Origin of the sequence: Streptomyces kanasensis (assembly GCF_043077165.1) — a bacterium.
GTDB classification, from domain to species: Bacteria; Actinomycetota; Actinomycetes; order Streptomycetales; family Streptomycetaceae; genus Streptomyces; species Streptomyces changanensis.
In genome coordinates this window covers 55,850-169,260 of the sequence record NZ_JBIBSF010000004.1, presented here as the reverse complement: position 1 = coordinate 169,260, position 113,411 = coordinate 55,850, and the positions used below count along the sequence as shown (strand labels likewise).

At 73.8% G+C, this 113,411-nt stretch carries 99 protein-coding genes and 1 pseudogene (2 of these 100 running past the window's edge); 40 read left to right on the top strand and 60 right to left on the bottom strand.

All coding sequences use genetic code 11. The features are described 5' to 3' along the window. Together ACF053_RS12450 and ACF053_RS12445 are read left to right on the top strand one after the other, a co-directional pair. On the top strand, nucleotides 1-683 hold the 3' end of the coding sequence (locus ACF053_RS12450; protein ID WP_391953838.1) for a DEAD/DEAH box helicase. Its footprint begins 1,570 nt before the window's first position; the window shows 683 of its 2,253 coding nt (coding positions 1,571-2,253); the start codon falls outside the window, past its left edge; the stop codon is at nucleotides 681-683. 165 nt (nucleotides 684-848) lie between these two features. Further along, the gene (locus ACF053_RS12445) at nucleotides 849-1,715 is read left to right on the top strand and encodes an alpha/beta fold hydrolase (RefSeq protein ID WP_391953837.1); all 867 of its coding nucleotides are present in this window, start codon (nucleotides 849-851) and stop codon (nucleotides 1,713-1,715) included. 27 nt (nucleotides 1,716-1,742) lie between these two features. Here the strand turns inward: ACF053_RS12445 and ACF053_RS12440 are convergent, their stop codons facing one another. Then, entirely contained in the window at nucleotides 1,743-2,633 is an 891-nt protein-coding gene (locus ACF053_RS12440; RefSeq protein ID WP_391953836.1) for an NYN domain-containing protein, read from the bottom strand. 144 nt (nucleotides 2,634-2,777) lie between these two features. On the opposite strand from ACF053_RS12440, the gene ACF053_RS12435 reads away from it, so the two are divergent. Beyond that, nucleotides 2,778-2,930 carry a hypothetical protein gene (locus ACF053_RS12435; RefSeq protein WP_198549254.1) on the top strand — a complete coding sequence of 51 codons (153 nt, stop codon included), beginning with the start codon at nucleotides 2,778-2,780 and terminating at the stop codon, nucleotides 2,928-2,930. Nucleotides 2,931-3,011: 81 nt separating this feature from the next. Here the strand turns inward: ACF053_RS12435 and ACF053_RS12430 are convergent, their stop codons facing one another. The 4 genes from ACF053_RS12430 to ACF053_RS12415 all read right to left on the bottom strand — a co-directional run bounded on the left by ACF053_RS12430 (nucleotide 3,012) and on the right by ACF053_RS12415 (nucleotide 6,829). Beyond that, entirely contained in the window at nucleotides 3,012-3,617 is a 606-nt protein-coding gene (locus tag ACF053_RS12430) for a MarC family protein (protein ID WP_391953835.1), read from the bottom strand. A 126-nt stretch (nucleotides 3,618-3,743) separates the two neighbouring features. Next, nucleotides 3,744-4,604 carry a PHP domain-containing protein gene (locus ACF053_RS12425; protein ID WP_391953834.1) on the bottom strand — a complete coding sequence of 287 codons (861 nt, stop codon included), beginning with the start codon at nucleotides 4,602-4,604 and terminating at the stop codon, nucleotides 3,744-3,746. An 899-nt stretch (nucleotides 4,605-5,503) separates the two neighbouring features. After that, a complete protein-coding gene (locus tag ACF053_RS12420) occupies nucleotides 5,504-6,142 on the bottom strand; it encodes a DUF6758 family protein (RefSeq protein WP_058940631.1) in 639 nt (212 codons plus the stop codon). An 84-nt stretch (nucleotides 6,143-6,226) separates the two neighbouring features. Beyond that, nucleotides 6,227-6,829: a suppressor of fused domain protein gene (locus ACF053_RS12415; protein ID WP_391953833.1), complete on the bottom strand. Its 603-nt coding sequence runs from the start codon at nucleotides 6,827-6,829 to the stop codon at nucleotides 6,227-6,229. 482 nt (nucleotides 6,830-7,311) lie between these two features. On the opposite strand from ACF053_RS12415, the gene ACF053_RS12410 reads away from it, so the two are divergent. Next, entirely contained in the window at nucleotides 7,312-8,436 is a 1,125-nt protein-coding gene (locus ACF053_RS12410) for a magnesium and cobalt transport protein CorA (protein ID WP_391953832.1), read from the top strand. 244 nt (nucleotides 8,437-8,680) lie between these two features. Continuing rightward, entirely contained in the window at nucleotides 8,681-9,193 is a 513-nt protein-coding gene (locus ACF053_RS12405) for a hypothetical protein (protein ID WP_391953831.1), read from the top strand. 116 nt (nucleotides 9,194-9,309) lie between these two features. Here the strand turns inward: ACF053_RS12405 and ACF053_RS12400 are convergent, their stop codons facing one another. After that, a complete protein-coding gene (locus ACF053_RS12400) occupies nucleotides 9,310-10,071 on the bottom strand; it encodes a hypothetical protein (protein ID WP_391953830.1) in 762 nt (253 codons plus the stop codon). Nucleotides 10,072-10,276: 205 nt separating this feature from the next. On the opposite strand from ACF053_RS12400, the gene ACF053_RS12395 reads away from it, so the two are divergent. From ACF053_RS12395 to ACF053_RS12385, 3 genes are read left to right on the top strand one after another with little or no spacing between them, the layout of a single operon-like run. Next, on the top strand, nucleotides 10,277-11,557 hold the full coding sequence (locus ACF053_RS12395; RefSeq protein WP_391953829.1) for a magnesium transporter MgtE N-terminal domain-containing protein: 1,281 nt from the start codon (nucleotides 10,277-10,279) through the stop codon (nucleotides 11,555-11,557). Then, nucleotides 11,547-12,158 carry a DUF1003 domain-containing protein gene (locus tag ACF053_RS12390; RefSeq protein ID WP_391953828.1) on the top strand — a complete coding sequence of 204 codons (612 nt, stop codon included), beginning with the start codon at nucleotides 11,547-11,549 and terminating at the stop codon, nucleotides 12,156-12,158. Before ACF053_RS12395 ends, ACF053_RS12390 begins: the two co-directional genes overlap by 11 nt. Before the next feature lie 43 nt (nucleotides 12,159-12,201). Continuing rightward, the gene (locus ACF053_RS12385) at nucleotides 12,202-13,335 is read left to right on the top strand and encodes an Mrp/NBP35 family ATP-binding protein (protein ID WP_391953827.1); all 1,134 of its coding nucleotides are present in this window, start codon (nucleotides 12,202-12,204) and stop codon (nucleotides 13,333-13,335) included. Nucleotides 13,336-13,509: 174 nt separating this feature from the next. On the opposite strand, the gene ACF053_RS12380 is transcribed toward ACF053_RS12385, so the two are convergent. From ACF053_RS12380 to sigE, 5 genes are all read right to left on the bottom strand, one after another. After that, nucleotides 13,510-14,181, bottom strand: a complete 672-nt coding sequence (locus ACF053_RS12380; protein ID WP_391953826.1) for a hypothetical protein — start codon at nucleotides 14,179-14,181, stop codon at nucleotides 13,510-13,512. Nucleotides 14,182-14,270: 89 nt separating this feature from the next. Beyond that, entirely contained in the window at nucleotides 14,271-14,711 is a 441-nt protein-coding gene (locus tag ACF053_RS12375; protein WP_391953825.1) for a sec-independent translocase, read from the bottom strand. A 92-nt stretch (nucleotides 14,712-14,803) separates the two neighbouring features. Beyond that, nucleotides 14,804-16,735, bottom strand: coding sequence for a trypsin-like peptidase domain-containing protein (locus tag ACF053_RS12370; protein WP_391953824.1), 1,932 nt, complete (start codon nucleotides 16,733-16,735; stop codon nucleotides 14,804-14,806). 79 nt (nucleotides 16,736-16,814) lie between these two features. Further along, nucleotides 16,815-17,675, bottom strand: a complete 861-nt coding sequence (locus ACF053_RS12365; protein ID WP_391953823.1) for a zf-HC2 domain-containing protein — start codon at nucleotides 17,673-17,675, stop codon at nucleotides 16,815-16,817. Beyond that, nucleotides 17,672-18,460, bottom strand: a complete 789-nt coding sequence (gene sigE, locus ACF053_RS12360; protein WP_391953822.1) for an RNA polymerase sigma factor SigE — start codon at nucleotides 18,458-18,460, stop codon at nucleotides 17,672-17,674. Before sigE ends, ACF053_RS12365 begins: the two co-directional genes overlap by 4 nt. 107 nt (nucleotides 18,461-18,567) lie before the next feature. On the opposite strand from sigE, the gene ACF053_RS12355 reads away from it, so the two are divergent. After that, a complete protein-coding gene (locus tag ACF053_RS12355) occupies nucleotides 18,568-19,269 on the top strand; it encodes an O-methyltransferase (RefSeq protein ID WP_079046825.1) in 702 nt (233 codons plus the stop codon). A gap of 365 nt (nucleotides 19,270-19,634) precedes the next feature. Here ACF053_RS12355 and ACF053_RS12350 read toward each other — a convergent pair whose 3' ends face one another. After that, nucleotides 19,635-19,802: a DUF3117 domain-containing protein gene (locus ACF053_RS12350; RefSeq protein WP_010474836.1), complete on the bottom strand. Its 168-nt coding sequence runs from the start codon at nucleotides 19,800-19,802 to the stop codon at nucleotides 19,635-19,637. A gap of 312 nt (nucleotides 19,803-20,114) precedes the next feature. Between ACF053_RS12350 and chcB the strand changes: the two genes are divergently transcribed. Further along, the gene (gene chcB, locus ACF053_RS12345; protein ID WP_391953821.1) at nucleotides 20,115-20,897 is read left to right on the top strand and encodes a 2-cyclohexenylcarbonyl CoA isomerase; all 783 of its coding nucleotides are present in this window, start codon (nucleotides 20,115-20,117) and stop codon (nucleotides 20,895-20,897) included. On the opposite strand, the gene ACF053_RS12340 is transcribed toward chcB, so the two are convergent. Together ACF053_RS12340 and ACF053_RS12335 are read right to left on the bottom strand one after the other, a co-directional pair. Beyond that, on the bottom strand, nucleotides 20,894-21,541 hold the full coding sequence (locus ACF053_RS12340) for a DNA-3-methyladenine glycosylase I (RefSeq protein WP_391953820.1): 648 nt from the start codon (nucleotides 21,539-21,541) through the stop codon (nucleotides 20,894-20,896). The genes chcB and ACF053_RS12340 overlap by 4 nt on opposite strands. After that, nucleotides 21,538-21,894 carry a DivIVA domain-containing protein gene (locus ACF053_RS12335; RefSeq protein ID WP_391953819.1) on the bottom strand — a complete coding sequence of 119 codons (357 nt, stop codon included), beginning with the start codon at nucleotides 21,892-21,894 and terminating at the stop codon, nucleotides 21,538-21,540. Before ACF053_RS12335 ends, ACF053_RS12340 begins: the two co-directional genes overlap by 4 nt. A gap of 126 nt (nucleotides 21,895-22,020) precedes the next feature. Between ACF053_RS12335 and folP the strand changes: the two genes are divergently transcribed. Next, nucleotides 22,021-22,881 (top strand): dihydropteroate synthase, encoded by an 861-nt coding sequence (folP, locus tag ACF053_RS12330; protein ID WP_391953818.1) that lies wholly within the window; start codon nucleotides 22,021-22,023, stop codon nucleotides 22,879-22,881. A gap of 205 nt (nucleotides 22,882-23,086) precedes the next feature. Here folP and ACF053_RS12325 read toward each other — a convergent pair whose 3' ends face one another. Together ACF053_RS12325 and dapE are read right to left on the bottom strand one after the other, a co-directional pair. Beyond that, a complete protein-coding gene (locus ACF053_RS12325; protein ID WP_058940616.1) occupies nucleotides 23,087-23,836 on the bottom strand; it encodes an LOG family protein in 750 nt (249 codons plus the stop codon). Between the two features lie 94 nt (nucleotides 23,837-23,930). Continuing rightward, a complete protein-coding gene (dapE, locus tag ACF053_RS12320; RefSeq protein WP_391953817.1) occupies nucleotides 23,931-25,034 on the bottom strand; it encodes a succinyl-diaminopimelate desuccinylase in 1,104 nt (367 codons plus the stop codon). Nucleotides 25,035-25,073: 39 nt separating this feature from the next. Between dapE and ACF053_RS12315 the strand changes: the two genes are divergently transcribed. Beyond that, entirely contained in the window at nucleotides 25,074-26,096 is a 1,023-nt protein-coding gene (locus ACF053_RS12315; protein ID WP_391953816.1) for a hypothetical protein, read from the top strand. A 494-nt stretch (nucleotides 26,097-26,590) separates the two neighbouring features. After that, a complete protein-coding gene (locus ACF053_RS12310) occupies nucleotides 26,591-27,037 on the top strand; it encodes an ATP-binding protein (protein WP_391953815.1) in 447 nt (148 codons plus the stop codon). Nucleotides 27,038-27,320: 283 nt separating this feature from the next. On the opposite strand, the gene ACF053_RS12305 is transcribed toward ACF053_RS12310, so the two are convergent. Then, entirely contained in the window at nucleotides 27,321-28,415 is a 1,095-nt protein-coding gene (locus ACF053_RS12305) for a bifunctional succinyldiaminopimelate transaminase/glutamate-prephenate aminotransferase (RefSeq protein WP_391953814.1), read from the bottom strand. Nucleotides 28,416-28,509: 94 nt separating this feature from the next. Next, entirely contained in the window at nucleotides 28,510-28,830 is a 321-nt protein-coding gene (fdxA, locus tag ACF053_RS12300) for a ferredoxin (protein WP_058940613.1), read from the bottom strand. A 114-nt stretch (nucleotides 28,831-28,944) separates the two neighbouring features. Here fdxA and ACF053_RS12295 point away from each other — a divergent pair, with 114 nt between their 5' ends. Both ACF053_RS12295 and ACF053_RS12290 read left to right on the top strand, forming a co-directional pair. After that, a complete protein-coding gene (locus ACF053_RS12295; protein ID WP_391953813.1) occupies nucleotides 28,945-29,952 on the top strand; it encodes a GNAT family N-acetyltransferase in 1,008 nt (335 codons plus the stop codon). Beyond that, nucleotides 29,949-30,794, top strand: a complete 846-nt coding sequence (locus tag ACF053_RS12290; RefSeq protein ID WP_391953812.1) for a transglutaminase family protein — start codon at nucleotides 29,949-29,951, stop codon at nucleotides 30,792-30,794. Before ACF053_RS12295 ends, ACF053_RS12290 begins: the two co-directional genes overlap by 4 nt. 31 nt (nucleotides 30,795-30,825) lie before the next feature. Here ACF053_RS12290 and ACF053_RS12285 read toward each other — a convergent pair whose 3' ends face one another. The 4 genes from ACF053_RS12285 to ACF053_RS12270 all read right to left on the bottom strand — a co-directional run bounded on the left by ACF053_RS12285 (nucleotide 30,826) and on the right by ACF053_RS12270 (nucleotide 34,521). Further along, entirely contained in the window at nucleotides 30,826-32,877 is a 2,052-nt protein-coding gene (locus ACF053_RS12285) for a hypothetical protein (RefSeq protein ID WP_391953811.1), read from the bottom strand. A gap of 142 nt (nucleotides 32,878-33,019) precedes the next feature. After that, nucleotides 33,020-33,391, bottom strand: coding sequence for a DUF6113 family protein (locus tag ACF053_RS12280; RefSeq protein WP_391953810.1), 372 nt, complete (start codon nucleotides 33,389-33,391; stop codon nucleotides 33,020-33,022). Then, nucleotides 33,388-34,278, bottom strand: coding sequence for an N-acetyl-1-D-myo-inositol-2-amino-2-deoxy-alpha-D-glucopyranoside deacetylase (mshB, locus tag ACF053_RS12275; protein WP_391953809.1), 891 nt, complete (start codon nucleotides 34,276-34,278; stop codon nucleotides 33,388-33,390). Before mshB ends, ACF053_RS12280 begins: the two co-directional genes overlap by 4 nt. A 48-nt stretch (nucleotides 34,279-34,326) precedes the next feature. Continuing rightward, on the bottom strand, nucleotides 34,327-34,521 hold the full coding sequence (locus tag ACF053_RS12270; protein ID WP_058940607.1) for a hypothetical protein: 195 nt from the start codon (nucleotides 34,519-34,521) through the stop codon (nucleotides 34,327-34,329). Between the two features lie 155 nt (nucleotides 34,522-34,676). On the opposite strand from ACF053_RS12270, the gene ACF053_RS12265 reads away from it, so the two are divergent. After that, on the top strand, nucleotides 34,677-36,818 hold the full coding sequence (locus ACF053_RS12265) for a prolyl oligopeptidase family serine peptidase (protein WP_391953808.1): 2,142 nt from the start codon (nucleotides 34,677-34,679) through the stop codon (nucleotides 36,816-36,818). Between the two features lie 134 nt (nucleotides 36,819-36,952). On the opposite strand, the gene ACF053_RS12260 is transcribed toward ACF053_RS12265, so the two are convergent. The 12 genes from ACF053_RS12260 to ACF053_RS12205 form a co-directional block, all read right to left on the bottom strand. Further along, nucleotides 36,953-38,074: an ABC transporter ATP-binding protein gene (locus ACF053_RS12260; RefSeq protein WP_391953807.1), complete on the bottom strand. Its 1,122-nt coding sequence runs from the start codon at nucleotides 38,072-38,074 to the stop codon at nucleotides 36,953-36,955. Then, nucleotides 38,061-39,071 (bottom strand): ABC transporter ATP-binding protein, encoded by a 1,011-nt coding sequence (locus ACF053_RS12255; protein ID WP_391953806.1) that lies wholly within the window; start codon nucleotides 39,069-39,071, stop codon nucleotides 38,061-38,063. The genes ACF053_RS12260 and ACF053_RS12255 overlap by 14 nt, the downstream gene beginning before the upstream one ends. A 12-nt stretch (nucleotides 39,072-39,083) precedes the next feature. Then, nucleotides 39,084-40,019, bottom strand: coding sequence for an ABC transporter permease (locus ACF053_RS12250; protein WP_391954095.1), 936 nt, complete (start codon nucleotides 40,017-40,019; stop codon nucleotides 39,084-39,086). Between the two features lie 142 nt (nucleotides 40,020-40,161). Beyond that, entirely contained in the window at nucleotides 40,162-41,085 is a 924-nt protein-coding gene (locus tag ACF053_RS12245) for an ABC transporter permease (RefSeq protein ID WP_391953805.1), read from the bottom strand. Nucleotides 41,086-41,213: 128 nt separating this feature from the next. Then, nucleotides 41,214-42,839 (bottom strand): peptide ABC transporter substrate-binding protein, encoded by a 1,626-nt coding sequence (locus ACF053_RS12240; RefSeq protein ID WP_391953804.1) that lies wholly within the window; start codon nucleotides 42,837-42,839, stop codon nucleotides 41,214-41,216. A 283-nt stretch (nucleotides 42,840-43,122) separates the two neighbouring features. After that, nucleotides 43,123-44,220: an ABC transporter ATP-binding protein gene (locus tag ACF053_RS12235; RefSeq protein ID WP_391953803.1), complete on the bottom strand. Its 1,098-nt coding sequence runs from the start codon at nucleotides 44,218-44,220 to the stop codon at nucleotides 43,123-43,125. Between the two features lie 13 nt (nucleotides 44,221-44,233). Continuing rightward, on the bottom strand, nucleotides 44,234-45,295 hold the full coding sequence (locus tag ACF053_RS12230) for an ABC transporter ATP-binding protein (RefSeq protein WP_391953802.1): 1,062 nt from the start codon (nucleotides 45,293-45,295) through the stop codon (nucleotides 44,234-44,236). Between the two features lie 10 nt (nucleotides 45,296-45,305). Further along, the gene (locus ACF053_RS12225; RefSeq protein WP_391953801.1) at nucleotides 45,306-46,283 is read right to left on the bottom strand and encodes an ABC transporter permease; all 978 of its coding nucleotides are present in this window, start codon (nucleotides 46,281-46,283) and stop codon (nucleotides 45,306-45,308) included. Between the two features lie 107 nt (nucleotides 46,284-46,390). Next, a complete protein-coding gene (locus tag ACF053_RS12220; protein ID WP_391953800.1) occupies nucleotides 46,391-48,190 on the bottom strand; it encodes an ABC transporter substrate-binding protein in 1,800 nt (599 codons plus the stop codon). A 97-nt stretch (nucleotides 48,191-48,287) separates the two neighbouring features. Beyond that, nucleotides 48,288-49,331, bottom strand: a complete 1,044-nt coding sequence (locus tag ACF053_RS12215; RefSeq protein WP_391953799.1) for an ABC transporter permease — start codon at nucleotides 49,329-49,331, stop codon at nucleotides 48,288-48,290. A 1,051-nt stretch (nucleotides 49,332-50,382) separates the two neighbouring features. Continuing rightward, nucleotides 50,383-52,290, bottom strand: a complete 1,908-nt coding sequence (typA, locus tag ACF053_RS12210) for a translational GTPase TypA (protein WP_391953798.1) — start codon at nucleotides 52,288-52,290, stop codon at nucleotides 50,383-50,385. Nucleotides 52,291-52,484: 194 nt separating this feature from the next. Beyond that, complete coding sequence (locus tag ACF053_RS12205) at nucleotides 52,485-54,968, bottom strand: ABC transporter substrate-binding protein (protein ID WP_391953797.1); 2,484 nt, start codon at nucleotides 54,966-54,968, stop codon at nucleotides 52,485-52,487. 226 nt (nucleotides 54,969-55,194) lie between these two features. Between ACF053_RS12205 and ACF053_RS12200 the strand changes: the two genes are divergently transcribed. Beyond that, nucleotides 55,195-57,210: a hypothetical protein gene (locus tag ACF053_RS12200; protein WP_391953796.1), complete on the top strand. Its 2,016-nt coding sequence runs from the start codon at nucleotides 55,195-55,197 to the stop codon at nucleotides 57,208-57,210. Between the two features lie 295 nt (nucleotides 57,211-57,505). Here ACF053_RS12200 and ACF053_RS12195 read toward each other — a convergent pair whose 3' ends face one another. The 7 genes from ACF053_RS12195 to ACF053_RS12165 all read right to left on the bottom strand — a co-directional run bounded on the left by ACF053_RS12195 (nucleotide 57,506) and on the right by ACF053_RS12165 (nucleotide 66,058). Then, nucleotides 57,506-60,046 (bottom strand): SpoIIE family protein phosphatase, encoded by a 2,541-nt coding sequence (locus ACF053_RS12195; RefSeq protein ID WP_391953795.1) that lies wholly within the window; start codon nucleotides 60,044-60,046, stop codon nucleotides 57,506-57,508. Nucleotides 60,047-60,193: 147 nt separating this feature from the next. Beyond that, nucleotides 60,194-60,622 (bottom strand): ATP-binding protein, encoded by a 429-nt coding sequence (locus ACF053_RS12190; protein WP_391954094.1) that lies wholly within the window; start codon nucleotides 60,620-60,622, stop codon nucleotides 60,194-60,196. Nucleotides 60,623-60,926: 304 nt separating this feature from the next. Then, complete coding sequence (locus tag ACF053_RS12185; protein WP_391953794.1) at nucleotides 60,927-61,352, bottom strand: (deoxy)nucleoside triphosphate pyrophosphohydrolase; 426 nt, start codon at nucleotides 61,350-61,352, stop codon at nucleotides 60,927-60,929. Between the two features lie 28 nt (nucleotides 61,353-61,380). After that, the gene (locus tag ACF053_RS12180) at nucleotides 61,381-61,560 is read right to left on the bottom strand and encodes an SPOR domain-containing protein (protein WP_391953793.1); all 180 of its coding nucleotides are present in this window, start codon (nucleotides 61,558-61,560) and stop codon (nucleotides 61,381-61,383) included. A gap of 261 nt (nucleotides 61,561-61,821) precedes the next feature. Beyond that, on the bottom strand, nucleotides 61,822-62,577 hold the full coding sequence (locus ACF053_RS12175) for a GntR family transcriptional regulator (protein ID WP_391953792.1): 756 nt from the start codon (nucleotides 62,575-62,577) through the stop codon (nucleotides 61,822-61,824). Nucleotides 62,578-62,783: 206 nt separating this feature from the next. Beyond that, nucleotides 62,784-63,875, bottom strand: a complete 1,092-nt coding sequence (locus ACF053_RS12170) for a DUF4190 domain-containing protein (protein ID WP_391953791.1) — start codon at nucleotides 63,873-63,875, stop codon at nucleotides 62,784-62,786. A 602-nt stretch (nucleotides 63,876-64,477) separates the two neighbouring features. Further along, complete coding sequence (locus tag ACF053_RS12165; protein ID WP_391953790.1) at nucleotides 64,478-66,058, bottom strand: S8 family peptidase; 1,581 nt, start codon at nucleotides 66,056-66,058, stop codon at nucleotides 64,478-64,480. 507 nt (nucleotides 66,059-66,565) lie between these two features. Between ACF053_RS12165 and ACF053_RS12160 the strand changes: the two genes are divergently transcribed. Continuing rightward, complete coding sequence (locus ACF053_RS12160; RefSeq protein WP_391953789.1) at nucleotides 66,566-66,901, top strand: hypothetical protein; 336 nt, start codon at nucleotides 66,566-66,568, stop codon at nucleotides 66,899-66,901. Nucleotides 66,902-67,368: 467 nt separating this feature from the next. Then, entirely contained in the window at nucleotides 67,369-67,773 is a 405-nt protein-coding gene (locus ACF053_RS12155; protein ID WP_391953788.1) for a hypothetical protein, read from the top strand. A gap of 133 nt (nucleotides 67,774-67,906) precedes the next feature. Here the strand turns inward: ACF053_RS12155 and ACF053_RS12150 are convergent, their stop codons facing one another. Both ACF053_RS12150 and ACF053_RS12145 read right to left on the bottom strand, forming a co-directional pair. Next, a complete protein-coding gene (locus ACF053_RS12150) occupies nucleotides 67,907-69,061 on the bottom strand; it encodes a trypsin-like serine protease (RefSeq protein WP_391953787.1) in 1,155 nt (384 codons plus the stop codon). Nucleotides 69,062-69,934: 873 nt separating this feature from the next. Continuing rightward, nucleotides 69,935-71,082, bottom strand: a pseudogene (locus ACF053_RS12145) (DUF418 domain-containing protein). 181 nt (nucleotides 71,083-71,263) lie between these two features. Here ACF053_RS12145 and ACF053_RS12140 point away from each other — a divergent pair. Both ACF053_RS12140 and ACF053_RS12135 read left to right on the top strand, forming a co-directional pair. Beyond that, nucleotides 71,264-71,533 (top strand): type II toxin-antitoxin system Phd/YefM family antitoxin, encoded by a 270-nt coding sequence (locus ACF053_RS12140; RefSeq protein WP_365593483.1) that lies wholly within the window; start codon nucleotides 71,264-71,266, stop codon nucleotides 71,531-71,533. Continuing rightward, a complete protein-coding gene (locus ACF053_RS12135) occupies nucleotides 71,526-71,789 on the top strand; it encodes a type II toxin-antitoxin system RelE family toxin (RefSeq protein ID WP_391953786.1) in 264 nt (87 codons plus the stop codon). Before ACF053_RS12140 ends, ACF053_RS12135 begins: the two co-directional genes overlap by 8 nt. A gap of 578 nt (nucleotides 71,790-72,367) precedes the next feature. Here the strand turns inward: ACF053_RS12135 and ychF are convergent. Then, entirely contained in the window at nucleotides 72,368-73,456 is a 1,089-nt protein-coding gene (gene ychF / locus ACF053_RS12130; RefSeq protein WP_391953785.1) for a redox-regulated ATPase YchF, read from the bottom strand. Between the two features lie 175 nt (nucleotides 73,457-73,631). On the opposite strand from ychF, the gene ACF053_RS12125 reads away from it, so the two are divergent. Next, nucleotides 73,632-74,273, top strand: coding sequence for a DUF6542 domain-containing protein (locus tag ACF053_RS12125; RefSeq protein ID WP_391953784.1), 642 nt, complete (start codon nucleotides 73,632-73,634; stop codon nucleotides 74,271-74,273). Between the two features lie 242 nt (nucleotides 74,274-74,515). Here the strand turns inward: ACF053_RS12125 and ACF053_RS12120 are convergent, their stop codons facing one another. The 3 genes from ACF053_RS12120 to xseA all read right to left on the bottom strand — a co-directional run bounded on the left by ACF053_RS12120 (nucleotide 74,516) and on the right by xseA (nucleotide 76,765). Further along, nucleotides 74,516-75,106, bottom strand: a complete 591-nt coding sequence (locus ACF053_RS12120) for a malonic semialdehyde reductase (protein WP_391953783.1) — start codon at nucleotides 75,104-75,106, stop codon at nucleotides 74,516-74,518. Nucleotides 75,107-75,246: 140 nt separating this feature from the next. Further along, on the bottom strand, nucleotides 75,247-75,522 hold the full coding sequence (locus ACF053_RS12115) for an exodeoxyribonuclease VII small subunit (protein ID WP_058940684.1): 276 nt from the start codon (nucleotides 75,520-75,522) through the stop codon (nucleotides 75,247-75,249). A gap of 10 nt (nucleotides 75,523-75,532) precedes the next feature. Then, a complete protein-coding gene (gene xseA / locus ACF053_RS12110; RefSeq protein ID WP_391953782.1) occupies nucleotides 75,533-76,765 on the bottom strand; it encodes an exodeoxyribonuclease VII large subunit in 1,233 nt (410 codons plus the stop codon). 371 nt (nucleotides 76,766-77,136) lie between these two features. Here xseA and ACF053_RS12105 point away from each other — a divergent pair, with 371 nt between their 5' ends. The 3 genes from ACF053_RS12105 to ppgK all read left to right on the top strand — a co-directional run bounded on the left by ACF053_RS12105 (nucleotide 77,137) and on the right by ppgK (nucleotide 80,470). Then, entirely contained in the window at nucleotides 77,137-78,120 is a 984-nt protein-coding gene (locus tag ACF053_RS12105; RefSeq protein WP_391953781.1) for a 4-hydroxy-3-methylbut-2-enyl diphosphate reductase, read from the top strand. A 205-nt stretch (nucleotides 78,121-78,325) separates the two neighbouring features. Continuing rightward, entirely contained in the window at nucleotides 78,326-79,546 is a 1,221-nt protein-coding gene (locus ACF053_RS12100; RefSeq protein WP_391953780.1) for an FG-GAP-like repeat-containing protein, read from the top strand. Nucleotides 79,547-79,732: 186 nt separating this feature from the next. Then, nucleotides 79,733-80,470, top strand: a complete 738-nt coding sequence (gene ppgK, locus ACF053_RS12095) for a polyphosphate--glucose phosphotransferase (RefSeq protein WP_058940578.1) — start codon at nucleotides 79,733-79,735, stop codon at nucleotides 80,468-80,470. 128 nt (nucleotides 80,471-80,598) lie between these two features. Here ppgK and ACF053_RS12090 read toward each other — a convergent pair whose 3' ends face one another. After that, the gene (locus ACF053_RS12090) at nucleotides 80,599-81,201 is read right to left on the bottom strand and encodes a DUF4245 domain-containing protein (protein WP_391954093.1); all 603 of its coding nucleotides are present in this window, start codon (nucleotides 81,199-81,201) and stop codon (nucleotides 80,599-80,601) included. 163 nt (nucleotides 81,202-81,364) lie between these two features. Here ACF053_RS12090 and glpX point away from each other — a divergent pair, with 163 nt between their 5' ends. Continuing rightward, on the top strand, nucleotides 81,365-82,396 hold the full coding sequence (gene glpX, locus ACF053_RS12085) for a class II fructose-bisphosphatase (protein WP_391953779.1): 1,032 nt from the start codon (nucleotides 81,365-81,367) through the stop codon (nucleotides 82,394-82,396). A gap of 183 nt (nucleotides 82,397-82,579) precedes the next feature. On the opposite strand, the gene ACF053_RS12080 is transcribed toward glpX, so the two are convergent. Together ACF053_RS12080 and ACF053_RS12075 are read right to left on the bottom strand one after the other, a co-directional pair. After that, complete coding sequence (locus tag ACF053_RS12080) at nucleotides 82,580-82,954, bottom strand: WhiB family transcriptional regulator (RefSeq protein ID WP_391953778.1); 375 nt, start codon at nucleotides 82,952-82,954, stop codon at nucleotides 82,580-82,582. 248 nt (nucleotides 82,955-83,202) lie between these two features. Then, nucleotides 83,203-83,907, bottom strand: coding sequence for a DUF1707 SHOCT-like domain-containing protein (locus ACF053_RS12075; RefSeq protein WP_391953777.1), 705 nt, complete (start codon nucleotides 83,905-83,907; stop codon nucleotides 83,203-83,205). A gap of 147 nt (nucleotides 83,908-84,054) precedes the next feature. On the opposite strand from ACF053_RS12075, the gene ACF053_RS12070 reads away from it, so the two are divergent. After that, nucleotides 84,055-85,722, top strand: coding sequence for a fumarate hydratase (locus tag ACF053_RS12070; RefSeq protein WP_391953776.1), 1,668 nt, complete (start codon nucleotides 84,055-84,057; stop codon nucleotides 85,720-85,722). A 62-nt stretch (nucleotides 85,723-85,784) separates the two neighbouring features. Here the strand turns inward: ACF053_RS12070 and ACF053_RS12065 are convergent, their stop codons facing one another. Next, a complete protein-coding gene (locus ACF053_RS12065) occupies nucleotides 85,785-87,320 on the bottom strand; it encodes a ricin-type beta-trefoil lectin domain protein (RefSeq protein WP_391953775.1) in 1,536 nt (511 codons plus the stop codon). Nucleotides 87,321-87,425: 105 nt separating this feature from the next. On the opposite strand from ACF053_RS12065, the gene ACF053_RS12060 reads away from it, so the two are divergent. The 3 genes from ACF053_RS12060 to ACF053_RS12050 all read left to right on the top strand — a co-directional run bounded on the left by ACF053_RS12060 (nucleotide 87,426) and on the right by ACF053_RS12050 (nucleotide 92,219). Continuing rightward, nucleotides 87,426-88,850 (top strand): class II fumarate hydratase, encoded by a 1,425-nt coding sequence (locus tag ACF053_RS12060; RefSeq protein WP_391953774.1) that lies wholly within the window; start codon nucleotides 87,426-87,428, stop codon nucleotides 88,848-88,850. Between the two features lie 204 nt (nucleotides 88,851-89,054). Further along, the gene (gene fomD / locus ACF053_RS12055) at nucleotides 89,055-89,759 is read left to right on the top strand and encodes a cytidylyl-2-hydroxypropylphosphonate hydrolase (RefSeq protein WP_391953773.1); all 705 of its coding nucleotides are present in this window, start codon (nucleotides 89,055-89,057) and stop codon (nucleotides 89,757-89,759) included. A 246-nt stretch (nucleotides 89,760-90,005) separates the two neighbouring features. Further along, nucleotides 90,006-92,219 (top strand): ATP-binding SpoIIE family protein phosphatase, encoded by a 2,214-nt coding sequence (locus ACF053_RS12050; RefSeq protein WP_391953772.1) that lies wholly within the window; start codon nucleotides 90,006-90,008, stop codon nucleotides 92,217-92,219. A 253-nt stretch (nucleotides 92,220-92,472) separates the two neighbouring features. Here the strand turns inward: ACF053_RS12050 and ACF053_RS12045 are convergent, their stop codons facing one another. Next, nucleotides 92,473-94,743, bottom strand: a complete 2,271-nt coding sequence (locus tag ACF053_RS12045; RefSeq protein WP_391953771.1) for a transglycosylase domain-containing protein — start codon at nucleotides 94,741-94,743, stop codon at nucleotides 92,473-92,475. A gap of 244 nt (nucleotides 94,744-94,987) precedes the next feature. On the opposite strand from ACF053_RS12045, the gene ACF053_RS12040 reads away from it, so the two are divergent. The 6 genes from ACF053_RS12040 to ACF053_RS12015 all read left to right on the top strand — a co-directional run bounded on the left by ACF053_RS12040 (nucleotide 94,988) and on the right by ACF053_RS12015 (nucleotide 101,412). Next, nucleotides 94,988-96,031 carry an SPFH domain-containing protein gene (locus ACF053_RS12040; protein ID WP_391953770.1) on the top strand — a complete coding sequence of 348 codons (1,044 nt, stop codon included), beginning with the start codon at nucleotides 94,988-94,990 and terminating at the stop codon, nucleotides 96,029-96,031. Further along, nucleotides 96,028-96,333: a hypothetical protein gene (locus ACF053_RS12035; protein ID WP_391953769.1), complete on the top strand. Its 306-nt coding sequence runs from the start codon at nucleotides 96,028-96,030 to the stop codon at nucleotides 96,331-96,333. Before ACF053_RS12040 ends, ACF053_RS12035 begins: the two co-directional genes overlap by 4 nt. A gap of 291 nt (nucleotides 96,334-96,624) precedes the next feature. Then, on the top strand, nucleotides 96,625-97,653 hold the full coding sequence (locus ACF053_RS12030; RefSeq protein ID WP_391953768.1) for an endonuclease/exonuclease/phosphatase family protein: 1,029 nt from the start codon (nucleotides 96,625-96,627) through the stop codon (nucleotides 97,651-97,653). 89 nt (nucleotides 97,654-97,742) lie between these two features. After that, nucleotides 97,743-98,276: a PadR family transcriptional regulator gene (locus tag ACF053_RS12025; RefSeq protein WP_391953767.1), complete on the top strand. Its 534-nt coding sequence runs from the start codon at nucleotides 97,743-97,745 to the stop codon at nucleotides 98,274-98,276. Continuing rightward, the gene (locus tag ACF053_RS12020) at nucleotides 98,273-99,085 is read left to right on the top strand and encodes an ABC transporter ATP-binding protein (RefSeq protein ID WP_391953766.1); all 813 of its coding nucleotides are present in this window, start codon (nucleotides 98,273-98,275) and stop codon (nucleotides 99,083-99,085) included. Before ACF053_RS12025 ends, ACF053_RS12020 begins: the two co-directional genes overlap by 4 nt. Continuing rightward, on the top strand, nucleotides 99,082-101,412 hold the full coding sequence (locus tag ACF053_RS12015) for an FtsX-like permease family protein (RefSeq protein WP_391953765.1): 2,331 nt from the start codon (nucleotides 99,082-99,084) through the stop codon (nucleotides 101,410-101,412). Before ACF053_RS12020 ends, ACF053_RS12015 begins: the two co-directional genes overlap by 4 nt. Nucleotides 101,413-101,624: 212 nt before the next feature. On the opposite strand, the gene ACF053_RS12010 is transcribed toward ACF053_RS12015, so the two are convergent. Further along, complete coding sequence (locus ACF053_RS12010) at nucleotides 101,625-102,581, bottom strand: hydrogen peroxide-inducible genes activator (RefSeq protein WP_079047482.1); 957 nt, start codon at nucleotides 102,579-102,581, stop codon at nucleotides 101,625-101,627. Nucleotides 102,582-102,723: 142 nt separating this feature from the next. On the opposite strand from ACF053_RS12010, the gene ACF053_RS12005 reads away from it, so the two are divergent. Both ACF053_RS12005 and ACF053_RS12000 read left to right on the top strand, forming a co-directional pair. After that, on the top strand, nucleotides 102,724-103,278 hold the full coding sequence (locus ACF053_RS12005) for a peroxiredoxin (protein WP_058944945.1): 555 nt from the start codon (nucleotides 102,724-102,726) through the stop codon (nucleotides 103,276-103,278). Between the two features lie 23 nt (nucleotides 103,279-103,301). Then, nucleotides 103,302-103,835: an alkyl hydroperoxide reductase gene (locus ACF053_RS12000; RefSeq protein WP_058944946.1), complete on the top strand. Its 534-nt coding sequence runs from the start codon at nucleotides 103,302-103,304 to the stop codon at nucleotides 103,833-103,835. A gap of 74 nt (nucleotides 103,836-103,909) precedes the next feature. On the opposite strand, the gene ACF053_RS11995 is transcribed toward ACF053_RS12000, so the two are convergent. From ACF053_RS11995 to ACF053_RS11975, 5 genes are all read right to left on the bottom strand, one after another. Beyond that, nucleotides 103,910-104,809 carry a hypothetical protein gene (locus ACF053_RS11995; RefSeq protein WP_391953764.1) on the bottom strand — a complete coding sequence of 300 codons (900 nt, stop codon included), beginning with the start codon at nucleotides 104,807-104,809 and terminating at the stop codon, nucleotides 103,910-103,912. Continuing rightward, nucleotides 104,806-106,308, bottom strand: a complete 1,503-nt coding sequence (locus tag ACF053_RS11990) for an AI-2E family transporter (RefSeq protein WP_391953763.1) — start codon at nucleotides 106,306-106,308, stop codon at nucleotides 104,806-104,808. Before ACF053_RS11990 ends, ACF053_RS11995 begins: the two co-directional genes overlap by 4 nt. A gap of 111 nt (nucleotides 106,309-106,419) precedes the next feature. After that, nucleotides 106,420-107,130: an aggregation-promoting factor C-terminal-like domain-containing protein gene (locus ACF053_RS11985; protein WP_449336534.1), complete on the bottom strand. Its 711-nt coding sequence runs from the start codon at nucleotides 107,128-107,130 to the stop codon at nucleotides 106,420-106,422. Between the two features lie 403 nt (nucleotides 107,131-107,533). Then, nucleotides 107,534-108,856 (bottom strand): PhoH family protein, encoded by a 1,323-nt coding sequence (locus ACF053_RS11980; protein ID WP_391953761.1) that lies wholly within the window; start codon nucleotides 108,854-108,856, stop codon nucleotides 107,534-107,536. 676 nt (nucleotides 108,857-109,532) lie between these two features. Continuing rightward, entirely contained in the window at nucleotides 109,533-110,294 is a 762-nt protein-coding gene (locus ACF053_RS11975) for an isoprenyl transferase (protein WP_391953760.1), read from the bottom strand. A gap of 114 nt (nucleotides 110,295-110,408) precedes the next feature. Here ACF053_RS11975 and mgrA point away from each other — a divergent pair, with 114 nt between their 5' ends. Next, nucleotides 110,409-111,446, top strand: coding sequence for an L-glyceraldehyde 3-phosphate reductase (gene mgrA, locus ACF053_RS11970; RefSeq protein ID WP_391953759.1), 1,038 nt, complete (start codon nucleotides 110,409-110,411; stop codon nucleotides 111,444-111,446). A 390-nt stretch (nucleotides 111,447-111,836) separates the two neighbouring features. Here mgrA and ACF053_RS11965 read toward each other — a convergent pair whose 3' ends face one another. Beyond that, nucleotides 111,837-112,658 carry a prepilin peptidase gene (locus ACF053_RS11965; RefSeq protein ID WP_391953758.1) on the bottom strand — a complete coding sequence of 274 codons (822 nt, stop codon included), beginning with the start codon at nucleotides 112,656-112,658 and terminating at the stop codon, nucleotides 111,837-111,839. A 308-nt stretch (nucleotides 112,659-112,966) separates the two neighbouring features. Between ACF053_RS11965 and ACF053_RS11960 the strand changes: the two genes are divergently transcribed. Next, nucleotides 112,967-113,401 (top strand): DUF192 domain-containing protein, encoded by a 435-nt coding sequence (locus ACF053_RS11960; protein WP_391953757.1) that lies wholly within the window; start codon nucleotides 112,967-112,969, stop codon nucleotides 113,399-113,401. Here the strand turns inward: ACF053_RS11960 and ACF053_RS11955 are convergent. Next, nucleotides 113,362-113,411, bottom strand: partial view of a mannosyltransferase family protein gene (locus tag ACF053_RS11955; protein ID WP_391953756.1) — the end only. It continues 1,087 nt past the right edge of the window; only the last 50 of its 1,137 coding nucleotides appear in the window; its start codon lies off the right edge, out of view — the gene reads right to left on this strand; it ends in the stop codon at nucleotides 113,362-113,364. The two genes, ACF053_RS11960 and ACF053_RS11955, sit on opposite strands and share 40 nt — an antisense overlap.

Below are 113,411 nucleotides of genomic sequence, written 5' to 3'. Positions count from 1 at the left end.
CCGCCGCCACAGTGGAGACGGCCGTCGCTCCGCAGGCCGAGGTCGAGGCGGCCCCGCGCCGCCGCACCCGCAAGGCCGCCGAGGCGAAGGCCGTCGAGACCGTCGCCACCGCCGAGGCCACCGCCCCCGAGGCGGAGGCGGAGGCCAAGCCCCGCCGTCGGACCCGCAAGGCCGCGCAGGCCCCGGAGGCCGTCGAGGCGAAGGCCGCCGAGGCGAAGGCCGTCCAGGCCGTCGCCACCGCTGAAGGCACCGCCCCGGAGGCGGAGGCGGAGGCCAAGCCCCGCCGTCGGACCCGCAAGGCCGCGCAGGCCCCGGAGGCCGCCGAGGCCGTCGAGGCCGGGGCCGAGACGGTGGAGGCCGCGCCGCGTCGTACCCGCAAGGCCGCCGAGGCGAAGGCCGTCGAGACCGTCGCCACCGCTGAGGGCACCGCCCCGGAGGCGGAGGCGGAGGCCAAGCCCCGCCGCCGCACCCGCAAGGCCGCGCAGGCCGCGCAGGCCCCGGAGGCCGCCGAGGCCGTCGAGGCCGTCGAGGCCGGGGCCGAGACGGTGGAGGCCGCGCCGCGTCGTCGTACCCGCAAGGCCGCCGCGTCCGCCGACACCGCGGCAGTACCCGCGCAGGCGACCGAGGCGAAGCCGAGGCGCCGTCGTGCGACCAAGGCGGCCGCAGCGCCCGCCGAGGCCTGATCGACCCGCTGAAGGCCCCGCCACCGCGCCCGGTGGCGGGGCCTTCGCACGTCTGCGCCCGCCGCGGCGGTAGCCTCCGTCCGCGGGGTCGTCGTACGCCGCCGCCCGCCCGCGGTGGCCGGGGCCGGGCAGAAGCAGGCGTTCCGGGCCGCTAGCCTCGTCCCCATGAGCCGGCCGCCCACCTTCGTCCCGCCGCCCTGTGCCCGCGCCCGTGTCCTCGACACCGCCCGCGGCCCGTTCGCCGTGCTGGACGCGGCGCCGCCCGCCGGCCGCGCTCCCGCGGGGACCGCGCTGCTCCTGCCCGGGTACACCGGCAGCAAGGAGGACTTCATCGCCATGCTGGAGCCTCTGACCGCAGCGGGGTACCGGGTCGTGGCCGTGGACGGACGAGGCCAGTACGAGACGTCGGGGCCGAGCGTCCCCGAGGCGTACGCGCAGGTCGAGCTGGCGCGGGACGTGCTGGCGCAGGCGGCGGCCCTCGACGCCGGCGGGCCGGTGCACCTGCTGGGCCACTCGCTCGGCGGGCAGATCGCGCGGGCCGCGGTACTGGCGGACGCGGCGCCGTTCCGCACCCTCACGCTGCTGTCGTCCGGCCCCGCCGAGGTCGCCCCGGAGCAGCGGCAGAAGATCAAGCTGCTGAGTGACGCCCTCGGCGTGATGGACATGGAGCAGGTGTGGCAGGCGATGCGGGCGGTGGACCCGCCCGAGGACGCGGGCGACCCGCGGCGCGGTGACCGCGAGGACCTGCGCCACCGCTGGCTGCTGCACAACCCGGCGCAGCTCGTGGCGACGGGCCGCCAGCTGACCACGGAACCGGACCGGGTCGCGGAGCTCGCCGCGCTGGAGCCGCCGCTGCCGGTGCACGTCGTCTCCGGTGAGCGCGACGACACCTGGCCGGTTCCCCTGTTGGACACGATGGCCGAGCGGCTGGGCGCGCACCGCACGCGGGTCGCCGGCGCCGAGCACTCCCCCAACACCGACCGGCCGGAGGAGACGGCGGCCGCGGTCGCGGCCTTCTGGGACCGGTACTGAGCCCGCCGCGCGGCGCCGCGCGGCGGGCTAGAACCGCGACTGGAGGTGCTGCCAGAAGCCGTCGCGCAGGGCGCGGCGCAGCAGGGCGTGGCCCCGCAGGGAGCGGCTGAGGACGCGCTCGGCCTCCACCAGCAGGTCCTGGTCGACGCCGGCCGGCAGGTAGGGGCGGCCGGGCAGCAGCTCCGCCATCTGCTCGGCGCCGCGTTCGGCGAGCCAGGTCGCGGCGATCTGGGCGCCGACGAAGCGCGCCTCGTCGCGTGACGGCGGCGGCTCGCCCTCGTTCTCGTACGTCGTCACCGGGCGGCGGGTGATGTAGGGGCGGCAGAAGTCGAGGTCGAAGACGCGCTGGCTGTCGACCTCCCACAGCAGTGGCTCCGCCTGGTTGCGGCCCTCGGCGGACTCGATGCCCCACAGGTGGACCCGGGCCCCGTAGCCCTGGGCGGCCTCCACGGCGGAGACGAGGTCCTCGTCGCCGCCGACGAGGGCGGCGTCGCTGATGGCGCGGTGGCGGGCGAGGGACTCCAGGTCGGAGCGGATCAGGGAGTCGACGCCCTTCTGCTGGTTGTTGGCGTTGAGGTTGCCCAGGCGGACCTTGACGTCGGGGAGCTCCGCGATGGACTGCTGCTCGGCGGTGTGGATGCGGCGGCGGGCGCCGTCGTACCAGTAGACGCGCAGGAGCCTGCTGTCGGCGAAGATCGTGCGGGCGGTGTCGATGAAGGCGTCGATGAGTCCTTCGGCGTCGAGGTCGAAGGCGCGTCGGTCCTCGGTGCCCGCGACAAGCAACCCGGCGGAAGCATAGACGTAACCGGCGTCGACGAAGATGGCGTGCGTGGAGGGCGTCTTGGCGACCTCCACCAGCATGCGTCGCAGGAGCTCATTGGTGCGCTCCAGGCGCCGGGCGATGTCCTCGTCGTTCATAGGGGCCTCATTGTCCTGATCGGGCGTTCCCACCGCCAGCCGCTCCTCGTTAGCCGTTCGAAGATTTTCTTTAGTTTAGGGAATGTTTGGGTACTGCACCTGGTTGCAGGTGGTACGAACACACTCCGACGAAGGGAAGAAGCCATGCGCTTCGAGATCATGCGACTCGACGACGTCGACGGCCTCGCCGTGGACAGCACCGTTGTGGACGCCGCCTCCGTCAATCGGATCGTGCAGCACGCCGCGGCCACCGGCCAGCGCGTCTACATCCGCCCGGCCGCCGCCACCGCGTCATGACACGTGCCGCGAGCCGCGGACGACCGCGCCCCCGTACCGACGATCGGTACGGGGGCGCGGCCGTGTCCCGGCCGGTGCCGCTCAGGCGGCCTTGATCACCTGCGTCACGCCGTTGATGATCTGCTGCACCGCGATGGCGGAGAGCATCATGCCGGCGAGCCGGGTCACCAGCACCACACCGCCGTCCTTGATCACCCGGATGATCACCAGCGAGTAGCGCATGGTCAGCCAGAGCACCAGGTGCATCGCACCGATCGCCGCCCACACCGACACCTGGCCGCGGACGCCGTCGGCGTGCTGCACGGCGAGGATCACCGAGACGATCGCACCCGGGCCCGCCAGCAGCGGCATGCCGAGCGGGACGAGGGCGACGTTCACGTCCTTCGTCTGCTGCGGCTCGTCCGTCTTCCCCGTGAGCAGGTCGAGCGCGATGAGCAGCAGCAGCAGACCGCCGGCGATCATCAGCGCGGGCACGGAGACGTGCAGGTAGTCGAGGATCTGCTGGCCGAGGAGGCCGAAGACGGTGATCACGCCGAAGGCGACGGCCACGGCCTGCCAGGCCATGCGGCGCTGCACCTTGGCCGGCCGGCCGGAGGTCAGGGCGAGGAAGATCGGGGTGATCCCCGGGGGGTCCATGATGACGAAGAGGGTCAGGAAGAGGGAGCCGAAGACGGCGACGTCGAACACTGTGAGCCTTGCGAAGAGGTGGTACGGAAGGACGCGCGGCGGAGCCGGGCGGGGCGTCGTGCGGCGGGGCGCCGGACGGCGGAGGTGCGGGGGTGGCGGCAGCCGGGGGTACGGGCGAGCCGGGAGTTACGGGCGTCCGCCCGTGCCGGGCACGGGGAAGGCGCCGGTGGCGCGCCGCGTGATCTCGCCGTAGATCTCCGGGTCGGTGGTGAACTCCCCGAGCCGGCACGTCTTGCGGCTGCCGTGGTAGTCGCTGGAGCCCGTGGTCAGCAGGCCGAGCTCGCGCGCGAGGCCGCGCAGCCGGGCCCGGGCGGGCTCGTCGTGGTCCATGTGGTCGACCTCGACGCCGTCGAGGCCGCCGGCGGCGAGCTCGGCCAGCATGGCGTCGGGCAGGGTCCGGCCGCGCTTGGCGGCGCCCGGGTGCGCGAGGACGGCGACCCCGCCGGCGGCCTTGACCAGGCGCACGGCGGTGAAGGGGTCCAGCTCGTGCTTCTCGACGTGGGCGCGCCCGCCGTCGGCGAGCCAGTCCTGCGTGAACGCGCCGGACACGTCCGGTACGACGCCCAGCTCGACGAGGGCCTCCGCGACGTGCGGGCGGCCGACGGAGCCGTCCCCGGCGATGGCGGCGACCCGCTCCCACGTGACGGGCACGCCCAGGCCGCGGAGCCGGTCGACCATCGCGCGGGCCCGCGGCACCCGGTCGTCGCGCACGAGCTCGCGCTCCCGGGCGAGCTCGGGCTCGTCCGGGTCGAACAGGTAGGCCAGCATGTGCACGCCCATGCCGTCGACGCGGCACGACAGCTCGGCGCCGGTCACCAGGGTGAGCCCCTCGGGCAGCGCGGCCAGGGCCTCGGCGTGGCCCCGCGTGGTGTCGTGGTCGGTCAGCGCGACGACGTCGAGCCCCTGGGCGGCGGCGGCGCGCACGAGTTCGGCGGGGGTGTCCGTACCGTCCGAGGCCGTGGAGTGGGTGTGCAGGTCGATGCGCACGACGCGTGACTCCGGGGCTCGCTGGGACGGGGGGACACCCAAGGATAACGGCCCCGCGCACCCGCCCCGCCCGGCTGTGACGGTGCCCACCAGGGCCCTCGCCCCACCCGGACCGGCAGCCGCCGAACCCGGGGATGCCCGGGTGCGGGACCGCCCTGCCCGGCACGCGCGCAGGTCCGGGGCTCGCCGGACCGCCCCGGCCGCGCTGTCGCCGACGCGGCCGCGCTGCGGCCCCGCGTCGACGGGACCCACCGGCCCGGGGGCACCCGGCCCGGTGGCACCGGACCAGGCTCCACCGGACCGGCGCCGCCCGGGTGTCGGGCCAGCCGGGGACACGCACGGTCCGGGACCCCGAGCACCCGACCGGGACCGGGGCCGGGGACCAGGCGCGGGGACGGGGGACCGGGGGCGGGCGCGGGCCGGAATCCACCCTCTCTGGCGCGCGCCGGGCCGGGGCCCGCCCGTAGCGGAGCCAGCCGGCCCCGGGCCGCCCGAGCTCATGCCCCCGGACCGGGACCACTCGGGTCCGAGCCGCCCGGATCCGGGCCCACCCGGGACCGGGACCACCCAGGTTCAAGACCACCCAGGTCCACGACCACTCAGATGTGCCCGCCTGGGACCGGGACCTCCAGGTCCGGGACCACCCAGGTCCGGGACCACCCAGGTCCGGGACCACCCACGTCCGCGCCACCCGCGTCCGGACGACCAGACCCGGACCAGCCGGCCCGGACCACCCGGACCGGGCCCGGCCACCCGGACCGGGCCTGGCGCGCGGGCGTGCACCGCCGTGGGGGGGGGTGAGTGGGGCCGCCGGCCACGCCTGCGGGGCCGTACGGGCGGGTTCGCGGCCGGGAGCCGCGACCGGCCCGCGGCCCGACCGGCCGCGGGCCGGCCCGGGGTCAGGACAGCAGGCGCGGCGACAGCGCCCCGCACGGCACCATGTCGACCTCGGGGCCCGCCTCGCGCAGGTCGGTGAGGACCAGCTCGTCGTAGAGGAGCAGCCCCGAGTGCTCCGGCCAGGCGATGGCCCACAGCCACAGGCCGCGCGCCTCACCGGCGAAGACGGCGCGCCCCTCGGGCACGTCGCCCACGTGCCACATGGGGGTCAGCCGGCCGCCGGCCAGGACCTTGGCGTGCGGCGCCTTGTCCTGGCACAGGTGCGGTCCCGGGTCGGGGCCCTCCAGGCCGGCGTACCGCGCACCCAGCCCGACGCCGAGCTCCTCGGCGACCAGCAGCAGCTCACCCACGCCGCCGAGCGGCCCGGGGCCCGAGCAGGCGATGGCGGTGGCGCGCCCGCCGCTGCGGTCGTCACCGGCGTGCGCCACGCCCGTGAAGAGCCAGCCGATGGGCAGCGGCCAGGGCATCCAGACGGGCACCTGCGCCCGGTTCACGACGACGTGGAGCGCTTCGAGACTGGGCGGCACCACGGGTTGCAGCGGGTACACCGCGCCGTGCGCGTCGCACTGCCAGCGGTCGGAGAAGAGGCCGGGCGCCCTGACCCTGCCTCCGCACTTCGGGCACGTGGGTTCGCCCCTCATAGGGTTCAACGGTCCTCCCCGACCGTCGCCGCGTCAAGGACGATCACCCGTCCGGTGTGCCGCGGGAGGGGACGGCGGCCGCGCTCAGTCCAGGCGGACCGAGGCACGCAGCGGGTCGCGCAGGTCCGTCTGGGCGCCCAGCCAGCGCTCCTCCAGCGCCTGCGCGCCGTGGACGCGCTTCCAGGCGGCCTCGTTGGGCGTCATCGGCAGCAGGGGCAGGAAGCGGACCGGGTCCATCCCCTCCCCCGGCTCGAGGTCGGGCACCAGACCGCCCGGCTCGGCGACGAGCACCGAGGTGAAGGGCGCTCCCGGCCAGAGCGGCTCCCCGGTGTCCAGCGACGCCCCCGGCGCCACGACGAGGCCCTCGACCTGCGGCGACGCGGCCAGTACCGCCAGCGGGCGGAGCACCTTGTCGGTGTCGGCGAGACCGGCCCGTACGGTCAGGACGAGCTCCGCGCGGGGGCCTTCCACGGGGTCCGCGACCACCGACGTGGGGTCGGTCATGGGGCGCGCCGACATGCCGAGCGTCGCGTACCTGACCACGGGCCTGTCCCCGCCGTTCTCGGTGTCGGTGAAGCGGAGCACCTCGATCCGGTCCGTACCGAGGAAGGTCACGGAAGCCCGCGCGTCGGGTTCCCCGAGCGCCGAGCGCAGCCGCGCCTCGACCAGCGCGAGAACTTTTTCCATGCGGCGAGCATAAGCGGCGTACGGATCGGGCAGGGAAAAGGATTGACCCTCAGTCGGCTGATAGGGTGGGCCGCTGGTCGGGACGGTGCGCCGAGCGCACCTTCCGGTCCCGACGACACGTCATCCCCCACGGGGGACCGGCCGGAGGAGGTGGGGCTGCGGTGGATCGAAGTCGACCGTGCAGTACCAGCCGCTCTTCCGCGCCGCGCGGGCAGCACCCGCCGCGCACCATCCGTGCACGCTCCACCTCCCGTACGCCTTCCCGTACGGGCGTCTGAGGCGTTTCCGCCCGTACTCCGCACGCCGGGCACCGCGCACGACGGAAGAGCACGTCGTCCCTGCCTGTCTGTAGCGAACCGCGAACCGCGAACTCCGTCACGCGTTCCGCGGTGCCGCCCGCTTTGCGGACGTACGCAACGCCACGTCCCCATTCCGGGCTGTGCCACGCCTCGCCGACGGCTTCTTGCGTGAAGGAGCCTGCCATGTCGATGATCCGTGACCTGCGTGCCGTCGTACGCCCGTCGCTGCGCAAGCGCGGCGCCCCCTACCAGCCGTACAACGCGTACGACGCGACCCGCGACCCCTCCGCGTCCACCGCCGTCGTCGACTGCGCGGTGTACCGGGACGGGCGGCGCGTGGAGGAGGAGGGGTGCCTGACGCCCCGGGAGGCGATGCGGCGCGTCCGAGAGGGCGGCGGTTTCGCCTGGATCGGGCTGCACGAGCCGACCGAGGCCGAGTTCGCCGGCATCGCCGCCGAGTTCGGGCTGCACCCGCTGGCGGTGGAGGACGCCGTCCACGCCCACCAGCGGCCGAAGTTGGAGCGGTACGACGACACGTTGTTCACGGTCTTCAAGACGATCCACTACGTGGAGCACGCCGAGCTCACCGCGACCAGCGAGGTCGTGGAGACGGGCGAGGTGATGTGCTTCACCGGGCGGGACTTCGTCATCACCGTCCGGCACGGTGGGCAGGGATCGCTGCGCAACCTCCGCCACCGGCTGGAGTCCGAGCCCGAGTTGCTGGGGAAGGGCCCCTCCGCCGTCCTGCACGCCATCGCCGACCACGTGGTCGACGGGTACATCGCGGTCGCGGACGCCGTCGAGATCGACATCGACCAGATCGAGATCGACGTCTTCTCGCCCCCGGCGAAGGGCGGCACGCGCGGCACCGACACCGGCCGCATCTACCAGCTGAAGCGCGAGGTGCTGGAGTTCAAGCGGGCGGTGACGCCGCTGATGCGGCCCATGCAGCTGCTGAGCGAGCGGCCGATGCGGCTGGTCGACCCGGACATCCAGAAGTACTTCCGGGACGTCGCCGACCACCTGGCCCGGGTGCAGGAGCAGGTGGTGGGCTTCGACGAACTGCTGAACTCGATCCTCCAGGCCAACCTCGCCCAGGCGACGGTCACGCAGAACGAGGACATGCGCAAGATCACGAGCTGGGCGGCGATCATCGCCGTGCCGACGGCGGTGTGCGGCGTGTACGGCATGAACTTCGAGCACATGCCGGAGCTCCAGTGGAAGTACGGCTACCCGATGGTCCTGACGGCCATCATCGGCATCTGCTTCGCCATCCACCGCACGCTCAAGCGCAACGGCTGGCTCTAGCTCCTGTCTTGTGGATCGGGCCGGATCGGGAGCGGTGTCCGGTGCCGTGGATCGCGAGGCGGAGGAGGGAGCCACCGCGGAGCACGGGCGACCGACGACGACGCGGCGAGGCGCGGTGCCGGACGCCGCGAGCCCGGCACGATCCGAAAGATAGGACCCAGGGGCGGACCGCCCCCGCGGGGACGGCCGTGCGGCGCGGGGCCGCCGGGCGTCGGGGCGGGGGGCCGCTGGCTAAGCTGCGGGCATGACTGACGACTCGCTGCTCGGCCACGCCCTCGTCGAGGAGGCCACGAAGAAGTCCGGCCTCATCTGGGTGCGCGGCGAGGGACCCGCGCGGGCCCTGTGGCACGTGTGGCACGACGGCGCCGCGCACGTCGTCGGTGGCGGGCCCGGGGAACAGCCGCTGCCCGACGGCCTCACCGAGGGCGCGACCGTCGAGGTCACCGTGCGCAGCAAGGACAAGGGCGGGCGGGTCGTCGCCTGGACGGCACTGGTGAGCGCGCCGGCGCCCGGTTCCGAGGCGTGGACCGCGGCGGCCGACGAGCTGAAGGGGAAGCGGCTGAACGCCCCGGACGCCGAGACGATGACCGAGCGCTGGGCCCGCGAGTGCCGGCTGCTGCGGCTCACGCCCCGCGAGGCGGTCACCGAGCTGCCGCAGGGCTCGCTCTCGGCGGTACCGCTGCCTACGCCGGCGACCACGCGCCGACCGGTGCCGCCGGCCCTCCCCCGCCTGCTCCTGCGCCGCCGGGGCCGCTGAGGCCCGGCCCCGTACCGCCGGCCCGACAGGCGCCGGAGCCCGCCCTGACCACGCGGCTCGGGCGGCGGCCCCGGCTCGGGCCGGCGCCACCGGGCGGGGCCCCTGCCCGACCGCCGTCAGTCGCTGGTGCGGGGGAGCTGGCGGCCGTAGTCGACGGTGTCCTCCTTGACCGGCTCCTCCAGCGGGAAGTCCCGGTTCCAGTCGGACAGGACCACGACGCCACCGCCCCCGCCGCGGGCGAACTGGAGCGGGAACGGCGTGCCGTCGAGGGCGACGTCGAGTGTGCCGCCCTCGCCGTGCTCGCCGCCCGAGACCTTGATGGTGCGAATCCCGGCGATCTTGTCGCGGTCGCCCTTGTGCACCTCGCCGTGCAGCTCCAGCAGGCCGTCGAGGAGGACGTTCATCTCGGTGAAGCCGCGCAGCCGCTTGTACGAGGGGTCGTCCTGGGGCACCTTGACGTACTTCCCGTCGAGCTTGTCCGCCGCCTCGATGTCGGCCTCGGTGGGCTCGTCGGACCCTTCGGCGTGGCGCCAGAACGCCGCTCCCGCCTTGAGGAAGAGGGCGTCACGGACGCGCAGCAGCTCGAACGTCGACGCCTTGGTCGTGACGGAGCCGGTGGCGCCCGTGCCCTTGAGGCGCATGTTCAACTTGTACGTACCGGACTTGCTGACCAGCGTGCCCGCGAGGCGCACGGACGCGGCGGCCTTCGCCGTCGTGCGCGCCTTGGTCTCGATCTCGTTCGCGGGGAGTCTGCCGACGCCGTTCGTGCCCTCGTCCGGGTCCTCCGCGCAGGAGGTCAGTGCCGCGGCCAGCCCGACGCAGAGTGCGACGGGGAGCGCGGCGCGGCGGGTTCGCCGAGCCGGGGGGAGAGCGGTCACCAGCGCTGCCTCTCGTGTTTCACGTGGGGGGACGGCAGACGGCAGCGTACCGGGGCCCGGTGGCCGGGTCCGCACGGAGCCGTACGGACGCCCTGCCCGGGCGACCCGAACCATGACGAGCTAGCCTGAATCACCGCACCCGCACGGACGTGCGGACGCGGCGTACGCGGTGCGCGTGGTGGACGACCGAGGAAGGGGCGCTGGCATGGCAGGTGGCGCCCCCCGCATCTTCGTCTCGCACCTCGCCGGCGCACCGGTCTTCGACCCCAGCGGCGACCAGGTCGGCCGCGTGCGGGACATCGTCGCCATGCTGCGCGTGGGCCGGCGGCCGCCCCGGGTCCTGGGGCTGGTCGTCGAGGTGATCGGCCGCCGCCGGATCTTCCTGCCGATGACCCGGGTGACGGGGATGGAGTCCGGCCACGTCATCACCACCGGCGTGCTGAACGTCCGCCGCTTCGAACAGCGCCCCACCGAGCGGCTCGTCCTCGGCGAGCTCCTCGACCGCCGGGTCCGGCTGGTCGACGGCGGGGACGAGGTGACCGTCCTCGACGTCGCCATGCGCCAGCTGCCCGCCCGCCGCGACTGGGAGATCGACAAGGTCTTCGTCCGCCGGGGCGGCGGCGGGGCGCTGCGCCGCCGCGGCGAGACGCTGACCGTGGAGTGGTCGGCCGTCACCGGCTTCTCGCTGGAGGAGACCGGGCAGGGCGCCGAGAGCCTGCTCGCCACCTTCGAGCGGATGCGCCCCGCCGACGTCGCCAACGCCCTGCACCACCTGACGCCCAAGCGCCGGGCCGAGGTGGCCGCCGCCCTGCACGACGACCGGCTCGCCGACGTCCTGGAGGAGCTGCCCGAGGACGACCAGGTCGAGATCCTCGGCGAGCTCAAGGCGGAGCGCGCCGCGGACGTGCTGGAGGCGATGGACCCCGACGACGCCGCGGACCTGCTCTCCGAGCTGCCGGAGGAGGAGAAGGAGCGGCTGCTCACCCTGATGCGCCCCGACGACGCGGCGGACGTGCGGCGGCTCATGTCGTACGAGGAGCGCACCGCGGGCGGCCTGATGACGACCGAGCCGATCGTGCTGCGCCCGGACGCCACGGTCGCCGACGCCCTCGCCCGGGTGCGCCAGCAGGACCTCTCCCCCGCCCTGGCGGCGCAGGTGTACGTGTGCCGCCCGCCGGACGAGACGCCCACGGGGAAGTTCCTGGGGACGGTGCACTTCCAGCGGCTGCTGCGGGACCCGCCGTTCACGCTGGTCTCGGCGATCGTCGACACCGACCTGGAGCCGCTGGGGCCGGACACCCCGCTGTCCGCCGTCACCAGCCACCTCGCCGCGTACAACCTGGTCGCCGCGCCGGTCGTCGACGACAGCGGGTCGCTGCTCGGCGCGGTCACCGTCGACGACGTGCTGGACCACCTGCTGCCGGACGACTGGCGCGAGACGGAGTTCGAACCGGACGAGGAACGGGGGGCCGCGCATGGCGCCTGACCGCACCCCGGAGCGGGGCGCCGGCCGCGAGCGCGCCGGGCAGCGCGAGCGGACGGTCCCGCGCGAGCGCCCCGCGCCCCGCACCCGGCTCGACCAGCCGCTGGACCAGCCCCGGGTCCGGCGGCCCCGGCTGCTGCCCGAGTACGACCCGGAGGCGTTCGGGCGGCTGTCGGAGCGGATCGCCCGGTTCCTGGGGACGGGCCGGTTCATCGTGTGGATGACGGTGGCCATCATCACGTGGCTGATCTGGAACGTCACGATGCCGGACCCGCTGCGGTTCGACCCGTACCCGTTCATCTTCCTCACGCTGATGCTGTCGCTCCAGGCGTCGTACGCGGCCCCGCTGATCCTGCTGGCCCAGAACCGGCAGGACGACCGCGACCGGGTCAACCTGGAGCAGGACCGGGCGCAGAACGAGCGGTCGATCGCCGACACCGAGTACCTGACCCGGGAGATCGCGGCGCTGCGGATGGGGCTGGGCGAGGTCGCCACCCGCGACTGGATCCGCTCGGAGCTGGAGGACCTGGTGCGGGAGCTGGAGGAGCGCGGCGCCGCCGCCCCGCGCCCCGCCGCCCCGGGACGTGACGAAGGCGACCGCTGACGGGCTTTCCGGGCGCCGTGGTCAGCGCCGTACCATCGTCCGTATGACGACGGAAGACGCGGTGCGCGAAGCACTGGCGACGGTGAACGACCCCGAGATCCATCGACCGATCACCGATCTCGGCATGGTCAAGTCAGTCGAGATCGGTGCCGACGGCGCGGTGGCGGTGGCCGTGTACCTGACGGTCTCCGGCTGCCCGATGCGAGAGACGATCACGAAGAACGTGAGCGAGGCGGTCTCCCGGGTCGAGGGCGTCACCCGCGTCGACGTGTCGCTGGACGTGATGAGCGACGAACAGCGCAAGGAGCTCGCGGCCGCGCTGCGCGGCACGACCGCCGAGCGGGAGGTGCCGTTCGCCAAGCCCGGCTCGCTGACCCGCGTGTACGCGGTCGCCTCCGGCAAGGGCGGTGTCGGCAAGTCGTCGGTGACCGTGAACCTCGCCGCGGCGATGGCCGCCGACGGGCTGAAGGTCGGCGTCGTGGACGCCGACATCTACGGCCACAGCGTGCCCCGCATGCTGGGCGCCGACGGCCGGCCCACCCAGGTCGAGAACATGATCATGCCGCCGTCCTCCCACGGGGTGAAGGTCATCTCCATCGGCATGTTCACGCCGGGCAACGCCCCGGTCGTGTGGCGCGGCCCGATGCTCCACCGCGCCCTCCAGCAGTTCCTGGCGGACGTGTACTGGGGCGACCTGGACGTGCTGCTGCTGGACCTGCCGCCGGGCACCGGCGACATCGCGATCTCGGTGGCGCAGCTGGTGCCGAACGCCGAGATCCTGGTGGTGACCACCCCGCAGCAGGCCGCGGCCGAGGTCGCCGAGCGGGCCGGTTCGATCGCCGTGCAGACGCACCAGAAGATCGTCGGCGTCGTCGAGAACATGTCGGGCCTGCCCTGCCCGCACTGCGACGAGATGGTCGACGTGTTCGGCACGGGCGGCGGCCAGAAGGTCGCCGACGGCCTGACCAAGACCACCGGCGCGACGGTCCCCGTGCTCGGCTCGATCCCGATCGACGTGCGGCTGCGCGAGGGCGGCGACGAGGGCATGCCGGTCGTCCTGTCCGACCCGGAGTCGCCGGCGGGCGCGGCGCTGCGCGCCATCGCGGGCAAGCTCGGCGGCCGTCAGCGCGGCCTGTCCGGCATGTCGCTGGGGATCACCCCGCGCAACAAGTTCTGACATCCCGGCGGCGCCCCGCCGCCGGGGCGCCCGTGCGCCCGTGACGCGGGGAGGGGCGCCGCTCGTGCCGAGCGGCGCCCCTCCTGCGTGGCGCGTCGTGCGGGCTGCCCGTGCGAGGCGCTGGCCGTGCGGGGCGGTGCCGTGCGGGGTACGTCCTGCGGGGTGCGGGGGGGGTCAGGCGTAGGCGGCGATGTCGGCGATGACGGAGAACCCGAGCCCGTAGGCGCTCATGCCGCGCCCGTACGCGCCGAGGTGGACGCCGGCGGTGGTCGAGCCGGCCAGGACCCAGCCGAACTCGGACTCGCGGTAGTGGAAGGGTCGCGGCACGCCGTCGACGGGCAGCGAGAGCGTCGTCCAGGCGGGCCCGTCGAGGTCGTCGGCGAGCTCGAACGCGGTCTCCGTCTGCTGGTCGAGCCACTCGCTGCGCAGCGCGTGGTCGAGCTGGGCGGGCCAGGTGTAGGCGAGGAGCCCGGAGCCGGCCAGCCAGGCCGCGGAGGACGCCGTGGTGGCGTCCAGGACGCCCGTGCCGTCACCGGAGCGCCGGACGGGGTTGGCGGCGACGGTGACGACCACCGCGAAGCGACCGCGCTCGGGCCCGGCGACCTCGGGTCTCGTCGTCGGTTCCTCGCCGTGGCCCGTGGCACCGTGCTGGACGGTGCCGTCCGCCGCCGTGCCGACCTGCATCAGCCAGCGGGGGCCGGTGAACGCCTCGTCCAGCCCGTACCAGGGGAAGGGGGCCCGCAGGTACCCGTCCACCGTGCGGCGGGCGGCCGGCACCCCCTCGGTCGTGGATGTGGTGCTGGGCGTCGGCTGTGCCTGCGTGCCCACCCGACTCGTCGTCTCCATCTGCCCGGCCGCCTCCTCGATCCGTTCGGACAGATGGAGAGGATATCCATCCGCCCGGGCCTGTTCCGGAAGGCCGGTACTCAGGTGACTCAGGTGGCGTCGACGTCGAAGGGGGGCCGTTCGGCCGTCTCCGGCGTCTCGCGCTTCTTCAGCAGGTCGGGCGTGGCGGCCGCGCCGGCGGCGGGTGCCACGGGTGCGGCGGCGGAGCCCTTGACCGCGTCCGCGACCTCGTCGATCTCCTTGCGGAGGTCGAAGCTGCTGCGCAGCTCGCGGATCTCGCGGAGGTCCCCGTTCTCCGCGAGCTGCTTGCGGAGGAAGGCCTTCGGGTTGAGGTCCTCGAACTCGAAGTCCTTGAACTCCGGACCGAGTTCGCTGCGGATGTCCTGCTTGGCGCTCTCGGAGAAGGCCCGGATCTTCCGGATGAAACCGCTGACGTCCTGGATGAGCTCGGGCAGCTTGTCGGGACCCCAGATGAGCACGGCGAGGATCACCAGCGCCACCACCTCGAGTGCGCCTATGTCACTGAACACCTTGTTGCTCCTCCTCGGGTCTCCGCTGCTCCAAGGTACCCGCTCGGCGGGTGGGGCGGGACTGGCCTCCGGACGTTCAGCCGTTCAGCCGTTCAGTTGTCGGCCGATGAGCCGAGCGTGAGCGTTTTCTCCTGTTCCCGCCCGTTTCGTTCCACGGTGAGGCGGAGCGCGTCGCCTGGCCGGTGGGCGCGGATCTTGACGATGAGCTCCTCGCCGCTGTGCACCCGCTCGCCGTCGACCTCGGTGATGACGTCACCGGGCCGGACGCCCGCTTCGGCGGCGGGACCGCCCGCGGTGACGGAGGCCGTGCCGTCCTGGGCCTTGTCGGCGACGCGGGCGCCGTCGCCGGCGAACTTCATGTCGAGGCTGACGCCGATCACGGGATGCGTGGCCTTGCCGGTGTTGATGAGCTCCTCGGCGACGCGGCGGCCCTGGTTGATCGGGATGGCGAAGCCGAGACCGATCGAACCGGACTGGCCGCCCCCGAGGGCGGAGCCGCTGTCGGCGGCACGGATGGCGCTGTTGACGCCGATGACGCGGGCCTGGGCGTCGAGCAGCGGTCCGCCGGAGTTGCCCGGGTTTATGGGGGCGTCGGTTTGGAGGGCGTCGACGTAGCTGACGTCGCCGCCGCCGCCCTTCTCGCCGCCCGCCGTGATGGGCCTCCCCTTGGCGCTGATGATGCCGGACGTGACCGTGTTCCGGAGGTCGAAGGGGGCCCCGATGGCCACGACGGGGTCGCCGACGCGGACGCCGTCGGAGTCGCCGAGCTGCAGCGGCGCCAGGTTCGACACACCGGTGACGCGGACGACGGCCAGGTCGTAACCGCTGTCTCCGCCGACGAGGGTGGCGCGGGCGGTCTCGCCACCGCTGAAGGTGACGCTGATGTCCCCGGCGCCGTCCGCGGAGTCCACGACGTGGTGGTTGGTGAGGATGTGGCCGCGCCGGTCGAGGACGAAGCCCGTCCCGGTGCCCTGCTCGCCGCCGCCGCTGACGTGGAGGGTGACCACGCTCGGCAGGGCGCGGGCGGCGATGCCGGCGACGCTGTCCGGGGCGCGGTCGCCGGGGGCGGCGCCGGCCTGGGGCAGCTCGACGGGGTTCAGGCCGCCGTTGCGCTCGACGTACGCGCCGACGGCACCGCCGACGACACCGGTGAGCAGGGCGAAGACGAGCGCGCCGGCTAGGGCGAGCCCGCGCCGCGGCCTGCGGCGGGGCCACGCCCCGGTGGGGCTGACGGCCAGGGGCTGCGACGGCGGGGCGGCCGGGCTGCTCCACGGGTCGTACTGCGCCCACTGCCCAGGGGCCGCGGCCGGGGTGGTGGCGTGGGCGTGGGCCGGGGCGGGAGGCGCGGGCGCGGGGGACGGTGCCGGGCCCGTCACGGGGGGCGCGGGCGGCACGGGGCGCTGGACGGGCGGGGCGGGGGCCCACGGGCCGGGCTCGCCGTAGGGCGGCGTCCGGTACTCGTCCGGGGCGTGCAGCGGCCCGGACCGTACGGGCGCGACACCGTCCCCGCCGTCCGCGCCGTCCGCGCGGTCCGCGGGGGAGGCCGTGGGCGGGGCGGGGGCGGGGGTCGCCGGGACGGGGGCGGGAGCCGATGTCTCGTACGGGGCTCCCGGGGCGTCCTGCGGGGCGGTGGCGGTGGGGTGGGTGCCGGTGGTGCCGGTCGCTCCGGGGCCCGCGGGCCCGGGCGCCGCCCCGGAGGCCGTCCCGCCCTCGGTCGCCTCGGTTCCGGGCGCCTGCGCCGCGGGCGTCCCGACCCGGGGCGCTTGGGCGGTGGGCGTCTCGATCCCGGGTGCCTCGCCCGCGGCCGGGGTCGCGGCGGGGACCGGGCCGTCGGAGGTGGCGGGCTCCGCGGCGTGCCCGCCCCTCGCCGGCGCAGCCGGTTCCGCCGTCGCGGCCGGGGTCGTGTCCTCGGGGGCGGCGGTCGGGGATCCCGGTGCCGGGGAGGGGTCCGGCGTGGATGCGGCGGAGAGGGTGGAGCGGCTCCACCACTTCGGCTTCGGCTGCGTCGGCGTCCCGTCGTCCATGCTCTCCCCGCCACTCACGAGTCAGCGCCCCTCGGGCGCCCCGGACCATGGATTCAACCAGGTCCCCCCGGGGCGCCCCTCACGGCACCGGAGGCGCCAGGCGTTTCGGGGAGGGCGGATGGGCGGGGCCCGTCACGCCTATCGGAAACACGCCGTTCGACGCGAACAGCGGGGTCGCCGTGTGGAGGAACGGCGGCGCCGCCGGATGCCGGGCCTGGCCCTGCCCGCCCGGCAGCAGGGTCGTACCGGGACGGTCGACCGAGCGTCCGGCGCCCGCTCCGGCAGCGGCGCGACGGCGGTGGCCCTCGCCCGCCGCGGTCGGCTGACCGGCGGAGGAGGAGCGCAGCGGCGTCACGCTGTTCCCCGAGCCCTCGCCGCGCGCGTCGACGACGGTGGCCGTCGGGACGGCACCGCCCAGAGCGATCGCCGCGAACGACACGGCGCTGGCCGCGGCGAAGGCGAACCTGCGGCCGCGCCACGGGGAGCGCTCGGCCTCCGGCCGGCTGACCTCGTGGATGCGGAAGCCCGAACGGGCCGGGGCGGGGACGTGGTCGTCCGCGGGGACGTAGCCGAAGCCGCCCGGTCGCACCGCGAACAGGCCCGGACCGGAGGAACCCGGCTCCTCGGTGGGCAGCGGCCCGCGCGGGTCGCCACCGAGCCGGTCGACGCCGAGAGGGCCGCCGAACGGCGACCCGCCGTCCGCGCCTCCGGGCAGGCCCTGGAGGCGGGCGAGCAGGCCCGCCGGCGGGGGCGGCGGCGCGGACTCGGCGAAGAGGCTCTTCACCCGGCGCTGGGCGTCGGCCTCGGCACGGCACTTGGCGCAGGTCGCGAGGTGCGCGAGGACGCGCTCGCGGGCGTCGTGGCCCAGCTCCCCGTCGATCAGCGCGGCGAGGCGGTCCCCCAGGTGGTGCTCCGCTGGGGTCGGACGTGTGCCACTCACGCGGCTCCGCCCTCCCCGCCCACGGCGACGAACGCACGCCGATCGGCGACGACGCGCTGCTCGGCCCGCGCTTCCGGGGACCGGTGCTTGAGGGCCTTGCGCAGGTGCGACCGGCCGCGGTGGATGCGGCTGCGCACGGTGCCGAGCTTCACGCCGAGCGTCGCGGCGATCTCCTCGTACGACAGGCCCTCGATGTCGCAGAGCACCACGGCCGCGCGGAACTCCGGCGCGAGCGTGTCCAGCGCCTGCTGGACGTCGGCGTCGAAGTGCGTGTCGTGGAAGACCTGCTGGGGGGAGGGCTCGCGGCTGGGCAGGCGCTCCGCGGCGTCCTCGCCGAGGGCGTCGAAGCGGATGCGCTGCTTGCGCCGCACCATGTCGAGGAAGAGGTTCGTGGTGATGCGGTGCAGCCAGCCCTCGAACGTGCCGGGAGTGTACGTCGACAGGGACCGGAAGACACGGACGAAGACCTCCTGGGTGAGGTCCTCGGCGTCGTGCTGGTTACCGGTCAGGCGGTAGGCGAGGCGGTACACGCGGCCGCTGTGCGTGCTGACGATCTCCTCCCAGCTGGGCGGAGCCCACGCCTGCGATTCCGCATCCGGTGCGAAGGTCGCCGTCGTGGCTGCGGTCTCGGTGGCGGCGCGGGTGCTGTCAGCGGTGTCGGTCACGGATTTCGGCTCACCCGCCGACCTGAGAAGGCGCCGCAACCGCAGCACTCCTCCCCGATCCACAGGCGCAGCCGCACCTCCCCTGTCGGCTCTGGTGGTGTCCAGCGGAGCCCCTACCATAGCCACCTCGCCCGTTAGCTCCGGATAAGAATCTTTACGAACATTTGGGGCCGACTTCGGCCCTTGGTCCTGCCGGCCGTCCCCACCCCTTCCCAACGCCTGGTCCCATCTGCGGGTTCCCGACCACGAGCGGCTACAGTCACCGTTGCCAACTACGGGAACAGGAGAGGGTCATTACCGCCAACCGGCAGACGAGCTGGGCCTTCGCCGACGCCTTCGCCGCCGAGGACGAACCGCTGCGCTGGGCCCGCGACCAGGCCCGGGAGGCAGGGCTGCCGTCGGTGTCCCCCGGCACCGGCGCCGCGCTGCGACTGCTCGCCGCCACGGCGGACGCCAAGGCCGTCGCCGAGATCGGCACCGGGACCGGCGTCTCGGGGATCTACCTGTTGCTCGGCATGCGGCCGGACGGGGTGCTGACCACCGTGGACCCGGAGCCGGAGCGGCAGCAGTTCGCGCGGCAGGCGTTCCGCGCGGCGGGCTTCGCCGGCAACCGGGCGCGGTTCATCCCGGGCCGGGCCCTGGACGTGCTGCCCCGGCTGGCGGACGGCGGCTACGACCTCGTCTTCTGCGACGGCGACCGCACCGAGTACCTGCTGTACCTCGCTGAATCGTTGCGGCTGCTGCGGCCGGGAGGGCTCGTGTGCTTCGAGGGCGTCTTCGCGGACGGCCGCACGGTCGACTCCGGCCTCCAGCCGGCCGAGGTGCTGTCGCTGCGGGAGCTGCTGCGCACGGTGCGGGAGAGCGAGGAGCTGCTGCCCTCGCTGCTGCCGGTGGGCGACGGCCTGCTCTGCGCCGTACGCCGCGGCTGACCGGCGCCCTGCCCCTGACCGCCCCGCCCCCGGCTGACGGCCAAGCCCCGGCTGACGGCCCCGCCCCGCTCCTGGCCGCCCCGCCCCGGCTGACGGCCCCTCGCGCCGCTGACCGTCCCGCGGCCGACCGTCGTACGCCGCGGCTGCCCCCACCCCGCGGCCCCCGCCCCCACCCGCCCTGGACGTCACCGCCCGCCCGGGGAGCCTCCGGGCCGCCCTCCCGGCCCCCGCGCCCCCACCTGAACGCCACCGCCCCCGGCACGGCGCGCCCCCGGGCGCGCCGTGAGGGCCGGCAAACGCACGATCGCCCCGGCGCGGTGACGTGCACCGGCCGGGGCGATCGGGAAGGACGTGGGGCGTTGGCCTCAGCTCGTGACCTTCTTCAGCTCCTCGCCGAGGGCCACGGCCTCATCCGGGGTCAGCTCGACGACAAGCCGACCGCCGCCTTCGAGCGGAACGCGCATGACGATGCCCCGCCCCTCCTTGGTCACCTCGAGCGGGCCGTCACCCGTCCGCGGCTTCATGGCCGCCATGCTCGTTCCCCTTCCTAGAACCAGCTCATCGATCAGCCGCGCGGACCCCATGGAAGGGCACGTACCGGCGTCGAACACATTGCTTCCAGGTCATTATCCCGCATGGTGACACCCGATGACCAACATCGGGCCGCACTGCTTGGGCAACGCGCTCGCGCAAAACCCCTCATATCGGGGATCGGCCTGCGATACTTCGCCCCCGGCCGCCCTGGCCCGGAGTGCCACAGTTTGACGCAGGTCACATGTCGGAGCCGGATGATCTCCGCCATGCTGGGCGTGACAACGCCGTCCGAGCCGCAAAGGGGACCTGCCATGGCCGACACCGTGCTGTACGAGGTGAGCGACGGGCTCGCGACCGTCACCATCAACCGGCCGGACGCGATGAACGCGATGAACACCGAGGCGAAGGTCGCGCTGCGGGACGCCCTGGAGGCGGCGGGTGCGGACCCGGCCGTGCGCGCGGTGCTGCTGACCGCCACGGGGCGGGCGTTCTGCGTGGGGCAGGACCTCAAGGAGCACGTCGAGTCGCTGGCCGGCGGCGAGGCCATGCGCACGGTGCGGGAGCACTACAACCCCATCGTGCGGGCGATCACCGGCATGCCGAAGCCCGTGGTGGCCGGGGTGAACGGCGTCGCGGCGGGTGCGGGCTTCGGCTTCGCACTGGCGGCGGACCACCGGGTCGTCGCGGACACGGCGACGTTCAACACCTCGTTCGCGGGGGTGGCGCTCACCGCCGACTCCGGCATGTCGTGGACGCTGCCGCGGCTGGTCGGGCCGAGCCGCGCCGCCGACCTGATGCTCTTCCCGCGCACGCTCTCGGCCCGGGAGGCGTACGACCTGGGCCTGGTCAGCCGGCTGGTACCGGCCGCCGAGCTGGCCGCGGAGGCGCTGGCGGCGGCCCGCGCGCTCGCCGAGGGGCCCACGGTCGCGTACGCCGCGATCAAGGCGTCCATGGCGTACGGGGCCGGCCACACCCTCGCCGAGACCCTGGAGAAGGAGGACGAGCTGCAGACCCGGGCGGGCGCCTCGGAGGACCACCGGATCGCGGTGGACGCCTTCCTCGCCAAGCGCAGGCCGCAGTACGTGGGCCGCTAGCGGACGACTCCCGGGCGCGCCGCGTCCGGGAGCGCCGCGTCCGGGCGGGCGGGCGCCGGCGGGCGGGTGGTGCGGGCGGTGCAGTCGGCCAGGTGGTCGTCCACCAGCCCGCACGCCTGCATCAGGGCGTACGCCGTGGTGGGGCCGACGAACCGCAGGCCCCGCGCCTTCAGGGCCTTCGCCAGCGCGGTCGACTCGGGCGTGACCGCCGGGACGTCCGCCAGGGTGCGCGGCACAGGGCGGGCCGCCGGGTCCGGGGCGTGCGACCAGATCAGCGCGTCCAGCTCGCCGGGGGCCCACCCGGCGAGCACGCGCGCGTTGGCGAGGGTCGCGTCGACCTTGGCGCGGTTGCGGATGATCCCCTCGTCGGCGAGGAGCCGCTCCCGGTCCTCGTCCGTGAACGCGGCGACCGCCTCGACGGCGAAGCCGGCGAAGGCCCGCCGGAAGCCCTCCCGGCGGCGCAGGATCGTCAGCCACGACAGACCGGACTGGAACGCCTCCAGGCAAAGGCGTTCGAACAGCGCGTCGTCCCCGTGGACCGGGCGCCCCCACTCCTCGTCGTGGTACCGGAGGTAGTCGGGCGTCGACAGGCCCCACGGGCAGCGCGGTGCCCCGTCCGGGCCCGGCACGGCGCCGCCGGTCACCGGTCGTCCTCCGCCGCGTCGCGGCGCGGCGGCTGCTCGTCGAACAGGTCCGTCCGCCCGGCGGCGGTGGCCTGGGCGCCGGCGAGCGCGGACTCCAGCTCGGCGATGCGCGCGTCGCGCTCGGCGAGTTCGGCGGCCAGCCGGTCGAGGACCTCGTCGACGTCGAGCATGCGGTACCCGCGGGCCGCCATCGGCAGTCGCAGCGCCTCGATGTCGGCGCGGCTGACGGGCCTGGTCGGCGGGAGCGGGTCGACGAGGTGCTCGGGCGGTGCCTCGGTCAGCACCTCGTTCTCCGCGCCGCCGACCACCGCGAGGGTCACCGCGGCCACGACGACGACCATCGCTACAGCCAAGAACCAGAACACAGTGCGCCTCTCCCGGGGCCGGAAACCATGGAGCGTAGAACGTCCGGTGCCGATCGTGCCACGCGGTCGCTGCGGTTAGGGTCGCAGGGACGTCATGCGAGGAGGACTTACGGGATGCTGCGCCTGGGACGACGCGAATTCGACGCGCACGAGCCGGTGGTCATGGCCATCGTGAACCGGACCCCCGACTCCTTCTACGACCAGGGCGCCACGTTCCGCGACGAGCCGGCGCTCGCCCGGGTCGAGCAGGCGGTCGCCGAGGGCGCCGCGATCGTCGACGTCGGCGGGGTGAAGGCGGGCCCCGGCGAGGAGGTCGACGCCGAGGAGGAGGCGCGGCGCACGGTCGGCTTCGTGGCGGAGGTCCGGCGGCGCCACCCGGACGTGGTGATCAGCGTCGACACCTGGCGGCACGAGGTGGGCGAGGCCGTGTGCGAGGCGGGCGCGGACCTGCTGAACGACGCGTGGGGCGGCGTCGACCCGAAGCTCGCGGAGGTCGCCGCGCGGTACGGGGCGGGGCTGGTGTGCACGCACGCGGGCGGCGCGGAACCGCGGACCCGGCCGCACCGCGTCGGGTACGACGACGTGATGGCGGACATCCTGCGGGTGACGGTCGGCCTGGCCGAGCGGGCCGTGGCGCTGGGCGTGCCGCGCGAGTCGGTGCTGATCGACCCGGGGCACGACTTCGGCAAGAACACCCGGCACTCGCTGGAGGCCACGCGGCGGCTCGGGGAGATGGTCGCGACGGGCTGGCCGGTGCTCGTGTCGCTCTCCAACAAGGACTTCGTCGGGGAGACCCTGGACCGGCCGGTGAAGGAGCGGCTCGTCGGCACGCTGGCGACGACGGCGGTATCGGCGTGGCTGGGGGCGCAGGTGTACCGGGTGCACGAGGTCGCCGAGACGCGGCAGGTACTGGACATGGTGGCGTCCATCGCGGGGCACCGCGAGCCCGCGGTCGCCCGGCGCGGCCTGGCCTGACGGCGCCACCGCGCGGACGGTGCCCGAGCCGGAGCCGCCCGGAAGGTGCCCGCGCCGGAGCCGGACGAGCGGCGCCGAGCCGGGCGGCGGGCGAGCCGGCCCGGCGGGTCGAGCCCGGGTCGGTCGGACGCGTCCGACCGCGCCGGGCCGGGCGAGACGACGGGGGTGCGCCGGGCGCGCGGCGCCGCCGTCCCGCCCGCCGTGCTCAGCGGCCGGTCTCCTTGCTGACCAGGGCCACCGCCTCCTCGACGTCGTCCGTCAGGTGGAAGAGCAGCAGGTCGCGCTCCGCGGCCTTGCCCTGCGCGATGACGGTGTCGCGCAGCCAGTCCACCAGGCCCGACCAGTACGCCGTGCCGAAGAGGACGATCGGGAACCGGGTGACCTTCCGCGTCTGGACCAGCGTGAGCGCCTCGAAGAGCTCGTCGAGCGTGCCGAGGCCACCGGGGAGGACGACGAAGCCCTGGGCGTACTTCACGAACATCGTCTTGCGCACGAAGAAGTAGCGGAAGTTGACGCCGATGTCGACGTGCGGGTTGAGGCCCTGCTCGAAGGGGAGCTCGATGCCCAGGCCGACCGAGATGCCGTTCGCCTCCCGGGCGCCCTTGTTGGCGGCCTCCATCGCGCCGGGGCCGCCGCCTGTGATGACCGCGAAGCCGGCTTCGACGAGGGCCTTGCCGAGCCGCTCGCCGGCCTCGTACTCCGGTGTGCCGGCCGGGGTGCGCGCCGAGCCGAAAACGCTGATGGCGTTGGGCAGTTCGGCCAGCGCGCCGAAGCCCTCGACGAACTCGGACTGGATCCGCATGACCCGCCACGGGTCGGTGTGGACCCAGTCCGATTCGCCCGCCGTGTCCAGCAGCCGCTGATCGGCGGTGCCGGGCTGGACCTGGTCCCTGCGGCGGAGCACCGGCCCCAGCCGCTGCTCGGCGCGTACACCCTCGGCCTCGGGGTTCCCCATGATCTGCTCCCTCCGCTGAACATCGCTTGCTGGGGTCAGCGTAGGGCGGGGAGGGTGACGAACGGCGAAATTACGGTGGTCGGGATCGCGGTGGTCAGGCGGTGAGCCAGTCGTACAGCCGGCGCTCGCAGTGGGCGATCCGGTCGACGGCGACGTGCTCGTCCCGCTTGTGCGCGTAGATCGGGTCCCCGGGTCCGTAGTTGACCGCGGGCACGCCCAGGGCGCTGAACCGGGCGACGTCGGTCCAGCCGAACTTGGGCTTGGCGGTGCCGCCGACCGCCGCCATGAACGCCGCGGCCGCCGGGTGGGACAGGCCGGGCAGGGCGCCGCCGGTGTGGTCGTCGACGACGAACTCGGCGACCCCGCAGTCGGCGAAGACCTCCCGCACGTGCTCCTCGGCCTCCTGCGCGGTGCGGTCGGGGGCGTAGCGGAAGTTGACGACGACGGTGCACTCGTCGGGGATGACGTTGGTGGCGACGCCGCCGGAGATGCCGACGGCGTTGAGTCCCTCGTGGTACTCCAGGCCGTCGATGACCGGGCGGCGCGGCTCGTAGGCGGCGAGGCGGGCCAGGACGGGGGCGGCGGCGTGGACGGCGTTGGAGCCCATCCAGGAGCGGGCCGAGTGGGCGCGCTCGCCCGTCAGCTTGAGGTGGACGCGCAGGGTGCCCTGGCAGCCGCCCTCGACCTGGGCGTCGGACGGCTCCAGCAGGACGGCGAAGTCGCCCTCCAGCCACTCCGGGTGGGCGGCCGCCACGTGTCCGAGGCCGTTGAGGTGCGCGGCGACCTCCTCGTTGTCGTAGAAGACGAACGTGAGGTCGCGGTTGGGCGCGGGGACGGTCGCCGCGATGCGGAGCTGGACCGCCACGCCCGACTTCATGTCGGAGGTTCCGCAGCCCCACAGGACGCCGTCCCCGTCCAGCCGGGAGGGGACGTTGTCGGCGATCGGCACGGTGTCGATGTGGCCGGCGAGGACGACGCGTTCGGCGCGGCCCAGGGCGGTGCGGGCGACGACGTTGTTCCCGTACCGGTCGACGGTGAGGTGCGGGAGGGTCCGCAGCGCCTCCTCGATCGCGTCCGCCAGGGGTTTCTCCGTGCCGCTGACGGAGGGGAAGTCGACCAGGGCGGCGGTCAGCGCGGCGCCGTCCAGGGTGAGGTCCAGAGCGGGGTGCGAGGACGCCTCAGGCGTGGAGTCGGGCATGTGACCGACCCTATCCCGCTCCCTAGTACGGTTGGCTGCGTGTCCGATTCCGCCGTCTCTCCCCCGCCCGTCCGCCGCGGTGGCCGTCGTTCCCGGGTCGCGGCGTCGTTCGCCGTCCTGCTGGCCGTCGTGGGGTACGTGGCGCTGCGGTGCGGGACGAGCGGCGACGGCTCCCCCGGCTGCACGGTGGGCACGGGGAGCCACACGTACAGCCTGAGTCCGGAGCAGGCGGCGAACGCCGCGACGATCTCCGCCGTGGGGACCACCCGCGGCATGCCCGAGCGGGCGGTGACGATCGCGCTGGCGACCGCGCTCCAGGAGTCGGCGCTGCGCAACATCGACTACGGGGACCGCGATTCGCTGGGCCTGTTCCAGCAGCGCCCCTCGCAGGGGTGGGGCACGGCCGGTCAGATCATGGACCCGGTGTACTCGGCGGGGATCTTCTACGACCGGCTCGCCGAGGTGCCGGGGTACTCGCGGCTGCCGCTGACGGTCGCCGCGCAGCGCGTCCAGCGCAGCGGCTTCCCCCAGGCGTACGCCAAGCACGAGCCGGACGCCGCGCTGCTGGCTGCGGCGCTGACCGGCCGTGCGGCGGCGTCGCTGAACTGCGCCCCGGTGCAGGGTCCGAGGACCGGTGACCCGGCGCGGGTGCGCGGCGAGCTGGTGCGGGCGTTCGGCGCGGGCGTGCTCGGCGGGACGTCGGACGACACCGCGGACGGCAAGGGCGGCGGCACACCGGGGACGCCCGGCGGGGCCACCACCGGCCCGGGCACCACGGGTCCGGGGGGCGGCGCACCGGGGGGTGACGCGCGGACCGTGACGCTTCCCGTGCCGACGGCGGGCGCCGGCGCCGTCGGGCCGGAGGGCGCGACCGGCGGGGACACGCGGCGCGGCTGGGAGCTGGCGCAGTGGGCGGTGGCCCGGGCGGAGTCCCTGGGCGTCGCGGAGGTGGCGTACGCGGGCCGGGTGTGGAGCGCGCGGGACGCGGCGCAGGGGTGGCGCGCGGCCCCGTCCGGCACGCCGCCGCACAGGGGTGAGGTCGTCGTCCGTCTCGCCCGGTGAGCGCGGTCGAGCCCGGCGGGCACCACGAGCGTGGTCGAGCGCGACGGGCGGCGGGCGCGGTGAAGGCCGAGCGCCGCGGGCGTGGTCGTACGGGGACGGCGCAGCGCGCACCGCTGGGCGCAGCGCATTGTAATCGTCCCTGATCGCAGGGTAATCACGGCCCGCTCACCCGCCATTCGGTCAGCCGTCCGGCGCGTCACCCGTCGGTGCCACGTCGCGCGGCGGCGGGTACGGCGCGGGCGGCTCGGGCGGAGGGCCCTGCCGGCGGGCGGCTCCGGGGCGTTCCCCCGGGAAGGGGCGCGGAGTGACGGTTCTGCACGCGCCCCGCGCGCCGTGCGCCCGGTCCCGCCCGAAGGGGGCGCTCCACCGGGCGCGTTACCAACTCTTTACCCAGGGCCACCGCAACCTCCCCCCGGCCCCCGGCGGTTGTCACAGCGTCCGATCGTCGGACCGGCATCACCGCCGACACGACTCTTCCCCGTCGAAGGAGCATCATGTCCCTCCCCCTGACCCGCCGGATCGCCAGTGCCGCGCTGCTGACCGCAGCGGGAGCGGCCTCCGTGGTCGGTGCGGCCGGCTCCGCGAGCGCCGTGGACCTCCCGAAGAACACCGACCTCGCCGGCGGCGTCTCCGCCCTCGACACGGCCACGGTCACCGACACGGTCGACTCCACCGCGCAGGGCGCCACCGACGCGGCGGGCGACGCGGGCGCCGGCGCCGTCCCGACCGCGGGCAAGGCCGTCGGGAAGACCACCCGCGCGGCCGCCCCGCTCGCCCGGAAGGCCGGCGGGGAGGTCACCCGCGGTGTCCGCGACGTCGCGGGCGACACCGCCGGTACCGCCAAGGACGCCGCGGGCGGCGCCACCAAGGGCGGGCTGCCCACCGGCGAGCTCGGCGGCGGCCTCCTGGGCGGCCTGCCGGCCGGCACCCCGCTCGGCTGATCCACCCACCGGGGGATGACCACCCACCCGGCGGGCCGGCCGCCCGGCTGACCGCCACTCCGAGCGGCCGGCCCGCCCCACGCGAGGGCCCGGGGAGCACACACACGCCCCCCGGGCCCTCGCTCGCGTCCACCGACCGACCGCCGCGGGCCTCACAGGCCGACCGCCGCGAGCCTCACGGTCCGACCGCCGACAGCCCGGGCCTCACGGGTCCGCCACCGCCGGCCCCGGGCCCTCACGTGCGTCCGGCCGGCCGCGCCCCGCGGGTGCGGGGCCGCGGCCGTCAGCCGAGGCGCTTGACCGCCGCCGCGACGCGCTCGTCCGTCGCCGTGAGCGCGACGCGCACGAACCGCTCCCCCGCCACGCCGTAGAAGTCGCCGGGCGCCACCAGGACGCCGAGCTCCGCCAGGTACCCGACGGTGTCCCAGCACGGCTCGTCGCGCGTGGCCCACAGGTAGAGGCTCGCCTCGCTGTGCTCGATGCGGAAGCCGTGGGAGACGAGCGCCGTCCGCAGCGCCGTCCTGCGCTCCGCGTACCGCGCGCGCTGCTCGCGCACGTGCGCGTCGTCGCCGAGCGCCGCGACCGTCGCCGCCTGCACCGGCGCGGGCACCATCATCCCGCCGTGCTTGCGGATCTGGAGCAGCTCGCCGAGGACCGCCGCGTCACCGGCGACGAACGCGGCGCGGTACCCGGCGAGGTTGGACCGCTTCGACAGGGAGTGGACGGCGACGATCCCCTCGTACGAGCCGCCGCAGACGTCCTCGTGCAGGACGGAGACCGGGTCGGCCTCCCAGCCCAGCTCCAGGTAGCACTCGTCGCTCAGCAGCAGGACGCCGTGCTCCCGCGCCCAGGCGACGATCCGGGTCAGCTCGTCCTTGCCGAGGACCCGGCCCGTGGGGTTGGACGGCGAGTTGAGCCACAGCAGCTTCAGCCCGGCCGGGTCGAGCTCCGTCGGGTCGTCGTAGACCACCGGGGTGGCCCCCGCCAGGCGCGCGCCGACCTCGTACGTCGGGTAGGCGAGCCGCGGGTAGGCGACGCGGTCGCCGGGGCCCAGTCCCAGCTGGGTCGGCAGCCAGGCCACCAGCTCCTTCGAGCCGACGACCGGCAGGACCTCGGTGTGCGCGACCGCGCGGGCGCCGAGCCGCCGCTCGCACCAGCCGGCGATCGCGTCGCGCAGGGCGGCGGTGCCCCAGACCGTCGGGTAGCCGGGCGAGTCGGCCGCCTCGACCAGGGCCCGCCGCACCAGCTCGGGCACGGGGTCCACGGGGGTCCCGACGGACAGGTCGACGATGCCGTCGGGGTGGGCCGCGGCCGTCTTCTTGTACGGCTCCAGCTTGTCCCACGGGAAGACGGGTAGGCGGGAGGAGACTGCGGACACGGTGCTCACTTTCTCGTGCGGGCGGCGGGCACAAACGCCGCGGCCCCGTACAGCGGAAGGACCGTACGGGACCGGGCGGTGGTGAATGGAGCGATCAGCCGTTCTGCGGCGGCAGGGCGGCGATGAAGGGGTGGTCGCGCTCGATCAGACCGAGCTTCGAGGCACCACCGGGCGAGCCGAGCTCGTCGAAGAACTCGACGTTCGCCTTGTAGTAGTCCTTCCACTCCTCCGGGGTGTCGTCCTCGTAGAAGATCGCCTCGACCGGGCAGACCGGCTCACAGGCCCCGCAGTCGACGCATTCGTCCGGATGGATGTACAAGGACCGCTTGCCCTCGTAGATGCAGTCGACGGGGCACTCCTCGATGCACGCCTTGTCCTTGACGTCGACACAAGGCTGCGCGATGACGTAGGTCACGCTGTCGTTCCTCCTTGGTAGGGCTGGCTCTGCGCGGGAGCGCGGCGTCGTCGATGCCCGCACCTAGTATCTCCGTTCTTGGAGACGATCCGAACAGGAGGGGCGGACAGAGCTGTGGAGTTCACTGCGGGCGGACGCCTTGAAGTCCAGATCACACCATCTGACGTGGGTAAACGGGTGTCTGTCCGCCGGTTGGGCGACCCCGCGTCAGGACCGGAGACGTTCACCGACACCGTCGGGGTTCTCACATCCTGGAACGACGGTGTGTTGCTGATCACACGACGGACCGGTGAGAGTGTCCGGATCGCGGAATCGTCGCTGGTCGCGGGCAAGGTCGTGCCCGCCGCGCCCGCCCGCAGGCGGGGCCCCGCCGCGGGCTTCGCCGAGCTCGCGCGCGTCCAGGCCCGGTCCTGGCCGCCGGAGGAGGCCGCGCCACTCGGGGAGTGGACGCTGCGCGCCGCGCGCGGCTTCACCCGCCGGGCCAACTCGGTGCTCCCCCTCGGCGCTCCCGGCGTACCGCTCGACGACGCCCTCGCGCGTGTCGTGGCCTGGTACGGCGAGCGCGGGCTGACCCCGTACGTCCAGGCCGCCACCGGGGCCGAGGGCACCCAGGAGACGCTGTGCGCCGCCCTGGAGGAGCGGGGCTGGCGGCGGGAGGTCACGGCCGAGGTGCGGGTCGCGGGGCTGGCGCCGGTCGCGGACCTGGCCGCCGACACGACCCGGGTGGCCCTGGCCCGGACCCCCGACGCGGCCTGGCTGCGCCGCTACCAGCGGGTCGGCGAGCCCGGCCCGCACGTGCTGCGGGTGCTGTCCGGCGGCCCGTCGGTGTGGTTCGCGTCCGTGGCCGGCGAGGAGGGCGTCCCGGCGGCGATCGGGCGGTGCGTGGTCGACGGCCGGTGGGCGGGCTTCTCCGCCGTCGAGGTCGACCCGGCGCGGCGGCGCGGTGGCCTGGCCACGGCCGTCATGGCGGCGCTCGCCGCCCGCGCCCTCGCCGAGGGCGCCTCCGCGGCCTGGCTCCAGGTGGAGGAGGACAACACCGCGGCCCGCGCCCTCTACGACGGCATGGGCTTCGCGCTCCACCACCGCTACCACCACTTCCGCCCGGACCGGGCCGGCGCGTGAGCGGCGCGCACGACCGGCCGGAGCCGGACCGGTGGCGGACGCGGTTCGCGCGGGAGGCACGCGAGGAGCGCCCCGACCTGGCCGCGCTCTGTCTGCTGATCGGCGCCGAGGCGGAGCCGGAGCTGGGAGAGCCGGAGCTGGACGCCGCCGAGATCGAACTGGACCGGCTCGCCGGGCTCCTGCCGTACGGGCCGAAGTCCCCGCGCGCCTGGGCGGCGGCGCTCGCCGCGCTGCTCGGCACCCGGTACGGCTTCCACGGCACCCCCGCCGACTACCGGCACCTGGAGTCGTCGCTCCTCCACCACGTGCTGCGGCGCCGCCGGGGCCTGCCGATCCTGCTGTCGGTGGTGTGGGCGGAGGTCGCCCGGCGCGCCGGCGCCCACGTGTACGGGGTCGCCCTGCCCGGCCACTTCGTCGTCGGCTTCGGGGACCCGGAGGAGCAGGTGCTGGCCGACCCCTTCGCCGGGGGGCGGCTGCTGACCGGCGCCGACGCGGAACTGCTCGTGGCCGGCGCCACCGGGGAGCCGCTGCGGCCGTCGATGCTGACGCCCGCGGACCCGCTCGACGTCGTCCTGCGCGTCCTGAACAACATCCGGGCCTGGGCCGCCGGCCGCCCCGAGCGCTCCGACGTGGCCCTGTGGGCGGTGGAGCTGGCCCTGCTGCTGCCCTCCCACCCGGCGCGGCTGCGCTACGAGCGCGCCCAGCTGCTCGTGCGGCGGGGCGAGTTCGCGGCGGGCGCGGCGGAGATCGAGGCGTACGCGGAGGTGGTCGAGGCGGTCGAACCGACCACGGCCGCCACCCTGCGCGCCCACGCGCGGGCCGCCCGGGCGCGGCTGAACTGAACGCCGGCGCCCGGACGCCCCGGGCGCCGGGTCAGCCCTGCGGGTCGAGCTCGATGGTGACCGTGCGCTCCGCCCGGTCCTTGCCCATGAGCGCCTTGTGCATGGCGCTGGCCACGTCGTCGGCGGACAGCTGGTGCTTCTTGCCGTCGCCCTTGGTGATCATCACGCCGTCGAAGACGCCGTCCAGGAGGCGGTTGATGGCCTCCTTGTCGTAGTACGGGACGAGCTTCCCGTCGACCGGCTTCATGGAGAGGATCTGCGGCAGCGACCGCTGCGGGCCGAACTGGATCTCCCGGCCGCCCGCGCGGATGGTGACCAGGTCGGACATGGCGGGCTCGGCGAACTCCTCCACGGCCCGGTCGATCTCCTCCTGCTTGATCGTCGGTTCTCGGGTGGCGACGGGGAGTTCGACGACGTTCGGCTTGCCCGTCTCGACCTGCGCCCGGTACGCGTCCCGGACGAAGAGCATGGACCGCTGGACGTCGAGGGCCGTGCCGGCCTTGCCGGGGACGGGGACGACCTTGCCGGGGGCGAACTTGACGGTGCCCTCGGTGACCGAGCCGGAGCCGCCGGCCAGGTCGCTCAGGGCGACGCCGAGCTTCTCCTCGTCCACGGGGATGACCGGCTGCGCGACGCGTTCGGCGCCGAAGAGCGAGCCGATGACCGACACGGGGTTGTAGTCGCTGCCCGCGGCCGCCCGGACGGTGGCCTGGCTGTCGAGGGACAGGCCGGCCTTGTCGGGGGCGAGGCTCCGGTCCGCGCCGCCCACGTCGAGCTTCAGCGGCGCGGTGGCGCGCCCGCCGAGGGCGGCGTCGAGCTTGCGGACGGCCTCCTCCTTCGTCGAGCCGCCGATGTCGACGCCGAGGACCGTGGTGCCCTTCGGCACGTCGGCCTGGTTGAGGAGCAGCCCGGCGCCGTAGGCGAGGCCGGCCAGGGTGACCGTGGCGACGCCGAGGAGGACCAGCTTGGAGCGGCCCTTCTTCTTCGGCGCGGGCGCCGCGCGGGTGGCCGGCGGCGGGGTCGGCGCGGGGGCCTGCGGCGCGGGCTCGTCGAGGGCCGGCGGATACGCGTCGAACGCGTCCAGGCCGGCGGGGGCGTCCGCCGAGCGGGCCGGGCCCGACATCGGGAACGGCGACGGCGCCTCGTGGTCGTCCTGGGGGGCCACGGGGATGCCGCTGGTGAGCGTCGCACCGGAGACCTGCGTGGGCGCCGGTCCGGGGTGGGGCTGCTGCGGGGTGAGGATCGCGGTGTCGTCGGAGAACGCGCCCACGGGGCCGCCGTCGGCGGCGGGCGGCACCTCGACCGTGCCCGGCGCCGGGCCCGTCGTCGGGCCGGAGGGGGGCTCGGGCCCGTCCGAGAAGTACGGCGTGCCGGGCGTGCCCGGGTGTCCGGTACCGCCGGGCCCGCCGTCCGGGGAGGAGGGGCCGCGCCGCGCGGGGCTGCCCTGGCGCGGCGGGGCTCCCGCCGTCGCGGCGTATCCCGAGCCGTTGGCCCCGGCGCGTGCGGGGGCACCGCCGCCGACCGCGGGGGTGCCCGCCGCGGGGATGCCCGCCGCGGGGGTGCCGAAGGCCGGAGTGCCGAAGGCGGGGGTGCCCGTACCGCCGTCGGGGGCGGGGCCGCCTGCTGCGGGCGGCTGCGGCGCGTTCCGGGGCGCCGCGGCCTGCGGCGCGTTCCGGGGCGCCGCGGCCTGCGGCGCGGCGGCCGGGGGCTTGCGCGGGGCGAACCAGGCGCTGGTGGACTCCTGCGGCGCCGCCGGTTCGGGCTCCGCCGCCTCGGGGCGGGGCGTCGCCGCCGTGCGCTCGGCGGGGCGCTCCGGCTGCGGCTCGCCCTCGGCCGCCTCCTGGTCCTCGGCGGCGACGGGCTTGCGGACGACGACCGGCGGGATGGGCCGCGATCCGGGGATGTTGATCCGGATGCGGGTCGTCAGCGTCGTCTCGGTCTTCTTCTCCTCGGGCTGCGCGGGCGCGCCGGACCCGGACGCCTCCTGGTACTGGGGCGACCCGTACGGCGGGGTCCCCGAGGGGTAGGCGGCTCCGCCACGCCCCTGGGGCCCGGAGGACGAGGTGTCAGTTTCACGGCTCAAAGCAGGCTCTCCCGGTTGGCTCCGCCGCCCGCTCTCACACCCACGGGCGCCCGGCGGCGCGCACCACCATACTGGCCGCGGTCACGGAACCACCCGCGACCAGGGGAACATCACCGGGCATTGCCGCCCAAGTTCGGGCAGGTCACCTGTCAAGTGTCCGTGCGCCGCAGTGCTGTTGGGGAAGAGTGGAGTAAGTGGCGCACATCACAGCGACCGCCATGCCGCCGAGGACGAACACCAGGTCGGCGAGGCCGCCCCAGAAGACCTTGTCCCCCTCGCCCCGGCCGAAACCGACCGCCACGACCGCCGCGAGCCAGCCGAGGCCGGAGGTCATGACGCCCGCCTGCCCGCCGACCGCCCGCAGGCCCCCGTAGAACAGCGCGGCGGTGGCCAGGAGGGCGAGCAGCAACCCGCCGGGGAAGAGGGCGCCCTGGACCAGCGCCCCGGCCAGCCCGACGAGGACGCCCAGGACGACGAGGACGGTGTGGACGGCGGCCTTCGTCGCGGTGCTCACGCGTCCACCCCCGCGAAGAGGTCGGTCTCGCGCTCCCCGTCCGGCGCACCGGACGGACCGTGGACCAACTGGTAGTACTCACGGACGAAGACGGGCTGCCCCAGATGGTTGGAGAGGGCGAAGAACCTGTCCTGCACACTGATTTGTGTGGCGTGGGCACACAGGGCGGCGATCTTCCGGTCCGCGTACGCCGTGCCGTCGATCTCCGTGGTCACCAGCGCGTCGTCGACCACGCCCGGGACGTCGCCGATGTCCGCGATGCCGGGGAACGTCACGCCGGTCGCGGCGCGCAGGGCGGCGAAGCCCTCCTCGGCGACCGAGCGCGGCACGCGGTTCCAGTAGACCTTCGCGATGGTGTGCGGGCGGCCGGCGCCGGGGCGGTACGCGGGGTCGGCGGCCAGCTCGGCGGCGCGGACGGCGACGCGGTGGGCCTGGATGTGGTCGGGGTGGCCGTACCCGCCGTCGGGGTCGTAGGTCACCAGGACCTGCGGGCGGACCTCCCGGACGACGTCGACCAGGTGGGCGGCCGCCTCGTCGACGGGGGTGCCGTAGAAGGAGCCCTCGCGGTGGTTCTGCGGGACGCCCATCATCCCGGAGTCGCGGAAGCGCCCGGGGCCGCCGAGGAAGCGGTGGTCGGTGACGCCCAGCTCCCTCATCGCGGCGGCGAGTTCACCGACGCGGTGCGGCCCGAGGCGGTCGTCGCGGTCGGGTGCGAGGTGGGCGAGGGAGGGCGGGACGACCTCGCCCTCCTCGCCGCGTGTGCAGGTCACGAGCGTGACCTGGGCGCCTTCGGCCGCGTACCTGGCCATGGTGGCGCCGTTGTTGATCGACTCGTCGTCGGGGTGCGCGTGCACCAGGAGCAGACGACGGGCGGGGAGATCCGTCATACGGACACCCTACGAGGTCCGGCGAGGGACCCCGGGGAGGTGCGCTCGCTAGAACTTGAGGTTCCCGATCATGCCGGCGACGCTGGTGGTCAGCTGGCTGACGGTGGGGGCGATGGAGGAACTCGCCAGGTAGAAGCCCAGCAGCATGCACACGACCGCATGCCCGGCCTTCAGACCCGATTTCCGGATGAGCAGGAAGACGACGATCGCCAGCAGCACCACCGCCGAAATCGAGAGTGCCACGGCGGTTCACCTCCATACGTGTCGGTCGGAACGGGCAGCGCACATGTGCCAGGAGGTACTTACCCACCTTGCGCTACGGATCATAACTTTCCGTTCGCACGCATCGATCGGTGCACGGCAGCATTGGGGGGCGCACAGCCGCTAGTTTCGGTCACATGACCTCGCGGCAGCAGAGCTCGTTCCCCCGCCAGTACGCGCGGACCCGGCGCTACGCCCTGGGAGCGCCACGGTCGTTCACCGTGTCACCCGACGGTTCCCGGGTCGTCTTCCTGCGTTCACCCTCGGGGGCGGAGCCGGCGCACCGGCTGCACGTCCTGGACCTGGCCGGCGGGGAGGTGGGCGAGCGGGTCGCCGCCGATCCGCGGGAGTTGCTGGGCGGGGCCGGCGAGCGGCTGTCGGCGCAGGAGCGCACGCGCCGGGAGCGCAGTCGCGAGGTGGCGCGGGGCGTGGTCGGCTACGCGGTCGACGCGGCGGTCGAGTTGGCGGCGTTCGCCCTGTCCGGGCGGTTGTACGTCGCCGAGCTGCGGGCCGGGACGACGCGTCCGCTGCCCGCGCGCGGGCCGGTGCTCGACCCGCGGCCGTCGCCGGACGGACGGCTCGTGGCGTACGTGTCGGACGGGGCGCTGCGGGTGGTCCCGGTCGAGGACGGCGACGGGGCGGACCGGGCGCTCGCCGAGCCCGAGGGCGAGCACGTGGCCTACGGGACGGCGGAACACGTGGCGGCCGAGTCGATGGACCGCTCGCGGGGCTTCTGGTGGTCGCCGGGCTCCGACCGGCTGCTGGTGGCGCGGGTCGACGACGCCGCGGTGGAGCGGTGGTGGATCGCCGACCCCGCGCACCCGGAGCGCGAGCCGGCGCGCGTGGCGTACCCGGCGGCGGGGACGGCCAACGCCGACGTGCGCCTGTTCCTGCTCGGGGTGGCGGACGGCGCGCGGACGGAGGTCGTGTGGGACCGGGTCCGGTTCCCGTACCTCGCACGGGTGCACTGGTCGGCCGCGGGGGCCCCGCTGCTGCTCGTACAGGCCCGTGACCAGCGCACGCAGGAGTACCTGGAGGTCGACACGGACAGCGGGGCGACCCGGGCCGTCCACCGGGAGGAGGACGGCCGTTGGCTGGAACTTGTCCCCGGCGTTCCCTCCCGGACACCCGACGGGCGGCTCGTGCGGGTCGCGGACGAGGGTGGGGCGCGCGTTCTCGTGGTCGGCGACCGCCCCCTGACGGACGGGCGGCTGCACGTGCGGGCGGTGCTGGACGTGGGCGCCGGTGACGTGCTGGTCTCGGCCTCGGCGGGCGCGTCGGCGGAGGACCCGGAAATTGGCGCGATCCATGTGTACCGGGTGGGTCCCGGGGGCGCCGAAAGGGTCTCGGCGGGGCCGGGCGTCCACGGCGCGGTGCGCGGCGGCCCGGTGACCGTCCTCGCCTCGGCGCTGCCCGACCGGCCGGGGACGCGGGTGCGGGTGCTGCGGGACGGCGCGCCGCTCGCGGAGGTCGCCTCGTACGCCGAGACGCCCGTGCTGTCGCCCCGTCTCGCGCTCACCGTGTCGGGCCCGCACCGCGTGCCCTGCGCGGTGCTGCTGCCGCGGGGGTACGAGGAGGGCGACGGACCCCTGCCGGTGCTGATGGACCCGTACGGCGGGCCGCACGGGCAGCGGGTGGTGGCGGCGCACGACCGGCACCTGACCTCCCAGTGGTTCGCCGACCAGGGGTTCGCGGTGGTCGTCGCGGACGGGCGGGGCACGCCGGGGCGCTCGCCCGACTGGGAGAAGGCCATCGCCGGGCGGCACACGCTGGCGCTGGACGACCAGGTCGCCGCCCTGCGGGGGCTCGCCGGGCGGTACCCGCTGGACCTCGGGCGGGTGGCGATCCGGGGCTGGTCCTACGGCGGCTTCCTGGCGGGGCTCGCGGTGCTGCGGCGCCCCGACGTCTTCCACGCCGCCGTGGTGGGGGCCCCGGTGACGGACCACCGGCTCTACGACACCCACTACACCGAGCGGTACCTCGGCGGGCTGCCCCAGGACGTGCCGGAGGTCTACCGGGCGAACTCACTGGTGTGGGACGGCGGGCTCGTGGAGCCCCGGGAGCCCGCCCGACCCATGATGATCATCCATGGGATGGCGGACGACAACGTGGTCGTCGCCCATACGCTGCGGCTGTCCTCGGCCCTGCTCTCGGCGGGCCGCCCCCATGAGGTGGTCCCGCTGACGGGCGTGACCCATATGACGCCGCAGGAACAGGTCGCGGAGAACCTGCTGCTGCTCCAACTCGACTTCCTGCGACGCGCACTTCCCGCGGGGTGAGCCCCGTGGGCCCGGGTGCGACCGGCCGGGGCGACGTGGTGCGCCCCGGCCGGTCCACGGCACCCGCACGGCCGTACGCCCACCAGGGTGGCGCGTCCGTATATCGGTACGGGGTCGTCGCCGTGTCCTGCCGGTTACACGGGCCCCGGGTGGCCGGCCCCGGGCCCCGGTGGGGCGGGCGGGGTCTCCCTCCGCGGCGCCACCTCCCCGACCCGGGTCGTCGTGTCGCCGGGCACCACGTGCATCTCCTCGGCGAAGTGGCACGCCGAGTCGTGCCGCGCCGGGGTGGCCGCGTCCCGGAACACGGACGGCACGGCGAGCAGCGGCACCTCCAGCGCGCACCGCTCGCGCGCCTTCCAGCAGCGGGTGCGGAACCGGCATCCGGAGGGCGGGTCGGCCGGGGACGGCACGTCACCGCTGAGCAGGATCCGCTCGCGGTGCTCCCGCGCCCGCGGGTCGGGCACGGGGACGGCGGAGAGCAGCGCCTGTGTGTAGGGGTGGGTGGGGTGGTCGTAAATCTCGTTGTCGGTCCCCGTCTCCACGATGCGGCCGAGGTACATGACGCCGATCCGGTCGGAGATGTGCCGGACGATCGACAGGTCGTGCGCGATGAAGACGTAACTGAGCCCGAACTCGTCCTGGAGCCGTTCCAGCAGGTTGACGACCTGGGCCTGGACGGAGACGTCGAGGGCGGAGACGGGCTCGTCGGCGACGATGACCCGGGGCCGCAGGGCGAGGCCCCGGGCGATGCCGATGCGCTGGCGCTGCCCGCCGGAGAACTGGTGCGGATAGCGGTTGATGTGCTCGGGGTTGAGGCCGACGACCTCCAGCAGCTCCTGCACCCGGCGCCGGCGGTCGCCCTTCGGGGCGGCCTCGGGGTGGATCTCGTACGGCTCGCCGACGATGTCGCCGACCGTCATCCGCGGGTTGAGGGAGGTGTACGGGTCCTGGAAGACCATCTGGATGTCGCGCCGCACGGCCTTCAGCGCGCGCCCCGACAGCCGGGTGATGTCCTCGCCCCGGTAGCGGATGGCACCGGAGGTGGGGCGTTCGAGGTGGACGAGCATCCGGGCGACGGTCGACTTCCCGCACCCCGACTCGCCGACGATGCCGAGGGTCTCGCCCTGGCCCACCTCGAAGGAGACCCCGTCGACCGCCTTGACGGCGCCCACCTGCTTGCGGAACAGGACGCCCTGGGTGAGGGGGTAGTGCTTGACGAGGTCCCGGACCTCCAGGACCGGCTCAGCGTGGGGCATCGGCGGGCTCCTTGCCGGAGGGCTCCTCGTGGAGGGTCTCCCGCCAGAAGTGGCAGGCGCTGCGGCGTTCGGCGGAGACCTCGTACAGCGGGGGGACGTCGGTGCGGCAGACGTCGCGGGCCCGGGGGCAGCGGGGGTGGAAGGGGCAGCCGGAGGGGATGGCGGTGAGGCTCGGCGGCAGCCCCCGGATCGCGTACAACTCGCGGCCCTTCTGGTCCAGGCGCGGGATGGAGTCCAGCAGGCCCCGGGTGTAGGGGTGCGCGGGCGCCCGGTACAGGTCGTGGACGGGGGCGGTCTCGACGATCCGGCCGGCGTACATGACGGCGATGCGGTCGGCGACGTCGGCGACGACGCCGAGGTCGTGGGTGATGAGGATGAGGCCCATCCGCATCTCCCGCTGGAGCTCCGCGAGCAGCTCCATCACCTGGGCCTGGACGGTGACGTCGAGGGCGGTGGTGGGCTCGTCGGCGATGATGAGGGCGGGTTCCAGGGCCATCGCCATGGCGATCATGATGCGTTGGCGCATGCCGCCGCTGAACTGGTGCGGGTACTGGCCGACGCGTTCGAGGGCGGCGGGGATGCGGACGCGGTCCATCAACTCGACGGCCCGGGCGCGGGCCTCCTTCTTCGACGCGCCGCGGTGGACGGTGAACATCTCGGCGAGCTGGTCGCCGACGGTGAGCACGGGGTTGAGGGCGGACAGCGCGTCCTGGAAGACCATCGCCATCCGGGCGCCGCGGACCTTGCGCCGCTCCTCCTCCCTGAGGGTCAGCAGGTCGCGTCCCTGGAAGAGGATCCGTCCGCCGGTGATCCGGCCGGGCGGCACGTCGAGGATGCCCATGACCGCCTGGGCGGTGACGGACTTGCCGGAGCCGGACTCGCCGAGCACGGCGAGGGTCTCGCCCTCGTCGACCGCGTAGCTGACGCCGTTGACGGCCTTGGCCACGCCCTCGCGGGTGCGGAACTCGACGTGGAGGTCGCGGACTTCGAGCAGCATGGCGGCGGCTCCTCAGCGCAGCTTGGGGTCGAGGGCGTCGCGGACCGCGTCGCCGAGCATGATGAAGGCGAGCACCGTGACGCTCAGCGCGCCCGCGGGCCACAGCAGCATGTGGGGGGCGTTGCGGATCTGCGGGGCGGCGTTGGAGATGTCGATCCCCCAGGAGACCGTGGGCGGGCGCAGGCCGACGCCGAGGAACGACAGGGTCGCCTCCAGGGCGATGTACGTGCCCAGCGCGATCGTCGCGACGACGATGACGGGGGCCACGGCGTTGGGGGCGACGTGCCGCAGCATCAGCCGGCCGCTGCCGGCGCCCAGGGAGCGGGCCGCCTGGACGTAGTCGTGCTGTTTCGCGGTGATCACCGAGCCGCGGGCGATGCGGGCGATCTGGGGCCAGCCGAGCAGCACGATGAAGCCGACGACGGGCCACACCGTGGTGCTGGTGACGACGGAGAGGAAGACGAGGCCGCCGAGGACGACGGGGATGCCGAAGAAGACGTCCGCGGTACGGGAGAGCAGGGCGTCGCCCCAGCCGCCGAAGAACCCGGCGAGCCCGCCGAGGAGGCTGCCGAGGAGGGCGGCTCCGAGGGTGGCGGCGACGCCGACGGTGATGGAGGCGCGGGCCCCGTGGACGGTGCGGGCGTACACGTCGCAGCCCTGGGTGTCGAAGCCGAAGGGGTGGCCGGGCGCGGAGCCCTCCTGCGAGCGGTCCAGGTCGCAGCGGAGCGGGTCGGTGTCGGTGAGCAGCTGCGGCCAGACGGCGACGAGCAGCAGGAAGGCGATGAGCAGCGCGGAGACGACGAAGACGGGGTTGCGGCGCAGCTGGTGCCAGGCGTCGGTCCACAGGCTGCGCGGCCTGCCGCCCGGGCCCGGCGGGACGCCCTCCTCGCCGGTCGGTTCGGTCTCCCGACGGTCGAGCGTCTCGGCCTCGCTCATGGCCAGGTCCATCGCGCCGCCGGCACCGGTGGGGGCGACGGCCTCGCGGGGGTCGTCGTACGGGCGGTAGGGGCTGTGGGGGCCACCGGGCTCCCCGATGCCGTTGGGGTCGCGGGGGTCTTTGGGATCGCGGGGGTCATGGGGCTCCTGCGGCTCAGGCATAGCGGATCCTCGGGTCCAGGACCGCGTAGAGCAGGTCGACGAGCAGGTTCGCCACCAGGAAGACGATGACGAGGATCGTCACGAAGCCGACGACGGTGGGCGAGTTGTTGCGCAGGATGCCCTGGTAGAGCTGGTAGCCGACGCCGTGGATGTTGAAGATCCGCTCGGTGACGATGGCGCCCCCCATCAGCGCGCCCACGTCGGCGCCGATGAAGGTGACGACGGGGATGAGCGAGTTGCGCAGCAGGTGGCGGGTGATGACCCGGTGCCGCGGCAGTCCCTTGGCGACGGCGGTGCGCACGTAGTCGGCGCGGAGGTTCTCGGCGATGGAGGTGCGGCTGAGCCGGGTGACGTAGGCGAGGGAGACGAGGGCGAGCACCACGCCGGGCAGGAGCAGTTCGTCGAAGCGGGCCTCCGAGGAGACGGACGGGCTGATCCACCCCCATTTGACACCGAGGAGGAACTGCAGGAGGTAGCCGGAGACGAAGGTGGGGACGGAGATCACGACGAGGGTGAGGACGAGCAGCCCGGTGTCGAGGGGACGGCCGCGCTTGAGGCCGCTGACCACGCCGAGGGTGATGCCGACGACGATCTCGATGACGACGGCGACGACCGTCAGGCGCAGGGTGACGGGGAAGGCGCTCGCCATCAGCTCCGTGACCGGCTGCCCGTTGAAGGCGGTGCCGAAGTCACCCCGGAAGATCGCCCCCATGTACAGGACGTACTGCTTCCACAGCGGCTCGTCGAGGTGGAGGTCCGCGCGGATGCGGGCGGCGGTGGCCGGGTCGGGCGCCTTGTCGCCGAAGAGCGCCGCGACGGGGTCCCCGAGCGCGTACACCATGAGGAAGATCAGCAGGGTGGTCCCGATGAACACGGGGATCATCTGGAGCAGCCGCCGGACCAGGTAACGCCCCATGAGCCCTCCTCGGGGGTGGCGGGTTGCGGGTGGCGGGTGTCCTGTGCCGGGAGCCGGCGGTGGGGCCCGTGGCGGGGGCGGGGCCCGGGCCGGGGGCGGTCCGCCGCGCGGGAGCCCGTGGCGCGGGGTCAGCCGACCTTGATCGCGTCGTACACGGGGACGCTGAACTGGTTGAGCTTCACCTCGGAGAGCCGCTCGGAGTACCCCGCGCTGCCGTTCTGGTACCAGAGGGGGATGGCCGGCATCTGGTCGGCGAGGATGCGCTCGGCGTCCTGGAAGAGCTTCACGGCGGCGGCCTCGTCGGCCTCGGCGTTGGCGCGGTCGACGAGGGCGTCGAAGCGCTGGTTGCTGAACTTGCCGTAGTTGGAGGAGGCGCCGGTGTAGTACAGGGGCTCCAGGAAGTTCTGGATGAGCGGGTAGTCGGCCTGCCAGCCGGAGCGGAACGGGCCGGTGACGCGGGCGTTGGAGACCTGGTTGCGGAAGTCTGCGAAGGTGCCGACGGGGTTGACGGTGCAGACGGGGCCGCGGCCCAGGACGTTGTTGACGCTGTTGCAGACCGCGTCCATCCACTGGCGGTGCGATCCGGTGTCGACGTTCGAGGTGAGCGTGATCCTGCCGCCGGGCAGGCCGCCGCCCTCCTCGATGAGCCGCTTCGCCTCGGCGGCGTCGAACACGCACGCGTCGCCGCAGCTGTCGGAGTAGCCGCCCTGCTCGCCGAGGGCCGGGGAGGTCCAGTCCTTGGCCGGGGTGCGGGTGCCCTGGAAGATCTGCCGGGTGATCTGCTCGCGGTTGATCGCCTTGGAGAGCCCGACGCGGACCTTCTCCATGCCGGGCTTGGACCACTCGGGCCGGTAGAAGGGGAAGAACAGCGTCTGGATGATCAGCGCGGGCTGGTTGATGTACCGGTCGCCGAGGTCGCCCTTGACGTTCTTCAACTGCTGCGCGGGCACGTCGTCGACCAGGTCGAGGTTGCCGGAGATCAGGTCCTGGTAGGCGGTGTTGTTGTCGGTGTAGACGCGCAGGTCGACACCGGCGTTCTGCGCCTTGTCCGGGCCCTCGTAACCGTCCCGGCGGCGCAGCCGCATCTCGCTGCCCTTGGTGTACGCCTCGATGGTGTACGGGCCGTTGCCGACGGGCTTGTCCAGCCACGCGGCGCGGTCGGCGAAGAACGCCTGCGGCAGCGGCATGAACGCCTGGTACCCGAGGGTCTCCGGCCAGGTGGAGAACTTGTCCGTCAGCGCCACGGTGAAGGTGCGCTCGTCCTTGACGACCAGGCCGCGCATCGTCTTCGACTTCGGACTGCCGGCCTCGGGGTGGACTTCCTCGTACCCGACGATGTCGGCGAAGAAGGGGGCGTTGTTCTGCTTGCTGTCGATGTGGGCGGCGTAGTTCCAGGCGTCGACGAAGGACTTCGCGGTGACCTTCTCGCCGTTGCTGAAGGTCCACCCGTCCTTCAGGGTGACGGTGAAGTTCTGCGAGTCGGACGTCTCGATCTTCTCGGCGACCATGTCCTTGGCCTCGCCCGTCTCCGGGTCGTACCGCTTGAGGCCGCGGAAGATCATGTCGAGGACCTTGCCGCCCTGGACCTCGTTGGTGTTGGCGGGCTCCAGGGGGTTCTGCGGGTCGCCCCAGGAGGAGCTGAGGATCCCGTCGCCGCCACCGCCCCCGCCCCCGCCGCACGCGGTCGCGGACGCGGCGAGCACGACGGCGACGGCGCAGGCGACCCACTTCGTGGGCTGGCTGGCTCCGCGCATGGCTGCCTCCTGGGGGGTTCCGTGCCGGTTCGCGGTAGGTAGGCCCACTATCGCCCCAGGTGGTGGGCCGTGCACGCGCACGGCACCCAACGGGGTGCCGGGGCCGGGCGCCGCGTCCGGGCCCGGTCGCGGGTCCCGGGCACGGGCCGGCCTCGGGCACGGATCCGGTCCCGGGCACGGGCCGGGCCCCGGCCGCACGTCCGGCCACCGGCCACCGGCCACCGGCCCAGGGCACGACGAAGGCCCCCCGCCGGGTGGCGGGGGGCCTCGGTACGCGGGCGGACTACTTGGCGTCCGACTCCAGGGAGGCGAGCGCCGGATCCAGGACGACCTCCTTGCCCGACCTGATCGTCGGCTCCTCCGGGAAGTGGCACGCGGTCAGGTGCCCCTCGGAGTTGCCGGCGATCTGCACGAGCGGCGGATCGTCCGTGGCGCACTTCTCCTGCGCCTTCCAGCAGCGGGTGCGGAACCGGCAGCCGGAGGGCGGGTTGATCGGGGACGGCACGTCACCCGCGAGGCGGATGCGCTCGCGCTGCGGCTCGTCGACGCTCGCCTCCGGCACGGCCGACAGCAGCGCGTGCGTGTACGGGTGGCGGGGACGGTTGTACAGGGCGTCGCGGTCGGCGACCTCCACGACCTTGCCCAGGTACATCACCGCGACGCGCTGCGAGAAGTGCCGGACGACCGCCAGGTCGTGGGCGATGAAGAGGAAGGCGATGCCCATCTCTTCCTGGACCTTCTGCAGCAGGTTCACGACCTGCGCCTGGATGGACACGTCCAGGGCCGACACCGGCTCGTCCGCGACGATCAGCTTCGGCTCCAGCGCCAGGGCGCGGGCGACGCCGATGCGCTGGCGCTGTCCGCCGGAGAACTCGTGCGGGAAGCGGTTGTAGTGCTCCGGATTCAGGCCGACCGTCTCGAGCAGCTCGCGGACGCGCTTCTCGCGGCCCCCGGGCGGGTTGATCCCGTTGACCTCCATCGGGCTCTTGATGATCGAGCCGACGGTCTGGCGCGGGTTCAGCGACGAGTACGGGTCCTGGAAGATCATCTGGATCTCGGACCGGATCGGCGCCATCTGCTTGCGCTTGGCGTGCGTGATGTCGACGCCGGCGTACTCGATCCGGCCGCCGGTGGGCTCCAGCAGGCGGGTGATCAACCGGCCGGTGGTCGACTTGCCGCAGCCGGACTCACCGACCAGGCCCAGCGCCTCGCCACGGTGGACGGTGAGGTCCACCCCGTCGACCGCCTTGACGGCGCCGACCTGGCGCTTGAAGGGGAAGCCGCCGTAGATGGGGAAGTGCTTGGCCAGTCCTTCGACCTTCAGCAGCGGTTCTGCCTGCTGCGGTGTTCCCTGCTGCGGCAGAGTGACGTTCTCGCTCATGTCTCTGCGTCTCCTAGCCCAGCCGGGGCTTGATCTGGTCGATGAAGATGGACTGCTTCTGCTCCGCCGTGAGGTGGCAGGCCGCGGCGCGGCCGTCCGCCAGCAGGGGCCGCTCGGTCGAGCAGCGGTCGCCGGGGACCTCGTCCTTGAAGCGGCACCGCGGGTGGAAGCGGCAGCCGTTGGGCGGGTTCAGCAGGCTCGGCGGGGTGCCGGGGATCGGCACGAGCGGCTCGCTGGTGTCACCGCCGAGGCGCGGCATCGAGCTGAGCAGGCCCCAGGTGTAGGGGTGCTTCGGCTCGCGCAGCACCTCGCGGACGCTGCCGCGCTCGACGGCCCGGCCCGCGTACATCACCAGCAGGTCGTCCGCCATGTTGGCGATGACGCCGAGGTCGTGGGTGATGAAGATGATCGCCGAGCCGAACTCCTGCTGGAGGTCGCGCAGCAGGTCCAGGATCTGGGCCTGCACGGTCACGTCGAGCGCGGTGGTCGGCTCGTCGGCGATGAGCAGCTCGGGGTCGCACATCAGCGCCATGGCGATCATGGCGCGCTGGCGCATGCCGCCGGAGAACTGGTGCGGGTAGTCGTCGAAGCGGGTCTGCGGCTGCGGGATGCCGACCTTGGTCAGCATCTCGATCGCGCGGTCCTTCGCCTCCTTCTTGGAGGCGCCGCGGTGCTTCATGAACGGCTCGGAGAGCTGCCGGCCCACCGTGTAGTACGGGGAGAGCGCGGTCAGCGGGTCCTGGAAGATCATGGCGGCCTTGTTGCCGCGGACCTTCTCCAGCTCCTTCTCGGAGGCGGTGGTCAGCTCCTGGCCGTCCAGGATGATCTCGCCCTGGATGTCCGTCGACTTGCGGTTGTGCAGGCCGAGGACCGTCAGGTTGGTCACGGACTTGCCGGAGCCCGACTCGCCGACGATGCCCAGCGTCTTGCCGCGCTCGATGTCGAAGGAGAGGCCGTCGACGGCCCGGACGACGCCGTCCTCGGTGGAGAAGGCCACGCGCAGGTCGCGGACCGAGAGGAAGCCCCCCGGCCCGGTCGGGGCCGGCGTGTCTTCGGTCTTGGTCAGTGTGGTCACGGTCGTTCTCCTAGGCGAGGCGCACGCGCGGGTCGATGTAGGCGTAGGCGATGTCCACGACGATGTTCAGCAGCAGGATGAAGAAGGCGCCGAACAGCATCACGCCCATCGTCAGCGGCAGGTCCTTGCTGATCGAGGCGTCGACGGCGAGGCGGCCGATGCCAGCCAGGTCGAAGGTGAACTCGGTGACGACCGCGCCGGAGAGCAGCGCGCTGAGGTCCATGCCGATGATGGTCACGATGGGCGTCAGGGATCCGCGCCAGGCGTACCGGAAGAAGACGTACCGCTGCGCCATGCCCTTGGCCTTCGCCGTGCGGACGTGCTCCTCCTGGAGCTGCTCGATCATCGTGGAGCGCGCCATACGCGTGTACTGCGCGGTGAAGATGGTCGCCATCACGGCCCACGGGATGAGCAGGCCGGTGGCCCAGGCGAGCGGGTCCTCGGTGAACGGCGTGTAGCTCGGGTTCTCCATCCAGCCCGTCTGGTAGACCATGACGCCGAGGACGACCGCGCCGAGGAAGTAGATCTGGAACGAGCTCAGCACCATCGAGGCGCCGGAGACGAACTTGTCGGCCTTCGTACCGCGCTTCCAGGCGGCGAGCATGCCGGACCCGAGGCCGAGCACCAGGAAGATGATGAGCCCGCCGATGGTGAGCGAGAGCGTCAGCGGGAAGCGGTCGACGATCGAGTCCCAGACGAAGTCACCCGAGTCGAAGGACATGCCCAGGCACGGCGCGGAGCAGTGGCCCTGCGCGAAGTCGCGCCCGGCGACGATGCCCACCATGAAGGTCCAGAACTGCGTGGTGATGGGCTTGTCGAGTCCGAGGTTCTCCCGGATGACGGCCAGGTTCTCCGGCGAGCAGTTCTTGCCACAGGAGAGGGCGGCGAAGTCCTGGGGGATTGTGTAGAACAGGAAGAACGTGAAGGCGCCGATCAAAAACATGATCACGAACGCGCCGATCACCCTGCGGATGAGGAACTGAAGCATGGCGGGCAGCTGCTCTCTTCGGAAGCGGCGGGGCGGTGAGGGGTTCAGGGCCCGTGGGGACGCGCTCCGCCTGGCGCGCACCCCCACGGGTCAGCCGATGTCCGGGACTACGGCTGCTTCACGAACAGGTCGTTGATGTTGATGTAGCTCGAGTTGGTGCTGTAGCGGGCACCACCGATGTTGGAGCCGAAGAGCTGCATCTGCTTCGAGTAGTAGACCGGGGCGGCCGGGTTGATCTCCTCGACGATGCGCTTGTGCGCCTCCTCCCACTTCGCGGCGGCCTGCTCCGGCTGGAGCTTCAGGGCCTCCTCGATCAGGGAGTTGACCTTCGCGTCGTTGATGTGCGAGTAGTTCGAACCGCCGTCGGAGATCAGCTTGCCGTCGTAGACCGGGGTGACGACGGTCGAGGGGGACGACCAGTCCTGGCCCCAACCGGTCATGTACAGGTCGTACGGGTTCTTGACCTTGCCGATCTGCTCGTAGTAGCTCGCGCGCTCGACCTCCTTCAGCTGGACGTTGAAGCCGATCGCGTTGAGCGCGTCCCGGATGATGACCGACTGGTTCTGGCCGCGCGGAGTGTTGGAGTAGGCGTACGTCAGCTTGGTGCCCTCCTTGACGCCGGCCTCCTTCAGCAGCTTCTTGGCCTTCTCCGGGTCACCGTTCGGCTTCTTCTTCTTGCCGAAGGGGTCGTAGTTCGGGTCGTGGCCCGGCAGGGTCGGGGCGAACAGACCGCCGGCGATCTCGCCGCCGTACTTGCCGCCGTCGGCCTGGATCATCCGCTCGTTCGGGATCGCGTACGTGATCGCGTCGCGGACCTTCTTGTCCTTCAGCTTGTCCATGTTGAACGTCAGCTGCCAGACGTAGGGCTGGTAGCCCTTGACGGTGCGCTTGTTGACCGCGGGCTTGGTCACGACGTCGCGGACGAGCGTGGTCTCGACCGAGTCGGTGAACTGGATGGCGTTCTTCGCCTCGCCCTGGTCGGCGATCAGACGCTTGGTCTGGCTGGCCGCGTCGACGGTGTTGGTGAAGTTGTAGCCGTCCACGTACTGGTGGCGGACCGCGTCGGTCTTCGGGTCCCAGTGCGTGTTGCGCACGAGCTTGAAGGACTTGCCGGCCTTGTACTCGGTGAGCTTGTACGGGCCGAGCGCCTTGGGCGCCTTGTCGTACTTCTCCTTGGTGTCCTGCTTCGCGGGGACGATGCCGTAGCCGGCCATCGCGAGCGCCTGCGGCAGGTCGGGGCGCGGCTGGTTGAACTTGAAGATGACCGTCTTGGCGTCCGGGGTCTCCAGGACGGTGTTCGGCAGGTGCTTGCCCTTGTACGGGCCGTCCGGCAGCGCCTTGCGGTAGTCCGTGCCGGAGAGCCAGGTCTGGACGAACGTCGGGCCGTCGAAGATGACCTTCGAGTACAGGCGCTCGATGGAGTGGCGGATGTCGGCCGAGGTGATGACGTTGCCGTCCTCGTCCTTGATGCCGTCCTTGAGCGTGTACTTCCAGGTCTTGCCGCCGTCGGTGGTCTGGCCGGAGTCGGTGGCGATGTCACCGACGACGGTCAGGTTGCCCTTGGCGTCCTCCTGGTAGTTCGTCAGCTTGCGGTGGACCAGGTTGGCGAACTGGCCGGCGTCGGAGACGTAGATCTGACCCGGGTCCATGTGGCTGAGGTCGGACTGCTGGTAGACCTCGATGAAGCCGCCGGACTTCGCACCGGCGACCTCCTTGGCGGGACCGGTGGAGGCAGCGGCGTCGCCGTAGGCGACCGGCTTCGACTGCTCGGCGGCGTGGCTGGCGTCGGGCGCCTTGTCCTTGGGGCCACTACCGCCGTTGTTGCTGCTGCAGCCGGCCAGCACGAGGGAGCCGGCCGCCATGGCGACGACTATGGCGCTCGTGGAACGCGATCGGATGGACTTCATGATGCTCGTGCACCTACCTGTGAGTGGTTGTCCAGAAAAGTGCTGCCTGCCGTCCGGTTGCCCGGTGCGGGGGCGGCAGCTCCCCCGCACGTGGACGTCACCGTCCGGTCTTGGGGTCGAACGCGTCGCGGACCGAGTCGCCGAGCAGGTTGAAGGCGAGGACGAAGACCACGAGAGCGACGCCGGGGAAGATCATGAACGCCGGGTCCTGCTGGTAGATCTTCGAGCCGATGGCGAACATGCGGCCCCAGTCCGGGGTCGGCTCGACGAAGCCGACACCGACGTACGAGAGGAACGCGATACTGAGGATGGCGCTGGGCAGCATGTACGTGCCCTGCACCAGGATCGGCGTCACGATGTTCGGCAGGATCTCCTTGCGGACGATCCGCCACCGCGAGGCGCCGGAGACGAGCGCGGCCTCGACGAACTCCCGCTCCCGCAGGGTCAGTACGGAGCTGCGCACGAGGCGGGCCATGCCCATCCAGCCGAGGAACCACATCACGAGGAGGATGGCGACGGCCCGGAGGTAGGTCGGCGTCTCGTCCCGCGGGTCGACGAACATCGCGGTCACGACGGGCATGAAGGCGATGAAGAAGAGCTGGCTCGGGAAGGCGAGGAAGAAGTCGGTGGTCCGGCCGAGCCAGTAGTCGACCTTGCCGCCGAAGAAGCCGCCGACCATGCCGATGACGACACCGGTGACCACGGCCAGGACCGTCAGCACCACGGCCATGTACAGCGACGTGCGGATGCCGTAGACGAGCATGGTGAACACGTCGCGGCCCAGCTTGGGCTCGACACCGAACCAGAACTCGCCGGAGACGCCGCCGAAGGTGCCGTACGGCATGCCGAAGTCGTCGAGGATGTTCTCGTGACCCGGCACCGTGGGGTACAGGGTGTACGGGTCCTTGCCGTACAGCGCGGAGATGACGGGCGCGAGGGCGCCGATGACGAAGTAGGAGAGCACCACGAGGGCGGAGACGACGCCGACGCGGTCGCGCTTGAAGCGCATCCACATCAGCTGCCCGGGCGAACGGCCCTGGTGGCCCTGCTGCTTCTCCTCCGTGGCGTCGGTCTTGGCCGTGGTGTCTTTGTCCAAGGCGACGGAGGCTTCGCGGCCTTCGATCTCAATTGGACTGGTCATGGTGTGTCCATTTCACGGGTGTCGGATGACCCGCGGTCCTGCGCGTGCGGCGACGGCCGGGTGGTGTGCACCCGGTCGGTCGGATCCGCTGCCCGACGTTCCTCACGAGCCTTTCGGGCATGCCGGGCACCCGTGAAGGGGTAAGGCGGCAGCACCGCCCGCCGGACGGGTGGGACCCGTGGCGGGAGGCCGGAAGGGAAGGTCGGCAGGGGTGGATTACCCCCCAAAGGAGCGCGAGCCGAGCGGTTGACCGGGTCTCAGAATCGCCGACCGCTGCAGGCGGCCCGACCGGTTGACGTACACGGGTGACCGGCCGTTGGAGCCAGCTGCGACGACCCGACCCCACTGGCGCTCGTGGCACCGCGCATGGGTTCCTCCTCATGAGTCCACGTATCACTGCATGGTTGGGTACGGGGCACTCCGCCGACACCCCTGACGGCGAAGTGCTGTACCACGTGTGCTCGTGAGTCGGCGCTCCCCACAGCGCGTGACCCATCGACCCGAGCTCAGTGGAGCCAACTATTAAGTACGTCCGGGCTGTAAACCACACTTAAAGGGTCTCGTTTTGACAACATCGCCCAAGTGCCGCTGACCGAAATCCAGACAAACTGAGCACAGACAGACACCCGCGAAACGGACTGTTAACACATGTTCCGGAGAGCGACGATCGATAACCGGACGCTTCGCAATCGAAAACACGTTGACGTGAACCCGTCGGACGTACCGCGCCACACCGCCCGCAGCACCGCCCGCGGCGCGCGCGGAGACGACGCGCACCGGCTGTCGGACGCCCCCACCGACGCCCCTCGGGAGCCCCGCCGTTCCCCCGCCGGCCCCCCGGCGCGGCACACGAACGCCCCCTGGACCGGCCCCGATTCCTCCACCACCGACCACACCGCCCCCGCGTCACCCCGCCCGCCACCGGACCGCCTCCCGCGCCACCCCCGGGAACGGCCGACGGCCGCCGGGTCGGAACCCGGCGGCCGTCGGTGGGCCCGCGCGCCGTGGCGCGCGTCCTGTGTGCTGCTGTGTGCGCTGTGCTGCCGCGGCGTCAGCCGTGCTTGGCGCGGGAGGCCGCACGGGCGCGCTCGCGCCCGTCCAGGTTGACCTTGCGGATGCGGACGGCCTCCGGGGTCACCTCGACGCACTCGTCGTCGCGGCAGAACTCCAGGGACTGCTCCAGCGACAGCTTCCGCGGCGGGACGATCGCCTCGAACGAGTCGGCCGAGGACGACCGCATGTTCGTGAGCTTCTTCTCCTTGGTGATGTTGACGTCCATGTCGTCGGAGCGGGAGTTCTCACCGACGATCATGCCCTCGTACACCTCGGTGCCCGGCTCCACGAAGAGCACGCCGCGCTCCTGGAGGTTGGTCATCGCGAAGGCGGTGACGGCGCCGGAGCGGTCGGCGACCAGCGAGCCGTTGTTGCGGGTCTGCAGCGTGCCGAACCACGGCTCGTGGCCCTCGTGGATGGAGTGGGCGATGCCCGTGCCGCGCGTCTGGGTCAGGAACTCGGTACGGAAGCCGATCAGGCCGCGGGACGGCACGACGAACTCCATGCGGACCCAACCGGAGCCGTGGTTGGACATGTTGTCCATGCGGCCCTTGCGGACGCCCATGAGCTGCGTGACGGCGCCCATGTGCTCCTCGGGCACGTCGATCGTCATGCGCTCGACCGGCTCGTGGACCTTGCCGTCGATCTCCTTGGTGACCACCTGCGGCTTGCCGATGGTCAGCTCGAAGCCCTCGCGGCGCATCTGCTCGACCAGGATGGCCAGCGCCAGCTCACCGCGGCCCTGCACCTCCCAGGCGTCGGGGCGCTCGGTGTCGAGGACGCGCAGCGAGACGTTGCCGATCAGCTCGCGGTCGAGGCGGTCCTTCACCTGGCGGGCGGTGACCTTGCGGTCCTTGACGGCCGCCTTGTTGTCGGCGCCCTTGCCGGTGGCGCCGCGGCCGACCAGCGGGGAGGTGTTCGTACCGATGACCATCGAGATCGCCGGCTCGTCGACCGTGATCAGCGGCAGCGCGACCGGGTTCTCCGGGTCGGCCAGCGTCTCGCCGATCATGATGTCCGGGATGCCGGCGACGGCGCAGATGTCACCGGGGCCCGCCACCTCGGCCGGCTTGCGGGTGAGCGCCTCGGTCATCATCAGCTCGCTGATGCGGACGTTGGAGACGGTGCCGTCACGCTTGATCCACGCGACCGTCTGGCCCTTGCGCAGCTCGCCCTGCTCGACGCGGAGCAGCGCGATGCGGCCGAGGAAGTTGTCGGCGTCCAGGTTGGTGACGTGCGCCTGGAGCGGGGCCTCGTCGTCGAACGTCGGGGCCGGGATGTGCTCCAGGATGGTGGAGAAGAACGGCTCCAGGTTGGTGGAGTCCGCCGGGACCGTGCCGTCCTCCGGCTTGGTCAGCGAGGCGATGCCGTCGCGGCCGCAGGCGTAGACGATCGGGAACTCGATCTGCTCCTCGTCCGCGTCCAGGTCGAGGAACAGGTCGTAGGTCTCGTTGACGACCTCGTCGATCCGGGAGTCGGGGCGGTCCGTCTTGTTGATGCAGAGGATGACCGGCATCCGGCGCTGGAGCGCCTTGCGGAGCACGAAGCGGGTCTGCGGGAGCGGGCCCTCGGAGGCGTCCACGAGCAGCACCACGCCGTCGACCATCGACAGGCCGCGCTCGACCTCGCCGCCGAAGTCGGCGTGGCCGGGGGTGTCGATGATGTTGATCGTGATCGGGGCCCCGCCGTCCTTGGGGTGGTACTTCACGGCGGTGTTCTTGGCCAGGATCGTGATGCCCTTCTCACGCTCCAGGTCGTTCGAGTCCATCATGCGGTCGTCGACGGAGTCCAGCTGGTGCGCGGCGAAGGCGCCGGCCTGCTTGAGCATGGCGTCGACGATGGTCGTCTTGCCGTGGTCGACGTGGGCGACGATGGCTACGTTACGGATGTCGTGGCGCGTGGGCATGAGTGGCTTGCGCTTCTCTCGGATCGTGGGTGCGGCGTCTCTTTGTTCCTCGTACGCCCGCCGGGCGGACGCGCCACGGCTGTGTCCATGGTACGGGGCTGCCGCACACTCGGCCTCCCGGGCATGATCGTGCCCGCCGGCGGGGCCGGCGGGCAACGGATCGGAGGGGCTCCGCGCTCTTGTTCCCCGGGGGTTCACCCGGCCTTGCGCGCGGCGAACCCGATGTTCTCGTAGCGGGGCGTGGCGAAGCCGAAGGCGCCCGCGTTGACGACGTCCTTCCGCGCCGCCACCAGCTCGGGCCGCTGGAAGAGCGGGATCGAGCCGGCGGCGGCCCAGATCCGGGCGTCGGCCCGGCGGACCAGGTCGCGGGCGGCCTTCTCGTCGAGCTCGGCGGCGGCCTGGTCGAAGAGCTGGTCGATGTGGTCCGTGCCGACCCGCGTGTAGTTCTGCTCCACCAGCAGGGAGCCGTCGGTGGCCGGTTCCGGCTTGGCGAAGATGGGCCGCCCGTCGGTGGCGGGGAAGGCCGTGCCGGGCCAGGAGTACAGGGCGAGGTCGTAGTCGCCCGAGGCGATGTGGTCCTTGAAGAAGTTCTCGTCCGGGACCTTGCTGATCTCCGTGCGGACGCCGATGCGGTCCAGCATCCGGGAGATCCGGTCGCCGACCGAGCGCAGCACCTCGGAGCCGGGCCCGGACGGCAGGACGAAGCGCAGGGTCAGCGGCCGGCCGTCCTTGCCGAGCGGACCGGCGGCCGGCTTCGCCGGGTCCGCCGGGTTCCCGGCGGGGGCGGCGGTGCCGACGGGGGCGTACGCGCCGGGGGCGCCGCCCTGCGCCTCGGGGCGCTGGGGGCCGGGGGCGTCGGCGGCGGGGGCCTTCTTGGCGCCGGCGGCCTCCTTGGCGTCGGCGGTCTCCTTCGCGCCGGTCGCCTTCTTCCCGTCGGCTGTCTTCTCTCCGTCGGCTGCCTTCTTCTCTTCGGACGCCTTCTTCTCTTCGGACGCGGGCTTGGCGGCGGCCCGCCCCTCGCCCGGCTCCTTCGCGTCACGGTCACCATCGCCGTCGGCCTTGGCGTCGTCGGCCTTGGCGTCGGCTCCGGCGACCGTGAGGGCGCGGGTGAGGGCCCGGGCCTGGGCGGAGACGAGGCTGCTGTGGACGGCGGCCGCGGGGGCCGGGGCGAGGACGTGGGTACCGGGCCTGCCCTGCGGGTCGGCCTTGTCGTCGCCGACGATGTACAGGCCGTCGTCGGAGGGCACGTCCGCCGTCCTGGCCGCCGCGCCGACCGCCTTGGAGGCGGCCGCCTTCGAGGCGGGGGCGGCCCCGGAGGGGGCCGTGGACGCCTCGGTGCCCGCCTTCGGGGCGGCGGTCCGGCGCGCGCCCGCCTTGGTCCAACCGGCGTCGGCCAGCAGGGCGAGCGCTTCCTCGGTGTCCTGGTTGCCGAGGGCGCCGCTGCTGTCGGCGTACGCGTACTGACCGGCGAGCGCGAGGTGGGAGCCGACCGGTTCGGCGGGCAGCCCCAGCGGGGCCAGGACCGCCTTCGCCAGCTCCTGGCGGTCGATGGCGCGGGCGATGGCGCGGCGCACCCGTTCGTCGGCGAGGGGTCCGGACGCGCCGTTGAGGGCGAGCTGGGTGTAGGCGGGCTCCAGGGTCCGGCGGACGACGTAGCCGCGCAGGGCGTCGCGCTCGGCGGCCTGGGCGGTCTGCGCCTCCCGGGCGCGGGCCGCGGTGGCGGCGGCCTGCGCGGGGGCGCCCTGGGCGGCCGCGCCGGCCGGGGCGCTGGTGGCCGGAGCCCCGCCCGGCGCGGTCTTCGCCGTCTCCGTGGCGCGGGTGACGCGCTGGGCGAGGGCGGGGTCGACGGCGGCGAGGTCGACGGTCTTCGCGGTGAGCGCCTGGGCGCGCCGGTCGCGCGGGACGACGTGCAGGACGAGGCTGTCGAGCTTGGCCGGCTCGCCCCACCAGCGCGGGTCGCGGACGAGGGTGACCGTGCCTGCCCCGGCGTCGACCGTCTTCAGGCGGAACGGACCCGCCGACTTGGCGAGCCGGGTGCGCGCCCCGTCGTTGAAGGCGTCCGGCGACCCCATGACCTCCTTGGGGTACAGCGGTGTGAAGAGCGCCTTCCAGTCCGCGTACGGCTTGGCGAAGGTGACCCGGACCTCCAGGTCGGAGGCGCCCCGCTCGATCTTCTCGATGCGTTCGTAGCCGGCGTTGCGCGCGGTCCAGTACGCGGTGTTGCGGCCGCTCAGGGCCCGCCACTGGGCGACGAAGTCGGGCGCCCCGATCTCGCGGCCGTCGCTCCACACGGCCTGCTGGCGGAGCTTGTAGCGGACGATCTGCTTCGGCTTCTGCTCGACGATCTCCGCCGTTTCCAGGTAGTCGCCGTTGGGCTGCGGCCGGCCGCGTTCGTCCAGGGTGAAGAGTGCGGGGAGGACGGCGCCGGTGATGCGCGCGGTGGTGGCGTCCGCGTCGGCCTGGAAGGCGTTGAGGGTGGTGGGCAGCGCGTCGACCGCCCACCGCAGGGTGCCGCCGTCCTTGACCTGTGCGCGCGGCGCCGCCGCGATGTCCGCGGGCACGGCGCGGGCGCTGCTCTCCTCCTCGTCGGAGCTGCAGCCGGCGAGTACGGAGACGGCGAGCACGCCGCTGGTGAGGAGCGCGACGGACCGGAGTGCGCGGGCGCCGACCTGGGCCATGGCTTGTTCCTCTTCGTCCGGTTTCTGAACTTTGGAGATGATCACACCTATTGCCCGTCCACTGAAAGGGACGGGACGGCCGGTGCGTCGGCGACACGGCGGGGCGGCCCGCCAACCCCACCCGTGCGGCGCAACGCCTCCCGCGGAGGGGCCCGGACGGTTCGCTCACACGGGTGCGCCGTACGCACGGTCGCGGGACTCCGGGGAACCGCCTAACCTCGCCCGTGTGACGCGCAGTGCCACCCGGGCCCTCGTGGCCCTGATCGCCGGAGTGACGGCGGCGGTGTGCTGGCTGGTGGGCCCCGCCGCCCCTGACGTGCGCGCGGAACCGCCCGCGCCCGCGGCCGCCGCCCCGCCGGGTGCGCCCGCTCCGGAGGGCGGGGCACCCGGCGTCGACCTGGTGGTCCCGGTGGCGCTGCTCGCGACGGCGCTGGCGATCGCCGGGTACGCCTTCGTCACCCGCCGTCGGCGGGTCCGGACGCGCACGACGCCGCACGGCGGCCCGGCCGTACCGCGCGAGGCGGAGCTGGACGAGCGGGCCCGGCGCGCCCTTGTAGCGGCGGACGACGCGCTGCGCACCAGTAGGGAGGAGCTGGCCTGGGCGCGGGCCGGGCACGGCGAGGCGGCGGTGAAGTCCGCCGCCGAGGCACTGGCGTACGCGGAGGGTGAGGTGGCGGCGGCCTTCCGGCTGCGCCAGCGGCTGGACGACGGGCACCCGGAGGACGAGGCGGGCCGGCGGGCGGCGCTGGAGGAGGTCGTGGCCCGCTGCGCGGACGCGGGGCGCCGCCTGGACGAGGAGGTCCCGGACTTCGATGCGCTGCGCGACCTGGAGGCCGCGGCTCCGGTGGCCCTGGCAGCGGTGGAGGCGGCGCACCGGGAGCTGGTCGGGCGGCTCACCACGGCGGAGGCCGCGCTGACCGCGATGCGCGGCCGTTACGCGCGGTCCGCCGCCGAGCCCGTGGCGACCGCGCCCGAGGTGGCCCGCACCCGGCTGGACTTCGCGGCGGCCGCCCTGTCCCAGGCCCGCGCCGCCCTCGCCGCACCCTCCCCGGACGCCCTGGCCTCCCCGGACGCCCCGCCGGTCCGCGCGGCGGACGGCAGCGGCGCCGTGCAGCGGGGCGGCACCGGCGACCGGGGCGCGGACGGTGCCGCCGCTCCGGGACCGGCCGGTACCGACGGCGTCGCGGCGGACCCCACCACGGGCCCCGGCCCGGCCGGCACCGACGAACCCGCGGGCCCCCTCAAGAACCCCGGTCCGCCGGGCTGCACCGGCGAACCCCCGGCGGGCCGAACCGTCGGCACCGGACCGGGCAGTGCCCGCGATCCCGTGGCGGGTGCGGGCGGGTTCGGTGCCGGTACCCCTGACGGGACCGTCGGCCGCCCCGCCTCCCCGGACCCCGGCCACGGCGCCCCCGGCGGCGGCGTGGCGGGGGACGGGCGGCGGGCGGCCGTGTACCTGCGGGCCGCCGAGGGGGCCCTGGACCAGGCGGACCAGCTGGTCGAGGCCGTGGACCGGCGGGCGGTGGAGATCGCCGGGGCGGCCGGGCGGCTGCCGGACGCGCTCGCCGAGGCGGAGGCGGACCTCGCGGAGGCCCGGCGGACCTTGGAGGGGGCGCCCGGCGGCGCCGCCTCGGCGGGCGGGCTGCGGGGCCGCGCGGCGCGGCTGGAGTCGGTGGCCGGCGACGTGCGCCGGGCGGTGGAGGCGGGCGGGTACGACCCGGTCGACGCGCTGCGCCGGCTGGAGGAGGCGGACGCCGCCCTGGACGAGGCACTGGCGCGGGACGAGGGGACGCGGCGGTCGCGGGCGTTCCTGGAGCAGGCGCTGCTCGCCGCCCGGTCGGCGGCGGGCGCGGCGGAGGTGTACGTGACGACCCACCGGGGCGCCGTGGGAAGCGTCGCGCGGACGCGGCTCGCACAGGCCCGGCACCACCTGGCGGAGGCGGCCGCGTCGCGGGACCCGGGCGAGGCGCTGGCGGACGCCCAGCGGGCGGACGCGCTGGCCCGGCAGGCGCAGGCGCTCGCCGAGCAGGACGTCCGGCTGCGCGGCACCCCGCAGCGCCCTGGGGCGCCCGGGGGCCGGGACGAGGTCGGCGGCGCGGTGCTCGGCGGGCTCCTCGTGGGGGGCGTGGCGGACGGCGACGTGCCCGGCGGCGACCTGCCCGGCGGCGGGTGGCCCGGGGCCCCCGCCCGCTTCGGTGGCGGGGGCACCCGGGACCGGCTGGCCGGCGACGACCGCTTCTGACCCGCCCGTCCGGCAGCGGACCGCCCGACAGCCGCACCCGCCCGGCGGGACGAACCGCTTTCGAGAGCCGCATCCGTCCGGCGGGACGGGCCGCCCGACAGCCGCACCCGCCCGGCGGGACGGACCGCCCAGGAGTCCGCCTGGCCCGGGGACGGACCGCCCGACAGCCGCACCGCCCGCCTGGCCCCGGGACGGGAGCTGCGCGGACGTGGAGGCGAACGCGGACGGGGCGGCGGGCCCGGAGGGGGAAGCGGACACGGACGCGCTGGGGCGCTCGCCCCGGCGGTCGCGGTGGTCAGAACATGCTGAGCAGCTGGTCGACCGTCGGCTCCGCCGTGCCGTCGCCGTCGGGCAGGGCGAGTTCGAACCAGACCGTCTTGCCGCGCGGCGTGCGCCGCGAGCCCCACCCCGCGCTGAGCAACCCGACGAGCTGGAGGCCGCGGCCTCCCTCGTCGGTGTCGCGGGCGCGGCGGCGCCGCGGCTGGACGAGGCCCGCGTCCCACACCTCGCAGACGAGGGTGCGGTCGCGCAGCAGGCGCAGCCGGATCTCGCCCTCGCCGTACCGCAGGGCGTTGGTGACGAGTTCGCTGACGAGCAGTTCGACGGTGTCGACGAGGGGTTCCAGGTCCCACGCGGTGAGCTGGGCGCGGGCCAGCTCGCGGGCCCGGCCCACGGAGCGCGGTTCGCGCGGCAGCCGCCAGTCGCCGACGGCCTCGGCCGGCAGGCCGCGCACGCGTGCCATCAGCAGGGCGATGTCGTCCTGGCCGTGGCGGGTGTCGAGGCTGCCGAGGACGTGGTCGCAGACGTCCTCCAGGGGCCGCTGCGGCCCGGTGAGGGCCTCCTGGAACGCTTGCAGGCCCTCGTCCAGCGGGTGGTCCCTCGACTCGACGAGCCCGTCGGTGTAGAGGGCGAGCAGCGCGTCCTCCGGCAGCTCGACCTCGACCTCCTCGAAGGGTTCGCCGCCGACGCCGAGCGGCATCCCCGGCGGTACGTCGAGCAGTTCGGCCTCCCGGCCGGGTCCGACGAGGACGGGCGGCAGGTGTCCGGCGTTGGCGAAGGTGCAGCGGCGCGTGACGGCGTCGTACACGGCGTAGACGCAGGTCGCGAGGTACACCTCGGACAGTTCGGGGTCGCGCTGCTTGTGGGCGGCGCGGGAGGTCTGGGCGCCGATGGGGGCGCCGAGGCCGCGGGTGATCTCGTCGAGGTGGGAGAGGACCTCGGCCGGCTCCAGGTCGAGCTGGGCCAGGGTGCGGACGGCGGTGCGCAGTTCGCCCATGGCGACGGCCGCGCGCAGGCCGCGGCCCATGACGTCGCCGACGACGAGGGCGGTGCGGTGGCCGGGCAGGTCGATGACGTCGAACCAGTCGCCGCCGACCTCGGTGGCGGCGTTGCCCGGCAGGTAGCGGCAGGCGATGTCGAGCCCGGCGGCCTCCGGGTCGCCGGGCGGCAGCAGGCTGCGCTGGAGGATCAGGGCCCGCTCGTGCTCGCGGCGGTAGAGGCGGGCGTTGTCGATGCAGACGGCGGCGCGGGCGGCGAGTTCCACGGCGAGGGCCCGGTCGCGCTCGCCGAACGGCTCGCTGCCCTTGGCGCGGGAGAACTGCACCAGGCCGACGACCGTGTCGTGGGCGACCATCGGCACGGCGAGCGTGGAGTGCACGAGTCCGCCGTCGTCGGCGGGCACCAGGGCGGGACGGCCGGTGCGCAGGGCCTGGGCGCACGGCGACTGGAAGGGGTAGCGGTGCACGGCGCCGACGAGGGTCGGGCCGGTCTCGCAGCAGGGGGTGCCGGCGCTGGGCGGGGTGACGAGCGGCGCGTCGGAGACGGCGCTGGCGAAGGCGACACGGCGGAGTTCCGCGGTACGTCCGCCGCCCCGCCCGGGCGGGGCCTCGTCGCCGCTGAGGAGCCCCTGGTAGAGGTCGACGGATGCCAGGTCGCAGAAGCCGGGGACGGCGACGTCGAGGAGCTCGCGCGCGGTGGTCTCCAGGTCAAGGGAGGTGCCGATGCGGGCGGTGGCCTCGTTGAGGAGGGCGAGGTTGCGGCGGGCGTTGGCGGCCTCGCGCGCGGCGTTGTGACGGCGGGTGACGTCGGTGCCGAGGCCGGCGACGCCGATGGGGCGGCCGGTGCCGCTGTGCACGCGGTAGAGGTTCACCGACCAGTGGCGCCGGTCGGTGGAGCCGGGCACCGTCCCGACGAACTCCAGGTCGGTGACGGACTCGCCGGTCTCCATGACGCGGCGGAGCGCGGCGGTCATCCGGTCGGCCTCTGAGCGGGACAGGTAGTCGTGGACGGTCCGTCCGCGGTGGTCGTCGGCGCTGCCGCCGAAGACGGTGGCGAAGCGCTTGTTGGCCCGCTGGACCTTCAGGTCGGGGCCGAACAGCAGGAACCCGAAGGGGGATTGGCCGAATATCGCCTGCGACGAGGCCAGGTCGGTCTCGATGTGGCGGAGGGCGCGTACGTCCACGACGATACAGAGCGCGGCCCGTTCGCCGTGCTCGGTCTCGCTCGGCATGACGTAGACCTCGGCGAGGCCGCGGGTGTGGCGCTCACCGGGGACGCGGAACGGGACCAGGCCCGTCCACTCCTTGCCGTCGAGGATCTCGGCGACCTTGCGGTGCCCGCGCGAGCGCAGTTCGGCGGGGATGAACGCCTCGACGGGGTCCTTGCCCCTGACGTCCTCCGCGGGGACGCCGAACAGTTCGGCGGCCCGCAGGCTCCACTGGTCGACGAGCCCGTCGGGGCCGATGGAGAACGACGCGACTCTGATGTAGTCGTAGATCGAGCCAGGCGGGTTGCTCTGCCACACGACGCCGTTCGCCGTCCCAGGTATCTCGCTCACGCGACCGTCCCCTCCAGCTCACCGCACCGGACCGGCCATTCCCGCAGTATTCAGCACTACGGCCCCCGTCGGCACGCCGTTCACGATCACAGGGTGGTCTCGTTCGTTTTGAGCCGAGCCTGCGGTGATCGTTGTCCCTTCCCTCTTCTAACCCGGCAGGGACAGCTCGAACCACACCGTCTTACCCGACCTCCCCTTCCTCGTACCCCAGCGGGCCGCGGAGCAAGCGACGAGTTGGAGCCCGCGTCCGCCCTCGTCATCGGGGCCGGCGGGGCGGGCGCGCGGGGGGTCGGGGAGGGGGTCGGAGACCTCGACGAGGAGGGCCGCACGGGACGGGACGGACGCGTCGTGCGACGGGAGACGGATGAGGCGTACGCCGATCGGTCCATGGGCGTAGCGCAGGGAATTGGTCACGAGTTCGCTCACGAGGAGGACCGCGAGGTCGCCGACCGCGGCCTCCAGCTCCCAGCCGCGGAGGGTGTCGCGGACGGCGTGCCGGGCCGTGCGGACCGCTTCGAGCTCCCCGGGCAAGGTCCACTCGGCGCGTGCGCCTTGGGTGTCGATCACGCCGATCACTTCCCAGACCGAGGAGGCGACGCCCCGGAGAGAGGGGGCCAATCGGGACATACCCGAAATCCGGTGCGATTTATCGTCAGGCCGGACCTCATGTGGCACGGACGGCGCAACGGGACGCGGGGCCGGGCCCCCACCTGACGAACCGACGGGCAGCGGCCGTCGCGGGCGGGAGGGGCGCGGGCGGCAGGCGCGCCTCACCGGACCGGACCGGCGGGCCGACACGGGCACGGGACGGCCGGTACGACCGGAACGACCAGGTCCGCGCGGGCCGGCGGCGGGCGGCGCACCGGCCGTCCCGGCCGGTTCACCGCGCCGGATCGGCGGGGTCCGGAGCGGGGAGGCGGCGGACGGCCTCGATCACCGCGGGAACGTCCTGATCCAGCCAGTCGACACTGTCCCAATCCCGACGGGTGAGCCACCGCAGTTCGTCATGGTCCTGGAGCGGCCGCGGCTCGCCGGACAGGACCCGCGCCGTCCACACCCGCAGCACGTAACCGGGCTTGAGCGGCCACTCCCCCGGGATGCGCTCACACGGCTCCACCTCGACGCCCAGCTCCTCGCGCAGCTCGCGCACGAGGGCCTCGGGCCCGCCCTCCCCCGGCTCCACCTTGCCGCCGGGCAGCTCCCAGCGCCCGGCGAGCTCGGGAGGCGCACTGCGGCGCGCGGCGAGCAGCCGCCCCCGATCGAACACGGCTCCGGCGACCACGACGCGGTCCACGCACTCCTCCATGCGCCGGAGCGTATCCACCCGGCGCGGGTCAGCGCGCGGGCTCCCCGATGCGCTCGACCCAGTAGAGCCGCTGCTGGCCGCGCGAGTCGAGGCTGTCCACGACCTTCTGCGCCTCGTCCCGCGTGGCATACCGGCCGACCCGGTAGTGGTTGCCGTTGTCGTCCTGGCGGATGACCTGCCAGAGAAGAGTCGTACCGCTGTCGGGCATCACGCCGATCCCCCCGCCCGGTCGCCTGTCGCCGCACACGCCGCTGAAACCGCACTCCGCATATGCCTGAGCTTACGCCTGACCTTCACGGACCGGATACGCCTTTACACAAAGAGATACGCATCCGGCCAGGGGGCGACCCCCTGGAGTGGGTGCACCCGGCTGAGTGCGCCCCCCTGAACCCTCACGAAGGGGGACATTCACTCCCGTCCCGGCAGCGACGCCTCCCCCTCCCGCCCCCGGCCTCCCCGCCCGCGGGGCTCAGCGCACCGGCAGGTGGTACGCGACCCGGTACCGGTCGGCCGGCACGACGACGTCCGCCGTCTCCACCGGCCGCCCGGAGGCGTAGTACGTGCGCTCCACCACGATCACCACGTGCCCGGGGACGCCGCCCAGCGTCAGCAGCTCCTCGGCGAGGCCGGGGCGCGCGCCGACCTCCTCCACGACGTTGTCCACGACGACGTCGATGGCGGCCATGCGCTCGACGACGCCGCAGCCGCCGAGCGGCCCCTCCTCGGGGAGCATCACGGGGGTCCGGCCCGTGATGGCGAGCGGCTCCCAGGAGGTGGAGAGCATCATCGCCTCGCCCGCGTCCCGGAAGACGTACCGCGTGCGCATCACCGGGTCGCCCGGGGTGATGCCGAGCCGGACCGCGACCTCCGCCGTCGCCTCCTCCTGCTCACTGCCGGACTCCCACGTGCCGCGGGCACCCTCGGCGGACTGCTCCTGGCGGAAGGGGTTCACCGCACCCCCGGCCGGGCGGTAGCCGGAGCGGGCGATGCGGCGCGGGACCGGGCGCTCCCTCACGTACGTCCCCGAGCCGGAGCGGCCCTCGACGAGCCCCTCGGCCATCAGGACCTTGCGGGCCTCCAGGGCGACCGTGTCGGAGACCCCGTACTCCTCGCGGATGCGGGCCTGCGAGGGAAGCCGCGTGTGCGGCGGCAGCGAGCCGTTGACGATCTTCTTGCGGAGATCGCTCGCAACGCGCAGATAGGCCGGCTGCTCACCGAAAGTCACGGGCCACTCCCATCAGGTTGACAGACAGCTACAGCGTCGCAACCGAGAGTTCCACCCCGCAAGCATGGGCCAGAGAATCACTCGAAGTGATGACGGCCGTGTGGGGGCGGGGGACCGACGCACCGAGGGGGTGCGCCACGGCGGACGGCCGTCGCGCGCCCCCTGGCGTGGCGCCGGGACCGGAGGCGGACCCGCGCGACCCGGCGTCAGCTGGCCGGTTCGACCGGCGCCTTGGTGGAGAGCTCGAGCGCGCCGCGCGCCTCCTTGCCGAGGTCCAGCGGCAGGGCCTCGTAACCGGGCTCGTAGTGCTCCCAGAAGGTGTCGGCGTCCGCCGCGTCCGCGGCCTCGGCCCAGTGCTTGCGGGCCTTCTCCAGCTTCTCCACCACGCCGGCGACGGGCTGGGCGGCGGCGGGGGCGAAGGCGTGGCCCTTCAGCCGCGCGACGGAGCCGCCGAGGGTCTTCTCCAGCGCACCCGCCCAGGCGAGGTTGCCGTCGAGGTCGCTCTCCGGGTCGTCCTCGGGCTCCTTGAGCAGTGCCGCGTCGACCGCGTTCAGGGCTTCGAGGTAGGTCAGCTGGTCGGCGGTGAGGGTGGTGCCGTCCGCCCGCAGCGAGCCGGTCAGCTTCCCCTCCTCGGCGGCGAAGGCGCACGTCACCGTGCGGTCCTTCACCTGCCGCCAGCTCTCCGCGGTCGGGTGGTAGTAGAACGTCACCGCGTTCTCCGGCACAGCCCAGGAGTCCAGGGAGTACTTCTCGCCGATGGAGACGCACCGCTCCTCGGCCAGCTTCTCGATCGCCGGGACGCCCGGGTAGGCGCTGCCGGTGAGCCGGAAGGAGCCGGCCACCTCGGCGTCGTGCGGCGTGGCGCAGTCGACGCTCTTGACCCGCTCGACCTCCTGCTCCTTCGCCGTGCCGCCCGGCTGGTCGAAGCAGTCGCCGGTGCGCAGCGAGAAGGCCGAGTCGGAGCGCGCCACCTCGTCCTTCACCTTGCGGACCCCGTCCAGGGCGTCGCCGAACGCGCCGGTGGCGAAGCCGACGGCGACCAGCAGCGAGCTGATCAGGGAGAGGATCATGCCGGCTGTCGCGAGGCCCTTGCCCCTCTCGCCCCGGCGCTTGATCTGTCGCAGCGCGACGGCGCCGAGGACCAGGCCGAGGGGCGGCACGAGGCAGATGACACCGGCGATGAGCGAGGTGATGGCGAGGCCGTTGGTGTTCGCCGACGGGAGCGGCGCCCCGGGAGGCGGGGGCACCGGCGGGTAGGGCTGCTGGGGCGCGGGCCAGCCCTGGGGGGACGATGACACGGGTGGGGTGCTCCTGTCGGGGCGGGGGCGAACAAACGTATGAGCGGCGCGCATCGTACGCGGTCGGCGACGGGCCGCCTAATGCGCCCGGGGGTCCGACGACCCGCGGGTTCGACGCCCCACCACCGCCCGCAATCGGCTCCGGCCGCATCTGCGCGCCGGCCACGGGCTGCTGACGGATCGCCGGCACCGAGCGGCCCGGCCCGTACCGACCGGGGCGCCGTGGGTCGACCGCCGCGCGCCCCCGGACCGACTACGGCAGCGGGAGTCCCGAACCGGCGGCGGACACGCCCTGATCGGTCGACCGCGGAACGCCCGGACCGGCCGGTCGTGGGATGCCCGGCCGGCGACGCGCCCCGGACCGGTCGCGGCGCCCCCCGCCGGCAGACGGCGGGACGCGCCGGTCGGCGGCGGGACGCCCGGGACGCGGCGGGGGCTGCGCGGGGGTCCGCCAGGAGCGGGACCCTCGGTCCCGGGCCTCCGCGGGGGGGGGGGGAGCGGACCACTCGGTCCCCGGCGTACGTGGCCGCTCTGGGCGCGCGGAACGGGGCGGCCGCCGGACCGGCGACCGCCCCTCGACTCGGCTCACGCGGGTCCGGGCGTCAGAACTGCAGCGCCCAGGAGTCGATCTTGCCGGTGTCGTACCGGGCGTTGTCGCTCACGCGCAGCTTCCACGTGCCGTTGGCGACCTCGGCGGAGGCGTTCACGGTGTACGTGGTGTTGATGTTGTCGGCGCTGCCGCCCGTGCCGTGGTCCTTCAGCGTGTAGGCGGTGCCGTCCGGCGCGACGAGCTGGACGCGCAGGTCACCGATGTAGGTGTGCTGGATGTTGACCTCGACCTTGAGGCCGGTCGGGGCGTTGCCCGTGACGCCCGTGACGGTGACCGGGGAGTCGACGGTGGCGTTGTCGGCGATGGCGTAGTCACCGGTGTTCTCGAAGCGGGAGCCGGTGGGCGGGGGCTCGTCGCCGCCGGCGCCCACGAAGAGCAGGCGGTTCGGGGAGCCGGTGCCCGGGTTGCCGACCACGCCGCTGGTGGCGGCGGTGGCGAGCGCCGAGGAGACCTGCGCCGGGGTGGCGGTCCGGTTGTTGGCCAGGTACAGCGCGGCGGCGCCGGCGACGTGGGGCGCCGCCATCGACGTGCCGGAGATGGTGTTGGTGGCGCTGTCGCCGCTGTTCCACGCCGAGGTGATGGACGAACCGGGCGCGAAGACGTCCAGCACGCTGCCGTAGTTGGAGAAGCTGGAGCGGGCGTCGGAGTTGGTCGTCGAGCCGACCGTGATGGCCTCGGTGACGCGGGCCGGCGAGTAGTTCGACGCGTTGCTGTTGTCGTTGCCGGCCGCGACGGCGTAGGTGATGCCGGCGGCTATGGAGTTGCGCACGGCGGTGTCGAGCGCGCTGTCCGCGCCGCCGCCGAGGCTCATGTTGGCGACGGCGGGCTTGACGGCGTTCCGGGTCACCCAGTCGATGCCGGCGACGACCTGGGCGGTCGTGCCGGAACCCTGGTTGTTCAGGACGCGGACGCCGACGATCTTCGCCTTCTTGGCCACGCCGTACGCGGAGCCGCCGACGGTGCCGGCGACGTGGGTGCCGTGGCCGTGGCCGTCCTGGGCGGTGTTGTCGTTGTCGATCGCGTCGTAGCCGTTGGCCGCGCGGCCGCCGAAGTCACTGTGGCTGATGCGGACACCGGTGTCGATGACGTACGCGGTGACGCCGTCCCCGCCCGGCTCGGGGTAGGTGTAGCTCTGGTTCAGCGGAAGGGCGCGCTGGTCGATCCGGTCCAGGCCCCAGGAGGGCGGCGAGGGCTGTGTGCCGGAGATCGTGAAGACGCGGTCCTGGACGACGGAGGCGACGGCCGGGTCGGCGGCGAGCCTCTTCGCCTGGGCTTCGGAGAGTTCCACCGCGTAGCCGTTGAGGGCCGCGGTGTACGTCTTCTTGATCTTCGCGCCGTAGCGGGCCGCGACCGCCTTGCCGGACGAGGCGTCCGAGTCGGCGGCCGACTCGTCCAGGGTCACGATGTAGCTGCCCTGGACGGCGTTGGGGGCGCCCGCGTACTGGATGACGCCCTCGGCGGCCGACCCGGCGGCGGCGGCCGGGAAGGCGGCGAGGGAGCCCAGGGCGAGGGCGGCGACGGCGGTGGCACTGGCCGCAGCGACTCTTCGCCGCGACGTACGCATCACTGACATGTGAGGGGTCCTCCTCATTTGGTGGTGCGTTGCTGTGGGGGATGGTGCGGCAGGTGCATGACAACCCCTGAACGCATGCACGGCGGTGTGCGCCACGATGTCCGCGGCGTGTTCCGTCTCGGTCTGCCAGCGAAAGGTTCGCCGATCCACAGGAAACCCACAAGGGTCCTGAACCGTCGTTAACAGCTGCGCCACACAACTGATACGTCGGCCGTCGCGGCGGTACGTGCGCGTGGCATCTGCCCGGTTCGCGGACCCGGATCACCCGTTTCGCCCCTGGCCTGGCACTCCTCCCCCGCCGCTCCACGCGGTGGGCGCGCCCGACGGCCGCGGACCACCGCGCGGAGCGACCCGGGCGGGCGGGGAGTGGACGGGCCGGACACCTCACCCCGCGTCGCGCACCGTCGTCCCGGCGCGCGGAGCGGCGCGGCACGGATCTTGCCGCGGCGGACCGCACAGGGCACGGTGTACGTGCCCGAGTTCCGTAAGCGACAAGGGAGTTGACGGATGAAGAAGTCCACGCTGCGCTCCGCGGCGGCGGCCGCGGCCCTGGCCACCGGTCTGGCGGCGGCGTCGATGACGACGGCCTCGGCGGCGCCGGCCCCGGTGGCGGCCCCGGCCCCGGTGGCGGCCCCGGCCCCGGCGGAGACCTCGGCGGAGCCCTCGTCAGCGGCCCCCGCGGCCGGCCCCCCGGCGGCCGGCCGCATCGCCACCCCGCAGCAGCTCGCCGACAGCCTCCTGCGGGCCGTCGCGCTGGAGGCGGGCACGGGTGGCGGGGCCACCGACGGAAACGTGGTCGGCTACCTGGCGCCCCAGGGCGACACCGGCACGAAGCCCTGCTGACGATGACCGCGTCGGGCCCCTCGGACACCCCACGCTCCCGGGCGCCTCGCGAGACCACGGCGCTCCCGCAAGCCCCAGCGCTCTCAGGGCCCCCGGAACCGCGGGCGCCCCGGGAAGCACGGGCGGCCCCGGCAGCCCGGGCGGCCCCGCACGCCCAAGAGGTCCCCAGCCCTCCGACAGTCCGGGTGACCCCCTGGCCCCAGGAGGCCCCGAACCCCGCGACAGTCCAGGTAGCTCAGCAGCCCCAGGAGGCCCCGAACTCCCCGACAGTCCACATATCTCAGCAGCCCCAGGAGGCCCCCAACCCCCCGAAAGGCCAGGTACCTCAGCAGGCCCAGGAGACTCCGAGCTCCCCAGCAGCCCGGACGGCCCAACAGCCCCCGGAAGCGCGGGAAGCGGCCCCGACCGATCCGCTCCACTGGTGCCCGAGCGGGCCGCCCGACCGCCCCGAGGCGGTCGTCCTCGGCGTGCGCTCCGGGCCGGACGGCCGGGTCGACTACCTGGCCGCCCCCCTCCCGGCCGCCGAGGTGGTGGCCGCCCTCCCGGACGGCGTCCCGCCCACACGGGTGCTCCGCTTCGCTTCCCACTGCGTGAGCGGGTGCGCCAACCGGGTCGGCACCGCCTGCGGGCTGGCCGACCGCATGCTGGCCCTGCCGTCGGCGGAGGACGTCCCCGTCCCGCGCTGCCACCTGCGCGCCCACTGCAAGTGGTGGCACCAGACGGGTGTCGCGGCCTGCCACCGGTGCCCGGCCGTGGCGACGGCCCCCCTGGCGGACGACGCGCTGTCCGCCCTGGTCGCGGATCCGTCGACCACCCGCGAGCACCTGGCGGCCCACCTCGCCGCCACGGGTCCTGGCGCCGCGGCCCGCTGACCCGCCCCGTACACGACGGAAGGCCGCCCTCCCCACGCGTCGCGCGGGGTGGGCGGCCTCCTACGGCCGGCCGATCAGACCGGCAGGGGCCGGCGGCCCGGTCCCGACCCGCCGGCCGGCACCGGCACCGGTATCAGAGCTTCCAGACCTGGTCGCTGTACTTCGGCTCGCAGTCGAACTGCGTCACCGCCGCGCCGTTCTCCGGCGTGCGCCACGAGACGACCATGCAACGGTTGGTGAAGGCGTTGCGGATCTGGTAGCCGCCACCCGTGACCGGCTCCAGCTTCCACACCTGGTCGCTGTACTTCGGCTCGCAGTCGAACTGCTGCACCGGCGCGCCGTTCTCCGGCGTGCGCCACGACACGAAGAGGCAGCGGTCGGTGAACGTGTTGCGGATCTGGTAGCCGCCACCGGCGACCGGCTGGAGCTTCCACACCTGGTCGGCGTACTGCGGCTCGCAGTCCGCCTGCCGCGCCTGGGCGCCGTTCTCCGGGGTGCGCCACGACACGAACAGGCAGCGGTCGCTGAACGCGTTGCGGATCGAGGCGGTGGTGAGGCTCTGCTGCCGCACCCACTCGGCCAGGCCGTCGACGCGCGCGGAGATGGCGCCGGTGCGGGTCTCGGCCGGGTTCCCGCCGAAGCAGCCGCCCTGCCAGGACTGGGAGTTGACGCCGACGACCTCGCCGGCCGCGTTGAGCAGCGGCCCGCCGGTGTCGCCCTTGCAGATGGCGTCGGTGCCCTTGCCGGTGATGCGCAGGGTGGCGGAGTCGGCGGAATCGACGGTGAAGGCGCCGGTGTGGAGCTTGTCCGGCACCCATGCGGTCCGGGTACGCCCGAACCCGGCCGCCGTCAGGTCGGCGCCGACCGCCGGGGCCGCACCGGCGAGCGGGGCGACCGGGACGGTGGTGACCGGGGTGGCCAGGCGTACGAGGGCGACGTCGCGGTCGGCGCGCGGCGCGATCTCGGTGAGGGCGACGGACTTGCCGTCGGCGAGCGTGACGGTGGCCTTGACGGCCGGCTTGCCGGCCGGGACGGGCGTGCCGGGCGTGGTGGCGAAACAGCTCGCGGCGGTCATCACCCAGTAGCGGTCGACCAGCGTGCCGGTGCAGCCGCGGGTCGTCGGCTCCTCGCCGAGCGTCAGCTGCACCGCGTACGGGTGCGAGCCGGCGACGGCCTGCGGACCGGTCACCGCCGCGGCGGGAGTTGCGGGGAGGAGTCCCACGGTCATCGCGGCGGCGGCGGCCAGGAGGCCGGTGGTCCGTGCCGTGCGCGGACGGGGTACGTGCATGCGTCATCCTTCGGGAAGGGCCCGGCGCGCGAGGACGTGGTCGGTCGCGGCGGGGCGCGGTTGTGCGGTGGGGCGAGCGGTGCGTACGCGTCGTACGACGGTCGGGGCACTGCCCCGGGTACGCGAGGGTCCGACGCTCGGGGACCCGGCGGTGTGGCGAGCGGTCCCCCTACGACACCGGAAGCACACGGCCCGCGACGGTCGGGCCACCGGGCGGGCCCCCAGGGCACCGAGACGGATCACCGACGGGTCGCGGCCCGGTGGAGGAGGCTAGGAGGGCCGGTACCTGAACCGGCCGGCGGTACGCGAGAGCCCCGCGTCCACGGCCGCATCGGCGGTGCCGACTGCTGATCCACGTGCCTGCATGACGTGCCCCCCTGAAATCCCCCGACTTCGCGCCCGATCCTAACGATCACGCGCTTCACCCCTCAAGTACCCGCCACCACAAAGCCCCCTCCCCGCACCCCTCGCTCCCGGACCGAACCGGTGAAGTACATCCGATGAGTCCGGGCCGGAGCGGTCGGCCTCGTGGCCCGACCCGGCGCCGACGACGCTCGTAGCCCGCAAGGGCATCAGCCATCGCGCGGTTCGGTCGTACACCCGGCCGCAGTGTCAACGGTCATGTGGAGGGACGGATGGGCTGTCGACAGCCTCGCCTCGCGCGAACAGGGTCGCTCCGCCACATTCCGGCTGGGCCGCGGCCGAGTGCCGTGTCCACGACGATCGGCGGGGCGGGGGGAGGTGCCGCCGACCGGCGGATGGCGGATTCACCGCCGGTACCTGGCCTTTCCGTGCCGGCGGGATGACACAGGACACAGTCGCCGCTGCCGAAGCCGGGGCGGGGCCGCGAAGGCCGACCGCCCCGGCACGGACTCATCGGACGTAGGTGTTCACCGGCTTGGTCGCGGCGTTGAGCAGATACTCCAGCGGGCCGCGGCGGAAGAAGCGGGACCAGACCCCGGCGAACACGATCGCGCCGAGGACGTACAGGATCACGGGCACCCACGAGGTCTCGGTGTTCCCGGCATCCGTTCCGTTGATCAGGCCCTGGACGACGAAATGGGCGACGTAGGCCGTCAGCGACATGGTGCCGACCGCCACGACCGGCTTCGCCAGCCGGCGCAGCCGCGCCACGCGGTCCATCAGCACCGTCGTGCCCACGATCACCAGGATGGCGGTGCCCACACCGCCGACGATGTCGAAGGTGGTGCCGCTGTGCGGCCCGGCGGAGAGCAGGTCCTGAGCGCCGGACCGGAAGTCCATGCCCCCGCCGCTCTTCATCTCCTTCATGGCCTCCATCGACGTCATGGCCTCGGCCGATCCACCGAACGACGGACCGCCGTCCTCCGCGGTGCTCTTGAGCGCGTCCGAGCCCGCCAGCAGCAGGGTCAGGCTGTAGGCGGCCGTGGCCAGGGCGGCGCCGGCTACGGCCAGCCGCTTCTGGACGGCGGCCGCGGACAGGTCCAGGCGTGCCAGCGCCATGCCGGCGACGACGAACGGCATCCAGGTGATCGTCGGGTTAAGCCCGTGAGCAACAGGTCGAGCAGGCCGGTGCCACTGAGCGACTCCAGCGGGTCGTAGGCGGTGACGCTCTTCTGGAACGACTCGCCGAGCCCCGTTTTCAGCACGTACGCCAGCTGCGGGGCGATCACCGCCAGCCCGGCCGCGATCGCGGCGAGCGCTCCGGCGCCGAGCCGCAGCAGGGGCAGGGAGAGCAGGAAGTAGATGCCGTAGTGGGCAAGGATGATCACGTCGCCGTAGACCATCGTCAGAGCGCTGCCCAGCACCAGCAGGACCCCGGCGCGGATCACGATCCGCGCCCGCGCCTGCCGCCCGGCCAGGCCGGTCTTCGGCTCGCGCCGGCCTGCGATCAGCATCAGCGAGAACCCGGCGAGGGTGGCGAACAGGACGGACGAGTGCCCGTCGGCCGCGTTCCCAGCGCCATCCCGGCGCGCGAAAAGCCGAGGCGCCCGACCCTGGAGAGCCGGACCCCCTTCTGACCTGCATGTCTGCCGGATCAGCGAAGTGGTGGTGTATCACCCGCTAGACGTTGAAGCGGAACGTGCAGCACAGAGCTCCGACCTGCGAAGACACGGTTCTGGACGTGGCTATCTAGCACCCATCCAGCACGGTGCAAGTTCATCCAGCACATCCAACACCAGGGAGTGGTGTACACATGGCACACTCGGTACGCTTGAGTGCATGACACAGTCGCTGCCCATAGAGTCCATCCGCGATGTGCGCGCCCACCTGGCGGAAGTCGTGGAGCGCGCGGACCGCGACGACGTGCCCACGGTCATTACGCGCCGAGGGAAGGAAGTCGCCGCCGTCGTCTCCATCGAGGTGCTGCGCAAGTACCAGGAGTGGGAAGAGCGCGAGATCAACCGCATCATCGACGAGCGCATGGCAAACCCGGCTCCCGGCATCCCGATCGAGGACATCATGAGGGAGACACTGGCGCGAGGTGAGTGAGTACCGAACCGTCTTCCGGCCAGAGGCGCAGGCCGAGCTTCGGAAGCTCCCCCGCGCCATGGCACTGCGCATCCTGGCCAAGCTGACCGAGTTGGAGAGCGACCCCCTCGGCTTCAACACCACCGCCCTCGTGTCACAGCCGGAACGCCGCCGACTGCGAGTCGGCGACTACCGCGTCGTCTACACGATCGACAATGGAGAGCTCGTGGTGTGGGTCGTCCACGTCGGGCATCGCTCCACCGTGTACGACACCTGATCCCAACTGATCGAGCGCCTGAACATCTAGCGCAGGTCCAGCAGGGGTAACCTCTAGCCCGCTTCACCTACATGTGGGCACTATTCCATCTCACTACTGCGTTCCCATTGAGCACTGTTCCAAAGGGCCGTGATGACAGGAACCATGTGCTCGGGATCCTGATAGGGCGCCATCTCCGACAGTGCTCTAACAAATTATCGCTGCCATGGGCCTCGCGCCGAACACCCGCGAAACGCTGCGCAGGAACTTCATGCGGCCTGAAAATTTCTCTCTCAGCATGCTGCATAGTGCTAATCGAGGGCTTACTCACTCGGCTACCTGCATCCCTGATCGCTGCCAGCTTGACAGCGCTGACCAGTTGGGCTGTACGCCGCTGGCGACGCCGGAAGGCAGGAGACCGCACAAGCGATCAGGTCGTCGCAGCGGTTCCATCGGCGGAGCCGAGCAAGGCTGACTGAATTTCGGAGGATCCAGCACCGATCCAGCACGGGATGGGCGAAGGGGCCGACCCCTGAAGGAGTCGACCCCATCTGACCTGTATGTTTGCCAAGTCAGCGACGTGGTGTTATTTCATCCGCTCACACGTTGAAGCGGAATTCCACCACGTCGCCGTCCTGCATCACGTACTCCTTGCCCTCCATGCGGGCCTTGCCGGCGGCGCGGGCCTCGGCGACCGAGCCGGTGGCGACCAGGTCGTCGTAGGAGATGACCTCGGCCTTGATGAAGCCCTTCTGGAAGTCGGTGTGGATCACACCGGCGGCCTCGGGGGCCGTCGCGCCCTTCTTGATCGTCCAGGCGCGGGCCTCCTTCGGGCCGGCCGTCAGGTACGTCTGGAGGCCCAGGGTGGTGAAGCCGACGCGGGCGAGGGTGGCGAGGCCGGGCTCCTCGGCGCCGACGGACTGCAGGAGCTCCATGGCGTCCTCGTCGTCCAGCTCGGCGAGGTCCGCCTCCAGCTTGGCGTTGAGGAAGATCGCCTCGGCGGGGGCGACCAGCGCGCGCTGCTCGTCCTTGAACGCCTCGTCCGTCAGCTCGTCCTCGTCGACGTTGAAGACGTAGAGGAAGGGCTTGGTGGTGAGCAGGTGGAGGTCGTGGAGGAGCTCCGCCTTCTCGCCCCCCTGGACGATGCCCTGCGAGAAGAGGGTGTCGCCGCGCTCAAGGATCTCCTTGGCGGCCTCGACCGCCGCGACCTTCGGCGCCACGTCCTTCTTGATCCGGGACTCCTTCTGGAGGCGCGGAAGGACCTTCTCGATGGTCTGGAGGTCGGCGAGGATCAGCTCGGTGTTGATCGTCTCGATGTCGTCCTTGGGCGAGACCTTGCCGTCGACGTGGACGACGTTCTCGTCCTTGAAGGCGCGGATGACCTGGCAGATCGCGTCCGACTCGCGGATGTTCGCGAGGAACTTGTTGCCCAGGCCCTCGCCCTCGCTCGCGCCGCGCACGATGCCGGCGATGTCGACGAAGTCGACCGTCGCCGGGAGGATGCGCTGGGACGAGAAGATCTCGGCCAGCTTCGTCAGCCGGTCGTCCGGGACGCCGACGACGCCGACGTTCGGCTCGATCGTGGCGAACGGGTAGTTGGCCGCCAGCACGTCGTTCTTGGTCAGGGCGTTGAACAGGGTCGACTTGCCGACATTCGGCAGGCCGACGATTCCGATCGTGAGCGACACGTTGGCGACTTCCCTAGAAGTGAGGATGGTGGGCCGACCCCCCAGTTTACGGGCGCGCCGGGCCCCGCCGCGACGGGCGGGCGGACGGCGCCCGACGGGAGGACTTCACGCCAAGGTCACTCCAAAGGTGTGTCCCATACCGGTTTTGCCGCCCTCCCCGGCCTACTTTGTTGACGTGGAGCAGCACAGGAGCAGTCCCCCCCGGCGCCCGCGGCGACCGCGGCCGCAGGCCCCCGCCGCGCCCCGGGGCGCGATCGTGGAGGGTCCGGCCGCGTACCCGGCGAGGCCCCGGCCCGCGGCGCCGCCCGGCGCGCGGCCCGGTGGGCGGCGGACCGTGCCGCCGGTGGTGCACGCCCTGCGGCGGCTGCCGAACCCGCGCCTGACCGGGATCGGCGGCGGCCTGTTCGCCTCGGCGACGATGCTGCTCGTCGGCTGTCTGGACTGGTTGCTCTTCGACGGCTCGCCGCTGGTCTACGGGCTGCTGTTCCTGCCGGTCAGCGCCGTGACGGCGCTGTGGGTGCGGGGACCGGACCTGGTGACGGCGCCGATCAGCGTCCCGATCGCGTTCGCCGTCGGGGTCGTGCCGATCGCCGGCGGCGAGGGCGGGATCGGCGGGCACACGATGGCCGTCATCACCGCGCTCGCCGTGCACGCCGGGTGGCTGTACGGGGGGACGCTGGTGGCCGGCGTCATCACGTCGGTACGGAAGGTACGCCTGATGGGTCGCCGGCAGCGTGCCGCGGCCCAGGCGCAGGCGCAGGCCCAGGCCCAGGCACATTCCCAGGGCCGGGCCACGGCGGCCCCGCGGCGCCGCTGACGCCGAGCGGTCCGGCAGGGGCGCGCATCGGGACCGGGCCCAGGCGGACGTGGGCCGGGCGGACGTGGGCCGGGCGGACGTGGGCCGGACGGACGTGGGCCCAGGCAGCCGTGCCGGGCGGTGGGGCGTACGACGGGGGACGGCCCCGCCGCACCAGGGGGGTGGTGCCGCGGGGCCGTCGACTGCGGGGCGCGCGCGGGGCGCGGCGCCGGGACCGGCCGGGGGCCGGGGGCCGGGGGCCGTCAGACGGTGGTGACGACCTCGGTGTAGTCGAGGCGCGGGGAGCGCGGGTACCAGGCGTCGGGGCCCGGGCGGCCGATGTTGACGATCATCAGCGGGGTGTGGTCGTCGTCCAGGAACTCCTTCTGGACGCCCGCCGGGTCGAAGCCGGTCATCGGGCCGGCGGCGAGGCCCGCCGCGCGGACGCCGACGATGAAGTAGGCGGCCTGGAGCGCGGCGTTCATGCCGGCGGCCGACTCACGGGCGGCGCGCTCGGCGAAGAAGGCGTCCTTGGCCTGCGGGAACGCCGGGAAGAGCTTCGGCAGCTCCTCGTGGAACTCGTTGTCCGCGGCGAGGATCGCGACGAGCGGCGCCGTCGCGGTCTTGGCCCGGTTGCCCTCCGCCATCAGCGGCACCAGGCGCTCGCGGGCCTCGGCGGAGCGGACGAGGACGATGCGCAGCGGCGTCTGGTTGAAGGCGGTCGGACCGTACTTGACCAGGTCGTAGATCGCCTGGACCTGCTCCTCGGTCACCGGCTCGTCGGTGAACGTGTTGGCGGTGCGGGCCTCGCGGAACAGGAGGTCCTGGGCGGCGGGGTCAAGGACGAGGGACATGGGGGTGGTGCCTTCCGACGTACGAGGTCAGGGGTGCCGCGCGGCCCGCGCGACACCTCCACCGTACGCCGAAATAGATGAAGCTTCAACTAAAGCGGGACGGCGGTGCCCCGCCTCACACCCGCCGTCGACCCCGCGGCCTACGTGTCGGCCCCGGCGCCGTCCCCGCGCTCCTCGGCGAGCGACGCGTCGAGCCGCGCGCGGGCGCCCTCCAGCCAGTGGCGGCAGACCTTCGCCAGCTCCTCGCCGCGCTCCCACAGGGCGAGCGACTCCTCCAGCGTCGTACCGCCGGCCTCCAGGCGGCGGACCACGTCGACCAGCTCGTCGCGGGCCTGCTCGTACCCGATCGCCGCGCCGGTCTCCGTCACCGCCACGGTCGTGTCCGTCGTCGCCGCGTCCGTCGAATTGACTGCCATGCCCTCCACCCTACGGTCGCTCTCCGACACCGCCGCCGTCCACGCGTCGCACCGCGAACTCGCCGGCGGCCACCCTGGCCCTCAGTTCCTCGTCCCCCGCCACGTCGCCGGGCGAACGCACCACCGTGCCGTCGGCCCGCTGGAGCACCGCGTACCCGCGCTCCAGGGTGGCGGCCGGGGAGAGGGCCACCACGCGCGCGCGGGTGTGGGACAGCTCGGAGTCGGCCCGGTCCAGCAGGTGCCCCAGCACCCGCCGGCTGCGCGCGAGCAGCGCCTCGACCTGCGCCTCCCGCTCCTCGACCATCCGCTGCGGGTGCTCCATCACGGGCCGGGCCAGCGCGTGCGCCAACCCGCGCTCCTCGCGCTCCAGCACCCCGCGCACGCAGCGCAGGGCCCGCTCCCGCAGCGCGTGGACGCGGTCCAGCTCCTCGCGCACGTCGGGGACGACCTTCTTCGCCGCGTCCGTCGGCGTCGCCGCGCGCAGGTCGGCGACGAGGTCGAGCAGCGGCGAGTCCGGTTCGTGGCCGATCGCGGAGACCACCGGGGTGCGGCACTCGGCCACCGCCCGGACGAGCTGCTCGTCGGAGAACGGCAGGAGGTCCTCGACGCTGCCGCCGCCCCGCGCGACGACGATCACGTCCACCTCCGGCAGCCCGTCGAGCTCCCGCACCGCCCGCACCACCTGGGGCACCGCGTGGACGCCCTGCACCGCGACGTTGCGCACCTCGAAGCGGACCGCCGGCCACCGCCGCCGCGCCACCTCCAGCACGTCCCGCTCGGCCGCCGACGCCCGGCCGCACACCAGCCCCACCAGCTGCGGCAGGAACGGCAGCGGCCGCTTCCGCTCCGCCGCGAACAGGCCCTCCGCCGCCAACGACCGCTTCAACTGCTCCAGCCGGGCCAGCAGCTCACCGATGCCGACCGGCCGTATCTCGGCGGCCCGCAGCGACAGCTGGCCGCGCGGCGCGTACCACTCCGGCTTGGCGTGCACGACGACCCGCGCGCCCTCGGTCACCACGTCGGCCACCGCGTCGAAGGTCTGGCGGTAGCACGTCACGCTCACCGAGATGTCGTGCGACGGGTCGCGCAGCGTCATGAAGACCACCCCCGCGCCGGGCCGCCGCGACAGCTGGGTGATCTGGCCCTCGACCCAGATGGCGCCGAGCCGGTCGATCCACCGCCCGATGAGCCGCGACACCTCGCCGACGGGCAGGGGGGCTTCGGCAGACGTAGTCAGTGGCATACGGGGAGCGTACGCGCCACCCCCGACAACACGGCGGTCCCCCGTCCGGGGGCGGGGCGGGCGCGTACGGCACCGTCCGGGGGGTGGGTGGTGGCGCCTGGGTCACGGCATACAGGGGGGGTACGGGCCCGCGGGAACCTGCGGGTACGGCAACGTGCGGGGCCTCCGAGCGCCTATGGGCGTACGGGTCCTCTCGGCGTACGGGCGCCGGCGGGAAGCGCGGGCGCGACGGGGCGTGCGGGCCTGATGGGGCGCGCGGGCGTGACGGGGACCTGCGAAGCCACGGAGGCAGGAGGGCCTGCGGGGGCCTGCGGGGGCGTGCGGGCGTGCGGGGAACTCCGGGCTGATCCACCCACCCTTACGATGGGGGCATGACTCCTACGCCTCCTGCCCGCCGGGTCCTCCTCGCCGCTCCCCGTGGTTACTGCGCGGGCGTGGACCGCGCCGTGATCGCCGTGGAGAAGGCGCTGGAGCAGTACGGCGCTCCGATCTACGTCCGGCACGAGATCGTCCACAACAAGTACGTCGTGCAGACCCTGGAGCGGAAGGGCGCGATCTTCGTCGACCGGACGGAGGAGGTGCCGGAGGGCTCGATCGTGATGTTCTCCGCGCACGGGGTCGCGCCGACCGTCCACCACGAGGCGGCCGAGCGGAGGCTCGCGACGATCGACGCGACCTGCCCGCTGGTGACGAAGGTCCACAAGGAGGCCGTGCGCTTCGCCCACGAGGACTACGACATCCTCCTCATCGGCCACGAGGGCCACGAGGAGGTCATCGGCACCTCCGGCGAGGCCCCCGACCACATCCAGCTGGTGGACGGCCCGAAGGACGTCGAGAAGGTCGAGGTCCGCGACCCCTCCAAGGTCGTGTGGCTCTCCCAGACCACGCTGTCGGTGGACGAGACGATGGAGACCGTAGACGCCCTGAAGGAGAAGTTCCCGCTGCTGGAATCGCCGCCGAGCGACGACATCTGCTACGCCACGCAGAACCGTCAGCTGGCCGTGAAGCAGATGGGCGCCGAGGCGGACCTCGTCATCGTCGTGGGCTCGCGCAACTCGTCGAACTCCAAGCGCCTGGTCGAGGTCGCCAAGCTGGCCGGCGCGCACGAGGCGTACCTCGTCGACTTCGCCGAGGAGATCGAGGAGGCGTGGCTGGAAGGCGTGTCCACGGTCGGCGTGACCTCCGGCGCCTCGGTGCCCGAGGTGCTGGTCGAGGGCGTGCTGGAGTGGCTGGCGCAGCGCGGCTTCGCGGACGTGGAGATCGTGAAGGCGGCGGAGGAGTCCATCACCTTCTCGCTGCCGAAGGAGCTCCGCCGCGACCTGCGCGCGGAGGCCGCGGCCCTCAACCAGGGCTAGTCGGGCCCACACCACGACTGGTCCCGGCCGACACCAGGGCCGGCCCGGGGCCCACACCACGGCCGGCCCGGGCCGGCATCAGGGTTGGTCCGGCCGACGGGCCACCGGCGGGAACGACGTGCCGGTGGCTTGAAACCGTCGGCGCGGTATCTTCCTTCCGCGGCGCGTCGAGTGTCCCTCCGCGCCGCGTCAGGGAGGGAAACACATGCGCACATCACTGCTCCGGCGCCTGGCCACGGCGGCCACGGCGCTGGGGCTCACCTCGCTCGGGCTCCTCGCGGGCGCCGCGCCCGCGCAGGCCGCCATCGGTGACTGCCCGGCGGGTTACTTCTGTGCCTGGAAGACCGACAACGGCACCGGCACCATGTACAAGACGAACACGGACAAGGCGACGCTGGGGACCTGGGACAACACGTTCCGCTCGGTCGTCAACCGCACGTCCCGGTACGTCTGCCTGCACGACGACCCGAACCACGGCGGGACCGGCTTCGTCGACGCCTGGGCGCCCGACGCGCGGGGCACCGAGTGGGGCCACTCGCAGGGCAACGTCAGCTCGGTGAGGTTCGTCCCCACGTTCCGCGAGTGCCACGCCCCGCCGTTCCCCCAGTGGTACGCCGGCACCGCGCCCCGGGCGAAGGACCACGGCGACCTGAACGCCGACCGCCGGGCCGACTTCCTGGTCCGCGACAAGGCCGGCCGCCTGTGGTTCCTGCCCGGCGACGGCACGGGCAAGCTGGTCGGCAGCGGCGGCTGGAACGTCTTCAACGGCCTCGTCCGGCACGGTGACTTCAGCGGTGACGGCCGCGAGGACGTGATCGCCCGCGAGACGGCCACCGGCAAGCTGTGGCTGTACCCGGGCTCCGGCACCGGTGGTCTGGGCGCGCGCAAGCTCATCGGGAACGGTGGCTGGAACGCCATGAGCCGGCTCGTCGGCTACGGGGACCTCTCCGGTGACGGCCGCGCGGACCTGCTGGCCGTCGAGAAGACCACGGGCAGGATCTGGCTGTACCCGGGCACGTCCACCGGCGTCCCCGGCGCGCGCAAGCTCATCGGCAACGGCGGCTGGAACGCCATGAACGCCCTGGTCGGCGCGGGCGACATGAACGGCGACGGCCGGGCCGACCTGATCGCCCGCGAGGCGTCCACCGGGAAGCTGTGGCTGTACCCGGGCACGTCCACCGGCACGCTCGGGGCGCGGGTGCTGGTCGGTTCCGGTGGCTGGAACGCCATGGACGGCGTCTTCGGCCTGGGCGACGTCACCGGCGACGGCCTCGCCGACCTCGTCGCCACCACCACGGGCGACTTCGTCGGCGAGGAGTGCCGGGGCGTGGGGTGCCAACTCGTGTACAAGGGCCGCGGCACCGGCTCGGTGGAACCGGGCATCACGGTGGCCACCGACTGGCAGTGGCTGAACGGCGCCTTCTGACGCCTGCCGGTCCGGCTCCGGTCCTGCCCGCAGGGGCGGGACCGGGGCTCAGGGGAAGGGCCCCCGCCTTCGGGCGGGGGCCCTTCCGCGCGTACGGAGCCGCCGCCGGGGCCCGTCGCGGCCCGGTCCTGGCGCGGTCGACGGTCCTGCCCGTGACGCCGGGCGCCGACCCGTAACGTGGTGTCCATGAACGTCTTCGGAGTGGACATCGGCGGGTCGGGGATCAAGGGCGCTCCCGTGGACCTGGAGCTCGGCGACCTGGCGCAGCCCCGCCACAAGGTACTCACCCCGCAACCATCGACGCCCTCGGACGTCGCGGACCGCGTCGCGGAGGTCGTCACGCACTTCGGCTGGTCGGGACCGGTCGGCGTGACGTTCCCGGGCGTGGTGACCGGTTCGACGATCCGTACGGCGGCCAACGTCGACAAGGCGTGGATCGACGTGGACGCGGCCGAGCTGCTCGGCGGGCGGCTGGGCGGCCTGCCGGTGACGGTGCTGAACGACGCGGACGCGGCGGGCGTCGCCGAGATGACCCACGGCGCGGGCCGGGGCCGCCGCGGGACGGTCATCCTGCTGACCTTCGGCACGGGCATCGGCAGCGCGGTCTTCACCGACGGGCGCCTCCTGCCCAACACCGAGCTGGGTCACCTGGAGCTGCACGGCAAGGAGGCGGAGAAGCAGGCCTCCACCAAGGTCAAGGAGGACAGGGACCTCAGCTGGCAGGAGTGGGCCCACCGGGTGCGCAAGTACCTCGCCCACCTGGAGATGCTCTTCTCGCCCGAGCTGTTCATCGTCGGCGGCGGGGTCAGCCGCAAGGCGGAGAAGTTCCTGCCCCTGATCGACGACGTGCGCGCGGAGATCGTCCCCGCACAGCTGCAGAACAACGCCGGCATCGTCGGCGCCGCGATGGCCGCGGCCCGCTGACGCGGACCGGGACCCGGTCCCGAACCCGGTCCCGGGGCTCGCCCGGGCCCGCACCGGTGAGCCGTCCGGCGCCCGGCATCTGCCGGGCGTCGGACGGGCCGGCCTGAGGGTCGTGTGGGTGGGCGTGCTCAGCCCTTGCCGGCGGCCTCGGGCTCCGCGGCGGTGTCCGGCTCCGCGGCGGTCGCGGGCTTCCCGTCCGTCGCGGGCTTCCCGGCGGGTGCGGGCGTCCCGGTGGTCGTCGCGGGCTTCTTCTCGGACTTCAGGGCCGCGGCCATCTCGCCGAGGCGCTCGAAGGACGCGGTTCCGGTGACGACCGTCGTGACGCCCTCCTGGCGCAGGACCAGGGCGTCGTACTTCTCGCCCTCCCAGCGCTCCCACGTCCGGCCGGCGATCCGCTGCACCTCGCCCGTGTCCCGGGCGTCGTGGGTGACCTGGACGACGTACCGCGTCGCGGGGCCCGTGGACTGCTCCACGCCGACGTACTCGCGCTCCGGCGTGAGGTAGCCCAGGTGCCAGGAGTCGTCGTTCTGCCGGCTGTACGACACCGACGTCGGGCGCCACTCCTCGCCCAGCCCCTTCGGGGCCAGCACGGGGTAGGGCGCGGCGCGCTGGGCCGTCACCAGCTCGATGCCGTAGTCGACGGGCTTGATCGGGTCGGCCTGGTCGTCGTGCGGGACGAAGAGGTAGATCACCGCCGCGACGGCGCAGATGACCGTCATCGACTGGAACATCCCGCGCACTGTCTGCTTGCCTCGCATACCTGCCACGCCCCCTATGGTCGCATCAGGGCGTCGTGCTCATACGTGGGCCCCTCTGCTCAATTTGTCGACGTACCGATAGAGTCGCAGGACCCTCTTCACCACCGGCCGTCGCCGTACAGAAAGGTGCGCTCCGATGACCGAGCATCATCTGCCGTCCGAACTCGTGGTCTCCCCCGAGGCCCCCGACCGCAACCTCGCCCTGGAGCTGGTCCGCGTCACCGAGGCGGCTGCCATGGCGGCGGGCCGCTGGGTCGGCCGCGGCGACAAGAACGGCGCCGACGGCGCGGCCGTGCGGGCCATGCGCACCCTCGTCGGCACCGTCTCGATGAACGGCGTCGTCGTCATCGGCGAGGGCGAGAAGGACGAAGCGCCCATGCTGTTCAACGGTGAGCGCATCGGTGACGGGACCGGCGCCGAGTGCGACATCGCCGTGGACCCGATCGACGGCACGACGCTGACCGCCAAGGGCATGCCGAACGCCATCGCCGTGCTCGCCGCCGCCGACCGGGGCGCCATGTTCGACCCGTCCGCGGTCTTCTACATGGACAAGCTCGTCACCGGCCCCGAGGCGGCCGACTACGTCGACATCGACGCGCCGGTGTCCGTGAACATCCGCCGCGTCGCCAAGGCGAAGAACTCCACCCCCGAGGACGTCACCGTCGTCATCCTGGACCGGCCCCGCCACGAGGGGATCGTCAAGGAGATCCGCGAGACGGGCGCCCGGATCAAGTTCATCTCGGACGGCGACGTCGCCGGCTCGATCATGGCGGTCCGCGACGGCACCGGCGTGGACATGCTCATGGGCATCGGCGGTACGCCCGAGGGCATCATCAGCGCCTGCGCCATCAAGTGCCTGGGCGGCGTCATCCAGGGCAAGCTGTGGCCGAAGGACGACGAGGAGCGCGGCCGCGCCCTGGACGCGGGCCACGACCTGGACCGGGTGCTCTCCACCAACGATCTCGTCCGCGGCGACAACGTCTTCTTCGTCGCGACCGGCATCACCGACGGCGAGCTGCTGCGCGGGGTGCGGTACCGCTCCGAGACGGCCACCACCTCGTCGCTCGTGATGCGGTCGAAGTCGGGCACGATCCGGCAGATCGACTCGACGCACCGGCTGTCGAAGCTGCGCGCGTACAGCCAGATCGACTTCGACCGGGCCAAGTAGCCGGCCGACCGGGCCGGACCGGGCCGACCGGGCCGGACCCGGGCCGTCGGCGGGGCTTTCGGCGGTACGAAGAGGGGCGCTCCCAGTGCGGTGGGAGCGCCCCTTCTCGTGCGGGCCGTGCCGCGTCGCCCGCGGTGGCTCAGGGCCGTGCCGTCCGTGCCGTCCGTGCCGCCCGGCGGGCGGTCAGCCGGCGGCGGCGATCTGCTGGCCGGCCGTCGCCGCCTTCTTCAGCTCCACGTCGCGGCGCCGGCGGCGGGCCAGCACCACGCGGCGCTCGGCGGCGGTGAGGCCGCCCCACACGCCGTACGGCTCGGGCTGGAGCAGGGCGTGCTCGCGGCACTCGACCATGACCGGGCAGCGGGCGCAGACCCGCTTCGCGGCCTCCTCGCGGGCCAGTCGGGCGGCCGTGGGCTCCTTGGAGGGGGCGAAGAACAGTCCCGCCTCGTCGCGGCGGCACACCGCCTCCGTGTGCCAGGGACCACCCTCGTCCTCCCGCGCCGGAACGCGCTGGGACGGGACGGCGGCGACCTGGAGGGGCTGATGCGGCAGTTGCAGCACGGTCTACTCCTGACGACGGCTATCGCGGGCGAGAGAGACGATGCAGCAAGCCCTACCCGCTGTACGCACGCCTATGCACTGCGTGGCGTGTGCTTCCAGGGGGTGGGATGCGGTACGGCCGAAAAGCGACGGTGGGGGTGCGGCGGGCCGCCTTGACCCCGGCCGGCGGCCGACGCGTGCGGGCGGTGGTCGGGCGGACGGCAGCCCGCGCGCGGTCGGCGCGCGGGCGGCGCGCGGGCGGCGCGCGGTCAGTGGCCCAGGTGTTTGCGGAGCTTGGCGTGGAGGAGGTCCGCGATGAGCTTGCCGCGCTTGGGGCGGGCCTCGACGTTGCCCAGGACCGCGTAGCCGTTGACGACGACGACCGGCGCCTCGGGGTCGCCGGCCTCCAGCGTGACCACCTCGAAGTTGCCGAGGACGCCCGCGCCGTTGCCGCGCAGGGAGACGTTCTCGGGGACGCGCACCTCGACGTTGCCGAAGATCGAGATGGCGTTGACGGTGGTGAGGCGCTGGGTGAAGGTGGCCTCGGTGAGGTCGATCTCGATGTTGCCGAAGAGGGAGAAGGCCGTCGTGCGCGCGGCGACGCGCCACCGGCCGCGGCGGGTGGTGCTGGAGAAGACCGCGACGAGCTTCTCCTCCGGCTCGCCGTACGCCCCGGAGGCGTCGGGGAGGCCCCGGTGGTCCGCGGCGGTGCCCGGCACGGCCCGCGCGTCCGGCCCGGCGGGGAGGTCGCCGACGAGCGGCTCCAGCTCGGCGAGCGTCTTGGCCCGGTACGTGGCGTCGATCCGCTCGGCGTGCTCCTCGGCGTCGAGCCGCCCCTGGGCCAGCGCCTCCGCGAGGATGTCGGCGACCCGGTCGCGGTCGGCGTCCGAGGCCCGCATCGCCGGGGCGGTCCCCGGGGCGGGCGCCGCGGGGTGCGGCTCGGGCCGCTTCTGGGGCTGCTTTTCGAGGTCCACCGCGTCAGCGTAGCGAAACGCGATAGATCGCGACCAGAGCGGGATGAGCCTTACCTCACAGACGTCCGGGCGCCGGGGCGTCTTACGCTGGGGGACGCGTTGCCGATGGGGGCCGCGCCGCTGTCTGCCGAGTGAGGAATGGCCGTCATGCCAGAGTTTGCGTACTCCGATCTGCTCCCCCTGGGAGAGGACACCACGCCCTACCGCCTGGTGACCTCGGAGGGTGTGTCCACCTTCGAGGCCGACGGGCGGACGTTCCTCAAGGTGGAGCCGGAGGCGCTGCGGAAGCTGGCAGCGGAGGCCATCCACGACATCCAGCACTACCTGCGGCCCGCGCACCTCGCGCAGCTGCGCCGGATCATCGACGACCCGGAGGCGTCGGGCAACGACAAGTTCGTCGCGCTCGACCTGCTGAAGAACGCCAACATCGCGGCCGCCGGCGTGCTGCCGATGTGCCAGGACACCGGCACGGCGATCGTCATGGGCAAGCGCGGCCAGAACGTGCTGACCGAGGGCGAGGACGAGAAGGCCCTGTCGCGCGGCATCTACGACGCGTACAAGAACCTCAACCTGCGCTACTCGCAGATGGCCCCCCTCACCATGTGGGAGGAGAAGAACACCGGGTCGAACCTCCCCGCGCAGATCGAGCTGTACGCGACGGACGGCGGCGCGTACAAGTTCCTCTTCATGGCCAAGGGCGGCGGCTCCGCCAACAAGTCGTTCCTCTACCAGGAGACCAAGGCGGTCCTCAACGAGACCTCCCTGATGGCGTTCCTGGAGGAGAAGATCCGCTCCCTCGGCACGGCCGCCTGCCCGCCGTACCACCTCGCGATCGTCGTCGGCGGCACGTCCGCCGAGTTCGCGCTGAAGACCGCGAAGTACGCCTCCGCGCACTACCTGGACGCGCTGCCGTCCGAGGGCTCCGAGCTGGGCCACGGCTTCCGTGACGAGGAGCTGGAGAAGAAGGTCTTCGAGCTGACGCAGCGCATCGGCATCGGCGCGCAGTTCGGCGGCAAGTACTTCTGCCACGACGTGCGCGTGGTGCGCCTGCCGCGGCACGGCGCCTCGCTGCCCGTCGCCATCGCCGTCTCCTGCTCGGCGGACCGCCAGGCCGTCGCGAAGATCACCGCCGAGGGCGTCTTCCTGGAGCAGCTGGAGACCGACCCGGCGCGCTTCCTGCCCGACACGACGGACGAGCAGCTGGACGAGGCCGGTGACGTGGTGCGCATCGACCTCAACCAGCCCATGGACGCCATCCTCGCCGAGCTGACGAAGCACCCGGTCAAGACGCGGCTGTCGCTGACCGGCCCGCTGGTCGTGGCGCGCGACATCGCGCACGCCAAGATCAAGGAGCGGCTGGACGCGGGTGAGGAGATGCCGCAGTACCTGAAGGACCACCCGGTGTACTACGCCGGCCCCGCCAAGACGCCCGAGGGGTACGCGTCCGGTTCCTTCGGCCCGACGACGGCCGGCCGCATGGACTCGTACGTGGAGCAGTTCCAGGCGGCGGGCGGCTCCAAGGTGATGCTGGCCAAGGGCAACCGCTCGCAGCGGGTCACCGACGCGTGCGGCGCGCACGGCGGCTTCTACCTGGGCTCGATCGGCGGCCCGGCGGCGCGCCTGGCGCAGGACTGCATCAAGAAGGTCGAGGTCGTCGAGTACGAGGAGCTCGGCATGGAGGCGGTCTGGAAGATCGAGGTCGAGGACTTCCCGGCGTTCATCGTGGTGGACGACAAGGGCAACGACTTCTTCCAGGACCCGGCCCCGGCGCCGACCTTCACCTCCATCCCGGTGCGCGGCCCCGGGCTGGTGTGACCGCGTGAGCGCCACGGGCCCGGCCACCGTCACGGTGGCCGGGCCCGTCCGCGTGTCCGGGGCTACGCGAAGCGCTGCTTCGCCGTCCCGTCGCACGCCTGGAGCCGCAGCGGGTCCCTGGCCGCGGCGAGGGTGAGGCACAGGGAGGGCGCCGCGGCGGGGCGCACGGTCGCGCCGTCGCGGACGAACCGCTGGTGGGCCGCGCCCGAGCAGTTCCACAGCACCAGGGCCTTGCCCGCCTGGTAGGCGGCGCCCGGTACGTCCAGGCAGCGGTCGTGGGTCAGGGCCGTGTGGATCGACCCGCGCGCCGGGTCGTACCACCAGTCCTGGTTGCGGCCGGCGTGGCAGTCCCAGCCGCCGACCGCCGTGCCGTTGCGGGTGACGGCCCCGGAGACGTCCACGCACGTGCCGGTCGCCTCGCCCCGCAGCGGCGTGAACGCGTCGTCCCACGCCCCCGGCCGCAGGACCGGCCTGCCCGTGGACGCCGGGTCGGCGCAGCCGGCCTCGCGGGCGCCCGAGGCGTACAGCTGGGTCAGGCAGGAGGCGAAGGCGGCGTGGCCGGCCGCGTTGGGGTGGAAGGACTGCCGGACGGAGTTCTCGTCCGGCAGGCCGGGCTTGGACAGGTCGACGTACAGGCCGCGCGCCCAGGCGTCGTCCATGCAGACCTCGTGGCCGTGGAAGAGCCGGGAGTTGTCGAGGTACACGGCTCCGGTGTTCGCCGCCGCGCGCCGCATGCCGCGTGCGAAGGCGGGAACGGCGGTGTCGCGGCCCCAGACGGTGTCGGAGTCGTAGCCGAGGCCGCCACAGACGAGCTTGCCGGGGAAGTCGGGGTTGTCGGGGAAGTCGGGGCCGATGGGGCTCGGGTAGCCCATGACGACGAGCTTGTAGTCGCCGTCGGCGTAACCGGCGTCGCGCATCACGGTCCGCAGGTCGCGGATCGTCTGCTCGACCTTGGGTACGAGGGCGTCGACGCGGGCCTGCCAGCCGGGGGCGTACTTCGGCGCGCAGGGCCCCTGGAGGGTGAGGTAGCGCAGGACGCAGTCGGTCATCACGGGGCCGAACTGGAGGTCGTCGTTGGCGCCGGCCACCAGGAGCACCATTTTGAGGCGGGTGTTGCGGGCCTTGACGGCGAGGTTGTCGCTCTGGACGAGCTCGTCGGCGTACTGCTTGCCGCCGCCGATGCGGATGTGGGGTGTGGCGGCGCCGGAACAGGAGACGTTGTAGGTGACGTCGGCGGGGATGCCGGTGCGGTGGATGGCGGCCTGGGGCGATCGGTGGCACCAGTTGTCGGGGCCGTTGGTCGGGGGCTCGTACGTGCCGACGCCCTCGCCGGAGATCTCGCTGTCGCCCAGGGAGACCAGGGCGGTCTTCCGCTCGGCGAGGGGCCGTTCGGCGGGGCTGCCGTACAGGGCGGTGGCCTCGGCCGCGCGGACGCGCTCCAGCTCCGGCGGCAGGGGCACCGGGGCGGTGGTCCGCGCGGCGGCGGCCGGGGCGGCGGTGGGCGGGGTCGCCTGGGCGGCGGGTCCGGTGAGGGCGGCCGCGAGGGCGGCGACCGTGACCGCGACCGCGCATCCGAGTTTCCGTCTGGTGCGCGCCATTGCGCCTCCTGGAAGTGGGGTTACCCACGGTTTTTACTGGCCGGTAGCGCAGTTGGGAATAGCGTGCGCCGGACGGGCGCTCAGTTTCTGCGGGAGGTTGGGACGATGACCGACACGAAGGACCAGCGCGGCGGCGCCGACGGCGACCACCGGATCGAGCACGACTCGATGGGGGAGGTACGCGTCCCGGCACACGCCAAGTGGCGCGCGCAGACGCAGCGGGCCGTGGAGAACTTCCCCGTCTCGGGGCAGCGGCTGGAGCGGGCCCACATCGCCGCGCTGGCCCGGATCAAGGCCGCGGCGGCGAAGGTCAACGCCGAGCTGGGCGTCCTGGACCCGGAGGTCGCCGAGGCGGTGCGGGCGGCCGCGGCGGAGGTGGCGGACGGCCGCTGGGACGACCACTTCCCCGTGGACGTCTTCCAGACCGGTTCCGGCACCTCATCGAACATGAACATGAACGAGGTCCTGGCCACGCTCGCGGGCGAACGGCTCGGCGACGGGCGGTCCGTCCACCCCAACGACCACGTCAACGCCTCCCAGTCGTCCAACGACGTCTTCCCTTCCTCCATCCACATCGCGGCGACCGCGGCGGTGACCGGTGAACTCATCCCCGCCCTGGAGCACCTGGCCGCGGCGCTGGGTCGGAAATCGGCCGAATTCGCGGACGTCGTCAAGTCGGGCCGCACGCACCTGATGGACGCCACGCCCGTCACCCTCGGCCAGGAGTTCGGCGGGTACGCGGCGCAGGTGCGGTACGGCGTCGAGCGCCTGCGGGCGTCCCTGCCCCGCCTCGCCGAACTCCCCCTGGGCGGTACGGCCGTCGGTACGGGGATCAACACCCCGCCCGGCTTCTCCGCCGCCGTCATCGCCGAGGTGGCGCGGGACACGGGGCTGCCGCTGACCGAGGCGCGCGACCACTTCGAGGCGCAGGGCGCCCGGGACGGGCTGGTGGAGACGTCGGGCCAGCTGCGCACGATCGCCGTCTCCCTCACGAAGATCGCCAACGATCTGCGGTGGATGGCGTCGGGGCCGCGCACCGGCCTGGCCGAGATCCGCCTGCCGGACCTCCAGCCCGGGTCGTCGATCATGCCGGGGAAGGTCAACCCGGTGGTCCCGGAGGCGGTCCTCATGGTCGCCGCGCAGGTCGTCGGCAACGACGCCACCGTCGCGACGGCCGGCGCCGCCGGCAACTTCGAGCTGAACGTCATGCTGCCCGTGATGGCGAAGAACCTGCTGGAGTCGATCCGGCTCCTCGCCAACGCCTCCCGCCTGCTCGCCGACCGGACCGTCGACGGCGTCACCGCCGACGTCGAACGGGCGCGGGAGTACGCCGAGTCGTCGCCGTCCGTGGTGACGCCGCTCAACAAGTACCTCGGGTACGAGGAGGCCGCGAAGGTCGCCAAGCGGTCGCTGGCCGAGCGCAAGACGATCCGCGAGGTCGTCCTGGAGGCCGGGTACGTGGAGCGCGGCGCCCTGACGCTCGCCCAGCTCGACGAGGCCCTGGACGTCCTGCGGATGACCCGCCCGTGACGTGCCGCTGACGCGCGACCGACGGGCCACTGGCCGGAAAGTGTCGTTCGGGCCGCCCGGGTCCGCGTCCGTCCGCCGCGTCCGCCACCCGTGGGCCCCACCGCCCTCTCACCGCCGTTGACCTGCGGCGTCGGTGCTCCCTTCGCCGGCCGCCCGTGACGTGGATCGCGGACGGACGCCCCGGTCCGGTCCTAAGATCTGCGCATGACAGCGGAGACGACGGGCCCTGTACCGGGGGCAGCGGGTGGGGCGGACGACGGTGGTGCGCGCTGGGCGCCGGGTGACCGGATCCTGTGGCGGTACCGCGACAACGGCGACGGCCACGTCCACATCTGCCGTCCCGTGACCGTCGTCCGGGACACCCCGGACCTGCTCGCCGTCTGGATGGCGCCGGGCACCGAGTGCGTCAAGCCCGTGCTCGTGGACGGCACCCCCGTCCACGACGAACCGCTCGCCACCCGCTACACCGCCCCGCGCACCACCACGCGGGCGCGGTGGGTCGGGACGGGCGTCCTCAAGCTGGCCCGCCCGGACGAACCCTGGTCCGTCTGGCTGTTCTGGGACCACGGCTGGGACTTCCGCAGCTGGTACGTCAACCTGGAGGCACCGCGGGTCCGGTGGTCCGGGGGCGTCGACTCGGAGGACCACTTCCTCGACATCTCCGTCTTCCCCGACCGCACCTGGCTGTGGCGGGACGAGGACGAGTTCGCCCAGGCCCAGCGCGCCGGCCTCATGGACGCCGCGCAGGCCCGGCGCGTACGGGAGGCGGGCGCGGCCGCCGTCGAGGTCATCCGGGCCTGGGGCGCCCCGTTCGCGGACGGCTGGGAGAACTGGCGGCCCGATCCGGCGTGGGGCGTGCCGGAGCTCCCGGCCGACTGGGATCGCACCCCGGCGCGCACGGCTCCATGAGACCCTTGATGCGCCCCTGGGGAGTAACCGTAGGATCGTCCTCCGCCGGACGGCCGACCCGGCCCCGCAGCATCAACCACCGAGTACCGGATACGAACTGACCGTAAGTCACCTACGAGGGGGTGGAGCCGTGGCGGAGGTGTGCACGGATCCGTCACCCCGTGTCGACGCCGCACCCAGAGCGGGTATAGCGCCTGACAGAGCGAGTGCATCGCCTCACCGGCCCGGACGGACGGAATCCCACGCGTGACGGAGCAGCCCACGTCCCACGAAGGCCGGCAGCCGTTCGCTGCCCGGCCGCAGGAACGCACCCGGCCCCGGCAGGAGGCCCCCGAGCCGGGCGACACCTCCCCCGCGCCCGCGCACGGCCGGTCGCACCCGGGCGGCGCCCCGGTGCCGCCGCGGTCCGGCCGCCGCACGACCCCGTCGGGCGGCGGCGCGGAGGCGGAGGCGGCCCGGCAGGCGGCCCGGTCCGGCGAGGCGGCCACCGCCGCCCGGCAGGCGGCCGCGACCCCCGCCGGCAAGCGCGCCGCGGCCGCCCCCGGAGACGCCCGGACGCGCGCCGCCGCGAGCGCGGCCCCGCACGGCGACGGCCCGGACGGCGGCGCCGGCGGGCCCCTCGACCTGCCGGACGCCGCCGCCCTGCCGCGCCCCGCCGGCGTGTCCGGCACCGGCACCCCGGCGCACGGCACCCTCCCCGGCCAGTCCGGCGGCGCCCCCGGCGGGCCGCAGGAGCCGGTGGGCACCGCGCGGCGCGAGGGCGACCGGCTGCGGTTCGTCGGCGCGGCGACGCGCCGCATCGCGCGCGGCATCGACCTGGACGAGATCGTGCTGGGGCTGTGCCGGGCGACCGTGCCGACCTTCGCCGACGCGATCCTCGTCTATCTGCGCGACCCCCTGCCCGTGGGCGACGAGCGGCCGGTGGACCCGTTCGTCCTCCGGCTGCGCCGCGCCGACCGGCTGCGTCTGACGGGGGACGACACCCTGGACCTGAGCCTCCTCCCGGCCGGCCCCGTCGTCGCGCCCGACACCGAGCAGACCCCGGCCGCCGAGCTGTGCGAGGTCCGCCCCGGCGGCCCGCTGGCGGAGGTGCTGCGCGGGGTCAGGCCGGTGTTCGGCGACTCCGCGGCGGCCCGCGCCGCACTGCCGGAGCTGGTCGGCGACGGCCGCTCCCTGCCGTCCGGGCACCGCGCGATCCTCGCGCCGCTGCGGGGCCGCCGGCGCGTCATCGGCGCCGCCGTCTTCCTGCGCCGCCCCGACCGCGCGGCCTTCGAGCCGAACGACCTGCTCGTCGCGGCGCAGCTGGCGACGCACACGGCGCTCGGCATCGACAAGGCGGTGCTGTACGGCCGGGAGGCGTACATCGCGGACGAGCTCCAGCGCACCATGCTCCCGGAGAACCTGCCGCAGCCGACCGGCGTGCGGCTGGCGTCCCGCTACCTCCCGGCCGCCGAGACGGCCCGGGTCGGCGGCGACTGGTACGACGCGATCCCGTTGCCCGGCAGCCGCGTCGCCCTCGTCGTGGGCGACGTCATGGGCCACTCCATGACCTCGGCGGCGATCATGGGCCAGCTGCGGACGACGGCGCAGACCCTCGCCGGGCTCGACCTGCCGCCGCAGGAGGTGCTGCACCACCTCGACGAACAGGCCCAGCGGCTGGGCGAGAACCGCATGGCGACCTGCCTCTACGCGGTGTACGACCCGGTCGCGCACCGCATCACCATCGCCAACGCCGGCCACCCGCCGCCCATACTGCTCCACCTGGGCGGGCGGGCCGAGGTGCTGCGCGTCCCGCCGGGCGCGCCGATCGGCGTGGGCGGCGTCGACTTCGAGGCCGTCGAACTGGACGCCCCGGCGGGCGCGACGCTGCTGCTGTACACCGACGGGCTCGTCGAGTCGCGGCTGCGGGACGTGTGGACCGGGATAGAGCAGCTGCGCGAGCGGCTGGCGGCGACGGCCCAGCTGACGGGCCCGGACCACTCGCCGCCGCTGGAGGCGCTCTGCGACGACGTGCTCGACATGCTCGGGCCGGGCGACCGGGACGACGACATCGCGCTGCTCGCCGCCCGGTTCGACGGGATCACGCCGAGCGACGTCGCGTACTGGTTCCTGGAGCCGGAGGACGCCGCTCCGGGCCGGGCCCGCCGGCTGGCCCGCAAGGCGCTGGCCCGCTGGGACCTGGAGGAGCTGACGGACTCGGTGGAGCTGCTGGTCAGCGAGGTGGTGACCAACGCCGTGCGGTACGCGTCCCGGCCGGTCACCCTGCGGTTGCTGCGCACGGAGGTGCTGCGCTGTGAGGTCGGCGACGACTCGCCGCAGCTGCCCCGGCAGCGCCGGGCGCGCGACACCGACGAGGGCGGGCGGGGCCTGTTCCTGGTCAACCGGCTGGCCCGCCGCTGGGGCGCGACGCGTCTGTCGACCGGCAAGGTGGTGTGGTTCGAGCTGCCGACACCGGGGTGAGCGGTGCGGCGGCGCGCGGCGGGCGGGCCCCGGCGGGAGCGCGGGCCGGGCGCGGCCCCCGCGGGCGCGGGAACGCCCGGACCCGTACGACGAAAGGCGGTCGGGCCCCGTGGTGGGGGCCCGGCCGCCTTCGTCGTACGGCCTGCGCAGTCGCAGCCGTCTCGCGTACCGCAGGTGCCTCGGGCGCCGCAGGTGCCTCGGGCGCCGCAGGTGCCTCGGGCGGTCGCAGGTGCCTCGGGCGGTCGCGGCGGTGCTACGGCCGGATGCGGACGCCGTCGTCCGGGCCGCTCCCGGTCTCCGGTTCGAAGCCCGACCCGCCGTTGGTGCCCGGCTCCGGGCTCCGCGACGGCGAGCTCGACGGCGACCCGGTGGACGGGCTCGACGAGGGGACCGGCGGCGGGCTGCTCGACGTGACCGGGGTGCGGGTCGACGGCGACGAGGACGGCGTGGAGCTGGGCTCGTCGTCCGGCGAGTCACTGGGCGAGGGGGACGGCGAGGGCGAGGTGCTCGGGGACGGCGATCCGGTCCCGGGCTCCGGCTGCCCGTCGCCGTACTCGACGACGTCGAGGTCGAAGCGGGCGTCGGAGCCGCCACCGAGGGCGTCCAGGGTGTAGTCGGCCCAGATCCGGGCGGGGAAGCCACCGCCGTTGGCGCGGCCGGAGTTGGCCGTGCCGGTCAGCGTGACCTGCGTGCCCTTCTCGGCGTCCTCGCCGAACAGCGCGACCACGGTGGTCAGTTCGGGCGTGTACCCGGCGAACCACGCGGACTTGTTGTTCTCGGACGTGCCGGTCTTGCCGGCGGCCTGGTAGGCGGAGGTGCTCGCGGCGCGGCCGGAGCCCTCGCGGACGACGCCGGTCAGCACGGAGGTGACGGTGTCGGCGGTCTCCCGGCTGACGACCTGCGCGCCGATCGGGTCGGCCGGCTGCACCGTGCGGTCCTGGTGCTCGGCCGCCTTGACGATCGACGGCGTGACCTTCTTGCCGTGGTTGTCGAGCGTCGCGTACGCGCCGGCCATGTCCCAGGTGGAGGCACCCATCGTGCCGAGGGACATCGCCGGGGACTCGACGAACGCGTCGCCGTCCTTCAGGCCCAGGTCGAGGGCGGTCTTCTTCACCTTGCCGGGACCGACGTCGACGATCATCTGGGCGAAGACCGAGTTGATCGACTTGTTCATGGCCCGCTGGACGGTGACCTGGCCGTAGCTGCGGTCGTCCTCGTTCTCCGGGGCGAACGGGGTGTCGCCGCCCTTCACGGGGCGCTTGCTCGTGCCGTCGTAGCGCGTGTTGACGCCGATCCGGCGGCCGTCCTGCGTCCGGGAGGAGTTCTCCAGGGCGGAGGCGAAGACCAGCGGCTTGAAGGTGGAGGCGGGCTGGTAGTCGCGCCGGGTGGCGTTGGACAACCAGTGCTGGGTGGCGCCGACGCCGCCGTACAGGGCGACGACGTGGCCGGTCTTCGGGTCGACGGAGGTGGCGCCGGCCTGGACCGTCGCGTCGACCTCGTTGCCCTCGCGGTCGAGCTGGTCCTCCAGCTCCTCGCCGACCGCCTCGACGAGCTCCTTCTGGCGCTTCTTGTCGACGGTGAGGGTGATCGTCCAACCGCCGGCCCGGATGTCCTCCTCCTTGACGCCCTGCCGCGCCAGCTCCTGGTTGGCGGCCTCGACCAGGTAACCGGTCTGGCCCTCCATGCCGGGGGCGGCCTTCGGGGCCTGCGGCTCGGGGAACACCATCGTCTTGCGGGCGGCCGGGTCCAGCCAGTTCTCCTCGACCATGTTGTCGAGGACGTAGTTCCAGCGCTCCAGCACGAGCTTGCGGCTGGAGGGAGAGGCGGACGTCCAGTCGTACTGGCTGGGGGCCTGGAGCAGCGCCGCCAGATAGGCGCCCTGCGGGACCGTCAGCTTGTCGGAGTCGACTCCGTAGTACGCCTGCGCGGCGGCCTGGATGCCGTAGGCGCTGCGCCCGTAGTAGCTGGTGTTGAGGTAGCCCTCGAGGATCTCGTCCTTGCTCTTGCGCTGGTCGACCTTGAGGGAGATGACCAGCTCCCTGAGCTTGCGCGTCACGGTCTGGCTCTGGTCGAGGTAGTAGTTCTTGACGTACTGCTGGGTGATGGTCGAGCCGCCCTGCTTGCCCTTGCCGGTCACCGTGTTGACCATGCCGCGGGCCGTGCCCTTGAGGTCGACGCCGGAGTCCTCGTAGAAGGTCTTGTTCTCCGCGGCGACGAACGCCTTCTCGACCGGGTCGGGGATCTTGTCCAGGCCGACGTTGGAGCGGTTGACCTTGCCGCTGCGGGCGAGGATCGTGCCGTCCGAGTACTTGTAGATGTTGCTCTGGAGCTCCGCCTCGGCGTTGGCGGTGGGGACGGGGACGAGCAGGTAGACGGCGTAGAAGCCGCCCATCGCGAGCAGGCAGAACACGAAGAGCGTGCCCAGGAGCTTCCGCCAGGTGAAGAAGCGGCGTATGCCTCCGCCACCCCTCCCGGCCCGGCGCGCCCCGCGCTGCCGGGTCCGACGCGATTCCGCTGGGCCCATGGCTCCGTCGCTCCCGTTTGTTCGTCGATGTTCGTCCGTCGCGCTTTTCGGTCACCTACGTCCGGATCAGCTCAGCAAGCTAACCCGCACCAGCCGACATAGACCAACGGATCCTGTCTTTTCCGGACGTGACAAAGAGCACCCGTCCCCAAGGAACCGACTCACAGGGGGTGGACAAGGTTGCGACGCACGCTAAAGTGATATCACTTTGCTTCACCGGAGAGAGCACAGAAACGGGGGAACCATGACCACACCCACGTCCGGGGCCGGCGGGACCGCGTCCGGGGCCACGCCCGGGGCCACACGGGAGGCCGTGAGCGGCGCGGCGGGCGGGACACCGGCCGCCACGGCCGGTGCGGTGACGGGCGGGCAGGACGGGACGCCGGCCGCGCGGCCGGAGATACGGGAGTTCGCGGCGTACAGCGTCGGCGGCGGGCTCGCACTCCTCGCCGGCCTGGTGGGCCTGGCCGCGGGAGTCTGCCTGGTCGTCGCGGGCGCCTCCGTCGGCGAGGACACCTCGCTGGGCGCGCGGGTCGGGCTCGTCACGGTCGGCGTGCTCGTGGGCCTCGCGGCGCTCTTCGCGATGTGCGGGCTCAACATGGTCGCGCCCGGCGAGGCCCGGGTCGTCCAGCTCTTCGGCCGCTACCGGGGGACGGTCCGCAAGGACGGGCTGCGCTGGGTGAACCCCCTGACGTCCCGGGTGGCCATCTCGACCCGCGTGCGGAACCACGAGACCGCCGTCCTGAAGGTCAACGACGCCTACGGCAACCCCATCGAGCTCGCCGCGGTCGTCGTCTGGCGGGTCGAGGACACGGCGCAGGCCATGTTCGAGGTCGACGACTTCGAGCAGTTCGTCTCCACGCAGACGGAGGCGGCGGTCCGGCACATCGCGATCGAGTACCCCTACGACTCCCACGACGAGGACGGCCTGTCGCTGCGGGGCAACGCCGAGGAGATCACCGAGAAGCTGGCGGTCGAGCTGCACGCACGCGTGGCGGCCGCGGGCGTGCGCATCATCGAGTCGCGGTTCACGCACCTCGCGTACGCTCCGGAGATCGCCTCCGCGATGCTCCAGCGCCAGCAGGCCGGGGCGATGGTGGCGGCGCGGCAGAAGATCGTCGAGGGCGCGGTCGGCATGGTCGAGCTGGCGCTCGACCGGATCGCGGAGCGCGACATAGTGGAGCTGGACCCCGAGAGGAAGGCGGCCATGGTCTCCAACCTGATGGTGGTGCTGTGCGGTGACCGCTCGGCCCAGCCGATCGTCAACACGGGCACGCTCTACCAGTGACCGCCCGCCGTGAGCGCAAGCAGGTGCTGCTCCGCCTCGACCCGGCGGTGTACGAGGCGTTGGCGCGCTGGGCCTCGGACGAGCTGCGCAGCGCCAACTCCCAGATCGAGTTCCTGCTGCGCCGGGCGCTGTCCGAGGCCGGGAGGATGCCCTCGTCGCCGACCCCGCTCCCCCGGCGCGGCCGCCCACCGAAGGAGCCGCCGGCGGGACAGCCGCCGGCACCTCCCGCACCCCCGGCGCCCCCGGCGCCCTCGACGCGGCCGGCGCACCCGACGCGGCCCCGGCGGACACCGCCGGAGTGACCGCCGCCCCGCCCGGGGGAACCGGGCGGGACGGCGGGGGCGTCACCGTCCGGTATGGACACGGGTGCTTCGACGAGCGGTACCGGCGGCGGTCCGGCGGGCGGCGCGGCCGTGCCGGGTACCGGCATCGATCCGGCGGACGGCTCGGGCGCACCGGGTGCCGCCGGTGGCGCGGGGACCGGAGACCACGCCGCCGGACCGGCGCGTGGCGCGGGCACGCCGGCCACCGACGGCCATCCGGCATCCGGCGCGGGTGCGCCGGATGCCGCCGGCCGCCCGGCGGACGACCCGATGGGCCGAGGCGCCGACAGCGGTCCGGCGGACGGCTCGGGTGCGCCGCGTGCCGCCGGTGGGCCGGGGCGCGGGACGCGGTGGGGGCGGGACGCGCGGGGGCGAACGGCCTGGTCGCGGGGGCGGGTGGTGGCCGGACTCGCCGCGCTCGTCGCCTGGCTGATCGTGTTCCACGGAACCGTGCCGGACCTGCCCGGTCGGCCGGCGAGCCTGCTGGAGGCGTTCCTCCCGTGGCTCGGCCTGGCGGTGCCGGTCCTCGTGGTGGCCGCCCTCGGACGCCGCTCGACGGTCGCGCTGCTCGCCGCCCTGCTGCCGGCCGCGGCGTGGGCGGGCCACTTCGGCGACGGGATGCTGCCGACCCCGGAGGGGCCGTACGACCTCACGGTGGTGCAGCACAACGTCAGCGACGAGAACACCGACCCCGCCGGCACCGCCCGGGGCCTCGCGAGCGTCGGGGCGGAGCTGATCGCACTGGAGGAGGTCACCCCGGCGGCGCTCCCCGCGTACCGCGCGGCCCTCGCGGAGCGCTACCCGCACCACGCGGTGCGCGGCACGGTCGGGCTGTGGTCGGTGTACCCGCTCAGCGACGTACGGGCACCGGACATCCGGCCCGCCGGCATCGGCGCCGGGTGGCGGCGCGCGCTGCGGGCGACGGCGACGACCCCGCACGGCGACCTCGCGGTGTACGTGGCGCACCTGCCGTCCGTACGGCTCACCGCGCGGCGTGGCTTCGACTGCGTCCGGCGTGACGCGAGCGCCGAACTGCTGGGGGCGGCCCTGGCGGCCGAGCGGCTGGACCGGGTGGTCCTGCTGGGCGACCTCAACGGCACCGTCGACGAGCGCGGGCTCGCGCCGCTCACCGCGCGGCTCGACACCGCGCGCTCCCGCCCGGCCTTCAGCTGGCCCGCGTCGGCCCCCCTGGCCCGCATCGACCAGGTCCTCGCCCGCCGCGCCGAGGTGACGCGCGTGTGGACCCTCGCGCGGACCGGCTCCGACCACCTGCCGGTGGCGGCGCGCCTCAGGTACTGACGGCTCGGGGCCACCGGCAGCGGGCAGCCGGGCGCAGGGAACCGGCCACGTATACATCCCGTGTATACGCCGGGTGTAGAGTGACGCCCATGTCCATCGGTCACACCCTCCTCGGCCTCTTGGAGGCCGGGCCGCGCCACGGCTACGACCTCAAGCGCGCCTTCGACGAGAAGTTCGGCCACGACCGGCCGCTCCACTACGGCCAGGTCTACTCGACCATGGCCCGGCTGCTGAAGAACGGGCTCGTCGAGGTCGACGCCGTCGAGCCGGGCGAGGGGCCCGAGCGCAAGCGGTACGCGATCACCGGGGCCGGCGTCACCGACGTCGAGCAGTGGCTCACCAGCCCCGAGAAGCCGGAGCCGTACCTCCAGTCGACGCTGTACACGAAGGTGGTGCTGGCCCTGCTCACCGGGCGCAGCGCCACCGACCTGCTCGACACGCAGCGCGCCGAGCACCTGCGGCTGATGCGGGAGCTGACCCGCCGCAAGAAGGGCGGCGACCTGGCCGACCAGCTGATCTGCGACCACGCGCTGTTCCACCTGGAGGCCGACCTGCGCTGGCTGGAACTGACCGCCGCGCGCCTGGACCAGCTCGCCGAGACGGTCCGGGGGACGGCCCGATGACGGCGGACGGGACCCCGCACGGGACCACGCGCGCAACGACCGCGGCGACGGGGACGACGGGGACGCCGTCGGGGGCGGGGACGGCCACGACGCCGGAGGCGCCCGACACGTCGGGCGGTGCGACGGGCGCGTCGGCGCCGCTGCTGCGCGCCGAGGGCCTCGACAAGGCGTACGGGCCGACCACGGCCCTGGCCGGGGCGTCGTTCGCCGTCCGGGCCGGTGAGGTCGTCGCCGTCATGGGCCCCTCCGGCTCGGGCAAGTCGACGCTGCTGCACTGCCTGGCCGGGATCGTCCGCCCGGACGCCGGCACCGTCACCTACGACGGGCGCGACCTCGCCACCCTGTCGGACGCCCGGCTGAGCGCGCTGCGCCGGGGCGACTTCGGGTTCGTGTTCCAGTTCGGCCGGTTGGTGCCGGAACTGACCTGCGCGGAGAACGTCGCCCTGCCGCTGCGCCTGGCCGGCGAGCGCCGCAGGCCCGCCGAGCGTCGGGCGGTGGAGTGGCTGGAGCGCTTGGAGACCGCCGGCGTCGCCGGCAAGCGGCCCGGGGAGGTCTCCGGCGGCCAGGGCCAGCGCGTCGCGGTCGCCCGCGCCCTGGTCACCGCGCCCCGCGTGGTCTTCGCCGACGAACCGACCGGCGCCCTGGACTCGCTCAACGGCGAACGGGTGCTGGAGCTGCTCACCGACGCGGCCCGGGACACCGGCGCCGCCGTCGTCCTCGTCACGCACGAGGCGCGGGTCGCCGCGTACGCGGACCGCGAGGTCGTCGTGCGCGACGGCCGGGTGCGGGACCTGGCGGGTGCGGCGTGAGCGGTCCCCGCGGCGCCCTGCGGGACCTCGGGCTCGGCGCGCGGTTCGCCGTCACGGGCGGCCGCCGCTCCTGGGCGCGTACGGTCCTCACGGCCGTCGGGGTGGGGCTGGGCGTGGCCCTGCTGCTCGTCGCCGCGTCGATCCCGCACATGCTGCAGGCCCGCGAGGGCCGCACCGACGCACGGCAGGCGTCCCTGGACGAGGCGCCCGTCTCGGCCCGTTCGTTCCGGTACGTCGAGGTCTCCACGCTGTACCGCGACGTCGCCGTCCACGGCGTGGCCCTGCGCCCCGACGGCCCGGACACCCCCGTGCCGCCCGGGGTCGCGGCGCTCCCCGCGCCGGGCGGGATGGTCGTGTCGCCCGCCCTCGCCGAGCTGCTCGCCTCGCCGGAAGGGGCGCTGCTGAAGGGCCGCTTCCCCTACCGGCAGGTGGGCACCATCGGTGACGCGGGCCTCGCCGGCCCCGGCGAGCTGTTCCTGTACGCGCACGACCCCGGGATCGCCGACGCGACCCGGGCGTCGCGCGCGGACCGGTTCGGGCACGGCACCGGGGAGCGGCCCCTGGAGGGCCCGCTGCTGCTGATCGTGGTCCTGGCCTGCGTCGTGCTGCTGCTGCCGGTCCTGGTGTTCGTGGGGGTGGCGGTCCGCTTCGGCGGGGAGCAGCGCGACCGGCGGCTGGCCGCGCTGCGCCTGGTCGGCGCCGACGCGGGCATGACGCGGCGCGCCGCCGCGGGCGAGGCGCTGGTGGGAGCGGTGTTCGGGCTGGCGCTGGGCGGGGTGTTCTTCCTGCTGGGCCGGCAGCTCGCGGGCCGGGTCACGGTGTGGGACGTCAACGCCTTCCCCGGCGACCTCGTCCCGGAGCCGGTGCTCGCGGCCGCCGTGGTGACGGCGGTGCCGCTCTGCGCGCTCGCCGTGACCCTGTTCGCGCTGCGCGGCGTCGTCGTCGAGCCGCTGGGCGTCGTCCGGGGCGGTGTGCCGCGGCCCCGGCGGTCGTGGTGGCGCCTGCTCATCGCCGTGTCCGGTCTCGCGCTGCTGCTCCCCGCGGGGCGGCTGTACGCCGAGGTCGCGTCGCTCGACACGTACCGGGTCGCCCTCGGCGCCCTGCTGGCGCTGACGGGGTTCACCGCGCTGCTGCCGTGGCTGGTGGAGGCGGCCGTGCGGCCGCTGCGCGGCGGCCCGCCCTCGTGGCAGCTGGCGGTGCGCCGGTTGCAGCTGGGCAGCGGTACCGCGGCCCGCGCGGTCGGTGGGATCGTCGTCGCGGGAGCCGGGGCCATCGCCCTGCTGATGATGTTCGGCGCGGTGCAGAGCGACTTCATGCGGCCGACGAACATGGACGACGCGCGCGCCCAGCTGCAGGTGTGGTCGGCCGCGGCGGACGCCCGGACGGCGCGCGCGCTGATCGACGAGGTGGACGCGGCGCCGGGCGTGGAGGGCGTCGTCGGCGTCGTCCAGGCGGACGCCCGGCGACCCGGTCCACTGCGCCCCGGCGAGGGCTTCGTCCCGCGGACCGCGCTGACCGTCGCGGAGTGCCCGTCCCTGCGCGAGCTGGGCGACCTGCCCTCCTGCCGGGACGGGGACGTCTTCATCGCCCGTACGCACGGCCGGGAGGGCCCGGACGACGCGTACCTGGCCGAGACGGCGCGGCCGGGCGCGCTGGTGGACCTGCGCGACGAGGGCGAACGGCCGGTGCTGTGGCGCGTCCCGGCGACGGCCCGGCTGGTGGACGCGCGCCGCGACCCGATGGGCGTGATGCCGTTCGGGATCTACGCGACGCCCGGCGCGCTGGACGCGGCGCTGCTGGAGGACGCCGAGACGGTGGCGATGGTCCGGCTGGATCCGGCCGTGCCGGACGCCGGTGAGCACGCGCGGAACGCGGCGGCGCGGGTCGATCCGCTGGCGCGGGTGAGGGCCATCCAGGACTTCGAGCGGGACCGGCAGTACACCAGCGTCCGCACGGGGGTGCTGGCCGCGGCCACGGCGACGATGGGGCTGATCGCGCTGTCCCTGCTGGTGTCGATGGTCGAGCAGCTGCGGGAGCGCCGCGGGCTGCTCGCCGCGCTGGTCGCCTTCGGCACGCGCCGTACGACGCTCGGCTGGTCCGTGCTGTGGCAGACGGCGCTGCCGGTGGCACTCGGGCTGGCGATCTCCGTGGTGGGCGGGCTGGCGCTGGGGGCGGCGCTGCTGCGCATGATCGACAAGACGGTGGTCGACTGGTGGGTGTTCCTGCCGGTGGTGGGGGTGGGCGCGGGGCTGGTGCTCGTGGTGACGCTGCTGAGCCTCCCACCGCTGTGGCGCCTGATGCGCCCGGACGGCCTCCGCACGGAGTGACCGGCCGGTGGGCGGGCGGCGGTCGCGGCCGTACGCCGACGCGCGGCGGGCGGGCGGCCGGCGGGCGGCCGGCAACGTCCGCACGCCGCCCGACCGGCCGCCCGGCTGTCGACCGCCGGCCGGGGCCCGTGCACCGTCGCCCACCGGCCGCCGACCACCCGGCCGGGGCGCCCCGCCGCTCGCGGTGGGCGCGCCCCGGCCGTTTCCGCCGCTCAGGGGCTGTCGACCCGGGCGACCCGCACGGGCAGCGAGGCCAGGGCCTCGCGCAGCGCCCCGGCCAGTTCCTCGAACTCCGCCTGCCGGGCCGCCCCGGTCCGCATGGCGAGGGCGATCCGGCGCGACGGGGCCGGATCGGCGAAGTACCCGGTGACCAGACTGGGGTTGCGGCCGGTCTCCACCTTCACGGCGGTGCGCGGCAGCAGGGTCACACCGAGCCCGCCGGCCACGAGCTGGACGAGCGTCGACAGGCCCGCGGCCGTCGTGGTCACGGCGGCGCCGTCGGTGCGGCCGGCCTCCCGGCAGATGTCGAGGGCCTGGTCGCGCAGGCAGTGGCCCTCGTCGAGGAGCAGCAGGTGCAGTTCGCGCAGTGCGTCGCGCGGGATGTCGGTGCGGCCGCCGAGCCGGTGGTCGTCCGGCGTGACCAGCACGAAGTCCTCGTCGAAGAGCGGCAGCTCGGTGACGCCCGGCACGCCGAGCGGCACCGCCAGCAGCAGGACGTCCAGCCGCCCGGCGGCGAGGCCCTCCACCAGCGAGTACGTCTGCTCCTCGTGCACCTGGAGGTCGAGCTCCGGGTACCGCTCGTGGACGAGCCGCAGGACGGTCGGCAGCAGGTACGGGGCGACGGTCGGGATCACGCCGAGCCGCAGCACGCCCGTGAAGGGCGCCTGGACGGCCTCGGCCTCCTCCAGCAGCTCGCCGACCGCGTCGAGCACGGCCTTCGCCCGCACCGCGAGGCGCTCCCCCGCCGGGGAGAGCAGGACCCTACGGGTCGTACGCTCCAGGAGCTGGACACCGAGTGCCTCTTCGAGTGCCGACACCGCGCCCGAGAGGGCGGGCTGGCTCATGCCGATGGCGGCCGCCGCGTCCCGGAAGTGGAGGTGCTCGGCCACTGCCACGAACGCGCGGAGCTGCGCCAGGCTGGGCTGTTTACCCTTTTGTAGGGATGTCATGGAGGAGACCACTGATAACCGCCTTCGATCAACGCGACCCAGTCTAGCTATTTCCCTGATCAATGCACGCCGTGCCATGCTGGCGATCGTCCAACCCCCACGGATGACCCCACAAGGGAAATCCCCGCCACTAGGAGAGCGTGTGCTCACTGTCGGTGACCAGTTCCCCACGTACGACCTCACCGCTTGTGTGTCGCTGGAGAGCGGCAAGGAGTTCGAGCAGATCGACCACAAGTCCTACGAGGGCAAGTGGCGCGTGGTGTTCTTCTGGCCGAAGGACTTCACCTTCGTCTGCCCGACCGAGATCGCCGCGTTCGGCAAGCTGAACGACGAGTTCGCGGACCGCGACGCGCAGGTCCTCGGTGTCTCCGGCGACTCGGAGTTCGTGCACCACGCCTGGCGCAAGGACCACGACGACCTGCGTGACCTGCCCTTCCCGATGCTCGCCGACTCCAAGCACGAGCTGATGCGCGCGTGCGGCGTCGAGGGCGAGGACGGCTTCGCGCAGCGCGCCGTCTTCATCGTCGACCCGAACAACGAGATCCAGTTCGCCATGGTGACCGCCGGCTCCGTCGGCCGGAACCCCAAGGAGGTCCTGCGGGTCCTGGACGCCCTGCAGACCGACGAGCTGTGCCCCTGCAACTGGAGCAAGGGCGACGAGACCCTCGACCCGGTCGCGCTGCTGGCCGGCGAGTGACCAACCGGAACGGGTGAACCACCATGTCCCTTGACGCCCTGAAGTCCGCCGTACCGGACTACGCGAAGGACCTGAAGCTGAACCTCGGCTCGGTCATCGGCAACAGCGACCTCCCGCAGCAGCAGCTGTGGGGCACCGTCCTCGCCTGCGCGATCGCCTCGCGCTCGCCGAAGGTGCTGGCGGAGCTGGAGCCGGAGGCCCGGGAGAACCTCAAGCCCGAGGCGTACACGGCGGCCAAGTCCGCCGCCGCCATCATGGCGATGAACAACGTCTTCTACCGCACGCGCCACCTGCTCTCCGACCCGGAGTACGGCACGATGCGCGCCGGTCTGCGGATGAACGTCATCGGCAACCCGGGCGTGGAGAAGGTCGACTTCGAGCTGTGGTCGCTCGCCGTCTCCGCGATCAACGGCTGCGGCCAGTGCCTCGACTCGCACGAGCAGGTGCTGCGCAAGGCCGGCGTGGCGCGCGAGACGATCCAGGAGGCGTTCAAGATCGCCGCGGTGATCCAGGCGGTCGGCGCGACGCTGGACGCGGAAGCGGTGCTCGCCGAGTAATCGGCCGCACGACGCGACATGGAGGAGGGCCCCACCGGCAGCTGATGCCGGTGGGGCCCTCCTCCGTCGTGTGCTCAGTCGGCGCCGGGGGTCGGCGCGGGCGAGGGCCGGAGCCCCTCCGGGGGCGCGCCGCGCAGCACCTCCATCAGCTGCCGCATGTCCTCCACCATGGGGCCCTTCACGTCGGTGGGCGGGGGGACCTCCTGCTCATCGGGCGACTCGAAGTCCTCCCCGTCCAGGTCGTACTCGTGGGCCACGCTGACGGAGAGGCCGAGGACGGCGTGCCCGTCCAGCACGACGAGGTCGGCGTACGACGCGCCGTCGCCGAAGTACGCCTGCTCCCCGAGCCCCGCCACCGGCTGCGGCTCGGGCCCCTCGTCGAGCAGCGACTGCCGCTCCTTCGCGTCGAACTCGGCGCCCGGGTCGACCTGCCGGTGCAGCTCGTAGCGGATCGTCACCTCGTACGCCGTGGGCTGCTCGCCGAGTTGGACGGAGCAGTACGCCCGGTCGAGCGCCGGGTGCCGGGTGGAGTCGTCGCTGGTGGTCGCGCCGCGCTTGCCGTAGGCGGCGACGAGGGAGGAGAGCGGCGCTTCGGCGCACAGCCCGTCGGTGGCCCTGTAGCCGCCGAGGTCCGGGCCGCGGTCGAGCGCCTGGTGGACGGCGAGCCCGCCGCCCCACAGGCCGGAGGCGACGAGGGCCCCGCCGAGCGCCCAGGGCCAGGGCCGGCCGCGCGGGCCGCGGACGCCGGCGGCCGGGGCGTCGCCCGCCGGGACCCGCGGCCCGTCACCGGGACCGCCGGACGGCGGGCCGCCGACGTCCCCGCCGCCACCCGCGTACGGCCCGGCGGCACCCGCCGGGGGAGCCAACACGCCGGTGTACGGCCCGGCGGCGCCGCTGCCGGGCGCCCGGGCTCCGGGGTAGGGGCCGCGGACCGGTTCCCCGTCGTCGTCGAGCAGTTCGAGGTCGGATATCACGAGCGGTCCGAGGGGTCCGAGGGGTCGACGGGGCCGGAGGGGTCGGTCCGGTCGGCGGGGCCGGCGGCGGGACCGGGGGGCGTCGGGGGTTCCGGCCGCGACTCCGTCCCCGAGCCGGGTGCGGAGGCGGGCGCGACGGTGCTCGCGGTCGCGCCGTGCGCCGCGGACAGCCGGCGCAGGGCCTGTTCCTCGCTGTACGCGCGGAGGTAGACGACGACGGTGTTGGTGACGGCGACCAGGGGCACGGCGACGACCGCACCGCCGATGCCGGCGACGAGACCGCCCGTGGCGACCGTCAGGACGACGGCCAGGGGGTGCACCCGCACGGCCCGGCCGAGGATGAACGGCTGGAGGACGTGCCCTTCGATCTGCTGCACGGCCAGCACCACCAGGAGCACCATCAGCGCGGTGAAGACGCCGTTGGTGACGAGGGCGACGACCACGGCGAGGGCGCCGGAGATGACCGCGCCGACCAGCGGGATGAAGGCGAAGAGGAAGATGAACACCCCCAGCGGCACCGCGAGCGGCACGTCGAGGAAGTAGATGCCGAGGCCGATGAAGATCGCGTCGATGAGCGCGACGATCACCGTGCCGCGGACGTACGCGGTGAGGGTGCGCCAGGCGCGCGGTCCGGCGCCGGCGACGCCCGCCCTCGCCTGGGCGGGCATCAGCCGCAGGGTCCACTCCCACACCTTCCGCCCGTCGTAGAGGAGGAAGAGGGTCGAGAACATCGCCAGCAGCATCCCGGTGAGCACCTCGACCATGACGGTGACGCCGGTGAGGCCCGCGGAGGTGATCTCCTCGGTGTTGGTGCCGATGGTGTCGCTGAGGTTCTCGGCGATCTCGTTGATCTGGCTCTCGGTCACGTGGAACGGGCTGTCCAGCGCCCAGCGCTTCAGCTCCTCGATGCCGTCCCGCACCCGCGCGGAGACGTCACCGAGGTTGTCCATGACCTGCCACACGACGAACCAGCCGACCAGCCCCATGATGACGAAGCCGGTGACGGCCGTGACGGCGGTGGCGAGGCCGCGCGGCAGTCCGGCCCGCCGCAGCCGGGCGACGGTCGGCTGGAGCAGCGCGGTGATGAGGAGCGCGGCGACGAAGGCCAGCACGACCAGCTGCACCGCGCTGATGATCTTCATCAGCACCCACAGGGTGCCCGCGAGGACGAGCAGCCGCCAGCCGGCCTCGGCGGCGACGCGCACGCCCCACGGCACGGCGTCCGCGGGGTCCGGTCGGGCGGCGACGGCCGGCGCGTACGCGGGCGGCGCGGGGACGATCCCGGGGGTGGGGGCGTCCTCGCCGGGTCCGCCGGCGCCCGCCGCGGTTCCGGCGCCGGGGTTCGGCGCGCCGCGCCGTCTGCCCGACGGGCCGGTGGGGGGTACGCCGCCGGGGCCGTCGGCCTCCGCCTCGGCCCGTTCGCGACGCTCTTCCAGCTGCCGCCCCATACGGCTCAGTCCGGCACCCAGCCGGCCGAGCCACCCTGGCACTCTCGACATGTTCTTCCCTTTTCCCCCACCACTCCCCCGGAGTTCCGGTTCCCCGACGGTACACGCACGGAGCCCCTCACCGAAGGACGGTGAGGGGCTCCGTGATGTCGGGGTCCGGCGTCAGTACCAGTGGTTGGCCTGCCAGAACGACCAGGCGCCGCAGGGGCTGCCGTAGCGCTCGTTCATGTAGTTGAGGCCCCACTTGATCTGGGTGGCCGGGTTGGTCTGCCAGTCGGCGCCCGCGGAGGCCATCTTGGAACCGGGGAGCGCCTGGACCAGGCCGTACGCGCCCGAGGACGGGTTCTGCGCACGGTAGTTCCAGGTGGACTCGTGGTCCACGATGTTGCTGAAGCACTGGAACTGGCCGCTCGGCACCATCTGGCGGGCCATGGCCTGCACTTCGGCGACGGAGTACGAGGACTGGGCGGCGAAGCTGGAGGCGTCGCGGACGGCGTCGCGGTCGGCCCGCTCGCGGGCTTCCTCGCGCTCCTTCTCCGCCTTCTCCTTCTCGGCCTTCTCCTTCTCGGCGGCGGCCTTCTTCGCCTCGGCGTCCTTGGCCGCCTGGAGGCGCGCGGCCTCCCAGGCGGACTGCTGGGCGGCGGTGTCCGCGGCGGCGGCCTGCGCCTCCGCCTGCTGCGTCAGGGACGCGACCTGTACCTGGGCCTGCTCGCCGGCGGGAATGTCCGCCAGGAGCGTGGCGTCGGCGGCGGTCGCCTCGAACTTCTCCGGGGCCGCCTGCGGGTTGCCCGCGGCGACGCCGACGACGGCGCCGACAGTGGTGACCGCGGTGGCCGACGCCACCGCGAATCCCCGGACCGAGATCCGGCTCACACGGTTTCCTTCCAGCATCGCCCGCACGGGTGACCTCGCGGGCGCGATCGTGCCCCTGACGCTGGCCCCCCACTCACTGGGTCACGGGGGGCACGGGCCCGGTGGGCGACTCCCCTGCGGGAGCGCCGCGTGGTGCTCGGGCGGCATACGGCGGACGGCTGTTGAGTTGTGACCGCCACGGATCCGTGAGGATGTGGCTGTGCCGTATGCGGGGCCTGACGGAAGCAAGACTCTGCCGGAAGCGCTCGGCGGGTGGCAATTCCTCGCCGCGTGTGAAAGCTCACACCCCGCCCGTCACAGGAGTTTTGACGAAAGGGGCGCGCGACGCGGAGCCGCCCGGCTAAGCTCTCGCGCTCCGCCGGGCGGCCCCAACTCCGTTATGCGGTTGTCGACTGGGATACGGTCATAGATGTCCGTCTTCCAGCATTTCGGTCACCAACGCGGCGATCTGCGAGCGCTCCGACCGGGTGAGCGTGACGTGCGCGAAGAGCGGATGCCCCTTCAGCTTCTCGACGACGGCGACGACTCCGTCGTACCGCCCGACGCGCAGGTTGTCCCGCTGGGCGACGTCGTGCGTGAGCACGACGCGGGAGTTCGCCCCGATCCTGGAGAGCACGGTCAGCAGGACGTTGCGCTCCAGGGACTGCGCCTCGTCGACGATGACGAAGGCGTCGTGGAGGGAGCGGCCCCGAATGTGCGTCAGGGGCAGGACCTCCAGCATGTTGCGGGCGGTGATCTCCTCGATGACCTCGCGGGAGGTGACGGCGGAGAGCGTGTCGAACACCGCCTGCGCCCACGGGCTCATCTTCTCGGCCTCGCTGCCCGGCAGGTAGCCGAGCTCCTGCCCGCCCACGGCGTACAGGGGCCGGAAGACCATGACCTTCTGGTGCTGGCGGCGCTCCAGGACCGCTTCGAGACCGGCGCAGAGCGCCAGCGCGGACTTGCCGGTGCCGGCTCTGCCGCCGAGCGACACGATGCCCACGTCCGGGTCGAGCAGCAGGTCCAGCGCGATGCGCTGTTCGGCGCTGCGGCCCCGGATGCCGAACGCCTCCCGGTCGCCCCGCACCAGCCGCACGGCCCCGTCGGGCGTGGTCCGGCCGAGTGCCTTGCCGCGCGCCGACTGGAGGACCAGCCCGGTGTGCACGGGCAGCCCGGCCGTCTCGGGCAGCTCCAGCGTCTCCTGCGCGTAGAGCAGGTCGACCTGTTCGGCGGAGAGCGGCACGTCGCACATGCCCGTCCAGCCCGAGTCGGTGATGGCCAGCTCGGCCCGGTACTCCTCCGCGAGGAGGCCGACGGAGGACGCCTTGATCCGCAGCGGGAGGTCCTTGGAGACGACGGTGACGTCGTACCCCTCGGCCTGGAGGTTGCGCGCCACGGCGAGGATCCGCGAGTCGTTGTCCCCGAGCCGGTAACCGGCCGGGAGGACGCCCGGGTCCGAGTGGTTGAGCTCCACCCGCAGGGACCCGCCGAGGTCGCCGACCGGGATGGGGGCGTCGAGGCGGCCGTACCGGACGCGCATGTCGTCCAGCAGCCGCAGCGCCTGGCGGGCGAAGTAGCCCAGCTCGGGGTGGTGCCTCTTGGCCTCCAGCTCCGTCACCACCACGATCGGCAGCACGACCTCGTGCTCCTCGAAGCGGGACATGGCGTTGGGGTCGGCCAGCAGGACGCTGGTGTCGAGTACGTAGGTGCGCCGGTCGTTCATACGGCGCTTAGTGCTGGTCACCACGGAAGGACAGACCCCCTCTGTTAGAGGCACGTGAGGTCGGTTGCGACTGCGGTGGCGTCGCGGGGGGATGGGCCGGGCACGGGCCACGATGCGCGGGGCCGCGACACCGGCCCTCGGTCGTCCTGGTGCAAAGGGCCTCCCGGGCGAGCGGGCTTCGTACCGCTCACTCTCGCAAGGGATATGCCCTTCTCGCCGCCCCACCATGCCAGGAGAGCCCTTGGCATATGACACCCCGTCGCGGCGGCCTCGACCGGCCGTGGCCGACCGTCGGTTCGGACGCGTCGAGGGGGCGGTCGGAGGGCGGGGCGTGCCGGGGACGGACGGCGGGCGGCTCGCCGGGGCTGCGGGGCTGTGGCTCGCCGGGGGCCCCGGGCGCGAGGTCCGGGCGGAGTGGACGCGGCCCGGGGGCGGGCGCGGCCGGGAGCGGGCGCGGCCGGGAGCGGGCGCGGCCGGGAGCGGGCGTGGGCCGTTGCCCGAAGCCGCTGCGGGAGCCGCTACGAGGTCCGGGCGGCGGGGCCGTTGCCGGGAACCGGTGCGGGGGCCGGGCGGTAGGGCCGTTGCCGGGAACCGGTGCGGGGGCCGTTGCGGGGCTCGGGTGCGGGGGCCCGGCGGGGCGGGGAGGCGTACGGGGTGGGTCGGGAGAGGTGGCGTACGGGGTGGGTCGGGTGGCGCGGGATCAGGTGCCGTAGCGGCGGTGGCGGGCGGCGTAGTCGCGCAGCGCGCGGAGGAAGTCGACCTTGCGGAAGGCCGGCCAGTGGACCTCGCAGAAGTAGTACTCGGAGTGCGCGCTCTGCCAGAGCATGAAGCCGGAGAGGCGCTGCTCGCCGCTGGTGCGGATCACGAGGTCCGGGTCGGGCTGGCCGCGCGTGTACAGGTGCTCCGCGATCATGTCGATGTCGACGACCTCGGCGAGCTCCTCGAAGGAGGTGCCCCGCTCCGCGTGGTCCAGCAGCAGCGAGCGGACCGCGTCGGCGATCTCCTGCCGGCCGCCGTAGCCGACGGCGACGTTGACGAGTATCCCGTCGATGTGCCGCGTCGCCTCCTGGGCCTCCTTCAGGACAGCCTGGGTGCGCTGCGGCAGCAGGTCCATGGTGCCCACGTGGTGGACGCGCCAGCGGCCGTCCGCCGCGATGGACCTGACCGCGTCCTCGATGATGCCGAGGAGCGGCACGAGCTGCGCCTCGGGCCGGTTGAGGTTGTCGGTGGACAGCATCCAGAGCGTGACGACCTCGACGTCCGTCTCCGTGCACCAGCCGAGCAATTCCATGATCTTGCTGGCGCCGGCCTTGTGCCCCTGCTCGGGCGTGCCGCCGGACGCCTTCGCCCAACGGCGGTTGCCGTCGAGGATGACGCCGATGTGCTTGGGCACCTGGGCGTGGTCGAGGCGGCCCTCCACCCGGCGCGCGTAGAGCCCGTACACCAGGTCGCGCAAGTTCACCGATCCCACCTCTCGCCTACGGGGCCGCGGACGCCCCGAGGCCCGCCACATTACTGGGCCCGGCGGACGACGGCCCAACCCAGGTGTGTCACAACTCCGTGATAGGGAGAAAGCATGTCCGCATCCCCCGTGCACCGCGCCGCCGACGACCGGTACGACTCCATGGAGTACCGCCGCACCGGCCGCAGCGGTCTCAAGCTCCCCGCCGTCTCCCTGGGCCTCTGGCACAACTTCGGCGACGACCGCACCCTGGAGTCCCAGCGCGCCATCCTGCGCCGCGCGTTCGACCTGGGCGTCACGCACTTCGACCTGGCCAACAACTACGGCCCGCCGCCCGGCTCCGCCGAGCTGAACTTCGGCAAGATCTTCGCGCAGGACTTCAGCCCGTACCGGGACGAGCTGGTCGTCTCCACGAAGGCCGGCTACCTCATGCACCCCGGCCCGTACGGCGAGTGGGGCTCCCGCAAGTACCTGCTGTCCTCGCTCGACGCCTCGCTCCGGCGGATGGGCCTGGAGTACGTCGACATCTTCTACTCGCACCGCTTCGACCCGCACACGCCGCTCGAGGAGACGATGGGCGCGCTCGCCACCGCCGTGCGGCAGGGCAAGGCGCTGTACGCGGGCGTCTCGTCGTACTCCGCCGAGCAGACGGTCGAGGCGGCCCGGCTGCTGCGCGAGATGGGCGTCCCCGCGCTGATCCACCAGCCGTCCTACTCGATGATCAACCGGTGGACGGAGGAGGACGGCCTCCTCGACACGCTGGAGGCCGAGGGGATGGGCTGCATCGCGTTCGCGCCGCTGGCCCAGGGCCTGCTCACCGACAAGTACCTGAAGGGCGTCCCGGAGGGTTCGCGGGCCTCGCTCGGCAAGTCGCTGGACCCCGGCCTGCTCTCCGAGGAGGTCGTCCGGCGGTTGCACGGCCTCGACGGGATCGCCCGGCGGCGCGGCCAGTCCCTGGCGCAGCTGGCGCTGACGTGGGTGCTGCGCGACGAGCGGATGACGTCCGCGCTGATCGGCGCGTCCAGCGTGGGGCAGCTGGAGCAGAACGTCGCGGCGCTCGGGGGGCCGGCCCTCACCGAGGAGGAGCTGCGGGAGATCGACTCGTACGCCGTCGACACCGAGGGCGTCAACATCTGGGCCGCGCGGGGCTGACCGGCGCGGCGCGACCGGCCGCCGGGGGTCAGGGGACCGGGGGGAGCTCGGCGGCCGGGACCGGGGGGCGACGGGCTCGCTGGCCGGCGGCCGGGCGGGAGCGGGCTCCATGACCGGCGGCCGGGCGGGGGCAGAAAAAACGGGCCGGTCCGTGGGGGGGATACGGACCGGCCCGAGGGGGGGTTTCCACCATAACCCTTCATAAGTCGTGGCGCGCGCCACGACATGCCACCGCTACGCTCCGGAAACGTCCGATCGCGCTCCGGGCATGGTCCGGGGTGGTGCCAAGACCGGTGGGGAGGCCCGGCGTGTCCTCCCCAGGGGGGACCCCACGGCCGGGGCCCGGGGTTGACGCCCAGGGTGGGGCGGGGCGGGGCCTGCGGGCCGGCCTCAGCGGTGGGCGAGGGCGCCGAGGAGGACGCCGAGCAGCGCACCGCCGATCATGAACGGGCCGAAGGGGATCGCGGTCCGGCGGTGCGCGCGCCGCAGCACGACGAGGCCCAGCCCGTACAGGGCACCGAGGGCGAACCCGGCGAACGCGCCCGCCAGCAGCACGTCCCAGCCGTACCAGCCGAGCGCGCAGCCCAGCGGGAGGGCGAGCTTCACGTCCCCGAAGCCCATGCCGTTCGGGTTCACCAGGAACAGCGCGAGGTACGCCGCGCCGAGCACGAGCCCGCCGAGGACGGCCGTCCGCCACGATCCGGCGGTGCCGGGCAGCAGCGCGGCGGCGCCGAGGAGCAGGGGCACGGCCGCGGCGAGCGGCAGGGTGAGGGGGTCGGGGAGGCGGTGCACCCGCCGGTCGACCACCGCGAGGAGCAGGGCCACCGGCCCGGTGAGCAGCCACACGGCCAGCTCCGGCCGGTGACCGGTCGCGGCGGCGAGGACGGCACAGGCGGCGGCGCCCACGACGGGCGGGACGACCGCCGGGCGGGTACGCGGTCGGGACCGGTCGGTGAGGGGCGGGGCGGTGGAGGGCGGCGGTGGGGGCCCCGCGCCGGGCGGGGCGGTGGCCGGACGGGGGGCGGGGGCGCAGACGGGACAGTGGGCGGGGCCGAGCCAGCCGCGCGGGCCGGGGGCGTAGGGGTGCCCGGCGGGGCAGGCGGCGCGCCAGGGCTCGTCCGGTTCGACGGCGAGCCGGTACGCGGCGCGCTGCACGAGCACCCCCGCGACGGCCCCCCACAGGGCGGCGGCGGCGATCAGGGTGACGTCCACAGGGCCGACCTTATGGGGGATGCCGGGTGGATGTCGTGAGCAGGTCATGAGGCCGGGCCGGTTCGGAGGCCGGCGGGGGTGCTCCGCGCGCGTGCTCACGGCGGGGCGTGCTCGTGGCGGGGCGGGGGGCGGCCCGGGGGATGGGGAGGGGGCGTGTTCTTCGGTGGGGAGGGGGGTGGACCGGGACTTCCGGTGGTGGGGGGGTGCGGTGGCGGGGGGTGCGGTGGCGGGGGTGCGGTGGCGGGGGTGTACCGAGTGGCTTACGGCGCTGGGGGTGGGCGGGGGCGGTGGGGTCGTACCGTTCGGGCATGGCGAAGTGGCGGGACGGGACGGGCATCCTCAGGGTCGTGGAGGGCGGCGGCGCCAGGAGCGGAGGCGGGGACGGGGGCGGGGACGCGGGCGTCCCGGTGGAGGTGGCGGCGACGTACCGGGCGCGGGCGCGGGGGCTGCTGGGCCGGGACGGGGTCGACGGGGCGATGCTGCTGACGCCGTGCGGCAGCGTGCACACCTTCCGGATGCGGTTCGCCATCGACGTGGCGTACCTGCGGCGTGACCTCACGGTCCTCGCGGTCGTACCGGGGATGCGGCCCGGTCGGCTGGGGCTGCCCCGGCTGCGCGCCCGGCACGTGCTGGAGGCGGAGGCCGGGGCGATGGAGCGGTGGGGCGTGCGGCCGGGCGTGCGGCTCGCCGTGGACCCGTCCGGTCAGGGCGGGCCGGGGCCGAGCAGCGCGAACGCCCCGTAGGCCGCGGACG

What these genes read in the sequence shown, in the direction of transcription:
- fomD (WP_391953773.1), top strand. Translation starts at nt 89,055, where the DNA reads ATGACAGCGGAGACGACGGGCCCTGTACCGGGGGCAGCGGGTGGGGCG.
- ACF053_RS12260 (WP_391953807.1), bottom strand. Translation starts at nt 38,074, where the DNA reads ATGCCCCACGCTGAGCCGGTCCTGGAGGTCCGGGACCTCGTCAAGCAC.
- dapE (WP_391953817.1), bottom strand. Translation starts at nt 25,034, where the DNA reads ATGCCCGACTCCACGCCTGAGGCGTCCTCGCACCCCGCTCTGGACCTC.
- ACF053_RS12070 (WP_391953776.1), top strand. Translation starts at nt 84,055, where the DNA reads ATGCCAGAGTTTGCGTACTCCGATCTGCTCCCCCTGGGAGAGGACACC.
- glpX (WP_391953779.1), top strand. Translation starts at nt 81,365, where the DNA reads ATGACCGAGCATCATCTGCCGTCCGAACTCGTGGTCTCCCCCGAGGCC.
- ACF053_RS12090 (WP_391954093.1), bottom strand. Translation starts at nt 81,201, where the DNA reads ATGTTCCAGTCGATGACGGTCATCTGCGCCGTCGCGGCGGTGATCTAC.
- ACF053_RS12065 (WP_391953775.1), bottom strand. Translation starts at nt 87,320, where the DNA reads ATGGCGCGCACCAGACGGAAACTCGGATGCGCGGTCGCGGTCACGGTC.
- ACF053_RS12030 (WP_391953768.1), top strand. Translation starts at nt 96,625, where the DNA reads ATGGGCCGAGGCGCCGACAGCGGTCCGGCGGACGGCTCGGGTGCGCCG.
- ACF053_RS12180 (WP_391953793.1), bottom strand. Translation starts at nt 61,560, where the DNA reads ATGCCCGACAGCGGTACGACTCTTCTCTGGCAGGTCATCCGCCAGGAC.
- ACF053_RS12245 (WP_391953805.1), bottom strand. Translation starts at nt 41,085, where the DNA reads ATGGGGCGTTACCTGGTCCGGCGGCTGCTCCAGATGATCCCCGTGTTC.
- ACF053_RS11990 (WP_391953763.1), bottom strand. Translation starts at nt 106,308, where the DNA reads ATGTCGAGAGTGCCAGGGTGGCTCGGCCGGCTGGGTGCCGGACTGAGC.
- folP (WP_391953818.1), top strand. Translation starts at nt 22,021, where the DNA reads ATGCTGCGCCTGGGACGACGCGAATTCGACGCGCACGAGCCGGTGGTC.
- ACF053_RS12385 (WP_391953827.1), top strand. Translation starts at nt 12,202, where the DNA reads ATGACGACGGAAGACGCGGTGCGCGAAGCACTGGCGACGGTGAACGAC.
- ACF053_RS12100 (WP_391953780.1), top strand. Translation starts at nt 78,326, where the DNA reads ATGCGCACATCACTGCTCCGGCGCCTGGCCACGGCGGCCACGGCGCTG.
- mshB (WP_391953809.1), bottom strand. Translation starts at nt 34,278, where the DNA reads ATGACGGATCTCCCCGCCCGTCGTCTGCTCCTGGTGCACGCGCACCCC.
- ACF053_RS12440 (WP_391953836.1), bottom strand. Translation starts at nt 2,633, where the DNA reads ATGAACGACGAGGACATCGCCCGGCGCCTGGAGCGCACCAATGAGCTC.
- ACF053_RS12060 (WP_391953774.1), top strand. Translation starts at nt 87,426, where the DNA reads ATGACCGACACGAAGGACCAGCGCGGCGGCGCCGACGGCGACCACCGG.
- ACF053_RS12215 (WP_391953799.1), bottom strand. Translation starts at nt 49,331, where the DNA reads ATGACCAGTCCAATTGAGATCGAAGGCCGCGAAGCCTCCGTCGCCTTG.
- ACF053_RS12040 (WP_391953770.1), top strand. Translation starts at nt 94,988, where the DNA reads ATGACCACACCCACGTCCGGGGCCGGCGGGACCGCGTCCGGGGCCACG.
- ACF053_RS12395 (WP_391953829.1), top strand. Translation starts at nt 10,277, where the DNA reads ATGGCAGGTGGCGCCCCCCGCATCTTCGTCTCGCACCTCGCCGGCGCA.
- ACF053_RS12415 (WP_391953833.1), bottom strand. Translation starts at nt 6,829, where the DNA reads ATGGAAAAAGTTCTCGCGCTGGTCGAGGCGCGGCTGCGCTCGGCGCTC.
- ACF053_RS12120 (WP_391953783.1), bottom strand. Translation starts at nt 75,106, where the DNA reads ATGTCCCTCGTCCTTGACCCCGCCGCCCAGGACCTCCTGTTCCGCGAG.
- ACF053_RS12265 (WP_391953808.1), top strand. Translation starts at nt 34,677, where the DNA reads ATGACCTCGCGGCAGCAGAGCTCGTTCCCCCGCCAGTACGCGCGGACC.
- ACF053_RS12185 (WP_391953794.1), bottom strand. Translation starts at nt 61,352, where the DNA reads ATGGAGGAGTGCGTGGACCGCGTCGTGGTCGCCGGAGCCGTGTTCGAT.
- ACF053_RS12165 (WP_391953790.1), bottom strand. Translation starts at nt 66,058, where the DNA reads ATGTCAGTGATGCGTACGTCGCGGCGAAGAGTCGCTGCGGCCAGTGCC.
- ACF053_RS12235 (WP_391953803.1), bottom strand. Translation starts at nt 44,220, where the DNA reads ATGAGCGAGAACGTCACTCTGCCGCAGCAGGGAACACCGCAGCAGGCA.
- ACF053_RS12115 (WP_058940684.1), bottom strand. Translation starts at nt 75,522, where the DNA reads ATGGCAGTCAATTCGACGGACGCGGCGACGACGGACACGACCGTGGCG.
- ACF053_RS12020 (WP_391953766.1), top strand. Translation starts at nt 98,273, where the DNA reads ATGACGGCGGACGGGACCCCGCACGGGACCACGCGCGCAACGACCGCG.
- typA (WP_391953798.1), bottom strand. Translation starts at nt 52,290, where the DNA reads ATGCCCACGCGCCACGACATCCGTAACGTAGCCATCGTCGCCCACGTC.
- xseA (WP_391953782.1), bottom strand. Translation starts at nt 76,765, where the DNA reads ATGCCACTGACTACGTCTGCCGAAGCCCCCCTGCCCGTCGGCGAGGTG.
- ACF053_RS11960 (WP_391953757.1), top strand. Translation starts at nt 112,967, where the DNA reads ATGGCGAAGTGGCGGGACGGGACGGGCATCCTCAGGGTCGTGGAGGGC.
- ACF053_RS12445 (WP_391953837.1), top strand. Translation starts at nt 849, where the DNA reads ATGAGCCGGCCGCCCACCTTCGTCCCGCCGCCCTGTGCCCGCGCCCGT.
- ACF053_RS12250 (WP_391954095.1), bottom strand. Translation starts at nt 40,019, where the DNA reads ATGGACCTGGCCATGAGCGAGGCCGAGACGCTCGACCGTCGGGAGACC.
- ACF053_RS12150 (WP_391953787.1), bottom strand. Translation starts at nt 69,061, where the DNA reads ATGCACGTACCCCGTCCGCGCACGGCACGGACCACCGGCCTCCTGGCC.
- sigE (WP_391953822.1), bottom strand. Translation starts at nt 18,460, where the DNA reads ATGGTAGGGGCTCCGCTGGACACCACCAGAGCCGACAGGGGAGGTGCG.
- ACF053_RS12160 (WP_391953789.1), top strand. Translation starts at nt 66,566, where the DNA reads ATGAAGAAGTCCACGCTGCGCTCCGCGGCGGCGGCCGCGGCCCTGGCC.
- ACF053_RS12220 (WP_391953800.1), bottom strand. Translation starts at nt 48,190, where the DNA reads ATGAAGTCCATCCGATCGCGTTCCACGAGCGCCATAGTCGTCGCCATG.
- ppgK (WP_058940578.1), top strand. Translation starts at nt 79,733, where the DNA reads ATGAACGTCTTCGGAGTGGACATCGGCGGGTCGGGGATCAAGGGCGCT.
- ACF053_RS12010 (WP_079047482.1), bottom strand. Translation starts at nt 102,581, where the DNA reads ATGACATCCCTACAAAAGGGTAAACAGCCCAGCCTGGCGCAGCTCCGC.
- ACF053_RS12225 (WP_391953801.1), bottom strand. Translation starts at nt 46,283, where the DNA reads ATGCTTCAGTTCCTCATCCGCAGGGTGATCGGCGCGTTCGTGATCATG.
- ACF053_RS12045 (WP_391953771.1), bottom strand. Translation starts at nt 94,743, where the DNA reads ATGGGCCCAGCGGAATCGCGTCGGACCCGGCAGCGCGGGGCGCGCCGG.
- ACF053_RS12205 (WP_391953797.1), bottom strand. Translation starts at nt 54,968, where the DNA reads ATGGCCCAGGTCGGCGCCCGCGCACTCCGGTCCGTCGCGCTCCTCACC.
- ACF053_RS12390 (WP_391953828.1), top strand. Translation starts at nt 11,547, where the DNA reads ATGGCGCCTGACCGCACCCCGGAGCGGGGCGCCGGCCGCGAGCGCGCC.
- ACF053_RS12435 (WP_198549254.1), top strand. Translation starts at nt 2,778, where the DNA reads ATGCGCTTCGAGATCATGCGACTCGACGACGTCGACGGCCTCGCCGTG.
- ACF053_RS12420 (WP_058940631.1), bottom strand. Translation starts at nt 6,142, where the DNA reads ATGAGGGGCGAACCCACGTGCCCGAAGTGCGGAGGCAGGGTCAGGGCG.
- ACF053_RS12105 (WP_391953781.1), top strand. Translation starts at nt 77,137, where the DNA reads ATGACTCCTACGCCTCCTGCCCGCCGGGTCCTCCTCGCCGCTCCCCGT.
- ACF053_RS12025 (WP_391953767.1), top strand. Translation starts at nt 97,743, where the DNA reads ATGTCCATCGGTCACACCCTCCTCGGCCTCTTGGAGGCCGGGCCGCGC.
- ACF053_RS12350 (WP_010474836.1), bottom strand. Translation starts at nt 19,802, where the DNA reads ATGGCGGCCATGAAGCCGCGGACGGGTGACGGCCCGCTCGAGGTGACC.
- ACF053_RS12240 (WP_391953804.1), bottom strand. Translation starts at nt 42,839, where the DNA reads ATGCGCGGAGCCAGCCAGCCCACGAAGTGGGTCGCCTGCGCCGTCGCC.
- ACF053_RS12255 (WP_391953806.1), bottom strand. Translation starts at nt 39,071, where the DNA reads ATGCTGCTCGAAGTCCGCGACCTCCACGTCGAGTTCCGCACCCGCGAG.
- ACF053_RS12370 (WP_391953824.1), bottom strand. Translation starts at nt 16,735, where the DNA reads ATGGACGACGGGACGCCGACGCAGCCGAAGCCGAAGTGGTGGAGCCGC.
- mgrA (WP_391953759.1), top strand. Translation starts at nt 110,409, where the DNA reads ATGTCCGCATCCCCCGTGCACCGCGCCGCCGACGACCGGTACGACTCC.
- ACF053_RS12405 (WP_391953831.1), top strand. Translation starts at nt 8,681, where the DNA reads ATGACTGACGACTCGCTGCTCGGCCACGCCCTCGTCGAGGAGGCCACG.
- ACF053_RS12310 (WP_391953815.1), top strand. Translation starts at nt 26,591, where the DNA reads ATGTCCCTCCCCCTGACCCGCCGGATCGCCAGTGCCGCGCTGCTGACC.
- ACF053_RS12000 (WP_058944946.1), top strand. Translation starts at nt 103,302, where the DNA reads ATGTCCCTTGACGCCCTGAAGTCCGCCGTACCGGACTACGCGAAGGAC.
- chcB (WP_391953821.1), top strand. Translation starts at nt 20,115, where the DNA reads ATGGCCGACACCGTGCTGTACGAGGTGAGCGACGGGCTCGCGACCGTC.
- ACF053_RS12325 (WP_058940616.1), bottom strand. Translation starts at nt 23,836, where the DNA reads ATGGGGAACCCCGAGGCCGAGGGTGTACGCGCCGAGCAGCGGCTGGGG.
- ACF053_RS12410 (WP_391953832.1), top strand. Translation starts at nt 7,312, where the DNA reads ATGTCGATGATCCGTGACCTGCGTGCCGTCGTACGCCCGTCGCTGCGC.
- ACF053_RS12140 (WP_365593483.1), top strand. Translation starts at nt 71,264, where the DNA reads ATGACACAGTCGCTGCCCATAGAGTCCATCCGCGATGTGCGCGCCCAC.
- ACF053_RS12380 (WP_391953826.1), bottom strand. Translation starts at nt 14,181, where the DNA reads ATGGAGACGACGAGTCGGGTGGGCACGCAGGCACAGCCGACGCCCAGC.